This is a genomic window from Mariniflexile sp. HMF6888, assembly GCF_044335535.1.
Lineage (GTDB): Bacteria > Bacteroidota > Bacteroidia > Flavobacteriales > Flavobacteriaceae > Mariniflexile.
The window spans coordinates 1-115,343 of sequence record NZ_JBIQVZ010000005.1 but is presented as its reverse complement, the minus strand read 5'-3'; the positions used below and the strand labels follow the sequence as shown (position 1 = coordinate 115,343).

91 protein-coding genes, 2 tRNA genes and 1 pseudogene (1 of these 94 running past the window's edge) are annotated in these 115,343 nt (G+C 33.6%); 33 read left to right on the top strand and 61 right to left on the bottom strand.

The genetic code is table 11. The features are described from left to right. The 14 genes from fucP to ACGLWY_RS12670 all read right to left on the bottom strand — a co-directional run. Positions 1–694 carry the 5' portion of an L-fucose:H+ symporter permease gene (gene fucP / locus ACGLWY_RS12735; protein WP_396620050.1) on the bottom strand. The gene continues 626 nt to the left of window position 1, outside the view, so the window shows 694 of its 1,320 coding nt (coding positions 1–694); the start codon lies at positions 692–694; its stop codon lies off the left edge, out of view. 37 nt (positions 695–731) lie between these two features. Then, complete coding sequence (locus tag ACGLWY_RS12730) at positions 732–1,523, bottom strand: SDR family oxidoreductase (protein ID WP_396620049.1); 792 nt, start codon at positions 1,521–1,523, stop codon at positions 732–734. A gap of 2 nt (positions 1,524–1,525) precedes the next feature. After that, positions 1,526–2,353 carry an amidohydrolase family protein gene (locus tag ACGLWY_RS12725; protein WP_396620048.1) on the bottom strand — a complete coding sequence of 276 codons (828 nt, stop codon included), beginning with the start codon at positions 2,351–2,353 and terminating at the stop codon, positions 1,526–1,528. Beyond that, complete coding sequence (locus ACGLWY_RS12720; RefSeq protein WP_396620047.1) at positions 2,350–3,210, bottom strand: fumarylacetoacetate hydrolase family protein; 861 nt, start codon at positions 3,208–3,210, stop codon at positions 2,350–2,352. The genes ACGLWY_RS12725 and ACGLWY_RS12720 overlap by 4 nt, the downstream gene beginning before the upstream one ends. Positions 3,211–3,252: 42 nt before the next feature. After that, complete coding sequence (locus ACGLWY_RS12715) at positions 3,253–4,026, bottom strand: SDR family NAD(P)-dependent oxidoreductase (RefSeq protein WP_396620046.1); 774 nt, start codon at positions 4,024–4,026, stop codon at positions 3,253–3,255. A 15-nt stretch (positions 4,027–4,041) separates the two neighbouring features. After that, positions 4,042–5,055 carry a zinc-binding alcohol dehydrogenase family protein gene (locus ACGLWY_RS12710; protein ID WP_396620045.1) on the bottom strand — a complete coding sequence of 338 codons (1,014 nt, stop codon included), beginning with the start codon at positions 5,053–5,055 and terminating at the stop codon, positions 4,042–4,044. Positions 5,056–5,103: 48 nt separating this feature from the next. Beyond that, a complete protein-coding gene (locus tag ACGLWY_RS12705) occupies positions 5,104–6,768 on the bottom strand; it encodes a UxaA family hydrolase (RefSeq protein ID WP_396620044.1) in 1,665 nt (554 codons plus the stop codon). 497 nt (positions 6,769–7,265) lie between these two features. Beyond that, entirely contained in the window at positions 7,266–8,135 is an 870-nt protein-coding gene (locus ACGLWY_RS12700) for an AraC family transcriptional regulator (protein WP_396620043.1), read from the bottom strand. A 47-nt stretch (positions 8,136–8,182) separates the two neighbouring features. After that, positions 8,183–10,612: a sugar-binding domain-containing protein gene (locus ACGLWY_RS12695; RefSeq protein WP_396620042.1), complete on the bottom strand. Its 2,430-nt coding sequence runs from the start codon at positions 10,610–10,612 to the stop codon at positions 8,183–8,185. Positions 10,613–10,620: 8 nt separating this feature from the next. Beyond that, positions 10,621–11,061: a hypothetical protein gene (locus ACGLWY_RS12690; protein ID WP_396620041.1), complete on the bottom strand. Its 441-nt coding sequence runs from the start codon at positions 11,059–11,061 to the stop codon at positions 10,621–10,623. A gap of 34 nt (positions 11,062–11,095) precedes the next feature. After that, positions 11,096–11,386: a hypothetical protein gene (locus ACGLWY_RS12685; RefSeq protein ID WP_396620040.1), complete on the bottom strand. Its 291-nt coding sequence runs from the start codon at positions 11,384–11,386 to the stop codon at positions 11,096–11,098. Continuing rightward, positions 11,340–11,570, bottom strand: a complete 231-nt coding sequence (locus ACGLWY_RS12680) for a hypothetical protein (RefSeq protein WP_396620039.1) — start codon at positions 11,568–11,570, stop codon at positions 11,340–11,342. Before ACGLWY_RS12680 ends, ACGLWY_RS12685 begins: the two co-directional genes overlap by 47 nt. A gap of 26 nt (positions 11,571–11,596) precedes the next feature. Next, positions 11,597–12,892, bottom strand: coding sequence for a DUF4861 domain-containing protein (locus ACGLWY_RS12675; protein WP_396620038.1), 1,296 nt, complete (start codon positions 12,890–12,892; stop codon positions 11,597–11,599). A 26-nt stretch (positions 12,893–12,918) separates the two neighbouring features. Further along, positions 12,919–14,400: a glycoside hydrolase family 28 protein gene (locus ACGLWY_RS12670; RefSeq protein WP_396620037.1), complete on the bottom strand. Its 1,482-nt coding sequence runs from the start codon at positions 14,398–14,400 to the stop codon at positions 12,919–12,921. Between the two features lie 289 nt (positions 14,401–14,689). Between ACGLWY_RS12670 and ACGLWY_RS12665 the strand changes: the two genes are divergently transcribed. The 4 genes from ACGLWY_RS12665 to ACGLWY_RS12650 all read left to right on the top strand — a co-directional run bounded on the left by ACGLWY_RS12665 (position 14,690) and on the right by ACGLWY_RS12650 (position 21,677). Continuing rightward, positions 14,690–15,736 (top strand): GntR family transcriptional regulator, encoded by a 1,047-nt coding sequence (locus ACGLWY_RS12665; protein WP_396620036.1) that lies wholly within the window; start codon positions 14,690–14,692, stop codon positions 15,734–15,736. Positions 15,737–15,843: 107 nt separating this feature from the next. Continuing rightward, positions 15,844–17,145, top strand: coding sequence for a rhamnogalacturonan acetylesterase (locus ACGLWY_RS12660; protein ID WP_396620035.1), 1,302 nt, complete (start codon positions 15,844–15,846; stop codon positions 17,143–17,145). A gap of 6 nt (positions 17,146–17,151) precedes the next feature. Further along, the gene (locus ACGLWY_RS12655; RefSeq protein WP_396620034.1) at positions 17,152–20,019 is read left to right on the top strand and encodes a glycoside hydrolase family 2 TIM barrel-domain containing protein; all 2,868 of its coding nucleotides are present in this window, start codon (positions 17,152–17,154) and stop codon (positions 20,017–20,019) included. A gap of 152 nt (positions 20,020–20,171) precedes the next feature. Continuing rightward, a complete protein-coding gene (locus ACGLWY_RS12650) occupies positions 20,172–21,677 on the top strand; it encodes a rhamnogalacturonan acetylesterase (RefSeq protein ID WP_396620033.1) in 1,506 nt (501 codons plus the stop codon). Between the two features lie 39 nt (positions 21,678–21,716). On the opposite strand, the gene rhaM is transcribed toward ACGLWY_RS12650, so the two are convergent. The 5 genes from rhaM to ACGLWY_RS12625 all read right to left on the bottom strand — a co-directional run bounded on the left by rhaM (position 21,717) and on the right by ACGLWY_RS12625 (position 25,551). Then, a complete protein-coding gene (gene rhaM / locus ACGLWY_RS12645) occupies positions 21,717–22,040 on the bottom strand; it encodes an L-rhamnose mutarotase (RefSeq protein WP_396620032.1) in 324 nt (107 codons plus the stop codon). A 184-nt stretch (positions 22,041–22,224) separates the two neighbouring features. Continuing rightward, a complete protein-coding gene (locus ACGLWY_RS12640) occupies positions 22,225–23,490 on the bottom strand; it encodes a sulfatase-like hydrolase/transferase (protein ID WP_396620031.1) in 1,266 nt (421 codons plus the stop codon). A 129-nt stretch (positions 23,491–23,619) separates the two neighbouring features. After that, positions 23,620–24,960 (bottom strand): glycoside hydrolase family 105 protein, encoded by a 1,341-nt coding sequence (locus tag ACGLWY_RS12635; protein ID WP_396620030.1) that lies wholly within the window; start codon positions 24,958–24,960, stop codon positions 23,620–23,622. 99 nt (positions 24,961–25,059) lie between these two features. After that, entirely contained in the window at positions 25,060–25,245 is a 186-nt protein-coding gene (locus tag ACGLWY_RS12630) for a hypothetical protein (RefSeq protein WP_396620029.1), read from the bottom strand. A 111-nt stretch (positions 25,246–25,356) separates the two neighbouring features. Beyond that, the gene (locus ACGLWY_RS12625) at positions 25,357–25,551 is read right to left on the bottom strand and encodes a hypothetical protein (RefSeq protein ID WP_396620028.1); all 195 of its coding nucleotides are present in this window, start codon (positions 25,549–25,551) and stop codon (positions 25,357–25,359) included. Between the two features lie 234 nt (positions 25,552–25,785). On the opposite strand from ACGLWY_RS12625, the gene ACGLWY_RS12620 reads away from it, so the two are divergent. The 8 genes from ACGLWY_RS12620 to ACGLWY_RS12585 all read left to right on the top strand — a co-directional run bounded on the left by ACGLWY_RS12620 (position 25,786) and on the right by ACGLWY_RS12585 (position 39,425). Next, on the top strand, positions 25,786–27,162 hold the full coding sequence (locus ACGLWY_RS12620) for a glycoside hydrolase family 28 protein (RefSeq protein ID WP_396620027.1): 1,377 nt from the start codon (positions 25,786–25,788) through the stop codon (positions 27,160–27,162). 234 nt (positions 27,163–27,396) lie between these two features. Then, complete coding sequence (locus tag ACGLWY_RS12615) at positions 27,397–28,665, top strand: oligogalacturonate lyase family protein (protein ID WP_396620026.1); 1,269 nt, start codon at positions 27,397–27,399, stop codon at positions 28,663–28,665. An 85-nt stretch (positions 28,666–28,750) separates the two neighbouring features. Then, positions 28,751–31,480, top strand: coding sequence for a glycosyl hydrolase (locus ACGLWY_RS12610; protein WP_396620025.1), 2,730 nt, complete (start codon positions 28,751–28,753; stop codon positions 31,478–31,480). A gap of 178 nt (positions 31,481–31,658) precedes the next feature. Next, the gene (locus ACGLWY_RS12605) at positions 31,659–32,783 is read left to right on the top strand and encodes a glycoside hydrolase family 88 protein (RefSeq protein ID WP_396620024.1); all 1,125 of its coding nucleotides are present in this window, start codon (positions 31,659–31,661) and stop codon (positions 32,781–32,783) included. Then, on the top strand, positions 32,783–34,873 hold the full coding sequence (locus ACGLWY_RS12600) for a glycosyl hydrolase 115 family protein (RefSeq protein WP_396620023.1): 2,091 nt from the start codon (positions 32,783–32,785) through the stop codon (positions 34,871–34,873). Before ACGLWY_RS12605 ends, ACGLWY_RS12600 begins: the two co-directional genes overlap by 1 nt. 82 nt (positions 34,874–34,955) lie before the next feature. Beyond that, on the top strand, positions 34,956–36,752 hold the full coding sequence (locus ACGLWY_RS12595) for an alpha/beta hydrolase fold domain-containing protein (protein ID WP_396620022.1): 1,797 nt from the start codon (positions 34,956–34,958) through the stop codon (positions 36,750–36,752). 154 nt (positions 36,753–36,906) lie between these two features. Further along, a complete protein-coding gene (locus ACGLWY_RS12590) occupies positions 36,907–37,935 on the top strand; it encodes a T9SS type A sorting domain-containing protein (RefSeq protein WP_396620021.1) in 1,029 nt (342 codons plus the stop codon). Between the two features lie 446 nt (positions 37,936–38,381). Continuing rightward, positions 38,382–39,425 carry a LacI family DNA-binding transcriptional regulator gene (locus ACGLWY_RS12585; RefSeq protein ID WP_396620020.1) on the top strand — a complete coding sequence of 348 codons (1,044 nt, stop codon included), beginning with the start codon at positions 38,382–38,384 and terminating at the stop codon, positions 39,423–39,425. 259 nt (positions 39,426–39,684) lie between these two features. Here the strand turns inward: ACGLWY_RS12585 and ACGLWY_RS12580 are convergent, their stop codons facing one another. From ACGLWY_RS12580 to ACGLWY_RS12540, 9 genes are all read right to left on the bottom strand, one after another. Then, positions 39,685–41,292, bottom strand: a complete 1,608-nt coding sequence (locus ACGLWY_RS12580) for a UxaA family hydrolase (RefSeq protein WP_396620019.1) — start codon at positions 41,290–41,292, stop codon at positions 39,685–39,687. Between the two features lie 25 nt (positions 41,293–41,317). Further along, positions 41,318–42,763, bottom strand: a complete 1,446-nt coding sequence (locus ACGLWY_RS12575; protein WP_396620018.1) for a tagaturonate reductase — start codon at positions 42,761–42,763, stop codon at positions 41,318–41,320. 23 nt (positions 42,764–42,786) lie between these two features. After that, positions 42,787–44,088, bottom strand: coding sequence for a TRAP transporter large permease (locus tag ACGLWY_RS12570; protein WP_396620228.1), 1,302 nt, complete (start codon positions 44,086–44,088; stop codon positions 42,787–42,789). A gap of 5 nt (positions 44,089–44,093) precedes the next feature. Further along, positions 44,094–44,552 carry a TRAP transporter small permease gene (locus ACGLWY_RS12565; protein WP_396620017.1) on the bottom strand — a complete coding sequence of 153 codons (459 nt, stop codon included), beginning with the start codon at positions 44,550–44,552 and terminating at the stop codon, positions 44,094–44,096. Positions 44,553–44,642: 90 nt separating this feature from the next. Then, positions 44,643–45,617 carry a TRAP transporter substrate-binding protein gene (locus tag ACGLWY_RS12560; RefSeq protein ID WP_396620016.1) on the bottom strand — a complete coding sequence of 325 codons (975 nt, stop codon included), beginning with the start codon at positions 45,615–45,617 and terminating at the stop codon, positions 44,643–44,645. A 91-nt stretch (positions 45,618–45,708) separates the two neighbouring features. Then, the gene (gene uxaC, locus ACGLWY_RS12555; protein ID WP_396620015.1) at positions 45,709–47,109 is read right to left on the bottom strand and encodes a glucuronate isomerase; all 1,401 of its coding nucleotides are present in this window, start codon (positions 47,107–47,109) and stop codon (positions 45,709–45,711) included. Between the two features lie 16 nt (positions 47,110–47,125). After that, positions 47,126–47,911 carry a gluconate 5-dehydrogenase gene (locus ACGLWY_RS12550; RefSeq protein ID WP_396620014.1) on the bottom strand — a complete coding sequence of 262 codons (786 nt, stop codon included), beginning with the start codon at positions 47,909–47,911 and terminating at the stop codon, positions 47,126–47,128. A gap of 499 nt (positions 47,912–48,410) precedes the next feature. Further along, complete coding sequence (locus ACGLWY_RS12545) at positions 48,411–49,694, bottom strand: PepSY-associated TM helix domain-containing protein (RefSeq protein ID WP_396620013.1); 1,284 nt, start codon at positions 49,692–49,694, stop codon at positions 48,411–48,413. Positions 49,695–49,697: 3 nt separating this feature from the next. After that, on the bottom strand, positions 49,698–52,157 hold the full coding sequence (locus ACGLWY_RS12540; protein ID WP_396620012.1) for a TonB-dependent siderophore receptor: 2,460 nt from the start codon (positions 52,155–52,157) through the stop codon (positions 49,698–49,700). Between the two features lie 350 nt (positions 52,158–52,507). On the opposite strand from ACGLWY_RS12540, the gene ACGLWY_RS12535 reads away from it, so the two are divergent. Then, complete coding sequence (locus tag ACGLWY_RS12535) at positions 52,508–52,741, top strand: hypothetical protein (RefSeq protein ID WP_396620011.1); 234 nt, start codon at positions 52,508–52,510, stop codon at positions 52,739–52,741. A 79-nt stretch (positions 52,742–52,820) separates the two neighbouring features. Here ACGLWY_RS12535 and ACGLWY_RS12530 read toward each other — a convergent pair. Beyond that, positions 52,821–52,902, bottom strand: a tRNA-Leu gene (locus ACGLWY_RS12530). Positions 52,903–53,018: 116 nt separating this feature from the next. Here ACGLWY_RS12530 and ACGLWY_RS12525 point away from each other — a divergent pair. The 3 genes from ACGLWY_RS12525 to ACGLWY_RS12515 all read left to right on the top strand — a co-directional run bounded on the left by ACGLWY_RS12525 (position 53,019) and on the right by ACGLWY_RS12515 (position 56,312). Next, entirely contained in the window at positions 53,019–53,960 is a 942-nt protein-coding gene (locus ACGLWY_RS12525; RefSeq protein ID WP_396620010.1) for an alpha/beta hydrolase, read from the top strand. Positions 53,961–54,035: 75 nt separating this feature from the next. After that, entirely contained in the window at positions 54,036–55,424 is a 1,389-nt protein-coding gene (locus tag ACGLWY_RS12520) for a dipeptidase (RefSeq protein WP_396620009.1), read from the top strand. A gap of 27 nt (positions 55,425–55,451) precedes the next feature. After that, positions 55,452–56,312: a DMT family transporter gene (locus tag ACGLWY_RS12515; protein WP_396620008.1), complete on the top strand. Its 861-nt coding sequence runs from the start codon at positions 55,452–55,454 to the stop codon at positions 56,310–56,312. A 34-nt stretch (positions 56,313–56,346) separates the two neighbouring features. On the opposite strand, the gene ACGLWY_RS12510 is transcribed toward ACGLWY_RS12515, so the two are convergent. Further along, positions 56,347–57,549 carry an NAD(P)/FAD-dependent oxidoreductase gene (locus ACGLWY_RS12510; protein WP_396620007.1) on the bottom strand — a complete coding sequence of 401 codons (1,203 nt, stop codon included), beginning with the start codon at positions 57,547–57,549 and terminating at the stop codon, positions 56,347–56,349. A gap of 161 nt (positions 57,550–57,710) precedes the next feature. Here ACGLWY_RS12510 and ACGLWY_RS12505 point away from each other — a divergent pair, with 161 nt between their 5' ends. Then, positions 57,711–58,811 (top strand): DUF4407 domain-containing protein, encoded by a 1,101-nt coding sequence (locus ACGLWY_RS12505; RefSeq protein ID WP_396620006.1) that lies wholly within the window; start codon positions 57,711–57,713, stop codon positions 58,809–58,811. A gap of 7 nt (positions 58,812–58,818) precedes the next feature. Here ACGLWY_RS12505 and ACGLWY_RS12500 read toward each other — a convergent pair whose 3' ends face one another. Beyond that, positions 58,819–59,097 carry an STAS domain-containing protein gene (locus ACGLWY_RS12500; protein WP_396620005.1) on the bottom strand — a complete coding sequence of 93 codons (279 nt, stop codon included), beginning with the start codon at positions 59,095–59,097 and terminating at the stop codon, positions 58,819–58,821. 339 nt (positions 59,098–59,436) lie between these two features. Here ACGLWY_RS12500 and ACGLWY_RS12495 point away from each other — a divergent pair, with 339 nt between their 5' ends. Further along, entirely contained in the window at positions 59,437–59,868 is a 432-nt protein-coding gene (locus tag ACGLWY_RS12495; protein ID WP_396620004.1) for a YybH family protein, read from the top strand. Between the two features lie 172 nt (positions 59,869–60,040). Here the strand turns inward: ACGLWY_RS12495 and ACGLWY_RS12490 are convergent, their stop codons facing one another. From ACGLWY_RS12490 to ruvC, 6 genes are all read right to left on the bottom strand, one after another. Further along, positions 60,041–60,619 (bottom strand): PhnA domain-containing protein, encoded by a 579-nt coding sequence (locus tag ACGLWY_RS12490; RefSeq protein ID WP_396620003.1) that lies wholly within the window; start codon positions 60,617–60,619, stop codon positions 60,041–60,043. Positions 60,620–60,851: 232 nt separating this feature from the next. Further along, positions 60,852–61,643 carry a hypothetical protein gene (locus ACGLWY_RS12485; RefSeq protein WP_396620002.1) on the bottom strand — a complete coding sequence of 264 codons (792 nt, stop codon included), beginning with the start codon at positions 61,641–61,643 and terminating at the stop codon, positions 60,852–60,854. Between the two features lie 162 nt (positions 61,644–61,805). Next, complete coding sequence (locus ACGLWY_RS12480) at positions 61,806–62,168, bottom strand: MmcQ/YjbR family DNA-binding protein (protein ID WP_396620001.1); 363 nt, start codon at positions 62,166–62,168, stop codon at positions 61,806–61,808. Positions 62,169–62,179: 11 nt separating this feature from the next. After that, complete coding sequence (locus tag ACGLWY_RS12475; protein WP_396620000.1) at positions 62,180–62,926, bottom strand: cyclase family protein; 747 nt, start codon at positions 62,924–62,926, stop codon at positions 62,180–62,182. Between the two features lie 43 nt (positions 62,927–62,969). After that, the gene (gene hemW / locus ACGLWY_RS12470) at positions 62,970–64,148 is read right to left on the bottom strand and encodes a radical SAM family heme chaperone HemW (protein WP_396619999.1); all 1,179 of its coding nucleotides are present in this window, start codon (positions 64,146–64,148) and stop codon (positions 62,970–62,972) included. Next, positions 64,145–64,738 carry a crossover junction endodeoxyribonuclease RuvC gene (ruvC, locus tag ACGLWY_RS12465; protein ID WP_396619998.1) on the bottom strand — a complete coding sequence of 198 codons (594 nt, stop codon included), beginning with the start codon at positions 64,736–64,738 and terminating at the stop codon, positions 64,145–64,147. The genes hemW and ruvC overlap by 4 nt, the downstream gene beginning before the upstream one ends. Positions 64,739–64,795: 57 nt before the next feature. Here ruvC and ACGLWY_RS12460 point away from each other — a divergent pair, with 57 nt between their 5' ends. Further along, positions 64,796–65,764, top strand: coding sequence for a lysylphosphatidylglycerol synthase domain-containing protein (locus ACGLWY_RS12460; protein ID WP_396620227.1), 969 nt, complete (start codon positions 64,796–64,798; stop codon positions 65,762–65,764). Then, a complete protein-coding gene (locus ACGLWY_RS12455) occupies positions 65,761–66,894 on the top strand; it encodes a glycosyltransferase (protein ID WP_396619997.1) in 1,134 nt (377 codons plus the stop codon). The genes ACGLWY_RS12460 and ACGLWY_RS12455 overlap by 4 nt, the downstream gene beginning before the upstream one ends. A 29-nt stretch (positions 66,895–66,923) precedes the next feature. Here ACGLWY_RS12455 and ACGLWY_RS12450 read toward each other — a convergent pair whose 3' ends face one another. From ACGLWY_RS12450 to ACGLWY_RS12420, 7 genes are all read right to left on the bottom strand, one after another. Continuing rightward, a complete protein-coding gene (locus tag ACGLWY_RS12450) occupies positions 66,924–67,400 on the bottom strand; it encodes a hypothetical protein (RefSeq protein ID WP_396619996.1) in 477 nt (158 codons plus the stop codon). Between the two features lie 255 nt (positions 67,401–67,655). Then, on the bottom strand, positions 67,656–69,287 hold the full coding sequence (locus tag ACGLWY_RS12445) for a M56 family metallopeptidase (protein ID WP_396619995.1): 1,632 nt from the start codon (positions 69,285–69,287) through the stop codon (positions 67,656–67,658). A gap of 2 nt (positions 69,288–69,289) precedes the next feature. After that, on the bottom strand, positions 69,290–69,649 hold the full coding sequence (locus ACGLWY_RS12440; RefSeq protein WP_117173171.1) for a BlaI/MecI/CopY family transcriptional regulator: 360 nt from the start codon (positions 69,647–69,649) through the stop codon (positions 69,290–69,292). Positions 69,650–70,001: 352 nt separating this feature from the next. Beyond that, the gene (locus ACGLWY_RS12435) at positions 70,002–70,676 is read right to left on the bottom strand and encodes a DNA-binding response regulator (protein ID WP_396619994.1); all 675 of its coding nucleotides are present in this window, start codon (positions 70,674–70,676) and stop codon (positions 70,002–70,004) included. Between the two features lie 8 nt (positions 70,677–70,684). Then, the gene (locus ACGLWY_RS12430; RefSeq protein ID WP_396619993.1) at positions 70,685–72,523 is read right to left on the bottom strand and encodes a sensor histidine kinase; all 1,839 of its coding nucleotides are present in this window, start codon (positions 72,521–72,523) and stop codon (positions 70,685–70,687) included. A gap of 107 nt (positions 72,524–72,630) precedes the next feature. Next, positions 72,631–72,777 (bottom strand): hypothetical protein, encoded by a 147-nt coding sequence (locus ACGLWY_RS12425; protein WP_396619992.1) that lies wholly within the window; start codon positions 72,775–72,777, stop codon positions 72,631–72,633. 357 nt (positions 72,778–73,134) lie between these two features. Next, positions 73,135–74,139: a LacI family DNA-binding transcriptional regulator gene (locus tag ACGLWY_RS12420; RefSeq protein ID WP_396619991.1), complete on the bottom strand. Its 1,005-nt coding sequence runs from the start codon at positions 74,137–74,139 to the stop codon at positions 73,135–73,137. Positions 74,140–74,317: 178 nt separating this feature from the next. On the opposite strand from ACGLWY_RS12420, the gene ACGLWY_RS12415 reads away from it, so the two are divergent. Beyond that, entirely contained in the window at positions 74,318–75,118 is an 801-nt protein-coding gene (locus ACGLWY_RS12415; protein WP_396619990.1) for an HAD family hydrolase, read from the top strand. A gap of 119 nt (positions 75,119–75,237) precedes the next feature. Here ACGLWY_RS12415 and ACGLWY_RS12410 read toward each other — a convergent pair whose 3' ends face one another. The 14 genes from ACGLWY_RS12410 to dnaE form a co-directional block, all read right to left on the bottom strand. Continuing rightward, the gene (locus tag ACGLWY_RS12410) at positions 75,238–75,378 is read right to left on the bottom strand and encodes a DUF5679 domain-containing protein (RefSeq protein ID WP_162880137.1); all 141 of its coding nucleotides are present in this window, start codon (positions 75,376–75,378) and stop codon (positions 75,238–75,240) included. 262 nt (positions 75,379–75,640) lie between these two features. Then, a complete protein-coding gene (locus ACGLWY_RS12405) occupies positions 75,641–75,961 on the bottom strand; it encodes a panthothenate synthetase (protein ID WP_396619989.1) in 321 nt (106 codons plus the stop codon). Between the two features lie 266 nt (positions 75,962–76,227). Beyond that, the gene (locus ACGLWY_RS12400) at positions 76,228–76,662 is read right to left on the bottom strand and encodes a hypothetical protein (RefSeq protein WP_396619988.1); all 435 of its coding nucleotides are present in this window, start codon (positions 76,660–76,662) and stop codon (positions 76,228–76,230) included. Between the two features lie 562 nt (positions 76,663–77,224). Next, positions 77,225–78,721 (bottom strand): calcineurin-like phosphoesterase C-terminal domain-containing protein, encoded by a 1,497-nt coding sequence (locus tag ACGLWY_RS12395; RefSeq protein ID WP_396619987.1) that lies wholly within the window; start codon positions 78,719–78,721, stop codon positions 77,225–77,227. Positions 78,722–78,733: 12 nt separating this feature from the next. Then, entirely contained in the window at positions 78,734–80,527 is a 1,794-nt protein-coding gene (locus tag ACGLWY_RS12390; RefSeq protein ID WP_396619986.1) for an alkaline phosphatase, read from the bottom strand. A gap of 7 nt (positions 80,528–80,534) precedes the next feature. Further along, positions 80,535–81,581 carry an alkaline phosphatase gene (locus ACGLWY_RS12385; RefSeq protein WP_396619985.1) on the bottom strand — a complete coding sequence of 349 codons (1,047 nt, stop codon included), beginning with the start codon at positions 81,579–81,581 and terminating at the stop codon, positions 80,535–80,537. 168 nt (positions 81,582–81,749) lie between these two features. Beyond that, positions 81,750–83,495, bottom strand: a complete 1,746-nt coding sequence (locus ACGLWY_RS12380) for a RagB/SusD family nutrient uptake outer membrane protein (RefSeq protein WP_396619984.1) — start codon at positions 83,493–83,495, stop codon at positions 81,750–81,752. A 17-nt stretch (positions 83,496–83,512) separates the two neighbouring features. Next, the gene (locus ACGLWY_RS12375) at positions 83,513–86,479 is read right to left on the bottom strand and encodes a SusC/RagA family TonB-linked outer membrane protein (RefSeq protein WP_396619983.1); all 2,967 of its coding nucleotides are present in this window, start codon (positions 86,477–86,479) and stop codon (positions 83,513–83,515) included. A gap of 178 nt (positions 86,480–86,657) precedes the next feature. After that, complete coding sequence (locus ACGLWY_RS12370; protein WP_396619982.1) at positions 86,658–90,377, bottom strand: two-component regulator propeller domain-containing protein; 3,720 nt, start codon at positions 90,375–90,377, stop codon at positions 86,658–86,660. Between the two features lie 372 nt (positions 90,378–90,749). Beyond that, positions 90,750–90,823: transfer RNA gene (locus ACGLWY_RS12365), tRNA-Asp, on the bottom strand. 81 nt (positions 90,824–90,904) lie between these two features. Then, complete coding sequence (locus ACGLWY_RS12360; RefSeq protein ID WP_396619981.1) at positions 90,905–91,834, bottom strand: DUF58 domain-containing protein; 930 nt, start codon at positions 91,832–91,834, stop codon at positions 90,905–90,907. 65 nt (positions 91,835–91,899) lie between these two features. Next, positions 91,900–92,442 (bottom strand): ClpP family protease, encoded by a 543-nt coding sequence (locus ACGLWY_RS12355; RefSeq protein ID WP_396619980.1) that lies wholly within the window; start codon positions 92,440–92,442, stop codon positions 91,900–91,902. Between the two features lie 241 nt (positions 92,443–92,683). Beyond that, a complete protein-coding gene (gene trxA, locus ACGLWY_RS12350) occupies positions 92,684–93,001 on the bottom strand; it encodes a thioredoxin (RefSeq protein ID WP_117173187.1) in 318 nt (105 codons plus the stop codon). A gap of 174 nt (positions 93,002–93,175) precedes the next feature. Beyond that, positions 93,176–97,564 carry a DNA polymerase III subunit alpha gene (gene dnaE / locus ACGLWY_RS12345; protein ID WP_396619979.1) on the bottom strand — a complete coding sequence of 1,463 codons (4,389 nt, stop codon included), beginning with the start codon at positions 97,562–97,564 and terminating at the stop codon, positions 93,176–93,178. A gap of 165 nt (positions 97,565–97,729) precedes the next feature. On the opposite strand from dnaE, the gene ACGLWY_RS12340 reads away from it, so the two are divergent. After that, positions 97,730–98,092: a hypothetical protein gene (locus tag ACGLWY_RS12340; protein WP_396619978.1), complete on the top strand. Its 363-nt coding sequence runs from the start codon at positions 97,730–97,732 to the stop codon at positions 98,090–98,092. 227 nt (positions 98,093–98,319) lie between these two features. On the opposite strand, the gene ACGLWY_RS12335 is transcribed toward ACGLWY_RS12340, so the two are convergent. Continuing rightward, a complete protein-coding gene (locus ACGLWY_RS12335; RefSeq protein ID WP_396619977.1) occupies positions 98,320–98,769 on the bottom strand; it encodes a PA2169 family four-helix-bundle protein in 450 nt (149 codons plus the stop codon). 293 nt (positions 98,770–99,062) lie between these two features. Here ACGLWY_RS12335 and ACGLWY_RS12330 point away from each other — a divergent pair, with 293 nt between their 5' ends. From ACGLWY_RS12330 to rimM, 3 genes are all read left to right on the top strand, one after another. Continuing rightward, positions 99,063–100,124, top strand: a complete 1,062-nt coding sequence (locus tag ACGLWY_RS12330; RefSeq protein WP_396619976.1) for a lactonase family protein — start codon at positions 99,063–99,065, stop codon at positions 100,122–100,124. A 105-nt stretch (positions 100,125–100,229) separates the two neighbouring features. Continuing rightward, entirely contained in the window at positions 100,230–100,766 is a 537-nt protein-coding gene (locus ACGLWY_RS12325; RefSeq protein WP_396619975.1) for a 30S ribosomal protein S16, read from the top strand. A gap of 179 nt (positions 100,767–100,945) precedes the next feature. Continuing rightward, on the top strand, positions 100,946–101,470 hold the full coding sequence (gene rimM, locus ACGLWY_RS12320) for a ribosome maturation factor RimM (RefSeq protein ID WP_396619974.1): 525 nt from the start codon (positions 100,946–100,948) through the stop codon (positions 101,468–101,470). Between the two features lie 72 nt (positions 101,471–101,542). Here rimM and ACGLWY_RS12315 read toward each other — a convergent pair whose 3' ends face one another. After that, positions 101,543–101,992, bottom strand: coding sequence for a DUF2383 domain-containing protein (locus tag ACGLWY_RS12315; protein WP_396619973.1), 450 nt, complete (start codon positions 101,990–101,992; stop codon positions 101,543–101,545). A 199-nt stretch (positions 101,993–102,191) separates the two neighbouring features. Between ACGLWY_RS12315 and ACGLWY_RS12310 the strand changes: the two genes are divergently transcribed. The 5 genes from ACGLWY_RS12310 (at position 102,192) to ACGLWY_RS12290 (ending at position 109,665) form a co-directional block, all read left to right on the top strand. Then, positions 102,192–102,911, top strand: a complete 720-nt coding sequence (locus ACGLWY_RS12310) for a tRNA1(Val) (adenine(37)-N6)-methyltransferase (RefSeq protein WP_396619972.1) — start codon at positions 102,192–102,194, stop codon at positions 102,909–102,911. Positions 102,912–103,071: 160 nt separating this feature from the next. Further along, positions 103,072–104,250 (top strand): acyl-CoA dehydrogenase family protein, encoded by a 1,179-nt coding sequence (locus tag ACGLWY_RS12305; protein ID WP_396619971.1) that lies wholly within the window; start codon positions 103,072–103,074, stop codon positions 104,248–104,250. A gap of 158 nt (positions 104,251–104,408) precedes the next feature. Then, the gene (locus tag ACGLWY_RS12300; RefSeq protein WP_396619970.1) at positions 104,409–107,879 is read left to right on the top strand and encodes a hypothetical protein; all 3,471 of its coding nucleotides are present in this window, start codon (positions 104,409–104,411) and stop codon (positions 107,877–107,879) included. A gap of 364 nt (positions 107,880–108,243) precedes the next feature. Next, positions 108,244–109,146: a serine/threonine protein phosphatase gene (locus ACGLWY_RS12295; protein WP_396619969.1), complete on the top strand. Its 903-nt coding sequence runs from the start codon at positions 108,244–108,246 to the stop codon at positions 109,144–109,146. Between the two features lie 54 nt (positions 109,147–109,200). After that, a complete protein-coding gene (locus ACGLWY_RS12290; RefSeq protein WP_396619968.1) occupies positions 109,201–109,665 on the top strand; it encodes a hypothetical protein in 465 nt (154 codons plus the stop codon). A 94-nt stretch (positions 109,666–109,759) separates the two neighbouring features. Here the strand turns inward: ACGLWY_RS12290 and ACGLWY_RS12285 are convergent. Continuing rightward, a pseudogene (locus ACGLWY_RS12285) lies at positions 109,760–110,367 on the bottom strand (IS982 family transposase). 369 nt (positions 110,368–110,736) lie between these two features. Between ACGLWY_RS12285 and ACGLWY_RS12280 the strand changes: the two are divergent. The 3 genes from ACGLWY_RS12280 to ACGLWY_RS12270 form a co-directional block, all read left to right on the top strand. After that, on the top strand, positions 110,737–112,725 hold the full coding sequence (locus ACGLWY_RS12280) for a sensor histidine kinase (RefSeq protein WP_396619967.1): 1,989 nt from the start codon (positions 110,737–110,739) through the stop codon (positions 112,723–112,725). A gap of 47 nt (positions 112,726–112,772) precedes the next feature. Further along, positions 112,773–113,495, top strand: a complete 723-nt coding sequence (locus tag ACGLWY_RS12275) for a LytR/AlgR family response regulator transcription factor (protein ID WP_396619966.1) — start codon at positions 112,773–112,775, stop codon at positions 113,493–113,495. Between the two features lie 435 nt (positions 113,496–113,930). Then, positions 113,931–115,343: hypothetical protein (locus ACGLWY_RS12270; protein ID WP_396619965.1), on the top strand; the 1,413-nt coding region annotated here is incomplete at its 3' end.

Genomic DNA, 115,343 nt, shown 5'->3' with positions numbered 1-115,343 from the left:
GGTCTTTATTTTGTGGCATTTTCAACAAACTAATCATGAGAAAAAACACCAAAACAACAAAACCTAAAATAACATAAGGGTTTCGTATCACCTCTAAATCTGAAGTTTTAATAACGGCTTTGGCTGTCTCTGATAAGGTATCAAAAATAGGTTGTCCATCTGCTGTGGTATCATCAGACTTTAAGGCATTCAACACAAAGTTTTGGGCAATTAACAAACCGCCTATAGATCCCATAGGATTGAACATTTGTGCAAAATTTAATCGCCTTGTTGCTGTTTCTTCAGCACCCATTGATAAAATATATGGATTTGCTGTAGTCTCTAAAAAGGCCAAACCAAAGGTTAAAATATAATACGATGCTAAAAAGAACCCATAACTTTCATATTGGGCAGCAGGAAAGAACAATAAAGCACCTATGGCGTAAAGTGCTAAGCCTATCAACACCCCTTTTTTATATGAATATTTATTCACAAATAAAGCTGCCGGAATAGCCATACATCCATAGCCCCCATAAAAAGCTAACTGCACATAGGAAGCTTCAACGTTTGAAAGTTCCAATACTTTTTGAAACGCTCTAACCATTGGATTGGTTATATCATTAGCAAATCCCCAAAGGGCAAATAACGAGGTGATTAAAATAAAGGGTAAAAGAACCGATTTGGCTACTACTGGAATTTTTGTGGTGTTATTCATTTTTGGTTTAGTTGATTGATTTAAAATTTAATTTGGATTATTCAGTCAATAGTGATCGGTCCAGATGCACGTAACCGCCATCAACAATGATGTACTGTCCCGTCGTATGCGACGACCTGTCTGAAATAGTAAATAAACAGGCGTCGGCAATTTCTTCGGGTGTTGTCATTCTATTTTCTAACGGGATTTTCTTGACAATGGCCTTTAATTTTTCTTCGCCATTATCCAAGGTTTTAATCCAATTATCGTAAGCAGGCGTCCAGCTTTCTGAAATTATCAAGGCGTTAACACGGATTTTGTCCTTAATCAAATCGACCGCCCATTCCCTGGTCAAGCCCAATACCCCTCCTTTTGAAGCAGCGTACCCAGAAGTACCACCTTGCCCTGTCATGCCCACTTTAGAACCTATGTTCAATATGTTTCCTTTTGACTTTTTAATATAGGGTAGACAATATTTCGTCATGGCAAAAAAACTGACCAAGTTGAGTTTTAAAGACCACATAAAATCGTCAATGGACGCATCAAAACCCACACCATCGTTTACGCCAACATTATTAATCAAAGCGTCTATTCGACCATATTTTTCAGCAATTGCTTTTACGGCAGCTTCAATTTGATCTGGTTGCGTTAAATCGGTTTTCACAAAAAGCGCATCAATACCTCTTTCCTGTAATTCCTTTTCATAACCGTAACCACGATCGTTACGGCAAACAATAACGGGAATGGCGCCTTCGTTTGCCAAGCTCTGCACTATGGTTTCACCAATACTGCCCTTTATACCTGCAGCTCCTGTTACTACTACTACTTTGTCTTTTAAATGTAAATCCATATCTATAGATTATAAAATTTTATCGCATTGTTCCCCATGATATTATTTTGCTCGTGGGTGCTTAATTTTGAAATAAAATTAGTTGTTAATTCCTTTACTTTTGAATAGTTACCAGCTACCAAACAAACAGGCCAATCGGAACCGTACAACAATCTATCTGTACCAAAGACATCCAAAACCAAGCCCATATAAGGTTGGATTTGTTCAGCGGTCCAACTTTTGTAATCGGCCTCGGTAATTATACCCGAAAGTTTGCAATATACATGCTCCTGCTTTGCAATTTCCTGCATTAAAGTTGCCCATCCATCAAAAAAACCATCTTTGATATAGGGTTTTGCGATGTGATCGATAACGAACCTTTGATTTGGAAATTTTTTCACAAACTCTAAGGTCGCCCCTAATTGATGCGGAAAAATCAGAATATCATAAGTGTAATGATACTTTTCCAATAATGAGATTCCTCTTAAAAAATTAGAGCGCAGCAAAAAGTTATGATCAGGCTCCCCTTGTACCACATGCCGAAATCCTTTTAGTTTTTCTTTTCCTGTGTATACTTCCAATTTAGCTTCGATATCATTAGCTCTTAAATCTACCCAGCCAACAACACCTTTAATAAAATCGTTTTCTGCAGCTAAACTTAAAAGAAAATTGGTTTCCGCAGGTGTTTGATCCGCTTCAACAGCTACACAGCCGTCAATACCATTTTCTTTATAAACCTGTTTTAAATCGGAAGGCATAAAATCTTTCCGAATAGCGGTCATAGCGTCGTCAATCCACGCGTGCTTTACGGGTTCGTATTTCCAAAAATGTTGATGACTGTCTATGATCATTTTCCTGAATAAGCTACTACACTTTGTTTTGAAACTCCTAAACCTTCAATACCTAATTCCATAACATCGCCCGGTTTTAAATATAATGGTGGAGTTAGCCCCAGACCAACCCCAAATGGTGTTCCTGTTGAAATAACATCGCCCGGAAGCAGTGTCATAAACTGACTGATGTAACTAATAGATTCTTCAATATTAAATATAAAATCTGAAGTCGAGCTGTTCTGCATCATGTTGCCATTTAGCTTTAGCCAAAGGTTTAGGTTATTTGGATTTTCAATTTCTTCTTTTGTTGCTAAAAATGGGCCAAGAGGCGCAAATGTATCGCAGCCTTTTCCTTTACACCACTGGCCTTCCTTTTCAATTTGGAACGCACGTTCGCTAACATCGTTATGCAACACATATCCAGCAATATAGTCCATCACTTCTTCTTTGGAAATATACGATGCTTTTTTTCCAATGACCACGGCAAGTTCTACTTCCCAATCGGTTTTTTCACTTCCTTTTGGAATAACTACATCGTCATTAGGCCCTACAATAGCTGTGGTAGATTTAAAAAATAATACGGGTTCGTTTGGTATTTTCATGCCTGCCTCGGCAGCGTGTTTTGCATAATTTAGACCAATACAAACCAATTTGGAAGGACGGCAAATAGGGGAACCTAATCTAGTAGCTTCTGAAACTGGGGCACATGCCGATTCGTTTTCCTTTAACCATTCGTTCAGTCGTTCGATACCATTAGTTTCAAAAAACTGTTCGGTATAATCTTCTCCAAAGCTTGATACATCTATTCTGTTTCCGTTTGGTAATTGCACGCCTGGTTTTTCTTTACCTACTTCTCCAAATCTTATTAATTTCATGTTTTACTGTTTATTCGTTTATTTGTTGAACCGTTCAACCGTTTAACCATTTAGTTTTATAAAGCCGCCATCTATAGGGAAATCGGTTCCTGTGATAAAAGAGGCTTCATCGGAGCATAAATACAATGCCAAATCCGCTACTTCCTGTGGGAGTCCCATGCGCCCAATAGGCTGTGTCTTGGAAAGTTTTTCGAACATTTCCTCTTCTTTTCCTGGGTAATTGTTCTTTAAAAACCCATCTACAAAAGGCGTGTGAATTCTAGCGGGCGACATACAGTTACATCGAATGCCGTAGGCTAAATAATCTTTTGCTACCGAATAGGTCATGGTAAGCGCTGCGCCTTTAGACATGGAATAGGCAAACCTATCGGAAAGCCCCACGGACGATGCTATGGACGCCATGTTTAAAATAACACCGCCATTTTTTTTCATGTGCGGAATCGCTGCAAAAATACAATTGTAAACCCCTTTTACGTTCACGCTGTAAACACGATCCAAATCGGCTTCCGGGGTATTTTCCACATTACCAATATGGGCAATACCTGCATTGTTTATTAAAATACTAATAGTGCTTTTTTCCGAAATAGCGTTTATGACCTCTACAACTTCTTGCTGGTTTGCCACATTACATTGATGCACATCTGCCGAACCCCCATTAGCTTCAATCTCGTTTTTGGTGATGTTGGCGTTATCTACATGTAATTCTAAAATATGGATATGTGCGCCTTGCTCTGCCAAAGTTTTAGATATCGCTTTACCTATTCCACTACCACCACCGGTAATTATCGCTGTTTTGTTTTTAAGACTGAACTTCATTTTTTTTACTTTTTACTATATAGAAAAATTAACCATCGCTTTTATGACTTTGGTTTTTGGATCTAACCACGAATCGAAATTTTCAATCATTTCGGTAAAATTCACTTGGTGCGTTACAAAAGCCTTGGTTGGAAATTTATCAAGGTTTTGAATTACAAAATCGAAATCTTCCAATGTTGCATTTCTACTACACATTATGGTAGATTCCTTAGCATGAATAGCTGGATGGCTAAATACCAATTCACCTTTAGACAAGCCAACTAAAACATAACGACCACCATGTGACATGTAAGTTATGCCACCTTCTAACGCACGTTTATTACCCGTACAATCAAAAACCGCCGTTGCCATATCGCCTTGGGTTATTTTAGAAACTTCTTCAACAGCTGTTTCAGAAACTTTTACCACATGTTTTAAACCTATTTCGTTTTTAACAAACTCTAATCTAGCTTCGTCAACATCCAAAGCAATAACCTCAGCACCTTTAATTTGGGCTAATTTCATTAAACCAATACCAATGGGTCCGCAACCAACAACTACAATCGTTTCGCCTTTAAGCACGTTTGCTCTTCTAATGGCATGTGCTCCAATTGCTAAAGGTTCTACAATGGCCATTTCTTCATAAGACAAATTGTTTGCAAGAATTAACAAATCGGTTCTTACAGCAAACTGCTCCTGCATACCACCATCGGCATGAACACCTAAAACCCGAATGTTGCTGCAACAGTTTGTTTTGCCTTGTCGGCAAGCCAAACACGTACCGCAACTTACGTAAGGCATTATAATAACCTTGTCGCCTACTTTTAGATTTTGAGGATTTTCGCCTATTTCAAGAACTTCGGCTGCCAATTCGTGTCCCAAAATTCTAGGGTAAGTAAAAAACGCTTGATTGCCAGAATAGGCGTGTAAATCGGTACCACAAATACCAACTCTGTGTATTTTTATTAGGGCTTGGTTATTTTCTCTAATTGGAATTTCCTTTTCCTTTAAAGTAAATTTATTTGGTTCTTCGCAAACTATATATTTCATTTTACTTATGATTCTTTTACTAATTAATCAAAAATACATTATTAAAAATTACAATGACATACCTCGCTTCCAAGGAATAAAGTCATTTTGTTCTAAACTTCTCGCTTTAGTAGGTTTTCCGCTAGCCACTTCTATCAAATAATTTAATAAAACTTCTCCTGTTTCTTCAATTGTAGTCTCTCCATCAATAATTCCACCTGTATTAAAATCGATAACATCATTCATTCTTCGATACAGTTTTGTATTTGAAGACACTTTTATGACTGGGGTAATTGGGTTTCCTGTTGGCGTACCCAAACCTGTCGTAAATAAAATGACATTTGCTCCCGACCCTGCTAAACCGGTAGTTGATTCTACATCATTACCTGGTGTACATAATAAATTAAGACCTGGTTTCATTACCTGCTCTGTATAATCCAAAACATCTTCAACAGGAGATGTTCCTCCTTTCTTAGCAGCTCCAGCCGATTTAATCGCATCGGTAATTAAGCCATCTTTAATATTTCCGGGCGACGGGTTTGCCGAAAAGCCAGAACCCAACAAGGCTGCCTTATTATTATATGATGTCATAATTCTTGAAAATTTATCTGCATTTTCTTTAGACTGACATCGGTTTATTAATTCTTGCTCAACACCATTTAGTTCTGGAAACTCAGACAGTATGGTAGCACCTCCTAAACTAACTATAATATCTGAAACATAACCTAAAACTGGATTAGCAGAAATTCCGGAAAAGCCATCCGATCCACCACACTCTAAACCAATAACTAACTTATCCAGTTTTGCTGGTTCTCTTTTTGTTTTATTTGCTTCAATCAATCCTACAAATGTCTTTTTTACAGCTTCAGCCAATAATTCCTTTTCAGAATTAAGCGCTTGCTGCTCTAAATAATAAATTGGTTTTTCTATACCTGGGGCTATGTTTTCTAATGCCTTTTTCAAAATATCTATCTGGGCATGCTGACAACCTAAACTTAATATTGTTGCTCCTGCAACATTAGGATTATTAATGTAACCTGCCAATAAATTACATAAAGTAACGGCATCAGATGTTGATCCTCCACAGCCTCCATCATGAGTTAAAAACCGAATACCATCCACATTTGGAAATAATTGATTTTTATAATTTTCTTCAGCTTCAATTAAGATATTTTTTGCTAAAAGCGCTTCTACCGAAGCTCCAGACTTATAGTCTTCAATTAAGGTATCCACATTTAAATGTAAATGTTGTTTCTTACCAAAACCTAACTTATCCAATAAAGCTTTTTTTAAAACTTCTACATTTCTGTTTTGGCAAAATACCAAAGGAATAATCAACCAATTATTTTCTGTTCCTACCGATCCGTCTGCTCTGTGGTAACCTAAAAATGTTTTTTCTTTAAATTTAGTCACATCTAAAGGATGCCATATTTTCTTTTCTTGAACATTTTTAGAACTATACTGTTCGGTATCATGTTCAATATTAGATATGCTTATTAGTCCTCCTCTAGGAATGTCTTTTTTTACTTTTCCGACTAAAACGCCATACATATAGATCGCATCTTCCTTTTTTAAATCTTGAGTTGCAAATTTATGTTTTGCAGGGATATCTTCTGGAAAAACATATAATTGATTTTCAAATAACACACTTGTACCTTGCTTTAAATCTTCTAAAGCAACTAGTATATTATCTTTGGTATCTATTCTTAATATTTTCTGTTTATTTTCAGCCATATCCACTAGGTTGTAACTGACAATATTATAAATTTTAAACAGTAAAATCTTCCTAAAACACAACTTAATATGATACTATTTTTGCCCAAAGCAATAAAAAAAGTTTAACAAAGCAAGAAAGATACTTAATATTATAAAAACCTTTTAAACTAAACCCGTTGGGTGTAATTGCTTTATCAAGATTAATTTTTTGAATATCCGTTTAATATCATAAATGTGTAGCTTATTTATAAACCATCATCGAAACCGTTTTTAAGTGTTTCATTTTTAGACCTCACAGGTTTTGAAAACCTGTGAGGTCTTAACTGCTCAATATTTTATTACTAAAAGTGGATAATCAGTTAATTTTTATATAAATTGTCACATTGAGCTTGTCGAAATGTATCTTCTAGTGTCTTCGACAGGCTCAGACTGACACTTGAGTATTAAATTGACTTTAAATTATAATCAAAATTCGTTATAAATTAAATTTTCTTAATTTCACCCAACGGATTAAATTAATTATTCTTTAAATGTGTTTTAATATAGCTAGATGGACTACATTTTTTAATAATTTTAAACTGTCTGTTAAAGTTTGAAACATTATTAAACCCAACTTCATAACAAATTTCCGATATATTAACTTTTTGCTCTAACAACAACCTACATGCATAACCAATACGAATCTCGGAAAGATAACGCGAATATGTTTTTCCATTGACTCTTTTAAACAAGCGGCTAAATGCTGTGGCATTCATATTTGCTATTTTAGCTACCTCTACCAAAGTAATATTTTCTTTAAAATGTTTAAATATATAGGCATAAACTTTATCGAGGGTTTTATTCTTTGTAATCTGAAATGATTTGATATACCCTAGACTTGCCAATGATTTATAATTTTTGCACAAGGAAAGCTTATTCAAAATTCTTAAAAAAGAAATCGTTTTTTCAAATCCCTTTAGCTCAAGTAAGATTTGTATTTCCTCGATTTGCTTTTGAGTTACATTTAGAAATTTAATTCCAAAACGAGCCTTATTAAAAAACTCTGAAAGATGCATCATTTCAGGTGCATCAAAAAAATGAGTTCCTAAAAAGTCCTTTTTAAAATGAATGGCAATTGATTTAGCTTTAAGTATTGATTCTTTGGCAAAATAGGACTCGTCATTTAACCACATATGAGGTGTGTCCTTACCTACTAAAAACACATCTCCTTTTTCAAATTTTTCAACACCATCACCCACAAAACAGGTCCCTTCACTTTTTAAAATAGCTACAAGTTCTAATTCTGGGTGATAATGCCATATTTTCAAAAAATTAGCGCCTTCATTTACTCTAATAGTAAACGAAGTATCTCTAGGTGTACTTCTATCTATTAAGTGAAGTTTCATTTATTATTACCCCTTAAACTTATTTAGCTTAACTATTGACCTTTCTCTTAATCTACATTTATTTGAATTTCACCAGCCCGTAATCCGTTGGCACTCGTAGCTTTTAATGTTATATTCTCGGATTTACCGTTAGATTGAATAATAACCAAACATTTACCGTTAAACGCTTTTATTTCTTTGGCTTTAAATGAAGATAAATTAGCTTGATAGCCATTATCTACGCCAACAATTTTACCACCTCCTTCAACTTCAAAATGAATTAAGCTATCTGCCTTTGGAACAAAATGTCCTTCAGAATCTAAAATATTTACGGTTATATATACTAAATCGTAGTGGTCACTTTTAACTTGTTCTTTGTCAGGAATCAGTTCAATTTTAGAAGCTTCACCTGCTGTGTGGATCTCTTTTTCCAAAACCACTTCCCCATTTTTTCTAGAAACAGCTTTTAAGATTCCTGGTTGAAAATTAACCTGCCAACACAGGTGTAAATCGTCATCTTGTTTTGATTTAGCACCCAATGATTCACCGTTTAAAAACAGTTCTACCTCATCGGCATTATTATAATATACCCAAATGTCTACCTCTTGACCTTCTTCCCAATTCCAATGTGGAAACAGATGTAAAACGGGTTTATTTGTCCACTCGCTTTGGTACATATAGTACACATCTTTTGGGAAGCCTGCTAAATCAACAATACCGAAATACGAACTTCGTGCTGGGTATGGATACGGAATAGGTTCACCTAAATAATCGAAGCCCGTCCAAACAAATAACCCAGCAATAAAATCTAATTTCTTAATAGTTTTCCATGTCTCTTCATGAGTAGACCCCCAATAGGCAGATACTTGATCGAAAGCAGAAACCGTAAAATCGTCATTCCCATCAAACGGCATATTATGTGCTGGCGGCCATCTTTGTATACTATCGGAAGGCATACTGTAATGCCCTCTGGTTGCTAACGCCGACATGCTTTCGGAAGCAAGTATTTTTTCACCTTTAAATCTTATAGGGAAATCTTGATAAGTTTCATGTTTATAATTAAAGCCTAATAAATCGAGTGCTCCTGATTTGTATATAAAGTTTTTATTTGGCTCATTTTCGGTTAAGGCACAGGTTACCGGTCGTGTAGCATCTAAACTTTTAACAATATCAACCAGTTCTTTGGTGATTGTAATGCCCGTTTTATCAAATTGTTCTCGAATTTCATTACCAATACTCCACATCATTACCGATGGATGGTTTCTATCGCGTTTTATTAAATCTTCTAAATCCTTTTTATGCCATTTATCCCAATCCATGCTATAATCGAACTTCACTTTTTTCTTTTTCCAAACATCAAAAGCTTCATCTTGAACTATAAAACCCATTTGGTCGCATAATTCCAATAATTCTAAAGACGGTGGATTATGCGCTGTGCGTATGGCATTAACCCCCATATCTTTTAGAATATTCAACTTTCTTTCAATAGCGTATTTGTTGGCAACAGCTCCCAAAGCACCATTATCATGATGCAAACAAACACCTAAAATTTTTGTTGGTACGCCATTAAGCGAAAAGCCTTTTTCAGCATCAAAATTAAAATAGCGAATACCAAGAGGTGTGCTATAATTGTCTACCAATTCAGAATCTTCATAAATTCTGGTTACAATGCGGTACATATACGGGTCTTCCAAACTCCAAAGTTTCGGATTTAAAACTTCTATATCAGATACTTTAACTAATGATTTATTTGGATAAAGTTTTTCTAAGGTTGTTGTTTTTCCTACCTCTCTATCATTGGCATCATAAACCTTCGTTTCCAATTTAAACTTTTTAATTAATCTTGAATCGTTTTGGATAGTCACTTCATAATTAACCAACGCTTTTTCTTCTGTAATTTTTGGGGTTGTAATATAAGTCCCCCAATGGGCAACATGTAATTCTTCGGCAGCAACCAATCGTACGTTTCTGTATATACCTGAACCTGTGTACCATCTGGAATTTGGTTGTAACGAATTATCTACTTTAACAGCAATAACATTGGTTTGCTCACCAAAATTTAAATAATCCGTTAAATTGTAAGCAAACGATATATATCCGTTGGGGTGCTTCCCTAAATAATGTCCGTTAATCCAAACTTCACTGTTTCTGTAGACGCCATCAAATTCGATAGAAACCGATTTGTTTACCCATGCTTCAGGAATGGTAAATGTTTTTCGATACCATCCTATTCCTGCTGGTAAAGCGCCTCCTTCGGGTTTGGTTGGATGTTCCTCACTAAACTCGCCTTCAATACTCCAATCGTGAGGTAAATTTAGTTTTCTCCAATCGGAGCCTTGAAATTCCAACTTTGTAGCTTCAGGATGGTTTCCTAATTTAAAACTCCAATCGAAATTAAAATCTTCAACAATTCGAATATCTTTTTCTTCGAAACTGCAGGCAACAAGTAAGCAAAATACCGTACTTAATAAGGCAAAACGTTTTAATAACTCTGTCATTTTTATGTTTATTGAAATTCAAATGATTCTAATCGCAATCCTTTCATGTTATCCGATTCAATTTGAATTTTATAAGTCCCCACATTGATATAGCCTCCCGAAGTGGTGTTTAAAATTTTCCACTTTTCATCGGCAACTGGAAACTCAATATCATCATTTCTAAGTAAAATACCATTAGCATCTTCAATTTTGAGTTTTACTTTTACTGGGTAATCATTCATATTCATAAATCGGTAACGCAGCAAATAAATATTTGCCACACCAGGATTTACTGTAAAAGTAATACTGTTTTTGGAATTTTCGGTAAACTCTATATAATCACTTTTCTTAAAAAATGCTTTTTCTACGCCAGTCCCAGTAATTTTAGCGTCTTCGGCTTCTAATTTTAAAATAGTCCGGGTATCTTGTCTTTCCATAGAATAGGTTGGAACCACCACTATAGAATACATAGTGTCTTTATTTTGATTTCCAAAAAAGCACTTTTTATCCTTTTTTTACTTCCTTTCGAAACACATAGAATGATATGCCTTTTGAATTTTGGGCAGTATCGGCTATTTTTTCATAATCCTCTAACCATGATGCTAATTGGTAAGCTTCACCATGAAGCAATGTATAAGCATGGGCATTCTCTTTGGATATAAACGAGCCAGAAACATTTGTTTTAAGTGCATTTGGAAAACGTAAATAATCGTCACAACCACTATTAACTCGATATACATAGTTAAAATTAGCTTCTGATTTTAGAATATCTTTTGAATCCGATACTAATCTCATCAAAATTTGATGCTTTTGGCAAGTTGTTTAGAACAATGTAATCTTTAGCAACTGTTTTGCCATTTACATAGCCAATGGTATATAACACATTATAATTCCGGTTTTCTTTTTCCGCAAAAGTGACAGAAACATCAGGAATATCCAATAAAAAAAATAGACCAGTAGGTTTTATAAAATGCTTCAATAAATTCATTTAATGCCTTAACCGGTTTAGTTTACTATTTCAATTTTTATTTCTGCAGATAATTGATTCGTTAATTGTTTTAAATACCTTTCAAAATAAGCTTTATCTATAAAATTAGCGTCACTAAGCTCCCAACAACCAACAGCATAATAACTTATTGGTTCGTTGTCAGTAATTTTAAGCTTCGCTAAAAAGGTGTTGGTCAAGTTTCCTGTCTTTGGTGCTTCGGTGTAACCCATATAGCTATCTTTTGGAAGGATTAATGCCATACCAAGCCACCAACCTTTGTCATAAGTTTGTTTGTCGTGAGTGTATAGCACAATAAACTGTTCGTTCACATCAATAACAGATAATGGGTTGTCGTTATGAATGTTTACTAAGCCTACTGCTAAATTTTCATCACCTTGAAGTCCTGAAACCACCACCGTATTTTTATAGCCATACATCCCAGGCCAAATGGTTGTTTTTTCTTCAACAGCATAAGTTCTATCATTGTTTGGTTTCCAGTTTTCATAATGATAAGTTAAAACCGATTTTACAGCACCTTCGGCTTCTATTTTAAATGTGGTTTTTTCAATATTATTAATAGAATCGTTAACTGTAACGCCCAAACGCATTAACTCACTATTGGTGATTAATGCATATCCACCTAATCCCACCGAATTCCCAACAGCTAAAACATCGCGTCCCCAAGGTTCCATCACATGGTAATTGTCTTCTACTTCTCCTTTTGAGTTTATACCAACTGTTTCGGGAGATATGTCACTTATTTTTTTACCAAAAAGATCTTTGGCATTTCTGCCGTCTAAATAATGCCTAAAGCCTACTTTATCGTTTTCCCACGAAGGCCCATCGGTTTGATAGCGTTGATAGCCCAAACTTTTTGGCAATTCATTCGAAGTCAAAACCTCCTCAGTTGCTGGTTTTACAGGGCTATCAATAGCTGAGCGTTTTCCAAAACGGACGCTAGTTCTAACCTCATAATTAGGTTGTGCACTAACCCATTTTAGTTGCATTGTTTTCTTTTCATCTGAAGAAAAATTAGCAACAAAAAATAGCTCGTCCCAATGACCATCACCATCAGTATCATTCAATTGAGATGGAATGGTATCTGTTCCCGAAATTAGTAAAGGATATATATCATTACTATCTGTAATTTTGAGTTGGTTTCTTTTTATTGAAACAGCTTTATCTGTTAACTTTATATCAGAACTGTTTGTTAATACTATAGTTGTTTGCTCTTGTTTTTCCGTTTTGCATGATGCTAAGAATCCCGCAACAATTATTATGGCTAAGCTTCTATTTATTAGTTTTGTTATCATTTTTACTTTAATGTGTTGACCAATTATTATTCTGATTGATGTATCGATTCTGGAAAATCAATTCCAGTTGTGTTCTCTAAAGATACTTTAGAACCATCTTTTGCAGATATTTTTACATTATTAAGTTTCCAATGGGCACTATAACTTATTTGTCCTGCTTTTTCTGCTTCAATACACACATTATTTAATGTAATATTGCTAATTATGGAATGCTCTATTCCGCTAACATTGATAGCAGTTTCAGCGCCTTTTATATGAATATTGTTAAGGCTGATATTTCTAAATGTTGGAATTCCTTTTGATTCCGGTTCCACCTTTTGAAGCATTTTTTTCCAATGTTCTGGAATGGAATCTTTATTAAATTCTTCGGGTAGTTTTGAGTAACTGTAATTAGGATTCCAGTTCATCCCTACTTGCATAAAAGTACCCACCTTTTCCATGGTAATGTTTTCCATATAAATATCTTCAACCGTACCTCCTCTATTGGTTGCCGATTTAATATTCAATCCGTTTTTAGTGCCTAAACCTTGAATGTTGGACACATAAACATGACGAATACTTCCCGATGTTTCACTTCCCAAAGTAAACAGCCCTGCACCTTGCCTTGCTATACAGTCTTTTATCACCACATATTCGGTTGGTTTGTTAACCCGTTGCCCGTCCCAATCCCTGCCTGCTTTCAAGCAAAAATTATCGTCGTTACAATCTATGTCACAATTTTGCACCAGAATCCATTTGGACGAATCGATATCTATGCCATCGGTACTTGGTCCGTGGCCGCCAATATTATTCTTGATTTTTAAACCATCAACTGTGATATATTCTGAATACAGTATTTGAACCGTCCAGAAACCAGCACGTTGTACATTTAAATCTTTAACAAAAACATTTTTTGAATTGGAAACCAAAATAGTTCGTGGGCGTTTGGCATCATAATCTACTATCCAACGTAAGCCTCTGGGCTCGTAATCATTTCTTCTTAAATCCCAATAATAATCCCAAAACACTTTACCTTGTCCATCAATAATACCTTCTCCTTCAATAATCACATTTTTTTGGTCAATAATATTTATTAAGGCTGCAGGCCATACCATTTCAATACCTGCTACACGGGTATCAATTTCTTTATAGTCTTTAATGTTTTCACTTCCTTTAATCTTTACATCTTTTGGCACTAAAAATTTAATCCCCTCTTTTATAAAAACAGAACCCGTTAGATAGTCTCCTGGTTTAAACGTCACTATACCGCCACCATTTTTTGCACAGGCATCAATGGTTTTTTGAATGGCCCCTGTATTTAATGTTTCACCATCGTTAATGGCCCCAAAATCGTTTGCGAAATAGGTTTTATTGCTAACACTAAATGTGTTTGCTCCTACCTTATCTACCCAATCTGGCTTAAACGCATTATTTGATGTTGTTTTATTTTCATCGGTCGTCACATATTGTTTGCACGACAGCATTGAAAAAACGATTATTAGAACAGAAAACCATTTGACTCTTTTCATCTGTTTATTTTTATTGGTTTTTAATTGTCATATGCAACACCCTTAACAATCATCCTCGTGTGTGTGAATGCAATTCTCATGAGTGTTTCATATATAAATTTATGATAATAAAAGGTAAATTTATGATAATGAAAAAAAGAACGTATCCTGTACATACATGAGGTTTTACAAGTAAGAACTTAGCAACTATCTAAAAATATTGATTGGAATACTGTTTACGGTAACAATTTTATGTTAATTTTGCTAAGTTCACTTTTTAAATACACAATCAACAAAACGGTCTCGGTTTATGTCCCAATTAATAGATATAAAAATTAATGAATCTTCTCGTGTTCCAAAGTACAAGCAAATTGTAGATTCAATAATTAACGATATTTCAAAGGGAAAATTAAAAATTGGAGAAAAAATACCTTCTATAAATGAGTTAAGCGAATCTTGTTACCTTTCTAGAGATACTGTTGAAAAAGCATACAAACAACTTAAAGAGCAAAAAGTCATTATTTCTGTTAAAGGAAAAGGGTATTACACTGCTAAAACCGATTTGATTTCTAAAATTCAAATCTTCTTTATGATAAATAAGCTTAGTTCTTATAAAATGATGATTTATAATTCGTTTGTTAACAGCATAGGTATAAATGGCCATGTAACCCTATCTGTTTATCACTGCGAAGAATCCCTTTTTGCCAGAACTTTAGAAAAAAGTCTTGGAGCTTATGATTATTACGTGATTATGCCCCATTTCAAAACAGATGATTTGAATCATACAAGTATTACCAATATGGCAAAAGATATGATCGAAAAAGTCCCGAAAGATAAATTAATAATTATAGATAACAACAACCTAGAAATTAAGGGAAATTATGGTGCGGTATATCAAGATTTTCAAGAAGATATTTATGATGCTCTAAAAAAAGGCTTAAAAAAGCTTAAAAAATATGACAAATTAGTTTTAGTATACCCTCTAAAATCTGTTTATCCTTATCCACTTAGAATTGTTCATGGTTTTAGAAAATTTTGTTCAAAATACAACTTCGATTTTGAAATTTTAAACGAAATTTATGATGATATGGATTTAGATAGCAAGGATACCTATATCATTATAGAAGAAAACGATTTGGTTAATTTAGTAAGACAGGTACGTGCCAAAAACCTAAAACTAGGAAAAGACATAGGCATTATCTCTTATAATGACACACCTTTAAAAGACCTTTTAGGTATAAATGTAGTAAGTACCCATTTCAAAGCGATGGGAGAAACGGCTGCCTATTTGGTTTTAAATAATAAAAAGGAAAAAGTTAAAAATGTTTTTGAATATATAAAACGTAACTCTGTTTAACTTTTAAGTACATTTTTTTATTAAATTTCTAAAGATTCGTCATGGTACATCATAGTACAGGATGGATCTTCTTTTTTTTGAAGATACTTTAGTGAAAAATTTCATGAATGAGACACCTAAAACCTTATTTTTTTCTGCTTTTATACAGTGTCATTTTTAATGCAGCTGCACAAAACAAGCTTAACAAACGTTTTGATTTTGGTACGAAATCAAACAAAAATAATGCTATTTCCATAACGACACCACTAGTGTACGATAGCGTTTTAGGTTATGGTTTCGATTTTGAATCTGCCGAAAACATAAAATTCAAAGAAAACTTCATTACCAGTAAAAAAAGCATATACTTCTCGGTAAAACTTCCCGAAGGCAATTACAAAATAGATGTAGTTTTAGGAGGCAAAAAATGTTCAAAAACCACTGTAAAAGTAGAATCCAGAAGATTAATGCTAAAAGAAATAGCTTTAGATAAAAACCATACTGAACAATACGCGTTTGCAGTAAATGTTAGATCTCCAAAAATTAATGATACAGAATACATTAAAGTTAAAGACCGTGATAAAAATCAATTAAATTGGGATGACAAACTCACCTTAGAATTCTCAGGAACTGCGGTCATTCAAAGTATAAACATATCACTCGCCACTAATGTAAAAACCCTGTTTTTAGCTGGTGATTCTACTGTAACCGACCAAGATCTAGAACCATGGGCATCTTGGGGGCAATTTATCACCAATTATTTTTCAAATGAAGTTGTCATAGCCAATTATGCAGAGTCGGGCGCTACGCTAAGTTCGTTTAAAGGCGCAAAACGCTTGGACAAAATATTAGCTATTATGAGGCCAAGGGATTGTGTTTTTATAGAATTTGGACATAATGATGAAAAAATAAAAGGGGAAGACAATGGGGCTTGGGGGCTATACACCCATTCGTTAAAAGAATTCATTACTAAATTTAGAGAAAAAGGTGGCATCCCAATATTAGTTACACCAACACAACGCAGAGCTTTTAATGATGATGGCTCTTTAAAACCAACCCATGGCGATTTTCCGGATGCTATGCGAAAAGTGGCAATAGATTTGCAAGTACCTTTAATAGATGTTACTAAAATGACAACAGATATGTATGAAAGTTGGGGCGATGAACCCTCTAGAAAAGCTTTTGTACAATATCCCGCCAACACATTTCCGAGGCAAACAGAAAAACTGGAAGACAACACACACTTTAATAGTTTTGGCGCCAATGAAATTGCTAAATGTGTTGTACAAAGCATTAAAGATTTAAAGTTAGATATTGCCCAATATTTAAAACCAGATTTACCAAACTACAATCCTAAAAAACCCGACAGTTTTAGTGATTGGACTTTACCAATGAGCACACGATTTGAAAATGCAAAACCAGATGGAAACTAAAAAATTATGATACACAAAATAACATACATCAATAAACTTATTGCATTTTTTGCTTTTCTTATCTCATTGAATATTTCGGCACAAGAAACCCTAAAAATATACTTGTCAGGCAAGGATTTCAAAAACCCTGTACAATGGGATTTCATGTGTACCGATGGCAATAACAGCAAAGTTTGGAGTACCATAAATGTACCATCAAACTGGGAACTACAGGGTTTTGGAACCTACACCTATGGTAGATGGTATAAAGAGTTAAATGAAAAAGAACCCAGTAAAGAAGAAGGGTTTTACAAATACAAATTCAGTATTCCTTCAAGTTATAAAGGAAAAAATATCACCATTGTTTTTGGTGGCGCTATGACGGATACCGATGTGAAAATAAACGGTAAATCGGCAGGCGAAACACATCAAGGTGGATTTTATGAATTTAAGTTTGATATCGCCTCCTTAGTAAATTACGGTGCTGAAAACCTATTAGAAGTCCATGTATCCAAACATTCAAGTAACAATACCGTTAATAATGCTGAACGAAAAACCGATTGGTGGTTGTTTGGCGGCATCTACCGTCCCGTGTGGTTAGAGGTTTCGCCTAAATCGTACATAGAACATGTTGCAGTTGATGCAAAAATGGACGGTTCGCTTACTGCCGATTTAAACCTTGTAAACCTACCTAAAAATGCCAGTATCGAAGCTAACATCGCACCAGTTGGTGATAATAAAACATATCCTACAATTAGCATTCCTTTAAATCAAAAAGAAAATTTCCAAACCATACATGCCAAATGGAGCGACGTTAATACTTGGGATCCTGAGTCTCCAAACTTGTACACCCTAACTTTAACTTTAAAAACCAAAAACAACATACTTCACACCTATAAAACAAAAATTGGTTTTAGAACACTTGAGTTTCTAAAGAAAGATGGCATTTATGTTAATGGTAAAAAAATCATCATGAAGGGCATCAATCGTCATACTATTTGGCCAGAATCCGGTAGAAGTACTGATAAGGAAATTAGCATTTTAGATGTTAATTTGTTAAAGGATATGAATATAAATGCCGTTCGATTTCATTATCCAGCAGACACTCATTTTTTAGAAGTTTGTGATTCTTTAGGCTTGTTTGTATTAAATGAGGTGGCTGGTTGGCAAAATGGTTACGATACCAAAACTGGCACTAAATTAATTAAAGAAACCGTTCAGCGCGATGTAAACCATCCATCTGTAATTATTTGGGACCATGGCAATGAAGGTGGTTGGAATTACGATATCGACCACGTATTTCATGAATACGACCCACAAAAGCGAATTGTTATTCATCCTTGGGCTGATTTTAATGGTTGGGACGCCCACCACTACCCGACCTATTTAACAGGTATGCACCGCTTCAACAATGGTGAAAACGTATTTTTTCCAACCGAATTTATGCACGGTACTTACGATAATGGTATTGGTGCCGGTTTAGAAGATTTTTGGAAACGCTATAAAGAAAGTCCGCTTTTTGCAGGTGGTTTTATTTGGGCCATGTTAGACGAGGCTGTGTTACGAACCGATTGGACTGGCGAACAAAAGTACGACTCAAAAGGTTCGCTTGCTGCCGATGGGGTTTTAGGCCCTCATAGAGAAAAAGAAGGTAGCTTCTATACTGTAAAAGAAGTGTGGTCGCCCATTCAGTTTGAACCCAAATTAATCACATCAAAGTTTGATGGTACATTTTTAATTACAAACGAATACATTTATTCAAATCTTAATACTTGCAAATTAGAATACCGTGTTTTAAAAGCAGCTAACAATGTGCTTTACACCAATGATAAAGCTGAGGTTATTGCCTCAAACACTATTCATATTGAAAGTGTTGAACCAGGTGAAACCAGAAAAATGCATTTTGAAGTTCCCAGCAACTTTTTTGATGGTGACTATTTAGAAATTACTGCACATGATAAGCATGGTAGAGAAATATACACTTGGTCATGGCCAATTCACCGTGCGCCCTATTTTGCCAACAAGTTACTGGCCAAAGAAACTTCAACAAAAACCGCTACCGTTACTAAATTAGAAGACCATATTCTTTTATCTAGCGAAAAACTACGCATCCATTTAAACGCTAAAACTGGCGAAATTACAAGTATTGAAAACAATCAAGGGAATGTGCCTTTTATTAATGGTCCGAAACCTATTGGTATGAAAGCTAAAGTAGAAAACGTTTCCATAGAACAAAACAAAGATGGTGCCGTATGCTTCTTTAACTATTTTGGCGGCATTCATTTTCATTCTATCAAATGGACGTTATTTAACGATGGAAGACTAAAAATGGAAATGATTATATTAAAAGATGCTGGCAGAAATGATGGCTTTGATGGATCTGCTTTTGAAGATAAAATCAGTAAACTTGGCATCACGTTTGATTATCCAGAAGTAGGCGTAAAAAGCATGAAATGGTTTGGAAATGGCCCTTACCACGTTTGGAAAAACAGAATAAAAGGCACCACCTTCGGTCTTTGGGAGAAAGACTATAACAATACGATAACAGGAGAAAGTTTTGAAAATTTAGTGTATCCAGAGTTTAAAGGCTATCATGCCAATTTAATAGGTGCCAATCTTAAAACAGAACAAGGCAATATTAAGTTTTTTAGTGAAAATGATAAATTATTTTTAAGATTGTTTACGCCCGATTTACCTAAAAATGGCTTCCCTGGTTCGCATCCACAACCCGAATTTCCAGAAGGCAACATCTCATTCATGTATGAAATACCGGCCATGCGATCTTTTAAACCTTTAGAACATCAAGGACCAGAAAGCCAACCTACCAATATTCGGATTAAAAGTGGTGATGATGGTATCCCTATGGTTTTATGGTTTGATTTTAGAGACAATTAATTAAATTTTATTATGAAATCCCTATAAACCACATTTTACATACCAACCGATGATAAACAAAGGAAATTACTCATAACATAAATATTGGAAGATGGAATTCGTAAACCTTTGGTTTCCATCTGACTTTTTAAAAACAATTACAATTTATACAAATGAAAACATTACAATTTTTAACCCTTTTATGTTCAACCTTTTTATTTACAATTTGCGTCACGGCACAAAACACCAAACCAACAGTATACACTGTGGGCGATTCAACCGTAAAAAACGGACGTGGTGATGGTTCTGGCGGCCTTTGGGGTTGGGGCGATTTTATTGGTCAGTTGTTAGATTCAACAAAAGTATCCGTTGAAAATCATGCCTTAGGGGGTACCAGTAGCAGAACCTATCAAAACCTAGGCTTGTGGGACGCCGTAAACGATAAATTAAAAGCAGGCGATTATGTTTTAATTCAATTCGGACATAACGATAATGGCCCAATAAACGACACCCTTAGAGCCAGAGGTACCATCAAAGGTATCGGCGATGAAACCGAAGAAATTGATAATATGATTACCAAAAAGCATGAAATAGTACATAGCTACGGTTGGTATCTTGAAAAAATTGTGAAAGACGCCAAGTCAAAAGGCGCCATTCCTATAATAATATCACCAATACCTGAAAACGATTGGAAAGAAGGCAAGATACCAAGAAACAACACCTCTTATGGATTATGGGCAAAACAAATAGCTGAAAGAAACAACGTTACTTTTATTGATTTAAATGATAAGATGGCTTCCAAATTAGAAAAGTTTGGAGAAGAAAAAGTTACAGGAGCCTATTTTTACAAACGTGACCACACACATACATCAGCAAAAGGCGCACTTATGGCCGCTTCCATTATTGTTGATGAACTAAAAGAAACAACTAATTCGCTTAAAAATCATATAGCTTCAAATCCGCAAATAGAGCTTCCCAAAAAGAAAAATATTTTTTTAATAGGCGATTCTACCATGGCAAGTAGCAACAATCCAAATACCATCGGTTGGGGTGTGTCTTTTCCTCAATTTTGCGACACTACCCAAGTAAACATTATAAATAAAGCAAGAGGAGGTCGGAGCACTAGAACCTTTAATTTTGAAGGATTATGGAAGTCTGCTAAAAAAGAATTTCGATCAGGTGATTTTGTATTCATTCAGTTTGGACATAACGATGCAGGAAATATTGACAAAGCCAAATACCGTGGCTCTTTAAGAGGCATTGGAGACGAAACACAAACTATTGTTAGAGATAGTAGTATTACAGAAACCGTGCATACTTATGGTTGGTATATGAAAAAAATGATTCAAGAAACAAGAGAAAAGGGTGCTATTCCAATTGTTTTAAGTTTAACACCTCGCAATGAATGGCCAAAAGGCAAAGTTGAACGAAGAACCGAAACCTATGTAAAATGGGCAAAGGAAGTTGCTATTGCCGAAGATGCATTTTTTATAGACGTAAACGATCTTGTTGCCAAAAGATATGAAGCTTTAGGAAAAGAAAAAGTAAAAGCATTCTTTCCTCAAGACCATACACATACTAATTTAGAGGGTGCCACTTTTACAGCTGAAACTATTGCTGAAACTCTAAAAAAGGCAAAGGAAATAGATTTAAGAGGCTATATTTATATTGAACAATAATCAATCATAAATTGGTATTTTCTATAAAAAAGAAAAAAATCAATCTAAATGAAAAACCTCTTTTAATGGTTTGGAAACTGGTGAATTATCTGAATTGGTATCCATAATATCTGCCATATATGCCCACCACTTTTTTACTATAGGATGGTTAGGCAAATAAGCTTCATCAAAATCTTTACTTATTTTTTGAACCGCAAAAAGCGTTAAGGTTTCTTCATCTAAAAAAATGCTATAATCCTGAATACCCGTTTCTGAAAGTAGTGTCGATAATTCGGGCCAAATGTCATCATGACGCTTTTTATATTCAGCTTCAAAACCAGGTTTTAATTTCATTTTAAAAGCGTTTCTTTTTGTATTACTCATTATTCTGTTGGTTTGAGGTTACTATATACGGGGTTATTTCTATTACAAACAATCTCACCATTTGCGTATTCCAATTCGGCTACTTGAATAGAACTTTGTCGTGTTTGGTAAGTCTCTTTTCTTTATTTTCTGGTAATCTTCCCCAGTACCCGAAATATGCAAAATATTAAGTTTTGAAATGGTATTATTCTAATGCTTTATTCACTGTTTTATCATCTTTAGCAAATTGTTTATCTAAGAATAACTTCATTTTTGAAGTAACGGCAATATCTTTATTAATGATATTATCTTTTTCTTCGGGATCGATTTCTATATTGAACAGTTCGTATGAAGCAGCTGAATTATCTTTATTTCGAGATCTTATAATTTTCCAAGGTTGATGTATTAAACTTTCTTGAATATGACCACGCACATAAATATCGTGCGTTGTTTTTATTTCTGAATCTTGAATGGATGACCACACGTTAACACCTTCTACATGCTTCGGAATATTTTGACCTATTAATGAAAGTATGGTAGGCATAACATCGCTGATAGACATAAAGTTGGCATTGGCTTGTGGTTTTAATTGGTTTTTCCAATACACAATGGCGGGTACCCGAATAGCGCCTTCATAATTTGAAGTTTTCCAATCACGTAATGGGAAATTATTACCCAATACTGGGTTTGGCCCAAATTTACCATCATATTGACCCACAGGATACCAATTTTCCATAGCACCATTGTCACTTATAAATATAACCAAAGTGTTGTCTTCTAAATTTTGTTGTTTTAAAGTTTCCAAAACTAAACCAATACTATGATCCATATGTGACATAGCTGCTGCAAAATCTCTTCTCGAACTATCCGTTATGGAATTTAGATAAGGTTCTTTCCATTTATCTTCTTCTTGTAAAGGAAAGTGAGGTGCACTATATGCTAGTTGAACATAGAAGTTTTTATTAAAATCCCTTTTTTTTGTTAACCAAGTAATGGCTTCATTCGTTACCAGATCTGTGGTATGTCCTTCTTCTTCAATCATGGTGTCGTTTCTATACCAACTGGCATCACCATTTTTATATCTGTGTGTGTATTGGTCTATTTGCCCATGAAGAAATCCATACGAATAATCGAAACCAAATGCATTTGGTCCATTAGAAATATCGAGTCCTAAATGCCACTTCCCAAATAATGCATTTTGATAATCGTGTTTTTTTAATGCTTGCGGAAGCGTAACAATCGAGTCTGGCAAAGTTTTATTGCTTTTATCACTAATGGGCGCCACAATACCTATTCTACTCGCCGGCATACCCGTTAATAGCGATACGCGCGAAGGTGAACAGGTTGGGTTTGCATAAAACCTATTTAGTTGTACACCATTACTTGCTAACCAATCAATAGTAGGGGTATTGATTTCAGAACCATTATAACCCACATCATTCCAACCAGCATCATCTGCTATTATTACCAAAATATTTAGCGGTTTTTGTTTTGTTATTCCTTTTGGAATCTCTTTACAAGAAAACAAATTAAAAAAACAAATTATTGACAAAAATATAATCAGAAACCGTTTGCACTTCATCATAAAATTAATATTGGATTACTTTTTTACTTTTAGTTGTAATGAACTGTCATTCATTTCAAACTCATTATCTTTTAATAACAAAATAACTTCTGCTCCAGCGAGTAGAACAGGTCCATAACCATGAGCTGCAAAAACATTAATAGGCCTGTAATAATAAAAAGCCGGATCAAATGCCATACCTGTTCCAACACAAGTTCCTTCAACTTGTCCTATATCATTTACTTTTGATGCCACTGCGTTCCACCCAAGTAATACCCCAGGAGCGTATGCCATTTTATCAACGTATCCCCTATTAATAGCTCTCGCAATGGAGTAAGTATATATTGCTGTTGCTGAAGTTTCAAGATAGGTGTCATTTCTATCTAAAAGTTGATGCCAAAACCCTGTGCCGTCTTGGTATTTAACTAAACCTGCTATGTGAGCCTGTAATTGAGACAAAACTTCTGAATAGCCTGGATGATCTTTTGGTAATACTTCTAATAGTTCTATCATTGCCATAACTGCCCATCCATTTGCGCGCGCCCAGTGGAATTGAGGATGAATCTTCATGGATTGAACCCAACCATGCATATATATCCCTTTTTCATGGTTAAACATTCTTTTTGAAAACTGATTTACTTGTTTTACAGCATCATCAAAATATTTTACATCTCCTGTATATTTACCCATTTGGGCAAGTGCAGGCACACTCATAAACAGGTCATCAAGCCATAAAGTATGGTCTTGTGGTCTGTTTCTAGCTAACGTGCCATCTTTTAATCTAAATTGTTTGTTGCTAATAAAGTCAATGTAATTATTGACTAACGGATCTACATTTGCGTTTAATCCATTTTGTTTAGCTTTTATAAATGCTGCGCATAGTGCCCCAGCAAAATCCAATGCTTCTGGATGCAGTGTTTTAAGCATATCTGGATCTTTGATATTTTTTGTTGGATAATTTTCGGCTATATCAGTTATTAATTTTATTCGCTTGTTTGAATAATCTGCATAATACACTTCACCTGTAGCTTTCGAGGCTAATAACATTCCTGCATAGGTTACGCCCCATTCATAACTTGTAAGCCTAAAAGCTCCAGGCTCAAAAGTAATGTCTACATCCTTTTTTTTATAGTTTGTAATTTCAATTTTAGTCGTAGCATTTATAATTTTACTAGCACTATTTTCTTCTAGAAAGTTATAAACCCTATCCAGAACCTTCTTTATATTCTCCTTTTGAGGAACTATATAAGGTGTTGGATAATCTGCTTGAAGTGCGTGTAATGGTACCGTTGCATCATTAACTTGAGCATTAGTATTGATTGTTGTTATTAAAAAACAAAAGATTATACTTTTTATTGTTGTGTTTAAATACTTCATAATGCCTTTTTATGTTAAATGTTTTAATAAATTTTAATTCAGACAATCTAAAGAAAACCATTTTTAAACAATTAATACCAAATATATATAATGGCTGTTTTAAGGGCATCCTGTGCTATACTGTACCAATGATAAATTTAACAATTCTTGAGAGTCAGATAAATTGGTTCCAGCTTCATTTAGCAACCCATCAATAAAAGATTGTGAAATTGGACGAAGTCCATGCTTATTAGCAATAATATTAACAGCAGCTTCTTGATTAAAAACTTTTGCTCGTTTTATCAACGTACCTGTAAGCGATAATGTTTCCCAACGTTGCCGTTCACCTAACAGCTCTCGCGTACGCTCGTTAAGAATAAAATTTAATGCACACTCATAATCACTTGAGGCACCAATTTAAGAAAGAACAGCTTCATCTAATGCAAGTAAATTACTAGGGAATGATGTTAATGTCAAATCTGACGCTGCAGTAGTAACAGATAAATCTGGGTTAGACAAATAGTAGGTATTCATATTTAAATTTGAATTGATATAATTCATTGCAGTGGTCCCTGTTTTTAAAGCATTATTTTCCAAATGACTGAGAGCCATCACTATAAAAAGATCTGTTTTCGCCACATTTCCATTGAGCACGAGTTCTAATCTGAAGCATAATCCATAATTGCTTAAAAATTTATATCTTTTTTAAGCACTGGTTTTGTTTCTAAGTTTTACTCGCACTAGAATTAAAATTGAACCATATACCCAAACAGGATGCCACAGGATAGAATTAATTAATCCATACTCTATTTTTACTAAATGCTAAAAGCATTAACTAATGGATCTATGAAAATAACTAAAACACTGTTACTCATTCTAATATTGATAATATTTTCATGTAAAAAAGAAGAAACTCATATTAAAATAATCGAAATACAAGTTGAAGCACCTTTCGAAATGCCCACTATTAAGATACCCGACTTTAGTAACTGTAAGTCATTTTTAATTACAGACTTTGGAGCGGTTCAAGGTGACAAAGAACTCACGTCTAAAGCCATTTCAAAAGCTATTGATGAAGCAAACAAAATTGGAGGCGGCATCGTTATAATTCCTAAGGGCGAATGGCTTACTAAAAAAATTCATTTAAAAAGCCATGTTAATCTACATTTAAACAAAGGTGCCACATTGCTTTTCTCTGAAAATCCTAAGGACTATTTACCGGCAGTCCACACCACTTGGGAAGGCCTGGAATGTTACAACTATTCACCCCTAATATATGCCTATGAATGTAAAAATATTGCTATTACAGGTGAAGGAAAGCTAAAAGCCAAAATGACTATTTGGGAAACATGGTTTGCACGCCCAAAACCACACATGAACAGCTTAAAAAGGCTTTACAACTTGGCATCTTATAACAAACCCGTTGAAGAACGTCAAATGGTTAACGATTCTGCTAACTTCCGCCCACACTTTATTCAATTTAACCGTAGCGAAAATATTTTGCTTGAGGGTATTTCTATTGAAAACAGTCCGTTTTGGACCATTCACCCTTACCTTTCCAAGAACATGCTTATTAAAAATATAAAAGTGAAAGCTCATGGACATAATAATGATGGCGTTGACCCAGAGATGAGTCAAAACATCCTAATTGAAGATTGTGTTTTTGACCAAGGAGATGATGCCATTGCCGTAAAATCCGGAAGAAACCAAGATGCTTGGCGATTAAACACCCCTTCAAAAAATATTGTCATGCGAAATTGCACCATGAAAAACGGACACCAATTATTGGCCATAGGCAGCGAATTATCAGGTGGTATAGAAAATGTGTTTGTTGAAAATTGTAATGTGGTTGATGGCGCTAAAATGTTTCACTTGGTATTTATAAAAACCAATGAGCGTCGTGGTGGCTATGTAAAAAATATATACGTAGAAAATATTAATGCAGGCAGCATACAAAATGGTGTTCTAGGTATAGAAACCGATGTGCTATACCAATGGCGGGATTTAGTACCTACTATAGAACGTAAGCTAACCCCCATAGAACGTGTTTATTTAAAAAACATAAGAGCTACCAAAACCGAATATATATCAAAAATTACAGGACAGGCTGAACTTCCTATAAAAAATATTTTTCTAAACCATGTCGTAGTAGATTCCATTACAAGTGAAAAACACATTCATGAACATGTTGTTAATTTTAGCGAATTACCAAAAAAAGAATAACAACTGTTAAATAGGTAACAGGATGCCACAGGATAGAGTTTATTGTGGCAAACTATATTTTTACTAAAATATCTTATTGGATGTAGTTGATTATATTAAACAACACAACTGTCAGTCTAAGCGTGTCGAAGACATTAAAAAGACACATTTCAACAAGCTCAATGTGACAATAGAAATAAAATTAGATAAGTATCTCTTTTGATACTAATATAAAAAAAACTTAATATAAAAAAGATGAAACTTATTAAAACTCTCCTACTGTTCTTAATTTTGATAAGCTTCTCTTGTAAAGTAAAACCAACCAAATCGGATATAGCCAAAGACGCTAATACAACTAGCATTCAAATTCCCATAATGCAAACAAGCAAAGCAAGTTCGTTAGCTAAAGTTTGGATAGATTCTACTACTGGCCATAAAATAGAAAAATTGGTAAATAGAGCTGGCGACAACCGTAGTTTTTACTTTCATAACAATCCGTTTTTAAAATCGGAAGACGGCAACAGCGATTTAATGATTTTCTCTGGAAACACAGAAACGGGCAACCAGTTTTTTTCAGTCAATTTAAAAACAAAAAACATAAATCAGATTACCACAAAAAAGGGCAATAAAAGAGGTGAGATTCTAGGCAAAAAAACACGAAAAGTATTTTATATGATACAAGACAGTGTTTTTGCAACCCATATTGACACCCATACAACTGAATTCATTTACAAATTCAGTGACGATGTTATTGGTTCTGTCACCAGTCTTAACGCCGATGAAACCCTTTTGGGTGGTGCTTTAATAACTAAGGAAGAAAACGATATTTTTAAAAAGAATCCTAGAAAATCGGACTATTTTGATAAAATTTATGAAGCAAAACTTGAAAGAAGCCTCATCACAATCCATGTAAACACCAAAGAATTTAATAACATCTATTCTGAAAATGCTTGGTTAAACCACATCCAATTTTCACCAACAGACCCCGATTTATTAATGTATTGCCACGAAGGACCTTGGCATAAAGTAGATCGTATTTGGAACATCCATATAAAAACAAAAAAGAATGAACTAATTCATAAAAGAACTGTTTACAGAGAAATTGCAGGTCATGAGTTTTTTAGCCCTGACGGAAACACCATTTGGTTCGACCTTCAAATTCCCAGAGGCGAAACCTTTTATTTAGCAGGGAAACATTTAGATACGGGAGAAGAAACCAGATATGCCTTAAAACGAGACGAATGGTCTATACATTTCAATATATCACCAGATCAAAAAACCTTTGCTGGTGATGGTGGCGATGAAGGTCAGGTGGCCCATGCTAAAGATGGTATGTGGCTTTACCATTTTACACCGAAAGGAGATAGTTTGGTATCTAAAAAATTAGTTGACATGAAAAATCATGACTACGATTTAGAACCTAATGTCCATTTTTCTCCTAATGGAAAACAAATTATTTTTAGAGCTAACTTTGAAGGAAGCACACAAATTTATGCTGTAGACATTAAAAGACCTTCTTTATAAATTTCAAACCAACTCAAATTTATAGTCGATTAAAAAAAGTTTATTTTTAAAAACCAAAACATACTAAAGCATTAAATAAATCAAAATGAAGCTTAAACATGCGCTCTTATTTTTAGCCTTTATATCTTTTTTTAACTGTAAAGTGAATGACCAAGACAAAACATCGCCTTGGCCAGAACAAAGCAATGTAAACAAACCTTGGACACGTTGGTGGTGGATGGGTAGCGCCGTAGATAAACCCAACATCAAATCGAGTTTAATAGATTTTCATAAAGCCGGTATTGGTGGTGTAGAAATAACACCTATTTATGGTGTAAAAGGACAAGAAGATAATTTTATTGATTACCTATCGCCAAAATGGTTAGATATGCTAAACTACACCGTTACAATAGCCGATAGTTTGGGTATGCAAGTTGACATGGTTTTAGGTACAGGCTGGCCCTATGGTGGTCCACAAGTTACTGCTAACAATGCTGCAACAAAATTATTGGTTGAAACTTATAAAGTAAAAAAAGGTGAAACTTTCAATAAAGAAATTGTTGCGAAAAACGATAAAAACAAAGATATCTCACAACTACTAAATGTCTTAGCCTATGGCAGCGACTCGTCGTATGTAGATTTAACCTCAAATTTAAAAGGAAACCATTTAGAGTGGAAAGCAACAAATACCAATTACACCATTTATGCCATTTTTGCTGGTAAAACAGGGCAACAGGTTAAACGTGCTGCCCCGGGTGGAAGTGGATTTACCTTAGACCACTATTCATCTGAAGCATTATTCACATACACTGAGCCTTTTAATAAAGCGCTTAAAGATTTTGAAGGTAGATTACGCGCTATTTTTAACGACAGTTACGAAGTGTATGGTACCGATTTTACCCCCATGTTTTTTGGAGAATTCGAAATACGCCGAGGCTACGATTTAAGACCCTATTTACCTCAATTATTAAATAATGAAGACACTGAAATTGGTAATAGAATTAAAAGTGATTACAGAGAAACCCTATCAGATTTACTGTTAAACAAATTTGATATTCCTTGGACAAATTGGGCGCATTTTAAAAACTTTAAAACAAAGTTGCAAGCACATGGGTCTCCCGGAAATTTAATAGACCTGTATGCTTCTGCAGATATTCCAGAATGTGAAACTTTTGGCTCTATGCCTTACGATATTCCAGGCTTCAGACGTGAACAAGAAGATATTAGAGAAGGCGATGCCGATCCCGTTATGTTGAAGTTTTCATCATCGGCGGCACATATTTCGGGTAAACCCTTAACCTCATCGGAAACTTTTACATGGCTACGCGACCACTTTAAAACAGCATTGTCCCAATGCAAACCTGAAGTTGAAGATTTACTTTTAAACGGTATAAACCATGTGTTTTTACATGGATCAACCTACTCCCCAAAACAAGCCGAATGGCCTGGATGGAAATTCTATGCATCGGTCAATTTTAACGCTACCAATACCATTTGGGAAGATGTACCTTCTCTGTTTTCTTATATTGCCAATTGCCAATCGATGCTTCAATCGGGAAAACCAGACAATGAAATCCTACTGTATTGGCCTATTTACGATACTTGGGGCAAAAACTTAGGAGGAAACTTGTTTTTTCAATTTAAAATCCACTCGTTAAATGAATGGTTGCACGACACACCATTTTACAACACAACAAAAAAATTAATGAGTAACGGCTATGGCGTCGATTTTATCTCAGATAATTTTATTGCACAGGCAACTTTTAAAGACGGACTGATTATGCTCCCAGGAGGCAACTACAAATCATTAGTTATTCCAAATTGCGAAAAAATGCCAATGGCAACTTTAGAAAAATTGATAGCATTAAAAAAGTCGGGCGCACCTATTCTTTTTGAAGGCTTACCAAATTCGGTTCCAGGATTTTATAATTACGAAGCGCAAAACTCAAAATTATCACAAGTAATTTCAGAGAACAACAGCCTTTTAAACCTAACTTCAAACTTGTTTAAAGATTTAGAAACGGCGAAGGTTTACCCAGAAACTTTAGTTAAAACAGGGTTGAAATTTATTAAAAGAGCTATTGATGGTGAAAAAATATACTATGTAGTTAATCATACATCTAAAATTATAGATGATTATGTTCCGCTAGCCACAGAAAACAAAGAAGTCATCATTTTAGACCCTTTAACTAAAAAATATGGCAATGCCCTTGTAAAAAAAGAAACCAATACTACCTTAGTAAAACTTCGTATAGAACCCGGGCAATCGTTCATTCTTAAAACCGAAACCACTAAATCTTATCCAAATTGGAATTATTTTAAAGCCAGCGGAAATCCAATAGAACTAAAAGGCAACTGGCAAATTAGCTTTAAAAAAGGAGGTCCAGAATTGCCTCCATCAGCTAAAATAAATACGTTACAATCTTGGACTACTTTAAGCCCTGAAGCAGAAGCTTTCTCAGGCACTGCACTTTATACTTTGGAATTTAACGCACCAGATATTGAAGCCGATAATTGGAAATTAAATTTGGGCGATGTTAGGGAAAGCGCTAAAGTTTGGCTTAACGGGAATTATATTGGAGACCTTTGGTCTGCACCTTTTAGCATCAACTTAGGACACCTTAAAAAAGGTAAAAATGAATTAAAAGTACAAGTTACCAATCTTGCTGCCAATAGAATCCGTGCCAAAGAGCTTAGAGGTGAAGAATGGAAAATTTTCTATGAAATAAATATGGTAGATAAAGACTATAATAAGTTTGACGCTACAAAATGGCAATCCATGTCTTCTGGTTTACTGGGACCCATTTCAATAATACCTTTAAAAGAAACTGAATAAAGTTTAAACAATATAAAATGAAACATCCTTATACGGTTTCACGATACATATGGGAATGATTATATGGATGCTCCAAGCCTGTGCTGAGCATTAGCGAGATGCAAAATATATTTTGCAACGAAGGTAGCAAGTGAAGCTTGTCGAAGCATGACCAAATTAAAATAATAAATATAAACAGATGAAAAAGACGCTTTTATTTATAAGCCTAGCCTTATTAATTATGCAAATTTCGTTTGCACAACAACCTTTTAATAAAAAGGAGGTATTGGCACAAATGGAATTAGCCAACAAATACTTTATGGAAAAATGGCCAGATGTAGGCAAAACCATAGTTACCAACAAAGAACGCCCAAGCAATATTTGGACGCGCGGGGTATATTATGAAGGTTTAATGGCTTTATATGAAATTTACCCAAAAGAAGCCTATTATGATTATGCTTATACATGGTCTGAATTTCACAATTGGGGTTTTAGAAACGGTAACGCCAACCGCAATGCAGACGATTATTGTGCCGCTCAAACTTATATAGATTTATACAATTTAGAACCAGACCCTAAGAAACTAAAAAACACCAAATCTTGTATAAATATGTTGCTTAACACCCCACAGTTAGACGATTGGTCATGGATTGATGCCATACAAATGGGCATGCCCGTATTTGCCAAATTAGGTGTATTGGAAAACGATAATCGCTATTATGAAAAAATGTACGACATGTACATGTACACAAGAAACAATCATGGTGATAACGGACTTTTTAACCCAAAAGATGGATTGTGGTGGCGTGATGCCGATTTCGACCCTCCTTATACAGAGCCAAATGGTGAAGATTCCTATTGGAGTCGTGGTAATGGCTGGGTAATTGCGGCATTGGCAAAAGTATTGGCTATCATTCCAGAAGATGCTCCACACAGAGAGCAATACATTGTCGATTTAAAATCGATGGCAGAAGCCTTAGTCCCTATTCAAAGAAAAGATGGCTTTTGGAACGTAAGCTTGCATGATCCAAAACATTATGGTGGTAAGGAAACCTCAGGTACTGCTTTATTTGTTTATGGCATGACTTATGGTGTAAACAATAGTATTTTAGATAGAAACAAATACTTGCCTGTAATAGAAAAAGCGTGGAACGCTATGATAAAGGAAGCGTTGCATGATAACGGATTTTTAGGTTACTTGCAATCTACAGGAAAAGAACCTAAAGATGGACAACCATTATCTTACGATAAAGTTCCTGATTTTGAAGATTATGGTTTAGGGTGTTTTCTGTTAGCTGGAGCTGAAATTTACAAAATGAATTAATGAAATATTTTTTGCCGATTTTAAGTCTGATTTTTGGAAACCAAATTTTATTGGCTAATACTTTTTCCTTAGCTGAAGAAAATTTAAATTGGAATATTTTTGATATTTTTACTTCAAAAAATCAAACATATATCTTGTACGATAAAAATAGTAGCTCTTTAGATTCTATATCGGCTTTTTTACTAGCAGATGATATTTTTAAAATCACCAATTACAAACCCGAAATTGTTACACGTATAAAACAAGCAAATGGTAATGTAATTGTTATTGGAAGTATTCATCCAAAATTCATTGCTTTCTTTTTAAATAAAAAAGATATTAAAACTGAATTTGAAAACCAATGGAAAAGCTATCTCTATAAAACCATTTCAAATCCAAATAGAAAAACAAAAAACGTCTTTATTATTGCAGGAACCAATATACGTAGTACTGCCTATGACGTTTTTAATATTTCAAAAAAAATAGGCGCTTCAACATGGTATTGGTGGGCTGATGTACCTGTTGGACAAAGTAACGAACTCTTCTTAAACCAACCAGACTATTATAGCAATCCGCCTTTAGTCACTTATCGTGGCATCTTTTTAAATGATGAAGATCGGGGTTTACACCCCTGGACAGTCAAAACTTTTGAACCCGAAACAGGCGATATTAGTCCAAAAACGTATTCTAAAATATTTGAACTTCTATTACACCTAAATGCCAATACCATTTGGCCTGTCATGCATCCAAGTACCAAAGCATTTTTCTATTATCCAAACAATACTAAAATGGCAAGCTTATACAACATAGTTATTGGCACTTCCCATGCAGAACCTATGTTACGTAACAATGTGAACGAATGGGATAAAAATAAATTCGAAGGTTTTAATTACAAAACCAACAAAGACCATGTGTTTAAGTATTGGGAAACCCGAGTAAAGGAAGCAAAAAACATCAATACTATTTATACCATGGGTATGAGCGATGTTCATGACAGCGGTATGGAAGGTGTAATAAAAAATATCTATGTCGTATATTCTGGTGACAAGGTTGAACTTTTTGTAAACGGAACATCTAAAGGTTTTGGCAAACAAAGCAAGCAGTTTTTATTCACTTTTGAAAACATAAAACGGGAAGTTGGAACGATTAAAGCAGTCAATTATAACACCAATGGAAAAATAATTAGTAAAGACAGTAAAACAACCGCTGGAGAGCCTTTTGAAATTAAATTAACACCGCACACAAGCCCTACTGGGTTTTCAGCAAATAATGCTGATGTTGCCTTAGTTGATGTTGAAGTGGTAGACAAAAACGGCCCTAGATGCCCCATTGACAATAGTTTGATTGAATTTTCTTTAAAAGGCGATGCAACATGGTTAGGAGGTATTGCCCAAGGTCCAGACAATTACATTCTTTCCAAAAAGTTTCCTGTTGAAAATGGTGTTAACAGAATTATGATTAAGTCAGGTTTGAAGACAGATAAAATCAATATTACAGCTACATCAAATCATTTAAAATCTGCAAAAATCACCTTAAAAACACGTCCTTTTATTACTAATAATGGTCTTTCAACAGAATTACCAAACCACAATTTACCTTCAAATTTAGAAAGAGGGTCTACCCCAAAGGTCCCTACTTATACCATAAAAAGACACCCTGTTTTTATAAGTCATGTTTCAGTACAATCCAATAACGATGCGGCTTATAATAGTTATGACGGTGACGAACTCACCGAATGGACTAATGATGGCCGAATAAGTACAGGGCAAGTAACCTATACCCTAGCGAAACCATCGGTAGTAACCACATGTGTTGCTAAACTTACAGGGTGGCGCACTAAAAGCTACCCAATTCGTATATTAGCCGATGGCGAAGAAGTGTATCAAGAAAATACTTGGCAAAGTTTAGGATACATTACAATGCCTTTAAAACAAATTTTGGCAAAAAAAATAACCATTGAATTGATTGGTGACCATATCGAGAAAGACGCCTTCGATAAAATTGTAGAAGTAGACCCTGCAAAAGAATTAGATTTATATAAAAACAAGAATGCTACCGATGTCAAAGAGCAATTGCGTATTGTAGAAATTGAATTTCATGAAAGCCCATGATGGACATTTAACAGGGCCTACTCCATTTATATCAATTTGAATACAAGACAAACCACAAAAAAATTAAAGAAATAAAAGCAAGATGATCAAACTAAATAAAGCATTAATTTTCGGATTCGTATTTTTTGGATTAACAAATACAGCCATGTCCCAAAACGAAGAAATTAAACTTTGGAAAAAAGTTCCGGGAGCTATCGAAAATGAAACATACAAAGAAGAATTTCGATTAAATTCTGAAGGTGAGTCTACCGGTATTCGAAAAGTTACAGAACCCACACTTAAGGTTTTTTTAGCAGATAACAGCCATTCAAAAAATACTGCAGTTGTTATTTGTCCCGGTGGTGGTTATGCGCTTTTATCACATGATAAAGAAGGTGATAAAATTGCAGAATGGCTAAATTCCATAGGTATTTCTGCTTTTGTGCTTAAATATAGGTTACCAAGTGATATTATTATGGAAAACAAAACCATAGGCCCTTTACAAGATGCACAAGAAGCTATTAGGACGTTAAGACGAAATGCCAAAAATTGGAACTTAGACCCAAATAAAATTGGTGTCATAGGGTTTTCAGCAGGTGGTCATTTAGCTTCAACCATATCTACCCATTATAATGATAAGGTATATGCTTCAGATGAAACAAGTGCGCGCCCCGATTTCTCAATGCTAATCTATCCTGTTATTTCTATGAAAGATGGCATTACCCATAATGGTTCAAAAGAAAATTTATTAGGAAAAAAACCTTCGGAAGCATTGATTGAAAAGTATTCAAACGAAAAACAAGTAAATGAACAAACACCACCAACTATTTTAATTCATGCCACTGATGATGGTGCTGTACCGGTTGAAAATAGCATCAACTACTACTTAGCTTTAAAAGAAAACAAAGTACCTACTGAAATGCATATTTATGAAAATGGTGGTCACGGGTTTGGTTTGGGTAGGTTTGGAACACATCTTAATTGGCCAAAAGCTTGTGAAAATTGGCTGATAGCAAATAAATTTATTCCTGAAAAAGAGATTTATATATTTTCCTATTTTAAAGGAAACGGTGAAGATGGTTTGCATTTAGCCTTTAGTGAAGATGGTTACAGATGGGAAGCTCTTAAAAACGACACCTCTTTTTTAACACCTGAAGTTGGTAAAGATAAATTAATGCGCGACCCATGTATTATTAAAGGTGGTGATGGCTTGTACCATATGGTTTGGACGGTGAGTTGGACAGATAAAGGTATTGGTTACGCATCTTCAAAAGACCTAATTAATTGGTCTAAACAAGAATTCATCCCTGTTATGGAACATGAAAAAGACACACGAAACACTTGGGCTCCAGAAATAACTTATGATGAGACTTCAAAAGAATACATCATCTATTGGGCCTCTACAATTGTAGGAGCTTTTCCAGAAACACAATCTACCGAAGACGATGGCTATAACCATAGAATGTACTACACAACCACCAAAGATTTTAAATCGTTTAGTAAAACCAAACTTTTATACGAGCCCGGATTCAATGTGATTGATGCTACCATTCAGAAGGTAGACAATAAATTTGTGATGTTCTTAAAAGACGAAACCAAAAAACCTGCACAAAAAAACCTCAAGATAGCTTTTAGCGACCATTTAACAGGACCTTACACGAATGCTAGTGAACCCATTACAGGCAATTATTGGGCAGAAGGACCTACAGCCATTCAAATTGACGGCAATTGGATGGTTTATTTTGATAAATACACCGAAAAGAAATATGGCGCTTTACGATCTAAAAATTTAAAAACATGGGAAGATATTTCAGACAACATACAATTTCCAAAAGGAGCCAGACATGGTAGTGTTTTTAAAATATCTGCCTCAAATTTTTCAAAATTAAAACTTCACTAAACCGTATATCCTATAAAAACGTATTTCATCTATATTCTAGTGAATAACAGGTAAGTACAGGATGCTAAGATAATTGTATCATAATATTTTTAAGAAGTGTAATGCATTACATTAATAATCATTTATTAACTAATTAATACAACTTAACTAAATTATGAAAACAACTTTACTAAAAAACTTTTTATCGGTTTGTGTTTTAGTCTTCTCCTTGGAGGCTTTAAGTGCGCAAACTACATGGACAGGTGCAACAGACACTGATTTTCTTGTTGCTACAAACTGGGACACAGGGATATTGCCAACTGGAGCAGATAATGTTTTTATCGACCCATCTTCAAACAACCCTATCATAAGTGCTTCTTTATCATCAGCAGGTAATGCAGATGATTTTGTTAGCCATTTAACATTAAATCCTGATAGTAATTTAACCATTGCGGCTAAACTATGGATTTGGTCTAGTGGTGGAAACTCTTTTGGAAGTGGGACATTAAATATAGAAGATGGCGCTGATATAAACATTAGAAATCAAGGTCGTTTTGGAACTAATGCGGCTAGTCCACAAATAGTTAATATAAATGGTGGTTTAGTTAATACTAAAAACCAATTGATTATAGCTGATGCTGGAGATTGCACATTTAACATTAATGGTGGAACAGTAACTTCTACACTTAACGGAATCATTTTAGGTGGATATGCTGGCGTTGGCATATTAAATCTTAATGGTGGTGGTTTAAAAGTAAGTGGTGGTTTCCCAATTGATGAACAACCAACTCGTGCCGGTTCAGGTTATATGACAATTGACAATGGAACCTTAGAATTAACTGGTGATCAAGTATCATTTGTAGAAGGCTATGTTACCGCTGGCAAAATAAAACCAGCAGCAGGTAAACAAATTGTTGTTACTTACGATTCAACTGCTGCTATTACTTATGTAACCGCTACAACACCTTTAAGTATTAATGATGAAACATCAATTGTTACTACAGATGTTAATGCTATTGGAAATAGAATTTATGTGTCTAATGTTAAATCAACTTCAGAAATTAACATTTACAGTATTACAGGTGCTTTAGTAAAAACATTTAAAACAAATGAAGATACTAACTTTAGTTTTAAATCTGGTTTATGGATCGCTACTGTTAAAACTCTTGAAGGTCAAAAATCCATTAAATTATTAATGAAATAATATTTTGTTTTAATATAAAATAAGGATGTATATTGTTATAATATGCATCCTTATTTGCTTAAAAAACTTGTTTTTTTAATGTAATGGCAGTTCTTTTTACGCATAGGCATTATAATAGATGGTTAATGATTATTATTCTTTTTAATGGAGAGATATACAGCAAAAAGAATATTGCTTCTGTTTTATTTACTAAAATTTTCGATTATTTACGAAAAATAAGAAAATAAAAATTGTAATCGATTACAATAAAAATAAAAAAATATCTATATATTGCACTACTATTACTTAAATTTTTATTGAAAAAGCAAAAGATGAATTTTAAATACCCTAAAAATTATATATTGCTCCCATCAAAAATAATTTTTAGTTTTATTAACTAATTATCATTAAACTGTTTTCAAATAACTTAATAAGTTTGTACTCACATAAGCCCAGCCAATTAACTCATGAGAAAAAAAACAACCATCTATGATATAGCTCAAAAGCTTAATATAACTGCTGCTACTGTATCGAGAGCTTTAAATGGCAATCCTAAAATAAGTGAAGCTACACGTAAACTGGTTAATGATACCGCTAAAGAAATGAACTATGAGCAAAACAAGCTTGCTCTAGCACTTAAAAGTGGTAAAAGCTTTAATGTTGGAGTTATTGTACCTCGTATAGATAGTAACTTTTTTGCCTCGGTAATTCGTGGTATTGAAGAAGAATTGCATCCAAACGGCTATCACGTGATTATTTGTCAGACCCATGATCAAGAAAATTTAGAAATAGAAAATATCAACTCGTTGCTAAACGCTCAGGTAGATGGTATTTTAATGTCCATCTCCAATGCTAAGTTAGAAACAAACGACCATTTTCAAAAACTTCTTAGAAAAGGAGTTCCTTTAATATTTTTCGATAGAAAAAAAGATATTGCTGGTATTAGTTCTGTAACCATTGATGATTTTAAAGGCGCTTATGATGCAACTCAACATTTAATAGACCAAGGCTGTAAACATATTGCACATTTGTCTAATAATCGTGAAATACAAATTTTCAAAAACAGGTATTTGGGTTATAAACAAGCGATTATTGATAATGGTCTTGTGTTTGATGAAGGTTTAGTAATAGAAACCATGAGTAAAGTTCTTGAAGGTAGAAAAGTAACTAAACAACTTTTAGCTATGGAAACACCACCAGATGCTATATTTTCTGTCAGTGATTTTACTGCATTAGGTGCTATTGAAGAAATTAAAGCTCATGGACTTAGAATTCCAGAAGATATTTGTGTTGTTGGTTTTAGTAACGAGCCATTTACCCGATTTATGGAACTTTCAATAACTTCTGTAGATCAATCTCCAATAGAAATGGGCAGAATTTCGGCACAAGTTTTTTTAGAAGAAGCCAATAACAGTAAAAAAATAAAATCTGAAAAACAGGTTGTTTTGTCGCCAGAATTAATAATTAGAGATTCTTCTCTTAAATCATCTTCCATACTGCCAAACAATTAATACTTTTACAAAATAAAAGCATAAAAAACCAAGAACTAGTTCTTGGTTTTTTATGCTTTTCTATATTAAGAGACTGTTTAAGTTTTTATCCTTTGGTTCTTTTATACGTCTTTTTCCGCCATACTTCAGCTATTTTTCGGTCCGTAGCTATGGCTATGAACCTCTAAATACCTTCGTCTGATGAAAAAATACACTATTAAATATTCCAAAAACAAAATTCAGACAGTCTCTAGAACAAATTCTTTAATTTACTCACTTTTTATAAAGATACGCCTCGTCTCCAAGGTATAAAATCATTTTGATTTAATAATTTTGCTTTTGTTTGAACTTCTCCACTGGCTACTTTAATAATGAATTCAAGCATTTCATCGGCCATTTCTTCAATTGTTTTTTCACCGCGAATTACGGCACCTGTTTCAATATCAATAATATCTGGCATGCGTTCTGCAAGCTCTGTATTTGAAGACACTTTAATAATTGGTGCAATTGGGTTTCCAGTTGGTGTTCCTAAGCCAGTGGTAAATAAAACCACATTGGCTCCAGAACCTACTAGGCCTGTTGTACTTTCCACATCATTACCCGGAGTACATAATAAATTTAGACCTGGCTTAGTAATATACTCACCATAATCTAAAACGTCTTGCACAGGCGATGTACCTCCTTTTTTAGCAGCTCCGGCAGATTTCATCGCATCGGTTATTAAACCATCTTTAATGTTTCCTGGTGACGGATTCATATCAAACCCTGAACCCGCATCTACCACAGATCTTTCATAAGCTTTCATTAATTTCAAAAACTTTTTTCCATCTTCATCGTCAACACATCTGTTTACCAATTCCTGTTCTACACCACATAATTCCGGGAATTCTGCTAAAACTGCGGTTCCATTAAGGGCTGCTAATAAATCTGATACCGCACCTAAAGTTGGGTTGGCAGATATTCCTGAAAAACCATCTGAACCACCACACTCCAAACCTACACGTAGTTTAGACAAAGGGGCTGGCTCACGTTTAATATTATTGGCTTTTTTAATAGCTTCAAAAGACTCTTTAACGATTGCCGTTAACATCTCGTCTACCGTTCCTATTTGTTGCTGTTCATATATAAGAACTGGCTTGTTTATATTTGGATTGATACTATGCAAAGCTTCTTTGAACACACTTATCTGAAGGTTTTGACAGCCTAAACTTAAAACGGTTGCACCTGCAACGTTTGGATTATTAACGTAGCCTGCTAATAGTTTTGCTAAACTTTCAGAATCTTGACGAATACCTCCACAGCCACCTGGGTGGGTTATAAATTTCACATCAATATTATCGAACACATCTGGCGTTGTTGGCACTACTTCTGTTTCTTCTTGACCACTAACTAGAGAGCGAAGTAACATTTGATGTGGATTCACTTTTTGCTTTAAGAGTTCTTTTTCAAAAACTTCTTTTAAAATTTCAATGTTTCGGTTTTCACAGAAAACCAATGGAAAAAACAACCACACGTTTTCTGTACCAACTTGTCCATCTTCTCTATGGTACCCTAAAAAGGTTTTATCTTTCCATTTATCAACATTTGGTGCTGTCCAACTAAAAGTTTCTGTTCTACCAAATACTTTTTCGCTTTGATGTTTTACATTTTCGACAGTTAAAACATCCCCTTTTTCAATAGCTCCATTGGCAGACCCAACAAGAACACCATACATGATAATTCTATCACCAGATTCAAATTTTTCTAAAGCTATTTTATGTTTAGATTTTGTATCTGTTAGTACTTTAATATCTTGTCCTTCAAAAGAAATTACTTCTCCTGCTTTTAAATTGGCCAAAGCAACTGCAACGTTATCTGATGCATTTACTTTCATGATTTTCTTTTGCATACTAATAATTTAAAATTAGTTGTGTTTAAAACTTTTTGCTATAATTAGCAAATCCAGCTTCAATACCATTGGCATCAATTTCTTGTAAAGCTAAAGCAACGGCTTCAGTTAGGTTATCAACTTTTGTTAAATCTTCACCCCAATAGTCTTCAATACTTAATGTATTTTTAGCAATTTCAGTATAATCGGTAGATTTCCAAATGTCGGCAAAGGTTGCAATAATATCATTACTATCTTGGACTGGTAAAGCTTCTCCATGCCATGTGCCTTTGTAAAAACGTATTAAAGCAGCAAAGGCAAAGGTTAAATTAGTTGGCACTTTATTATGGATTTTCACATATCCCAATAAACTTGGTAGTACTCTTACAGTAAATTTAGAGATTGAATTTAGTGCAATACTTGATAAATTATGGATAATGAACGGATTTCTAAAACGATCGAAAATTTCATCAGAGAAACTATTTAATTCGTCTCTATCCATTTCAAGGGTATCGCTTATTTCACCAAATACCGTTTTGTTAATAAAAGGTCCCGTAAACTCGTTATCTACAGATTGTTTTACTGTTTTGTTTCCGTAAAGTAATGAAAAAGGCACCATCGCAGTGTGCGCACCATTTAATATACGCACTTTTCTCGTGCGGTACGGTTGCATATCATCAACAATCTTAACATCTAAATTTGTTTTGTCGAATGGTAATTTTGCTTTTAAATCATCGCCTCCTTCAATAACCCAAAGAAAAAACACTTCGGCAGCAACTATTAAATTGTCTTGATAATCTAATTGTGCATTATAGGCTTCAATTTCATCTTTTGGATATCCTGGTACAATTCTATCTACTAAGGTACTGTGAAAAGAATTGCTCTCTAATAACCATGTTTTAAAATCATCACCCAAATTCCAATCGATTACATATTTTAAAATGATTTCTTTTAGAGTTTCGGAATTATGATTAATAAGCTCACAAGGAATGATAGTTAATCCTTTACTTGCATCACCATTAAAATGCTTGAAACGTTCGTGTAAAAGTAACGTTAATTTTGCAGGAAACGAACTTGGTGGTTGCATTTCAGGTGTGTCTGTGCTTACATAAGCAATACCTGCTTCGGTTGTGTTAGAAATAATAAATTCTAATGAATCTTCTTTTGCCAAACTTAAATAATCGTTAAAGTTAGCATAGGGATCTACCGCTTTAACAATATTTGAAATTAACTCAACCTCTTGAATTTCATCTCCTTTCTTAACACCTTTCATAAAAAGTGTATATAAACCATCTTGATCGTTTAGCATGCTTACTAAACCCCTATCAATTGGTTGAACTACAGCAATTCCTGCATTAAAATCGGCAGCTTTATTCAATTCTTGAAATGCATAGCCTATAAAAGCTCTTAAGAAATTACCTTCCCCAAATTGTACTATTTTGATTGGAAGTTTTTCTTCCAATCCAACATCTTTTCTGTTTAATTTTTTCATTATAATTTATAATTGAATACTTTTTAATCTAATAATCCGAATACTCTAGGAAGCCACAAACTTAATTCAGGCACATAAGTAACTAAAAACAATACAAGTATCATTGCTAAAAACAAAGGCATAAGTGGTTTAATTACTTTTGCAATAGTTGTATTGGCAACACCTACACCAACAAACAGAACTGAGCCTACTGGTGGTGTACACAAGCCTATACAAAGGTTTAATACCATAATAATTCCGAAATGGATAGGATCCATACCTAATTTTTGAACAACGGGTAAAAATATTGGTGTGAAAATCAATACTGCTGGCGTCATATCCATGAAGATCCCAACAAATAGCAATAACAAGTTGATGATTAATAATATAATAATTTTATTATCACTAATTCCCAATAAAGCATTACTAATATCTTGAGGAATATTCTCGTAAGACATGACCCAAGACATACTCATGGAAGCTCCAATTAACAACATAACAATAGCTGTTGTTGCCGAGGAATCCAACAATATTTCTGGAAGCGACTTGAACGATATTTCTTTATAAACAAAGCCTAGAACCAAAGTATATAAAACAGCGATTGCTGATGCTTCAGTTGCTGTAAAAATTCCTGTAACGATACCTCCTATAACTACCACCAATAAAAACAAACTTGGTACAGCAGCTATAAAAGTTTTAAGGACTTCTCTTATTGAACTTCTTTCTCCTAATTTATATTTTTTCTTTTTAGCCCAAAACATGGCAACAATCATCAAAAACAATCCTGTTAAAATCCCCGGAATGTATCCTGCTAAAAATAAAGCTGCAATTGAAACACCTCCACTGGCTAACGAATAAACAATCAGCACGTTACTAGGTGGGATAATCAATCCTGTTGTCGCCGAGGTAATATTTACAGCTGCTCCAAACTCTTTAGAATAGCCTTCTTTTTCCATTTCAGGCCCTAAAATACTTCCCATTGCCGATGCCGATGCCATAGCCGAACCTGCAATAGCGCCCATTAACATAGCGCCAATGACATTTATTAATGCTAAACCTCCTGGAAGCGAACCCACTAGTGTTTTAGCAAAAGCAATAAGCCTGTGCGCAATACCCCCTTTGTTCATTAACTGCCCTGAGAGTATGAAAAAGGGAATGGCGAGCAATGCAAAACTGTCGAGTCCGGTACCCATACGTTGCGATACAGTAGTAAAAGCTGCTATGGGTGAAATACTTACCATCATGGTTAACATTGCCGAAATTGCAATACTCCATGCTACTGGTGTACCGATTGATAAAAGAAATAAAAAACTAAAGACTAATACAAGAATTGGTATATACTCCATCATAACTATATTTTTAAAAGGTCTGAAATTTTGTAATAAATTATTAAAATTCCGCTAATTGGAATTACCATATAAACAAATGCCAATGGTATTTGTAATGCTGGAGAACTTTGACCTAGTAAATAACTAATATACACCAATCTGAAACCACCAATAACCAATGCAGTAATGGAAAATAATATGATTACTATATAAACCACACGCATTATTTTTTTTTGGTTAGCTTTGCTTGCTCTTGTTGGTAAAACATCTATAGCCACATGCATGTTGCGCCCAGACACATAGGCAGCACCAAGTATGCCAATCCATATCATTAAATAGCGTGCTAACTCATCGGTAAACGAACTTGGCACACCCACAACAAACCTTGTGAATACCTGCCATAGTACATTTATTACCATAACAGCCATTATAACTACAAGTATCTTGCTAAGAATTTTATCTATCTTTTCTCTAAGTTTCATGTTTCTGAAATTTTTTTTAGTGACCACAAACAACACCCATAAATCATGACCCTAATTGGATTTTTGATTATAGATTGTGTGTATTAATTATTATTTTGTTTCTAGAATTTGTTGCATTAATGAATTTATTATTGGGTCATTTTTGTAACTTTCATAAATACTTTTCACTTTCTCTTGAAACAATGATTTATCGGGTCTAATAATTGTTACACCTGCTTTTTCAACTTCACGCAATGCCTCTTCTTCTGCTTCCAACCATAATTTACGCTGATATTTTATAGATTTATCTGCAGATGCTTGTAACCATTCTTGTTCTTGCTGCGATAATTTATTCCATGTTTGCGTTCCTATAACCAAAACATCGGGTAATACGGTATGCTCATCTAAAGAATAATATTTACACACTTCATAATGGCGTGATAAATAAAAACTAGGTGGATTGTTTTCGGCACCATCTACAACGCCCTGCTGTAAAGAAGTATATAATTCGCCCCAAGAAATTGGCGTAGCCGAACCTCCTAATGCCTTAACCATTTCGATAGCAGTAACACTTTCCATAACTCTTACCTTTAAACCCGTCAAATCGCTAGGAATGTTTATTGGTTTGTCTTTGGTATAAAAACTTCTACTTCCTGCATCGTAATATGCCAAGCCTTTTAACCAATATTGCTCGCCATCATCAAGTATTTCTTTACCAATAGGGCCATCTAACACGCTAAATGAATGCTCCCTATCGCGAAACAAAAAAGGAATTCCAAAAACTTTCATTTTGGGTGCAAAATTTTCCATAACACCTACCGATACTTTGGTCATATCTAAACTTCCAATTTGTAAAAGCTCCAAACATTCGCGCTCACTGCCTAATTGTTGACTAGGATAAATTTCGAGTTTCATTTTGCCTCCAGACCTTTGCTCCAAATCTTTACCCATCTCAATCATGGCTTTGTGTACAGAATGATTAACATCTAAACCATGAGCAATTTTTATGGTCTTGGTTTTATTAGTTTCGCCACAACCTACCAGTACTAAAACGAGTATAAGAGTTATGAATTTTATTTTTTGCATTTTTTTGTTTTTAATATTATATGTGCTTGTTTTATGCTGTTGGCGTAAGTAGTCAATTGCTTACTTACATCTTAGAATAAAACAGCTCCTTTTAAAATTTAAAATACTCTTTTGCGTTGAAATAACTAATGTCTGAAACCATTTTACCTATCCATTCCATATCATTAGGCAACTCGCCTCTTTTTATTTCGTCACCCAATAAATTACAAAGGATACGTCTGAAATACTCATGTCTAGGAAACGATAAGAAACTTCTAGAATCGGTTAACATCCCTACAAAACAACTAATAAGCCCCATATTAGAGAGAGCATTTAACTGTTTTATCATACCGTCTTTTTGATCCAAAAACCACCAACCAGAACCAAACTGCACTTTACCTTTCACACTTCCATCGTTAAAGTTACCAATCATGGTAGCCATAACCTCATTGTCAGCAGGATTTAAGTTGTATATAATGGTTTTTGTTAGCTTATCCTTACTATCCAATGCGTTTAAGAAAGCGGATAATTTTTGTGCTTGCGGATAATCGCCAATAGAATCCCAACCTGTATCTGGTCCTAAAATACGATGCATACGCGCATTATTATTTCTTAAAGCTCCTAAATGGAATTGTTGCACCCAGCCAAATTCGTGGTACGTTTCGCATAAAAATACCAAAATAGCACTTTGGAATTTTAAAGCGTCATCATTTGAAACCGCTTTACCTTCTCTTTTCTTGGCAAAAATTGATTTCACTTCGCTCTCGGTGTAGGTTTCAAAATAAATTTGATCCAATCCATGATCACAAAGTTTACAGCCGTTGGTATTAAAAAACTCAACACGTTTTCTTAAAGCACTTAATAAATCTTCATAAGAATTGATTGAAACACCCGCAGCATTTGCCAGAGAATCTAAATATGAATTGTAGCCATCTGCATTAATTAAAATGGCTTTGTCAGGTCTAAAAGCAGTACTCACTTTTACGTTAAAATCGCTTTTAGCCAATTGTTGATGGTATTGTAAATTATCTATGGGATCTTCGGTAGTACAAACCAATTCCGTGTTTACTTTTTGAAGTAATTGGCGACAACTGTAATTACCAGATGTTAATTTCTCTTGGGTTTGTTCCCAAATTTTTTCAGCAGATTTTTCATTTAATAACTCATTGATATCGAAATATCTAGCCAATTCTAAATGTGTCCAATGATACAATGGATTACGCATAGTATAAGGAACCGTTTTTGCCCAATTTAAAAACTTGTCTTTATCAGAGGTTTTTCCTGTAATGAATTTCTCGTCAATGCCTAAAGTACGCATAGCACGCCATTTGTAATGGTCACCACTAATCCAAACATTCGTTATGTTTTCAAAGGTTTTATCCGCTGCTATTTGCTGTGGGGGCAAGTGGTTATGATAATCAATAATTGGCAGGCTTTTAGAATAATCATGATATAATTCTTCGGCGTATTTATTCTCTAATAAAAAATTGTCGCTAATAAAGTTCGTACTCATTTTGTGTATTGAAATATTAATCTTCGTTTGATGGTTTACCTATTGTAGCTAAAATACCGCCATCAACATAAACGACTTGGCCATTAACAAAATCGCTTGCTTTTGAAGCTAAAAAAACAGCAGCTCCAGCTAAATCTTCAGGATTCCCCCAACGTGCTGCTGGTGTCCTGCTAATTATAAAGTCATTAAACGGATGTCCATCTACACGAATTGGGGCGGTTTGGCTGGTTGCAAAATAACCTGGTCCAATACCATTTACTTGTATATTATGTTTAGCCCACTCGGTGGCTAAATTTTGTGTAAGCATTTTTAAACCTCCTTTAGCAGCGGCATAGGCAGACACACTGTTTCTACCCAACTCACTCATCATGGAACATATGTTTATTATTTTCCCTTCTTTGCGCTCAATCATTTGTTTCGCAAGTAATTGCGACATTATAAAAGGCCCCACTAAATCTACATCAATAACACGTCTAAAATCTTGAACTGGCATCGTAATTGCCAATTCACGTTTTATAATACCTGCATTATTTACAAGAATGTGTATGTCTCCTATTTCTTTGGCAATAATTTCTAAATTTTCTTTGGCATCTACTTCGTTTGTAACATCAAATAAATAGCCACTTGCTTTGTAACCTTTGCCTTTATAATAATTTAAAGCATCCTCCATTTTAGATGGGGTTGTGCCTGTAATTATTAATTCTGCTCCGGCACTCGCAAGACCTTCAGCCATAGCCATACCTAAACCATGGGTACCACCCGTTACAAGCGCTCTCTTTCCTTTTAAATTAAATAAATCCATATCTTGTTTTATGTTAATTGTAAGTGTTAAACTCTTTTAGAACTTTGGAAAATTCACGATACAGGCAAAGCTACAATTATTTTATACTTTAAAAAATAATTTGTAATCGATTGCACAAAAATAATAAAATTATTTAAAAAACTAATTTTATTAAGTGTATCATAAAAAAATGATGTGGAATCCGAAGTCATACATTAAACTATTAATAAATTATTGTCGAAATTTAGGTTAAAATATATTTGTCGGCATCCTGTACTGTCCGTCTAGTCATTCACAATATCTATGTTTAACATAAATAGCGGGCAATAAAAAAGTGTGCAAATGCTATTTATTTAACTGAAAATCATCGAATTAACCAATAATAAAATGCTTAGAAATAAAGTTGCGGAATTCCATGTAAAATTGAACGATTTTTGCGTGGAATTTGCTTCACAATTGAAAAATCATTTGACTTTTTGTTGCAAGTCCACAACAGCCAGAGTGCCATTAATTTTAAAATTCAGAGCTTCTTTTTATTAAGCAGATAAACAAAAAAATAATAAGTAAGAATTATTAATATCCCCCAGCCTAGGCTAATAATTATAATGCCCATAAGTGAAGCTCTGTAATGAGAAATAAGATGTATATACATACACATCATCATTAAAGCATAAGTGCTCCAATTGAGATACTTCCAAATTCCCAAAACCTTTTTGTTTTGTTTTTTCTTTTGTTGTGCTTTTCGTTTTAAAGTTATCCAAATTCCAGTAAGGATTAAGGAGGAAATACCTAATCCCATAAAAAACCAAATAATTTTGGTCGCTAATCCACCCCAATAACCAAAATGTAAAGGATCTGCGATGTCATTAATCCACATTGTTGTATTAATGTTTTTTGCATTCTGGACTTTTATAATTTTATAAGTGTATGGGTCAATATAAACCCTATTGGCTCGTTGCCTTACTAAAGCAACATCAGAGGTTCCTCTCACATATATAGTATTATTATATGCTGTTGGGGGATTTAAACTCTGCGCTTTAAAATATGGAATTGCTTTTTCTGAAATGGCAGTTACTTTATCATAATCTAAATCGTAACTTAAGTTTATACCATGCTTCTTTTCGGTATGGACTTCTAGGGTAGGGGATTTAGGATTTACTTCTTTACCGACACCACCAATATTTGTTCGCTCAATAAAATACCATATACCTGTTATGGAAAATAATAATGTAAAAGGGATAGACCATAAGCCCACTAATCGATGAAGGCTTCTAAAAAAGATTAAGGGACCTTTTCCTGTTTGAAGAACAAATAGTTTTTTCCACCATTTTTTGCAGAAAAAAAGAGCGGTCATAAGTGAAATTAACAATAAAAAACTAAAGGATAAAACCATAAAGTTCCCAATCTGAAAAGGTATAAAAAGAAAATAATGCAAATCTCTGAAAAACCGATGGAAAGTCAAATTAGCATGACCTTGAACTATGCCGGTATAAGGATTGGCAAACACATACGTTTGTTTGCCATTTTCTTTCATATAAATAATATCACATAAATAGGGTTCTTCATTTTTCATCCAGTAAGTAATCTTGCCTTCCGGATATATTTTTTTTAAGTTGGCTATGATTAGGTTTTTTGAGGCAAGTTCTTTCTGGGGTGTAGCCCTTATTTCAGAAATAAACAGCCAATCCATTTCATGGCTCAGTGTTGCCAAAGTACCAGAAAAGCATACTATAAAAAATAGTATGCTTAGCTTTATACCGATCCAACTATGAATATTGAAAAGTTTTTTTCTTGTAATTTTCACGAACTAAAAAGTATAGGAAACGGTTGCCATTATATTTCTAGGCTTGCCAGGGAATGCCCTTAAGAAATCATAGCCTCCTACCCAATGGGTTTGGTCAAAAATATTGTTAAAATTCAATTGTATTTGAAATTTATCTACACTATAGTAAAGCACTGTATTGACCAGACCATAACTTGGGAAAACCGGAATTAATTCAGGACTTCGGACAATAGATCCATTGCGTTCACCAACATAGTCATAGCCAAGACCAAATCCCAAACCATTTAGATTTCCTTTATTAATCATATATTTTGTCCAAAAATTGAATGTGTTCTTTGGCGCATTGGGTTTCTGGTCTCCAAAAATGGCTAATGTTGTCTCATCAGCTTCGGTAAAATAGGCATGGTTAAAAGCATAGTTAACTACTAGGCTCCAGTTAGGTAAAATTTTACCATAAGCATCTATTTCTATTCCTTTTGATTTTTCTTCTCCGATCTGTTTTAATAAATCAGCGTTACTAGAGTCATTTGCGCTATATAAGGCTCCCTGCTGCGTTAGATCGTAAAAAGCTAAAGTAACACCCAATCTTTTTTGAAACCATTCCGTTTTCACACCTACTTCGAACAATTCACTTTCCAAGGGATCAAACGGCCCACCGGCTTCAGGGTTGTTAATATCAGTTGCTGTTTGTGGTTGGTATCCTTGCACCCATGTGCTATAAACATTAATGTTTGGAGTGGCTTTATATACGGCACCAATTCTAGGTATGAAGGCATTTTGTTTTACTTTTTCCTCATCTTCGGTATTGTAATTCAAGTAATCGGTAAAATCATCTCTTCTTAAACCTACCAGTAAATTAAATTTTTTATAACTAAACTGATTTTGAATATAAATACCATGGTTGACCTGTTTATATGGTGTATAATGTCTAACACCGTAAACATAATTACTCATGTCTCGCATACCATTGCCGTTAGTAGAGGTCAGGTCAAAATGGGCAACATTTGTTACCGGGTTTCCGTCGGCATCTAAAACGTAATTATCTTTATTGGCTACGTTGAATGAATTTGTAGAATTTCCATTCGTTAATAAATAGGCATTAGCTTCAAGTTGAGATCCTCCTGGCTCCAATTCTTGTTGAAAATAATCATACCCCATTAATAGTTTGTTTTTGATGTCACCAAAATCTAAATCATAATTAAGGTAGTTGCTAAAGTTTTGATTATTCCAAGAACGTTTACGTACAAAAACCCGCATGGCTACTTTAGAAATATCAAGAGTACCATCACCTAGTGCTGCAAAATTATTGGCCGTTCTATGTTCCAATAAATCCTCATCATAACTAGAATTTAAATAAGTGCTGTTTAGACTTAGATTGTCGGTTAGTTTATGTTGAAAAGAAAGTGTAATGTTTAGATTTTGTTCATTCAAATAATCATTAGACGCACTTAATGACCGGGTTATAGGTGTGGAGTACAAATCGCCATCTCCAAAAACAGCCTGTCCACGATCAAGTCTTCCTTTAGAATCTTGGTATACAATATCGAAATTCAAACGTGTTTTATCATTGGGAATAAAAGAAAACGAAGGTGCTAAAACAATATTTTTTCCAAATTGCAAATCTCTAAATCCATCCGTATTCTCATATCCCAGATTTAGTCTGTACAATAATTTTTTATCCTTGGTCATAGGACCTGTAAAATCAGTCAAAAGCCTAAAAGTATTAAAGCTTCCCATACTAGCGCTTATAGATTGCTTTTGTTCTTTCAGAGGTTTTTTGGTTACACTATTTATAGTTCCTCCAGGCGACGAATTGCCAAATAAAGCTGAGGCTGGTCCTTTTATCACTTCCACCCTTTCTATATGCGGTATCAACTGCTGGCTCCAAAAACTAGTCATCATTCGAGAACCGTTTAATAACATACTTGAGTTTTGCTGACCTTGGACCCTGAAGCCTCTTATCGTTAAATCATTATAGAAAGAAAATTGGTTGATGCCGCTTATGTTTTTCACAACATCATTAATCGTGAAAGCAGCTTGATCTAAGATAACTTCTTTGGTAACGTAGCCCACAGATTGTGGAACATCAATTAGTTTAGTAGCCGATTTTGTGGCTATAAACGAATTGGTATTTTTATACCCCCTTTCTTTTCGACCGATGATTTCAACTTCTTGTAATTGTGTGCTATTTTCTTCAAGAACAAAATCTAAGGAGGTGGTTGTGTTTTTAGATATTTCTATCGTTTTGTTACCAACAGTATACCCAATAAAAGAAACTTTAACAGTATGCTTACCTTGTGGTATGTCTTTCAATTCATAAAAACCGTTATAGTCGGTCGTTGTGCCTTGTTCTAATGCTGAAATATAAACAGCGGCACCAAATATGGGTTGATCTTGTTCATCGGTTACTTTTCCCTTTAACCCTGATTGGGAAAATGCATAAAATGATAATAAAAAAGCTGTGGTTAGTGTAATAATCTTCATTATTTTTATTTAGATTTATTTAAAATAAGCGGCAAATGTAATTTTTTTTATCAAAAAAACAAATGCTATTTGGAATAAATCTAAATAATATTTTTTGGTAAATTCAGAAAGCATCGAACTTAAAGGACAACTTTTTTGTATTTATTTTATGAAGGGACTCTTCCCATATTTTAAATAAGATAAGCCATTCTATTGATTATCTGAATTATAATGAGGAACATTATTGATAGTATACTGGAGCAGGATTATGTGGAAAAGAACCAAGCCTCATCCTTTAATTTATATATTTTTATTAAAAAGCTTTTTGCTAGAACTATAATTATAAAATTGAGAAATACACAAACTCAAACATGTTATTTTCGGCTAAAAACGACAACAACCACAAATTAGCAGACAGGAAAATTTTTGTTGATTTAAGTATATTAAATATAACTTTTGAAGATACCCCAACTTTTGACAACCAAGAAGACAATGTAATTGGGAATCCTATTTTTTGGGAATATGAAAGGGTCTTATTGATTTTAAGAATCGTAAAATACACCTTTTTAATCAAGAAAACAGTATTTCGGGTAAAAGTAAAATAGCTAGATCAAAAATGAAAATGAAATGATCCTGATTTTAATGAAAAAAGCCGAATCTTTCAATTCGGCTTTTCCTTTACAGTGCGGGCGGGGAGACTCGAACTCCCACACCTCGCGGCACCAGATCCTAAGTCTGGCGTGTCTACCAATTCCACCACGCCCGCTAAAGGACTGCAAATATAAACAAGATTTTTAAATTGCAAACTTCAAATCGCTAAAAACATTCTTTTTTTTATACTTTTAAAAAATAATGATTGCACCTTTAGATATACCATTAATTATGAACAAAAAAATAATTTTAGTCTTATTTATTTCCATTTTCAGCAATGTCTTAATCTCACAATCTAAAGAAGAACCCATTGTTTTAAATACTGAAACAGGAGATATTCACGGAACTTTATTAATATCCAATCCATCAAGAATCACACCTATTGTTTTAATAATAGCTGGTTCTGGTCCAACCGACAGAAACGGAAACAACCTAATGATGGCAAACAATTCTTTAAAAATGCTTGCAGAAAGTTTAGCTAAAAATGGCATTTCCTCTTTACGGTTTGATAAGCGAGGCATTGGTGAAAGTAAAAATTCTGGTGCTAAAGAATCTGATTTACGTATTGAACATTATATTAATGACGTAAAACAATGGTGTAATTTCATCAAAAAAGATAATAGATTTGGCGATTTAATAGTTTTAGGACATAGTGAAGGCTCGCTAATAGGGATGGTTGCTTCTCAAGAAAAACAGGTAGATAAATTTATTTCATTAGCTGGAACTGGGTTTCCTGCTGGCGACATTTTACGAAAACAATTGAAGGATCAATCACCCTTAGTTTTAGAAATGTCAGCACCCATCATTGAAAAATTGGAAAAAGGCGAAACTGTAGAAAAAGCTCCAGAAATGCTTTATGCCTTATTCCGTCCAAGTGTCCAACCCTATTTAATTTCCTGGTTTAAATACAATCCACAATTAGAAATAGCAAAACTAAATATACCTATTTTAATTGTCCAAGGTACAACCGATATTCAAGTAAATGTTGAAGATGCCGAAAAATTATTCGAATCAAATCAAAAGGCAAAAAAAGTAATTATAGAAAATATGAATCATATTCTTAAGGAATCTGAAGCCGAAAGAACCAAAAATATTCAAACCTATAGTAACCCTAAATTAGCTTTAAAAGAAGAATTGATTCCAGCCCTAGTCAACTTTATTAATGAGCATTAAAATCAAGGTTATTCCAAAGAGATAAGTTAAACATATTCTTTTTTGTACTTTTGAAACATTTAGACAAATACATCGATGAATAATATACAATCTTATATCAAAGAACATAAAGACCGATTTATCTCTGAACTTATAGAATTACTTAAAATTCCATCCGTTAGTGCCGATTCAGCATTCAAAAACGATGTTTTAAAAACTGCCCAAGCCGTTAAAACCAGTTTAGAAAAGGCAGGTTGCCATACCGTTGAAATTTGTCCAACCAACGGACACCCCATTGTTTATGGTGAAAAAATGATTGACAAAACCTTGCCAACCATTTTAGTTTACGGACACTACGATGTGCAACCACCAGACCCTTTAAACTTATGGAACTCCCCGCCTTTCGAACCTGTAATTAAAAAAACAGACTTACATCCCGAAGGTGCCATTTTTGCTCGTGGTGCTTGCGATGATAAAGGGCAAATGTATATGCACATTAAAGCATTGGAGTTTATGACAACCACAAAACAGTTGCCTTGTAATGTGAAGTTTATGATAGAAGGCGAAGAAGAAATTGGCAGTGCTAATTTGGCAACCTTTGTAAAAACCAATCAAGACAAGCTAAAAAACGATGTGATTCTTATTTCTGATACGGGAATGATTGCTAACGATGTCCCATCCATCACCACCGGATTACGTGGATTGAGTTATGTTGAAGTAGAGGTTACAGGCCCCAACCGCGATTTACATTCAGGATTATATGGTGGTGCTGTAGCAAACCCTATAAATATTCTAGCAAAAATGATTGCTTCGCTTCATGATGAAAACAACCATATTACCATCTCTGGATTTTACGATAAGGTTGATGAACTTTCAGCAAAAGAACGTGTTGAAATGGCCAAAGCTCCTTTCAATTTAGAAGACTATAAAAAGGCATTAAACATAGAAGACGTTTATGGTGAAACAGGTTACAGCACCAACGAACGCAATTCCATTCGACCTACCTTAGATGTTAACGGTATTTGGGGCGGTTACACAGGCGAAGGTGCTAAAACCGTTATAGCCAGTAAAGCCTACGCTAAAATATCCATGCGCTTGGTACCGCATCAAGATTGGGAAGAAATCACGCAGCTATTTAAAAAACATTTTGAAAGTATCGCACCAAAAGGCGTTACCGTAAAAGTAACACCACACCATGGTGGACAAGGTTATGTAACCCCTATTGATAGTATTGGCTACCAAGCGGCATCAAAAGCTTACGAAGTCACTTTTGGAAAAAAACCCATTCCACAACGAAGCGGTGGCAGTATCCCAATCGTATCACTATTCGAACAAGAATTAAACAGCAAAACCATTTTAATGGGATTCGGTTTAGATAGTGATGCTATTCATTCACCAAACGAACATTTCGGCATTTTCAATTATTTAAAAGGCATCGAAACTATTCCTTTGTTTTATAAATATTTTACTGAGCTTTCTAAATAAATTTGGGTGTTTAGTTAAAACCTATTGATGAAAAACCAACATAGTAAGAACCTCATTTTTCTTTTAATTGCCACCCTTTTTGGAAGTACCTCTGGTCCTTTGGGTAAATTTATAGATATACCACCTCCTGTAATTATTTGGTGCCGTTGTATTTTAGGCGGCTTATTTTTGTATGCTTTTTGTTATTTTAAAAAGGTAAATCTGAAAATTTATTCAAAAAGAGATTTTCTAACAATACTAATAAGTGCTTTATTTTTTGGTGCCCATTGGATTACTTATTTCTATGCACTTAAATTATCGAATGTTGCTATAGGCATGCTGTCATTGTTTACCTACCCCATGCTTACCGCTCTTATTGAACCTTTTTTTATTAAGGTGAAGTTTGACCCTATTTACATTGTTTTAAGCCTTATGGTTCTACTTGGTCTTTATATATTAGCACCAGAGTTTAGTCTACAAAATTCTTATGTAGAAGCTATTATATTCGGGGTTATATCTGCGTTTTTATACGCTTTACGCAACATCATTTCCAAAAAATTGATAAGTCGTTATACAGGCACTAGTATTATGTTCTACCAACTTGTCGTACTTACTATAGTATTATTACCAGCCATTTTTTTTATGGATACATCAAACATCTTATCGCAATTTCCATATATAATTGCTCTAGGCTTATTAACAACCGCTATTGGGCATACCATGTTAGTAAGTAGCTTTAAGCATTTTTCGGTAAGCACTGCAAGTATTATTAGTAGCACACAACCCATTTTTGGAATTATTTTAGCCTTTATTTTTTTAAATGAAATGCCCTCTTTAAATACCTTTTTAGGTGGTTCACTAATTCTTGCTACGGTTATTATTGAAAGTGTGAGGTCTAGAAATAAATAAAAACAGACCTCACACAAGTGTTATTTTATAAAATTTATGGCAGATATGAATATCCATTTTTAGTTTTCCAAAGAAAGTATTTCTCAAATAAAACCTTAAAAAAATCATAAAAAACATTTGGAATCATTATAGCAAAATTTCTAGGTTTAAATAGTTTATCACTTAAAATTATGACTTCCTTTTTACCAGCATCCATAATACATATTCCTGGAATTTTACCCCAAGCTTTTTTCTTCAACTCGGTTTTTCCATTAGTTACCCTAATAATATTTTCTGCAACAATCTTACCTGTTTCATCTGAAGGGTAACCTGTTTTAGGTCCAGAAAAAGGCACTTTACCTGGCTTAAAGGGTAATTTCACATCTACAGCAATACCAGCCGCCCAAACATTGGGAATTTCAATGTGTCTGTAATCGTCTGTTACTGGGATATACCCTGTAGCCGTAGTGTTTAGTCCTGGTGAATTACTTACAAAATCGACACCTAAAAAAGGAGGCATAAGCATGGTGAAACTACTTGGCAATACTTCATCTGTAGATAAAACAACCCTATCTTTGAGCACTTCTTTAACACCCACTTCAGTTCTATAATGGATGTTGAACATTTTCATAAACGACTTTAACATGGTCTCTCCTCCAGTTATGCCATCAATACCAAAATGTCCTAAAAATGTTTCTGGGGTTATCCAATACAAATCTACTTTCTTTCTAATATGTTGCTCTCGCAGCCACTTTTCTATATTAAACAAGAACTCATAAGCCGCTCCCATACATCCTGCATTTTGAGTCGCACCTATAACTATTGGGCCAGGATTCTGCTTAAAATCTTCTAAAGCTTTTCTAATTTTTAACGCCCCATTTGGTGTCCCTACATAATATGCAAATTCCTCAATCCCAGGAGCTACATCAAATTTCACTTTTGGGCCCGTGGCAATAACCAAATGGTCGTAAGGCACTTCTTCCTTATCGGTTATAACTACTTGTTTCTTAATATCGACTTTTAAAGCTTCTGAAATTCTAAAGTCGACACCTTTCTTTTTAAGTATGGTATCTTTTCTAAATGAAATATCTTTAATCTCCCGTCTTCCAAAAGGCACCCAAATTAAAGATGGTATAAATAAAAACAAGGGGGATTTATCTATCATAATCACTTTATGCTGGTCTTTTCCTTTGCGCTTTATCTCAAGAGCTGCAGTCATACCTGCAAAATTACCTCCTACTACTACCGTTGTTGTCATAATGTTTAGTTTTTAATGTGAACTAAAATTAATCATTAGCTATTTCATTTGCTGTAACCTATGTTACATAGAGACCCAAACTATTATTTAATTTATTTTTAATGTAACAAATTGACTGTCTTAACGTTCTAATAGTCAATCATCAATCAAAACCAATCATTATGTTAAAGCAATTCTTCATTATTTGCTCGGGTTCCGATACCGATATTTTAGAACAATGCTCAAAAGGTGAACAAAATAAATATGCAGGCATTGGTGCTACGGTTTTTTTTACTGCACTAATGGCATTTATTGCGGCTAGTTTTGCGCTCTACACCGTTTTCGATAATCTATATGCTTCCATATTTTTCGGACTCATTTGGGGGCTTCTTATTTTTAATCTAGATCGTTACATTGTTTCAACCATCAAAAAAACAGGCCATGTTATGGATGAGCTCATACAGGCGTCTCCCAGAATTATATTGGCTGTTATTATAGCCATCGTCATTTCAAAACCATTGGAACTTAAAATTTTTGAAAAAGAAATTAATCAGGTGTTGTTAGAACAAAAAAACGAATTAACGCTTGCAAATCAAAACCAGATTGCAGAACAATTCAATCCAAACATTGAAAATTTAAACAAAGATATTGTCGCTTTACAACAACAAATTAGCACTAAAGAAACAGAAGTAAATGCCCTGTATGATACATACATTGCAGAAGCAGAAGGAACGGCTGGCACTAAATTATTGGGCAAAGGCCCGGTCTATAAGGAAAAAAGGGACAAACACGATGCCCTATTAGCCGAACTACAACAACTTAAAGAAGAAAACAAAGCAAAAATTGCCGTTACAGAATCCCAAATAGCAAAGCTAAAAGGCGATTACAAAGACCAAGTTACAACCACCCAACCCATTATTAATAATTTTGATGGTTTGATGGCACGTGTGAATGCCCTGAGCAAACTTCCTTGGATACCTTCATTCTTTATTTTCCTTTTGTTTTTAGCTATTGAAACATCACCCATATTCGCAAAGTTATTATCACCAAAAGGTGCTTACGATTTTAAATTGGAAAATGAAGAAATGTCCATTAAAACCAATGTGCTTCAAAATAAAAACCAAAGAGAAGCCATGTTAAAAGCAGATTTTGCAATTAACGACCGTATTTATAAAGATTTAGAAAATGAAGACGAACTTTACACCTATAAGCGTACAAAAGCGAGGGAACTTATGCAGCTTCAGGCAGATGCCTTCTATAAACAACAGAAAAATATATTATAAGATAAGTTTATGCCGCCATTTCCGTTTTAAAATGGTTGTACAAATCTTCACACCCTAAACCAATTATAGATAGGTTTTTATTTTTTGCAATGGCTTCTTTATGCAGTTCTGTTAAAGCATTAACACCAAAACGATCCATACTATCAACATCTTCAATACTTATGATGAGCACTTGTACTTTTTCAAAAATGTTATTAAATACACTTTGAAATATGCTTAAATTATTTTTGTTTAGTGTTCCTTTGATTTTAAAAAAATTGTTGCAGTTTGAAATTTTTAAATCCATAATAAGCTACTATAATATAATATGATTAAACAATAAATTTGAGCTATTAATTAGTGGAATCTTTAGTAAAGATATTACAACATTTAATTACCATAGCATTTATTCGACCAATAGATTTTAACTTCGGACAAACAAAAAGTATATGCCAAATAAATCGATGAGTTACATACTTTAAAACCAAGTTTTCATTATTTTTACTCCCATTGCTTAAAAGCAACGTTTAAAAAAGCAATCATTTATTATGAAATTGCCTTGATTTGGAAACACAATTGATAATCATCGAACACCAATGAAAATAAAATTTGTGATATAATCAGTGAACTAAATATATATCTACGTATGAATAAACTATTCCTTTTACTTTTTGTTTTATGCACATGTAACTCCTTTTCGCAAACAACCGAAAAAGAAGATAAAGATGCCATTATGGCCGTTTTAAAAGCCCAAAGAATTGCTTGGTCTAAAAACAATATTGAGGGGTTTATGGAAGGGTACTGGAAAAGTGATTCTCTTAAGTTTTATGGTGTAAATGGTGTAACTCTTGGATGGGAAAACACCTTGGATCGCTATGAAAAAGGGTATCCTTCCGAAGCCCATACCGGAAAATTAAGCTACAAAATAAACGACATTACCAAAATAAGTGACGATGCTTATTATGTATTAGGTGAGTATCATTTAAAACGAGAAGTTGGGAATGCTGATGGTATTTTTATGCTAGTTTTTAAACGAATTGACGGTGAATGGAAAATTATAGCTGACACATCTTGCTAAATTTTTGGACTAAGAGGCTGTTTAAGTTTTATCCTTTGTCCCTTTTATGTGCCTATTTCTACCATATTTCAGCTATTTTTTGGTCCATAGCTATGGCTATGAATCACAAAACACCTTCGCTTGACAAAAAAATGTCCCATAAAACATTCCATAAACAAAATTTAAACAGTCTCTAAGTTTTCTTAACGTATTTGGTAATAATTACGATGTGTTGCCCATCTACTTTGCCTTCAATGTATTCGGCATTTTCATGGTCTAATCGAATATTTCTAACGGCAGTTCCTTGTTTTGCAACCATACTAGACCCTTTAACCTTTAAATCCTTTACTAAAACTACCGAGTCACCTGCTTCTAAAATAACACCGTTTACGTCACGATGAATTATTTTATTAGCTTCATCTTCGTGTTCACCTGTTGCGCGCGCTAAAGCCAAAGCTTCATCGTCTAAATACATCATATCCAACAAATCTTTAGGCCAACCTTCATTACGTAACCTTTGGAGCATTCTCCAAGCCATAATTTGTACCGCAACAAACTCGCTCCACATACTATCATTTAAACAGCGCCAATGGTTCACATCCATATCGGCACGCTCTTCAATTTGGTTTAAACAGGTGCCACAAACCAACAAACTATTATCTACATTTTCGTTTAATGAAGGCGGAATGGTATATTGCTTTAATTGATTGTTTGAAGCACAAAGCTCGCAGGTATTATGACTTCGTTCTTGTAATGTTTGTAGTATGCTCATTTTTGATTTATTATCCAGCAAAAATACATTTAAAATATAGCTGCTACAAGAACAATTATGATAATAATTAAAAAAAAGGATGCTTAAACACATCCTTTTTAAAAAACCATATAGAACACGTCTTGACTTTTTTGATTGAAGCGAAAAAGTCAAGACGAAGTATTTTTATTCTAAAAAACAGCTTGTTGAAGTCCTAATTTATAAAAACGTCATTAGTAGTACATAGGGTAAATTACAATTTAACGACACCGTAAATATAATCGCCATGGCTTTTAAAATATTTACCCATAGCTTTAGATTCTTCTTTTGTAAAAGCGGCTTTCATTAACTCTTGATTCTTTTTAAACATTTTATCCAAATCTCCTAAAGAATCTAAATAAAAAGCTTGTACAAAGTCTCTTTTATCAGAACCCCATGCGTGCCGATTTGGATAATAAGCTTTTATATAATCATTTTTATTAATTACATCCGTAAGCATTCTATCCATAAACCCTTTAAGTTCTTCTTTAGTGCCGTCTTCTGGAAATGCTTGTTTATTTTTTCTTACATAAAGAATGGCGTCTTCAGGCAATTCTGCTGAACTCATTTTTGCGTCAGGTAAAGTGGCATAAATCTCATCCGAATGAAAACCTGCATAAGCTGAATTCATTTTCTTTAAAAATGCCTCTCTAGCAGTTTTATCTGGCCAAGCTGCATTTTCAAGTTCTGTATTTCTTGCTGCTGCTTTTTCTATAGCTTCCCAACTTGGATACGTTTGAGCATAAACGACTTCATTACTATTAGATGTTAATAGATGTGTAAAATAACCCGCCCATAAAATATGTTCATTCTTATCGGTTACTTTATCCATATACTCTTTTTCAATAGCTTTCCAGTCATCCATTGACATATCACTATCACTATTCCAATACATGGTTGTTACGGAAATATACATGGGGCGCTTTTCTTCTTGTGAAAAAGAAAATGAACTAAACAGCAAAAATATGGCTGTAATTGCGGTAAAAAATTGGTTGGTTGTTTTCATAATCAGTTAAAAAATTAAAGTTAAAATATATAGATTAGTTAAATACTACTTTAAGATTTTAGGGCGTACTTGATTATGCTACTGATAAATTTTGGGAAAAAGAATATGAATTAAGTAAATATACAAAAAAGAACTGATGTACAGAAACTTAAGTACTTATATTTATGAGAGCGTATCTCTTAGGTTTTTTGGCATACTTTTTACAACCATATCATAAGAATGATCGATAAGTTCTAATATGAATTTAGGCGATAAGTCGCCATCTTTAATAGAAACGGTATTCCAATGCTTTTTATTCATGTGGAAGCCTGGTTGGATGCTGCTATATTCTGCCCGAAGCTCTTCGGCGTAATCGGGGTCACATTTAAGATTGATGGTTTTTTCTCCAGACTCCCATTTTTTTAACCCGACTAAGGCAAACATTTTACCCAATACTTTAAACACAAGCGTATCTTCATCAAAAGGAAAATCTTCGGTAACACCTTTCTTTTTAATACAATATTCATGAAGTTGCTCTATATTCATTTTAAAAGAGTTTATATTATCTTGTATAAAACAGGTTTACTAGGTGTTGCATCATTCTCGAAAGGTGCTATTTGAAGGTTTAACAGGTAACTACCGTCTTCAATTTTATTGGAAACATAAATAAACTCGGTAATGGTACAATCTAATCTTAGCTTGCCATCAAAATTCCAAAAGGCTTTGTGTGCTAACAATGCTCCTCCGTCGCGTTCTCTATCTACACTTGGCAAATCTATAAGCAGGTGCTTAATGCCTTTGTCTCGAATAAACACTACGGCTTCTTCGGTCATGTACGTCCAATTGGTATTTGAATAGTGACGCTTCTTTTTCTCTTTGGTATTTGGCATGGTTCTAATCACCAGAGCTTCAGGTGTTTTATCCTTCAGAAGTAATTCCATTTGTTTTCTTGAAATCACAGTATCTTTCATATATTTTTCCGCTGCTACCGAAATTAATTCAGCAGTAAAGAAAAACTGTGTTAGATTCTTATTCACAGAATGAAACTCTTTTGTAATGTGCCCAATACATTCGGTATGTGTACCATGTGCATGTGGATTGAAATAGATATTATTAAAATTAACCGATGCACCTTCTTTTAGACTACCAACCCAATCCCCATTTTTAACAGGTTCTATCTTAGGTTCATCCAAATACCACGCATTCACGTTGCTTTTTGAAGCTTTTAGTGGAATAGAAATATCAAGCGGTTTAGATAAATCTATTTGATAGGTGTTTGATTGATATTTTATGGTTGTTTTCATTATTTTTTCTTCTGCCCTATTAGGGCTTGAAACCTGATAGGGTTTAACTTAAATTCAACATAAACAAATCGGAAGCAATACCATCACTCAAAAATTTTCCTTTTTTAGTGACCAGCAATTTGCCCTCATTAAGATACAATAAATGTTCTAAAAGATGTTTTTCTGCTTGTTTCATGAGATAGATTTTATAGTTTTTACCAAAATCTTGCTCCACTTTTTCTAAAGAAACGCCCCAAATGGTTCGTAAACCCGTCATAACGTACTCGTTATATTTATCAGTTATCGATAGAACCTCGGTTTCAATAGGAAGTCTGTTTTGTTCTATAGCTTTAATATATTTTGAATTGTTTCGCACATTCCAACCTCGTTCATTTCCGTTAAATGAATGTGCTGAAGGCCCAATACCTAAATATGGTTTTCCTTGCCAGTACGCCGAATTATTTTTACTGAAATAATCGGGTTTACCAAAGTTTGATAGTTCATAATGAACAAAACCTGAAGCTTCCAGTTTTTCAATTAATATATGAAACTGTTGTTGTGCCAAATCATCATCAATATTTTTAACAATCCCTTTTTTAATAAACATATCTAAAGCTGTTTTAGGCTCTACAGTTAAGGCATAACTTGAAATATGCGGGATATTAAAACTTAAAACCGTTTCTATATTTCTTGTCCAGTTTTCGTTAGTCAAATCTGGAATTCCATAAATTAAATCTATTGAAATATTCTTAAAATGTTTTGCTGCTTCTTGCAAACAGCTTTTTGCTTCTTTGGCATTGTGAGCACGATTCATAAGCTTTAAATCAGCTTCAAAGAATGATTGGATGCCGATACTTAATCTGTTAATTTGTGTATTTGCTAATTCGTTGATGCGTTGCCTTGTCAAATCATCAGGATTCGCTTCTAAAGTGATTTCTGGATTATCAGCAATTTGATAGTTTTTATATACTTCATCAATCAACAATCGCAATTCCTCACTAGTTAATAAAGAAGGCGTGCCACCTCCAAAATAAATGGTTTCAACAGTTATGTTTTTAAATTCGTCTTTTCGTAATTGCAACTCTTTAACCAATGCGTTTACCAATTCACTTTTCTTTTTCAAAGAGGTAGAAAAATGAAAATCGCAATAGTGACAAGCTTGTTTGCAAAAAGGGATATGTATGTAGATGCCTCCAGCCCCACCTAACCTCTCCAAGAGGGAGGAATCCATACTCGAACTCATTTCTTTGCGCTTTTTATTCCTCCTTTGGGACTTAAAGGAATTTTTACTCGACTTTCATTTTGCTTAACAAAACTTGCCCAGCCCGAATAACTTTTACCAATTTCCACTTTGCCTTCATTATAAAAATGGCAAACTGCTGCTGCTAAACCATCGGTGGCATCTAGATTTTTCGGTAACGTTTTAAGATTTAATAAACTTTGAAGCATTTTTGCTACTTGTTCTTTACTTGCATTTCCGTTACCAGTTATCGCCATCTTTATTTTTTTTGGTGAATACTCGGTAATTGGAACTTCCCTACTCAAACCCGCTGCCATAGCAACACCTTGTGCACGACCAAGCTTTAACATACTCTGTACGTTCTTACCAAAAAAAGGTGCTTCAATGGCTATTTCGTCGGGGTGATGCGTATCGATTAGTTCTATGGTACGTTCAAAAATGAGTTTTAGCTTTAGATAATGGTCATCGTACTTTTTTAAATCGAGTTCATTAAGTTGCAAAAAAGTCATGGTTTTACCTACCACCTTAATGAGTCCGAACCCCATAATGGTAGTTCCAGGGTCAATCCCTAAAATAATTTTTTCTTTGCTCATTAATGCGCCCTATTTGATATGATAACAGAATATTGGTTTAATTTGTATTCTGAGTTTATGATTTACACGTTGCCATACAAAACTAAACAATTCTTTTTTGTGCTTATTAAAATAAGTACTGTTGTTGCTGCATTTTATTTTATATATCAAAAATTAACCAATAACAACTCTTTAGAATTCTATGCTTTTATTGATTTTCTGAATAAAAATGGTGTTTTTTCGTTAAAAATTATCATTTTTTTAGTGGTTTTGACTGGTTTTAACTGGTTTTTTGAAATTTTGAAATGGCAAAAATTAATATCTCCTACAAAAAAAATCACTCTTAAAAATGCCTCCGAACAAAGTTTAGGCGCCTTAACCGCATCCTTACTCACACCAAACAGAATTGGTGAATATGGCGCCAAAGCTATTTACTATACTAAAGATTTCAGAAAACGCATACTACTAATCAACCTACTTGGCAATCTTTTACAAATGGGCGTGACTACCATTTTAGGGGTTATTGGATTTAGCTTTTTTATGTCGGAATACCATATATCATTAGCTTATCCGAAGCTATTCCAACTTATACTAATTATAGCATTTGGTACCACTTTGGTGATTTTTATATTACGCAAAACCAAATTAAGCATTAAAGGGTTTTCATTAGAAAAAATGAAGACATTTATTTTAGAATACCCAAAGAAACTTATTGCTTTTGGGTTTTGTTTATCGTTGCTGCGGTATCTTATATTCTCATTTCAATTTTACTATTTACTCACTATTTTCGGAATTCATATCTCCTATCTGCATGCTATGAGTACCATCACCCCCATGTATTTATTGGCATCTATACTGCCTTCTATTTTTGTTTTTGATGTCCTTATAAAAGGAAGTGTTGCGGTATACTTATTTAGCTTTGTTGGGGTAAATGCTTTTACCGTTTTATGTATTGTTACCCTGATGTGGGTTTTTAATTTTGTGTTTCCAAGTATTTTGGGAAGCTATTTTGTATTGAATTTTAAATTTCCTGAAAACGAATTATGACCATAATCAGTATCATCATTACTATACTTTATTTGCTTATAATAGGAAGTTTTGCTTTGGGGTTTGATAAAGTAAACCTTTTTAAACTTGAAAATTCACCTTCCAAAACTAAGTTTTCGGTAATTGTTCCTTTTAGAAATGAAGCTGAAAATTTACCGAGCCTAATAAAAACCATTCAATTATTACAATATCCCAAAGAATTATTTGAAATTATTTTTGTTGATGATGCTTCGGAAGACCCTTCGGCAAAAACAATAAGAGACCTATTAAAAGGTTTCGACTGCGTTCAACTGGATACTTCAATCATTAAGAACGAACGAAAGACAAATTCGCCAAAAAAGGATGCTATTTCTACGGCCATTAAGCATGCCAAATACGAATGGATTATCACTACCGACGCCGATTGCATACTACCAAGTTGTTGGCTTAATAGTTTTGATGAATATATTCAAAAAACACAAGCGAATTGTATTGCGGCACCAGTGACTTATCTTGAAAAAGGCAATTTTTTAAATCGGTTTCAATTACTCGATATGTTAAGCCTACAAGGTGCTACCATTGGAGGCTTTGGCATTAATAAACCGTTTTTATGCAATGGTGCTAACTTTGCTTATAAGAAGGCATTATTCAATGAATTGCATGGTTTTGAAGGCAACACCAACACAGCAAGTGGCGACGATATTTTTCTACTTGAAAAAGCTGTAAAAAAGTACCCAAAACAACTTGGTTATTTAAAATGCAACCATGCCATAGTAAAAACCCAAGCGCAACCAACGTGGGAAACATTACTATCTCAACGTGTACGTTGGGCTGCAAAAACCAGTACATACAATAATTGGTTTGGCAAATATACAGGTTTGATTGTTTTACTTATGAATACACTTTTTATTACAATACTTATGCTTACCATTTTCAGCGTTTTTAATTTGACTATTTTTATGTACCTAGTCATTATAAAATTTAATATCGACTTCTTTTTAATTTATAAATCGGCATTATTTTTTAATCAAAAAGGTGTATTAAAAAGCTTTATTGTTGGGTTTTTAGTGTATCCATTTTTCAGTGTTTATGTTGCTTTTATTTCGATATTTTCTAGCTACAAATGGAAAGGGCGCACTTTTAAAAAGTAATGTTATACCATTTCAAAGCTTAAATGATATTAATCAGCATGAATAATAATAGGTAATTTAAATTCGGTTTTAACTTGCTGCCCTCTTTTTATAGCAGGAAATACCTTAGGTAAGGAATCTAAACTACAATAAATTAAATCTTTAATATGGGGTATTTCCTTAACTATTAGGCTATCTGCTTCAATATCTAAAAGTGATAAAACACCCATTTCAGACACTTGGAATTTTAAATGTATAGTATCAGTAACATCTTGGGTTACAACAATGGGTTTGTTTTGAAGATATTCTAAAATATGATTTGTTAAAACCTCAGTGAAACAAGCAGTTTTCTCATTTTTGGTTTCTATAGAATCACAAACAGAAAAGGTAGGATATACATCTACATCATTCCAATTAAATGTTTGCAACTCTTCATCCAAAATAGCTTCGGGTGTTGTTTTTTTTGCATTGAAATACTCGCAAGACGTAAACGCTAAAACTAATACAAAAACATAAATTTGTTTCATATGTAGATATTTATTGTTTTTTAGAGGTCATATGGTATCGCTTTATTTTCATTGGTGTTCGATGATTATCAATTGGCTTTCCAAATCATGGCGATTTCATAGATTATATCTGAAGCCGAAAAGTACAATTTTTTTGGCTTTTATATAAAGAACTCATCTTGACTTTTTCTATTTCCTAAAAAATGGAAAAAGTCAAGATGAGTTCATACAAAAAAACCGAAGCTTTAACTTCGGTTTTTAGCTGATTTATTCAAATCATTCTTTTTTGCCCTGAGGTTTATCGTCCTGCACCTGAAAAATTATTGGCAAAGAGTAAGGCACAATCACTTTTTTGCCTTTATGTTCGCCCGGAATCATTTTAGGTAACATTTTAACAACCCGAATGGCTTCAGCTTTTAACGTAGGGTGCGGAGCTCTAGAACGCACATCTACAATATTGCCTTCTTTATCAATTTTAAAAATGACATTAATACGTTGCTGTCCTACTAAATTATTTTCGATTGCAATATTGGTGTTGAAATTTTTGCTTACATGGTCCATAATACCTTTTGCCATACATGCTTTTCGCTCTTCATTTGTTTCTAATGAATCGCAACTTGGAAATACGGGAACTTGGTCTATAACACCAAAAGGAATTTCAACACTTTCCAACTCATCTGCAAAAAATGGATCGTCAAAAGCGCCGTCTGTAGTTAATATCAACAGTGATTTTATCGCTTTTTCTTCTTCTGAAGTAGTACGACCTTGAATTTGTATTTGATTAAACAATTCCGCAATTATTTCCATAAGTTGGGTTTTGTTTTTCTGATTAGCATACACTGTTACATTATTTACTAATTCTGGGTTTAAAGAATCTTCTTTTACTATTTTCATAAGAAGCTTTAATCCTTTATCCTCTTCGTCACTAACGTTACCTTGAACTTGTATTTGTCGTTTTATTGCCCAAACCAATTCTGAGATCGGACTGTTTTTATTTAATGCAACATCAGAATTATTTGTCTGTTGTGCGTTTAAATTTTGAATACATGACGTGTAAACCAACATTCCAAATACCATTGGAATTAATAAAGTGTACTTGAATAAATGAACTTGTTTTGATTTTGATTTTTGTAACATAACGATTCGTTTTTTGATTAATGATTGTTTAAAAAATGGATTGATGAATGATATATTTTTAGTTTCGAAAACTTGTGCCAATAGATTTTGATAGTAGGTTGATTTATCTTCATTTTTAACCGCTTTTGCATCGGCAATAAACTCATGAAGCGCCATCATTCTATTTTGATACATATACACTAAAGGGTTAAACCAAAATAGAATACGCAGCACTTCAAAAAACAATAAATCTAGCGTGTGTTTTTCCTTTACATGCACAATTTCATGTTTTAAAATAGATGCTCTTTCGTTCTCATTTAAAAGTTCACCTAAAAATATATAGTGAAAAAATGAAAAAGCAGCATTACTATTTTGCAATTTTACAATGAATAAATTCCCATGTTTACTTTTAGAATTTCTAGCTAGCATCAAAAACATTTTTGAAATTTTAAAAGCAAATCCAAGTATTGCTAGCAGCATGCCCAAATACAGAATAGTTTCCCAATCGAACAATGGTTTTGATTCGGTTATTAATGTCTCTAACTGTAAATTCGTTTGATTGTTTTGAGTTACATTGCCAATAAGAACTTCTGGAAGATTTATTATAAACTTTTGAGGCACTACCTCTTTAAATCCATCAATTTTAATAAACGGAATAATTACCGAAATTAACGCTGAACCAATTAAATAAGCCCTATTCCAATTAAAAAAGGTTTCACGTTTTAAAAACACATCGTAAATGAGCAAAAAAACCAATTGAAATGCAATAACTTGTATAATATAATGTACCATTTCTACTCTTTTTTATTAATCTCCTTTAAAACTGATTCTAATTCTTTTAAGCTGATATCATTCTTTTTCATAAAAAAAGAAACCATGCTTTTAAAAGACCCTTGAAAATAGTTATCTACTAGCTTATTTATAGATTGGTTACTATAATCTTGCTTAACTACTAATGGAAAATACACATGCCCTTTACCTTCTTTCTCATAGTCAACAAACCCCTTGTTTTCTAATATTCTAACAATGGTTGAAACTGTATTATATGCTGGTTTGGGCTCGGGAAACTCTTCTATTATAGTTTTTACATTTGCTTTTTTTAGCTTCCAAAGTATTTGCATAATGTCTTCTTCGGCTTTTGTAAGTTGTTTCATTTTTGAAAATTTTTAAACTAAATAATTAGTTGAATAAAGCAAATATAACTAAAAAATTAGTTTAAACTAATTTTTTAGTTATAAACTTATGCAAAAGAAGAAACCCTATGGGTCTCTCACATCCATAGGGTTTATGTAAATTGCTATTATCAACAAAAAAATTGAGGGATTGTTAATTTTTTGAAGTGTTGACAAGCTAAATATACGCAATACAATTTTTTTCTAGCTGCGGAAAACCCGTAACAATGTTACGGGTTATGTGTAGATTTCAAGTATATCGGGCTAATTCAGAGCAAAAAAAAAGTGAAAAAAAATTCATTTATTTTCACTCAACAAGAAACATCTTACATTATCATACAAATCCTTTGTTTTTTGCTGCATTCAAAAGAGTTTCATCCTGTCCATCACGTACCTCAAAAATTTCTCGTAATTGCTTTTTTCGTTTTTCGACTGCACTTAAAGAAATATCTAAGTGTGAAGCCAAATTTTTTGTTTTCACACCTTGCGCTAATAAGTGAAGTATTTTTCTGTTTTTTTCATCAATTACAATATCACTTGTTATAGCTTTTCTTATAAAGCTATTAACCGTACCACTATAAAATGGTGGGTTGTTTAATACTGCTTGAAAAGCACTGGCGAGTTCACTAGAAGTTAAATCACTTTTAATTAAAAATCCTTCTGGATCTATGGTTTTGATAATATTATGAATTCTAAACGATTCATTAAACATGGTTAAAATTATAATCTTTGATTTTGGTAAAACCTTGCGGGCATACACCGCTAGATCTTCACCTGAAGTCATTAACCCATCTGTTGATGGCGGTAAACTAATATCAACAAACAATACGTGATACGGACTTTCCTTTTCAACAGACTTGTCCATAAACGCAATGGCTTCATCACAATTATTTGCGATATCTATTTCTAATTCTTGTGTTTCCTTTTTTGTAAAAAGCAATGTATTTTGATAACCTTCAATAATCATTGGGTGGTCATCAATCATTAATATTTTAATTTTTTGGTTCATAAATTTGGTTAGGTTATTGGGACTTGTATGGTTACGGTTGTACCTGTATCTTTTTTTGATGTGATATCTATAACACCATTTATTTCCTTAATTCTAGAATTCATATTTTTTAAGCCGATACCAGATTTAGCTTTGGCAACATCAAATCCTAAACCATCATCAATTAGAGTTAACCAAATTACGTTTTTTTTCAATTTAAAACTAATATCAACTTGAGTTGCATCAGCATGTTTATAAATATTATGTAACGATTCTTGAATAATTCTGTAAATATGAATCTTCTTTTTATTAGAAACCTCATCCCAATTAATAACACTGTCATGTTCTAAATTATACGCCAAATTATAAACTATTGCCTGTGTTTCTACCAATGTTTCAATGATACCTATAAACCCAGGACCAGAAACAAAATCGGTATTTAACTCGTGCGACACTTTTCTAATATCTTCCTCTATTGTTTTAAGCTCACTTATGTATTGGTTTCTGGCTTTTATAGCCTCAATGCTGGTACTCATGTTTAGGCTATCTAAACTTAAGCGGGTTCCAAAAAGCCGTCCTAAAACACCATCATGTAATTCCTCTGAAATACGCTTTTTCTCTAGAGCTCTTGCTTCTTCAACCTTTTCATTTTGGGAAAGCATTAAATTATAAATTTCTTCGTTTGTTGCTTGTTGTTCTTGTATGAATTTCAATTCTTTATTTTTATTTCTTTGTCTAATTACTAGGTATAATAAAAACGACGCAATAACTATAACTATTGAAATTATCAAAAACCACAACCGTTCTTTTGCAATTTGAATATTTTCTTGTTCAATTTGACTGGTTTCAAAACGGATTCTCGCAAATTTATTCCTTATAGTGCGTTCATGCTTTTGCAAACTGTCATTTAGTTTTATATAAGACTTTAAATGTTTAACAGCTAGCTCACCTTCTTCAATTTCTGAAAGTAATAAGAGAGATTTTAATAAATCGTCGTTATGATACTTCTCAGAAATATCCTTAGCTATATAGGCGTAATATTTGGCTAACTCTTTATTGCCTTTATCGTTATAATACTCGGCTAAATGTTGATTAATAATTATAGAGTTATATCCCCTATAATTTACACTATCGCTAATTTTTAATGCTCTAAGATATAATTTAGGAAGTCGTGTATGCTTTTTTGATAAATACAGGGCATGTGCGTAATTGTCTAGCACAAGTGAATAAATGTCTGGACGTTCCTTAATTAACCTTTTGTTCTCCAAAATTTGTTCATAATACTTAATAGCTACATCAAATTGTAATGCCTTTTTATAGGTATTAGCGAGATTGTTCCTAGTACCATCTATATTAATCTGATTATCTCCTTTCAACCTTTTTTTTAATTCGATTGATTTATTGAAATATTTTATAGACTCCTCATATTGCTCCAATTCTTTAAAAACAATCCCTAAATTATTATAAACAAATGATTTGCCTGTAATAACTTCATCTGTTTCTCTTAATTCTTCAAATAATGATAATGATTCAATACTAGTAACCTCACTACCAATAAAATCTTTTTCATTTTTTTGAATAGCTGCAATGCCATATAACGTTAATGCCAGTTCGTATTTTGAATTTAGTTGTCTAAATATTTTTTCAGCTTTATGATAATAATAAAAGGCACTATCGGTTAAAGGGGTTGATTTTCTATAATATTCTGCAATGGTATATTGGTTTTTGGCAACTGAAGATGAATCTTGCCTTTTGGCACTTAATACAAATCGCTTTAATGAATCAATCTTTTTTAAATCTTCACTTTGTTGGCTAAAGGAATAATTTAAAAAAAGGATAACTATAATATGAAAGAAATTAAATTTCAATAAAAGGAGTTATTTCAGATTCACTCAAAAGTATTTATAATTTCTTTATAAAAAAAGCTCTTTACCCTAGGCAAAAAGCTTTTATATAAACTAATAATAAATTTTATTTAGTTCTCAACATCTCCTCCTATATAAATCGTGGTTTCAGTTTCTGGAGTTACTAACACATCATCTTCGTTTAAGTCTTGTTTAGTACAAGAAGTTAATGATGCAAAAAATACTGCTACAATTAGGGTAATTTTTAGGGCTTTCATATATATTTGATTTTAAGGTTAATTATTTTTTCTCTAAATTTTTAAATAAAACTTTAACCAAGACTTTGATATCAAAATCTTTGTTAGAGGGAAAAATGGATAATTAACTTAAAATCGAATGCACATAAAAGTACACAGACTTTTTAATACTATTTTTTTGAGGGATTTTTTGACTTTACAGTCTAATAAAATGGATTAATTTTCTTAAATAGCAAGAGGGGATTTTGGGACGCTTTTTAAGTACTGCTAAATTAGTATAAACAGCGTTAGCAAGAGAAATAAAATCGATTAAATGTATGATTTTATCGACCAACAGACGAAGTGTGTTTTTATTTATGTATATTTTATACAAAAAACCTACAAAGTAGATTTATTTTTTACTAGGGTTGTTTTTACAATTTTTGTTTTAACATCTATATCTTCCGACTTATTTTGAAGTCTATTTATTAGTAGTTGAGCAGCACTAGCACCAATTTCTTTGGCATGTTGTCTTATAGATGTTAATTTAGGAATTGTATGGTAAGAATCTGATTTACTGGCAAAACCAATGACCGACATATCTTTAGGTATTTTTAATCCCAATTTAACTGCGGTATTTATAGCTATAATTCCTGAAGCACTATCGGCAGCTACAACACCATCTATAGTTGTATTCTTTTTGAAAAATGTCATTATTTTTTTTTGCTGATCATCTTTCTTCTTTATCTTTAAAACTAAAGGTTCATAAGCATTATTTTCTAAAATGGCTTTTTTATAACCTCGTTCACGCAATTTACCTACGCTTAGACCATCTAATGTGCTTATAAAAACTATATTTTTTCGATTTTCTAATAACAGACTTTTGGTTGCATTATACGTGGCGTCAAAATCGTCTACTATAACCTTATCACACAATACATCATGGGCTACCCTATCAAACATAACAATAGGCAAACCCTGACTAATAGTTTTTTTTAAATGCTCTATTTCATTTTTTACCTGAGTTTCTTCTGCCAGTGATAAAATAAACCCATCAACGCTACCATTTGCTAATAACCTAAGGCTTTCTTTTTCCTGCTCGAAAGATTCGTTAGATATACAAGTAATAATGTTGTAACCATACTTAGTCGCTTCTCTTTCAATACCAAAAAGTACTTTTGCTAAAAAATGGTTTAGTATATCTGGAATAATAACCCCAATGGTTTTGGTTTTATTTTGCTTTAAGCTTAAAGCTACTTTATTGGGTTTGTAATTATACAATTCGGCAAGCTCTTTTACACGCTTAATGGTTTCTTCACCAATTTCCTCACTATTGTTTAATGCTTTAGAAACCGTAGATATAGAAACATTTAACTCTTTTGCTAATTGTTTTAAGGTCACCATACTTGTTAATGTGTAAATTAAATTTATTGCAATTTACAAAAATACACGTATCAAAATAGCGAATTAAAATTTAACAAAACTATTTTTATTAATAAATAAAAGCGGATTAGCATTTATCTAACATTTATTAAGTTTTAGAATAGTATTTTTGCACATACAAGTACATATAATCTATTTTATGAATTTTTCAAAAGTAAAACTAATCGTTTCAGACATGGATGGTACGCTGCTAAACCCTAAAAGCGAAGTAAGTCCACGATTCTTTAATCAATTTAACGAACTGAAAAAGAGAAACATTCACTTTGTAGCCGCTAGTGGACGCCAATATCAAAGCATTTTAGAAAAGCTATATACAATAAAAGATGATATTTCAATTATTGCCGAAAATGGAGGTATGATGAAATATGACAATAAAGAACATATTTTATTAAAACTAACATCTGAAAACATTACTAGGTCTGTTGAAATCTTACGCCAAATAGATGGTGCTTATATTGTTTTATGTGGAAGAAAATCGGCATACATTGAAACTTCAAATCCAGATTTTGTTTCAAAACTCAGCAAATACTATTCTGAATTTCAAATTGTTGAAGATTTAACCAAAGTTACAGATGATGATTTCCTAAAAATAGCTATTTTTCATTTTGAGTGCTCAGAAAAAAATATATTACCCCATTTATCCACTTTAAAAAACGACATGCAGATTATTGTTTCCGGTCAAAACTGGTTAGATATTTCGCATGCCGATGCAAATAAAGGCTATGCTTTAAGTATTCTTCAAGAAAAATTGGGAGTAACTAAAGAAGAAACAATGGCTTTTGGCGATTACAACAACGATCTACAAATGCTAGAACTTGCTCATTTTAGTTATGCCATGGAAAACGCCCATACTGAAGTAAAAAAAACAGCACGCTTTCAAACCAAAAGCAATTCTGAAGAAGGTGTTGAATTAATCCTTGAACAACTTATTACCGGTTAGATGGTATTAGCAATAAATACCTAAAAACTTAGTCAATAAAGCTCGTTTAAGCGTAAAACAAAAACAGGCTAAGTTAAATTAACTTAGCCTGTTTTTGTTTTTTAAGACTTGTAAGACTACTATTTACCTAAAATTCTAAACATACCGGTACCACAACTTGGGCATTTACCCTTCATTGCTTTTCTACCATTTTTCATAGTAACTTCGGCAGCATCCTTTATCTCTTTTTTGTCTTTACATTTTACACAGTATCCTTCCATAATTTATTGAATTTTATTTTTATTAAAAATTAATTTTTATAAATGTAAGTTTTATTCTAAGTGCGTGCAAATAAAAAATAAATATTATTAGATTTTTATATTAAAATTTGTGCTTAAAAGGTGATTTTTCAAAAAACATTCCCTTTTAAAACCACTATTTTCCTAGTATTGCCATAAAAAACAGAAAGCTAAGAAATAGCTTTAAATAAAAAAAACCACCCCTAAACATTAAGAATGGTTCTCTTAAATTAAACATTTTACTTCAATTCATGGATACCTCTTGCCACTTTTCAGCAAGTTTAGTGAGGTTAGATTTCATTAAATCATCCGGTGACATGGCAATTCTGAATTCACAAATGGCTTCAAAATTTAAAAACCAAGGCTCTGCAATAGATGGGATATCAGATGCATTTGCAACTTCTACCACCATGACAGCACCACGATTACCTTCTTGCTCTGTAAAATAAATACTTTCTGGTTTGATATCATCAATCACACGACCAATGATTTCACCAGCAGTACCATTTCTTACCATAGAGTTAAAAGGCTCGATAGGACAGGTTACATTAACTAACATTCTCATAATTGATAGTTTTATTATTAGCGACTCTAAATTTACAAAAAAATATTGTCTTTTTTTACGATAAACACTTAATAATGAGACTATTTAAACAACTATACAAATAGGTATTAACTTAATCCATTATATATGGAAAAGCCTAAAACAAAAAGCATCCCAATCTTTTATAAAAAAAGGAAAGCTTTCCATTAGATACAATTGAAAATGTTTGATTTTACTATATTTTAAAGGTTTTCAAACCCTCCAAACATAATACAACTAATTCTCGTTTACTTATTCTTATTTTTTTTCCCTTGGCTTTTTTTACCTTTTCTTGTACTGGTGCTATTTTTTAACTGGTGAAACTCTGCAGAACCAGGTTTTATGCCAAGTTGTTTAGCTATAACTCCCCAACCCTTAGATTTATGTTTTTTATAAACAATTAAAACTTCATCCAAAGGAACCTTTGCTATCCTAGAAATTTCTAAGGATAAATATATTTCGCCGAAAGCCATGTGTAAATTGGTACTCATATAATCAAGTTTCTTTTCTGAGACATTATAAGATAATCTCATGTCTGTTCTAAAAGCACTTAAATCTGTACGAGCATGCGTGTTTATTATATTGAGATCAGCATCTAACTGTACATTTCCAGTATTAAAGGATATCTGAGCTGAAACTAAATAAAAATTGAATGTAAAGATGAATAAAAATAGATATTTCATGGGGTTATGATTTGGGTTAATACAATCTAATGTACGATTATATTTTGATTTTGGTTTAGGTGTCGAACTTTTTTATAATCTATTATTTCCCATAACGCTTTTGGAATTTCACAATTAGTATAAGCTACAACCCATATAAAACAAAAAAGCATCCCAATCTTCTGTAAAGAAAAAAGGAAAGCTTCTCATTGGCTTGTGCTGCTTGTCCTGAATTTATTTCAGGAACAGTTCAGCATCCCAACCACAATTTGATAAACATCTAGTGCTTATCAAACAACACAACTTCTTTAAAGTGCCAAAAAAAGCCCTAATCCCTTAGAGCTTTTAGCAATTTTAGCGGTCTGGACGGAATCCGAACCTTATACTTTTAGGCCATATAAAACCTGATGCTCACTACATTTCACAAACTAATGTTGACGATTTGTGAACTTTTATATGACTTTAATAATGTCAAAATAACTTTCAGCAGGAAAATATAGTTAATGATATTACTGACCTATATATATCGATTAATTTCGACTCAGTTCTCTTAAAGTATTATTGTGTATTAACCTAATTTTTATTAAATCCAAAGGACTCTATTGCCTCTTACATTTAAAAACAATTTGTTATTGCTCGCTTTCACATTGATGCTATGCGCCCCTTTGCCTAGACTATCTGGTATTTTGATACGCCACAAGTGATGGCTCAACGTTTTTGGCAGGGGATTTTTACTCAATTTCTGTCCTTGATACCTACCTAATTCTTGCAGTTTATAAAAATGTTTTAACTCTGGGGCAATCCCTAAATATTTTTCCATGGGTAGATACAATCCACTGTCAAACGAAATCTGAACATTCGTATTTTCATCTCCAGCAAATACATTGGCATATACATAAGGTTCGTTAAGATCGTTTAAAGCATCGTCCCATTCGTTTACTTCTGGAATCCAAATATTTATTTGCTTACTACTGTCTAAACCAGATACTTTATAATTAAAAGTATGGGCTTCATCTTCAATATCCACCAACCAATATCCTTTAAGAGTGCCGTCATTCATCATTGAAAAGGGAATACCCCTAATGTCATGGGCTCCTTGCCACCAAGCCCCGCAAACAGCTCCACATACTAGCTCATGTATATCCGGTAGTGAATCTCTTTTAAAATAATTATGATATTGGGTGTGGGTATGCCCGCATGCCATAAATACATGTTTAAAAGGCTGGAGCAAAGCAATTAGCTCCTCTTTATTTTCCAATTCTTCTAGAGGAATATGCATTGCTAAGTTTATTGATTCATAAGCTTGCTGTTTAATGGCAACCAAATTTTTTATGAATTTTAACTGGTCTTCATCTATTTTGCCTGTATATTTACCATTTGATAGCGGATAAATATCATTTAGCACCAAGAACAAATTCTTCCCGTATTCAAAAGCATAATATGACGGTCCAAATATAGTCTCGAAGCTTAAATCCCTATCTCTAAATTCTGTCCCCTTAAAATTCAAATCATGGTTGCCAATTACATAAAAAACAGGTGTTCCAATTAAGCCAAGTACTTGCGATAACGGATTAAATATTTCTAAATTATCAAAAGACAGATCGCCTAATGGAATAATAAAATCTGGTTTGTTCCCGATAAGTTCTTCAGCGACCAACTTTCCTACATGATAAACATCGTCCATAACATCAACCTGAACATCGCCCAAAAGAGCTACTTTTACCTTGTCATTTTCAGGATGCTCATATAGAGGGAAATCAATGTTTGTACTTGTTCCTAATTTTTGTGGATTAAAATAGCTTTGTACTATATTATTTTTATTTGTTTTAGAAATATATCCTGAAGGTTTCAATAAAAAAATAAGATTTCCTTTTACATATTCTATCGAATATGCTCCCTTAGCATTAGAAAGAACTATATCTCTGCCATTACTAATAGGTATGTTTTGAAGTGTGGCTTCTCCTCCATCAAAAATACCATTTTCATTGGTGTCTAAAAAAACAATGCCTTTTATTACTTGACTTTGTGCATATAAATCCCCAATAAAGAATAATACGATACTAATAATTACATATTTCATTTTTAAATACTTTTATTTTAAGACCCTAAGTATTTTAAAAAACACCTCATTATTCTCATATACTCCTTGAAATTCTTGTGACTGAGGACCATAGGCAAACAAAGGCACCATGGTTCCTGTGTGATCGTGGGATATAAAATCTCCTTCAATGCTATGGTTTTCAATATTTCCTTGAGGAATACTAAACCCCGATGTTTCATGGTCTGCAGTAATGATTACCAAAGTTTCACCATTTATATCGGCAAACTTTAAAGCTTCGGTTATTGCTTTATCGAAATCTATAGTTTCTGCAACTATACCCGCAGTATTGTTTGCATGTCCAAAACTGTCAATTTGTGCTGCTTCAACCATAAGAAAAAATGGTTTGTTTTTTTTCTTTAAAAATTCGAGACCTACTTTTGTAGCAGTAGCCAATAAATCACCTCTGCCATCCAAAACCGAAGGTACGCCTCCATCAGAAATGAAAACGCCTATCCTATGTTCACTTGATACATTTATGTCATTAACGGATGGCAATAATTTAAAATGTTCACTTAAAAGTGGATATTTAAAATTTGACGCTCCTCCTCCCACAAATAAATTCAACTCACTATTTATCAAATCCTCAGAAATAATCTTAGTTTCTGAACGGTCTTTGGCATGGGCATAAAAAGCTGATGGAGTTGCCCCAGTGATTTCATCTGTTGTTATACATCCTGTCGAAAACCCTCTTTTTTGTAAGATTTCAGTAATATTTTCAATAGATACTCCTTCTTTATCTGTTCCAATAGCTCTGTTATTTGTTTTTTCTCCTGTTGCTAAAGCAGTACCTGCTGCTGCTGAATCTGTTGTAAAGTCATCTGCTGATTGGGTCTTTATTAAACCCAGACTTTTTAGTTGCGTTAAAGACAATTCACCATTATTTGCAAGAACTGCGGAAGATATTTGGGACAAGCCATTACCATCTCCAATTAATAGGATAACGTTTTTAACTGGAAATTGCTTTTGGTCTGTTTTAAAACTAGGTGTATAGACTTTAGAAAAAGTAGTAGCTGATATAACCCTATCTTGAAGCGAGTTGATATACCTGACACATTTGTATGGCTCATCGGTATTTATAATATCCACTCCCATATCTGAAAATGCTTTCCATGCACTTTTGGAATCTGGAGTTCCCCAAAAGCGACATGGCTTTTTTGTTGCTTTTGCTTTGTTAATGACATCCATGACACGGTTATAATCATCGTGTGTCAATCGCCCTTTGCCATTCCAGTTTGAAAATTTGCTAAAATCCAAACTTACCATAGCCACTTTTTCCCAATATTCTTGGGGCATTACCTTTCCTAATTCTTGATAATCAAAGAAAATAAAACGTGGGTATTTTAAATAAGTATCTGGTTTGGGCCTATTTCCGGAAATAATTATTTTAATGTTCGGATTATCAATTATTGTTGGGAACTTTTTTAACGTGTCAATAAGTTTATCTAAAGTTGCAACAGCACCAGACTTTATATCTATTAATAAAAATAATTTTTGGTGCTTTTTATATGCCATTCTCAAAACTATCTCTAAAGGCTTTAGGTACAAAGATTCCAATGTCTTCGTTAAAACAATATCTTCTTCATTATGGGTGACGTATAGATTGTTATCTTTTAGAAAAACATCCACTTCTATTGAATTTGCTCCATTTGCATAAGCATCCCAAAAAGGAACTTCTTGATTATAATCGTTATGTGAATGTATATATGGGCCGTTTTGGGCACTTAATAGATTGTTATTTATAACAATACATATTAAGGCAAAGAAAAAAGGTTTTGTTAATGTCATTTTGGTTTTATTCGTTATTTAAGGCTTTAAATATTTTGTGATAAATCATGTTATTTTCATAAATTCCTTGAAATATTTCAGATCCTTTGCCTTTGGCAAAAACAGGGATCAACTCTGCAGTGTGCTGATCATAGTTAAAATACACCGCTACTTTTTCAGGGATTTCTTTTTTCTCTCCAGTAGATTTATTTGTTTCATAAAACTTTCCTATACTTACACCTCCTGTTTCATGGTCCGCAGTTACTACAAGTAACGTGTTTGGGTGATTTTCCACGTATTTTAATACAGTTCCTAGCGTTTTATCAAAATCTGCAACCTCAGTTATCAACATGTCTGCATTTTCGGCATGACCTCCCCAATCTATAAAAGAGCCTTCTACCATCATGAAAAAAGGCTTGTTCTTTTCATCAAAATAATCAAGAGCCATAGATGTAGCTTCATTTAAAAAATCCTTTCTTCCTTGAATTATAGCAGGCAATCCATCATCGGCTAAAATATAGGCATTAGGTTTATTGGAAACCGTTTTTGAAAGCTCTATAGTGTCTAAATGATAATTATTATCGAGTAAATTTGAGAAAAGGTCTTTGCCATCAGCACGACTATTAAAAAACTTTCGCCCTCCTCCGGCAACAAAGTCTATTTTGGCATTAATAAATTGCTCGGCAATGGCTTCATGCATGTCCCTATCTTTTACATGCGCATAAAATGCTGCTGGAGTAGCGTGTGTAATACTGGTTAAGCTAATCAGTCCTGTTTGATAACCTTTTTCTTGAAGCTGTTCCAAAATGGTTTTTTGTGGCATACTGTCTTTTGAGACGCCAATAGCTCTATTATAGGTTTTCTCTCCAGTAGAAAAAGCAGTGGCACCAGCAGCCGAATCTGTTACCTCATGACTTGTACTAGAGGTTTTTATTAAGCCGATGTGTTGAAATTTCTGGAAATTTGGAATGCCTTCTCCAAAATAAAAAGCAGTGGTTATTTGAGGAAGCCCCATACCATCTCCAATCATAAAAATAATACTTATAGAGTCTTTTTCTTCCTCTTCTGTTTCCATTTTCCTTTGTTTGGAATTTTCAGAACACCCAACAAAAAACAAACTAGATACAATTAAATATTTAATTTTTAACATGTTATTAATTATTTTAAAATTAATGATTAAAAAAAGGGAGCCTTTATAGCTCCCTTAAAAACTAACTCAAAAACTAAACAATCAAACTTTATTTTAATATCCTCTATTTTGTTCCAAATAACCTAGAGTGTTAGAAGCTCCATCAATTGCGGTCTGAGGAATTGGGAATAATCTATGGTTTGCATCGTTATCCGATTTTTCGGTCCAGGAATCTTCATAATGACCAAAACGGATTTGATTCGTTCTTCTTAAACCTTCCCAATAAAATTCAAAACCAAGTTCACGATACATAATATCTAAATCGATAGAAGAAAGCGCTACTGGAATTGGCGCATAAGCTGTTCTAGACGTTCTAACTGTGTTTACATCGGCCAAAGCTGCTGCACTGTCTCCTTTTCTTAATTTTGCTTCAGCACGCATCATGTAAATTTCTGCATAGCGCAATAGCACTATATCGATACTACTATAATTATTTGCATTTTCAGACGTACGGCTAAATTGATATTTTGACACACGGTAACCTGCATGGTGCAATCTGCCCTCATTAGTAAAATCAACTTGCAAAGTGAGGTCTACATATGCAACATTTTTATCAGGCCCATTTCCTTTGGTTTGTATGACAGGATAAATTCTATAATCACCATTATCACATCTATAAAATGCGCCATTCGAATCTTTTCTTGGTCCCCATATTATTCCACGAATAATGCCTCTATCAAATTCATAATCTTCAGCTGTAGCACAATAGTAATGGTCTTCATCATTACTGGGGTCAACACCTGTTAAGTCTTCTAAATTTGCTGGGATATTTTGATTTTTATGATAGAATCTGGAATCGGCATCTGCCGGATCCACACTTCCATAGGCATCTACCCAAGTTTGATAGAAATCCGGTGTAATTGCTGGACCGTCTGTACCATCTGAACTAGTAAACTCTGGTCTTCCATATAAAGAACCTGGTAATGACCAATAGGTCCATCGACTGTGCTCGTTTTTCAACACACCCCGTTGGTCGCAGGCAAAGATTAATTCAGAATTTTCATGGTTGTCATCATTGAATAAACTAAAATAATCTGAAGACAAATTGAATTTACCTGAATTGATAATATTATCGGTATAGGTTATTACCTTATCCATGTCTTCTGTTGTGAAGTTAGGCGTGCCATATGGATCGCGATAAACGGCAGCATTTAGGTTCAGTCTTGCCAAAAAGCCCCAAACGGCCGCTTGTGTCATTCTACCTGGTCCTTGATCTTTATTTATGACATCTACAACCAACAAAAGTTCACTTTCAATATAGTTGACAGCGTCTTGTCCTCGAAGAATTTCAGATGTTTCAGCAGATGATTCTTTTTTAAATGCAAGCCCCCAACTATCTAATGCTAACATGTTTAAATAGGCTCTTAAGGCTTTCATCTCATAAAGCGATGCTTGGGCTTCTAAATTGCCTTTTTCAGCCAAAGGGGTTAGTACCTCTATGGCAGATAATGTTCTGGAAATATTTTTTGTAAGCTCGTTCCATGCACTACCCACTAAATCGTTCGTTGTTGTAATGCTATGCATATGTGCCTCCAAAAATTTACCTCCATCATACCAATCCGTGCCTCCTCTATAAGGTAAAATAACTTCATCAGAAGGGATTTCCTGTAAACCAAAATAGTTGGTATGCCTCCAGACCCATGCTACTTGACCATACGCAGGAGCTATAGCTCCACTTATAGCTTCTGCTTGCCCACTCCCCGTTAAGGATTCATCCAGCACCTCTTCTTCTAAATTGGTGCAGCTCCAGTTTAAGAATAAACTGGCACTAAGAATTGTAAATATTATTTTATTTTTCATCTTTAAAATATTTTAAATTAAAATGCTACGTTTAAACCAAATAATACGGTTCTACTCTTTGGATAACTGAAGTGATCGATTCCAAAAGTTTGAATGCCACCGATAGCGCTCCCTGTGTTTATTTCAGGATCAAACCCATTATACTTTGTAATTACAAATAAGTTCTGACCTGTTACAGAGAAACGGATGTTATTCACTAAATTACCAAGTCCAATGGCCTCCGGTTTTAAATTATATCCCAAAGTGGCATTATTTAGTCTTAAGAAATCACCATCCTCAATATATCGAGTTGATACTATATTTGAGTTGGAAAAACTCTCGTTTGAATACTCAATGGCTCTATCGGTTGTATTAAATGATTGGGAAAGACTTCCTACATTGAATAAGGACATGGCCACGTGGTTATAAATTTTATTACCCCCTACACCGTTAAAATTTAAACCTAGATCGAAATTATTATATTTAAAATTCATATAGAATGCATAAATATAATCTGGTAATGCGCTACCTGCTACAATACGGTCGTCATCCAGTATTTGGCCATCATTATTTTGGTCTTTATATAAACTTAATCCATCATCTCCAATGCCAATAAACTCCTTTACATAATAGGAACCTATGGATTCTCCATTTAGAATACCATTGATAGTAGCCCCTGTTTGTCCAGCACCTTGTGCAGCACCTGTAGTTAATATTTTATAGGGTGAATTTTCTACTTTATTTTGGGTCAACGATATATTTCCTCCAATATTGAATGAAAAATCCTTACTTCTGTCGCTACTATAATCTAACGCTATTTCTATCCCCGAATTTTTTATTTCCATATTAGGAATGTTTGTCCAATATTTATCTGTTGGTTGGATGGGATCTACTGGAGTAACCTCTAATAGAATATTTTCTGATACTTTGTTGAAGTATTCTATAGTCCCTGTTAATTTACCATTCATCAACCCATAGTCTAAACCTATATTGGTTTGTGTAGAAACTTCCCATTGTATATTTGGATTAGCTAAACGCGTATAGATTGAGCCATATGGATAACCACTTAAATCGGTAGCGCTGGGCTCTAACGGATACGTATCATTACCTGTATTGCTTTCAGTGTAACTAGCTTGCGTAATTTTAGAAGGGATTTCTTGGTTACCAGTTTGCCCCCAACTAGCTCTTAGTTTCAAATTGCTGAATGGTGACTCACTCATAAAATCTTCATTAATAACATTCCAACCAAGAGCCACAGAAGGGAAATAACCATATTTATTATTTTTACCAAATTTTGATGATCCATCTGCACGCATGGTTGCTGTTAACAAATATTTGTCTGCATACCCATAATTTAATCTTCCAAAAAACGATTGCAGTTCATTTACAGTCGCATAAGCCGACTGCGTTACTGGTTCACTTGCTGTTTCAATTTGATGTTTAGGCTCTACACCATTATCAGGAAAGCCAGATAGGTTAAAGCTTTTTTGAATGACTTTGGTTTTTTGATAAGTTTGTCCCACTAAGAATGTAAAACTGTGCTTGTCTATGTTTTTAATATACGTTAAAGTATTCTCAACTAAAGTATTACTGTTTTCAGTAGTTATTGTGTTTAATGAACCTATGGTTGTATTCGTGTCTGTAGAATATGGCATGGTTTGCACGTCTCTATTAGTAGAAGAATAATCGGCACCTAAATTTAATTTATAGGTTAATCCCTTAATTATTTCAAAAGAAGGAGAGATATTAGCTAAAATACGGTTGTTGTAAGTTAAGTCGCTGTAAATACCTTCACTAATTAAAGGATTAAAAACATCGTTACTTAAAATAACTGTCGGTTTTCCATCCGTATAAGCAGAGTCAGTAGGATTTAATTGTAACATATTACTTACTATAGAACCCGAATTAGGCCTATTGTTTTCAATTCTACTACCTGTTAAATTAAACTCTACTTTAAACTTATTATTAAGTGCCTTTTGGGTCAAGTTTAAACGCCCTGAATAGCGTTTTAAATCACTATTTCTAAAAATACCTTCTTGACCATCTGCACTTAATGAAGCAAAATATGAAGATTGATCTGAAGCACCACTCATTGAAAAGTTGATGTTTTTTGAAACAGCTGTACGGGTCAGCTCATCTTGCCAATCTGTACTAGATCCTCCATCAATTAGTGTGCCTCCGATAGCGGCTACTTGCTTGCGAAATTCATCTGCATTAAATACATTTACTTTATTTGCCATAGTTGAGAAAGCAGTAGAAACAGAAAAATTTATTTGGGTTCTCCCAACTTTTCCTTTTTTGGTAGTAATTACTACCACACCATTTGCTGCTCTTGCTCCATAGATAGCAGCGGCAGATGCATCCTTAAGAATATCGATACTTTCAATATCTTGAGGATTAATAAAGTTTAAAGGGTTTGAAGCAACACCGTTATCCGTATTATCAAGAGCAAAACCATCTACAACATAAAGTGGTGTTGTACCCGTACGCAAACTACCTACCCCCCTAATAATAATATCTTGCGATGCCCCAGGTTCACCACTAACCGACGATACATTAACACCTGCAACTTTACCTTGTAAAAGTTGTCCTGGATTTGATACGACTCCTTTATTAAAGCCTTCACTTTTCACAGAACCTATAGATCCTGTAACATCTGATTTTTTTTGAGAACCATAACCCACAATGACCACTTCATCTAAAGTACTAGCCTTTTCATTTAAAGAGACCATTAATTTTTGATTTCCTGAATAAGGAACTTCTTTGGTTTCATAGCCTAAAAAAGAAAAAACTAAAACACCATTTTCTCTATCTAATTTTATAGTGAAGTTTCCATCAAAGTCTGTAGAAACTCCTTTTGTTGGTTGTCCTTTTAAAACAATGGAAACACCAGGAACCGGTATTCCGTCAGTATTAGAAACAACATTTCCCGATACTGTTACTTGCGAAAAAGAAGAAGATATACATCCTAATGCAAGAATTAACACAAAGTAAATTTTTTTCATTTAAACATAATTTTTTAGTTATGCCAAAAGTACCTTATGCCATGTGCTTCTAGGGGTAATCTGGTTTCCCAAAGGAGGACAAATCATTCAAATTGGTGCATAAAAAACAACATACAGGTGTATTTTTGTTACACTAACATTTAGCTAACATTGAAGAAATCTGGAGTTAACAGAGGTTTTAAAAGATTTGTTCTTTGAACTCTTTGGGGGGTTTGCCGAAATGTTTTTTAAAAGAACGGGCAAAATACTTTGGATCGTTATAACCGCATTCAAAACTAATCTCAGAAATGTTTAGTTTTTTGGTTTTTAATAAAACTTCTGCTTTTTGCAGCCGGAGGGACATGATAATATCTGACGGTGATTGCTTGAATGCTTCTTTAAATAATCGATAACATTTTACTCTAGACACACCTAGTTCTTCCACAAGCATTTCTACATTAAAAGAAGGGTTATGGAGTTCTTTTTTAATAATCTCTAAACTTGTCTTCAGTAATTTATCGTCAGGAGTTGTTATTGGGTCTTTTTCAGTCAAAATCTGAAATAATTTCTTTTGAAATTTATTTTCCTCCAAAACCACGTGTTGCTTTCTATCAATCAAAGACCCTATTTTTTTATTTATAAAGGATGTACTAGCAGGCAATTGAATAAGAGTATCTATACCAAATTCCAAGGATTGTTCATGCAGTTCATAGTTAATATCCTCAGAAATGTAAACCATTGGTATTATAATGTTTTTAGACTCCCTATTGGAGTTAAAAAAACCTACTAATTCTTTTGAAAAAATGGTCTGGTAAAAAACTATTAACTTAATGTTTATTTGGTTTATAGCTGCATTCAAATTTGAGACAGTACTTTCAAAAATTAGATTATACTCATTATTATTCCCTAATACTTGATTTGCTACGACATGGTTTGTCTCGTCGCTAAAAACCAAGATATGCTGCTGCTCGGACGACAAATCAATTTCGGGATTGAAATGTTTCCATGAAATCCTTTCTGATAGCTTTACTTTTGGATTAATAGCAAAGATCGGGATATGTAAGGAAACCTGGAATCTTTCATTGGAAATATCATCAATAAGCTCTCCTTTTAAATCCTGTAGCAATGATTTTACTGCTTTAAAATAAGGACTATAATGGGAGATATTATGCCAATTGCTGTTTAAAATGGAACTATTGGATACAACCTGAACTACTAAAAAATTCAATTCATCGGTTATTTTTATATTTAAAGTGCTGCCCCCTTCTGAATACTTACTTATATCATTAAAAAAATATTGTATCAATAACCGTAAACGTAACACATCTGTTTCTACCCAACCAAGTGAATTACCTATTTCAAAACTAAAATTAACCTTATTAACTTGTAAAGATTTTTTCAGCTTATTGATACCTGTCTTTAACATTGGAAATAGATTGATTACCGATATTTTCATAGGCCCCATATGCTTTATATGATCCAGATAATTCCATTGCTCCATAAGATTTACCAATTTTCCTGATTGATAAATTAAGTTTCGCTGTGCTTCCGCATCGTCCTTTGTTAATGTTGACGAGGTTTTGATTATTTGGGAAATTGGTTCTTGAAATTCCGACAGGACAAATGTTTTAAATTTCTCTATTTCAAAATCTTCATTTTTAAGATTATTGTGCAATAAGAGAAGCTTTTCTTTCTGTTTTAGGATTTTATTGTTCTTTTTGTCCAGTTTTTCATTGACTTTTTGAAGTTCTATTTTTTGGCTTTCAATAACACGGGTACGATATGTGATTTCCGCTTCTAGATTTTGTTGTTGGGATAAGGCCACTTTATTTTTAAAAAAAATAAACAGTATTGAAACAACTAGAATAAAAACTGACAGTAGTGCATAAAATAAGGCTGTTTCGTAAAAGGCCTTTTTAATATGCAATGAAAAAAGCGCAGGTTTTGCCATGCCATTTTCACCTTCTTTTACAAGAAAATTATAATTTCCAGAAACTAAATTTGTATATTTTATCTTGTTTGTACCATCCAACAAACACCAGTCTTTATCTCTTTCTTCCAGCTTATAATAAATATCCTTTTTATGTTTTCTTGGGAATATAATAGGCACAACCTCTAAATTTAATTGATTGTTCCTGAAACTTTTTTTAATGACCTGAGAGTAATTTTCATTACCATCCACCAACAATTTGATTTTAGCTTTTGGATGATTTAATTGTATATTGTTTGGGTTAAAATAATTTAGGCCATTTACACCTCCAAAAAACAATACACCTTTTGCATCTTGATAGTAGGCCCCTTCTGAAAACTCTGGGGCTTGCCACCCTTCATTAGGATTAAATGTCGTAACAGTAAAATTTTCTTTATCTATTGCTGCAATACCTTTAGTAGTGCTAATCCAAACCTTGTCGCCATTCTGTAAAAGGCCATATACCATGTGGCTCGGAAGACCATCAGCTTCAGTAATATTTTTAATCACTTTACTTTCTGTATTAAAAACACTCACCCCTCCAAGCGAAGCAATCCAATAATTATTAGAAACATCATCAATACAAACTGAGTAAATGCTATTACCTAAAATACCGTTGGTAGTTGTAACACGTTCTATAGTACCGTTAACCAAATTTAATATAAGTACACCATTTTCTTCTGTTGCCAATACTAATAACTCCCTTATTTTTTTTACACATCTAATATGGTAATTGGTTAACACATTTTGTCCTGCAAAGATTTCAAAGCGTTCTTTATCTAAATTGAATTTTGCTAAACCTCCCCAACAAGCAATCCAAATTTGATTATCTTCATCTTCATATATAGAATAGTTTCTGTTATTGGGCAATTCTTTTATTTTATTAGCCTCATAACAAACGTATTTATCACCATGAATACGTAGAATACCTGCATATGTACCCGCCCAAATAGTTCCATCGCTAGCTGTAAACAATGTTCTTATTCGACCCCAATCTGAATTTGAAGTAACTTCTTTTACTTTAAACTTTTGAAAACACCGCGTTCCACTATCATAGAAATAAAGCCCTTTGTTATAATATCCTAACCAAATTTTTCCATTATTATCTTTTGTTATGGCTCTTATGGTTTCATTGGGTAAATTTGGATATTTAATGGGATGTGGAGTAACAGAGAAAATTTTTTCTGAACCACTATAAGCCATGCTTAAACCTCCATCTTTTTGTCCTAACCATATGTTTCCGAAATCGTCTTGATGAAGTTTTTCTATCTCATTACTTTTAAATGAGTAAGGAGCGTAAAGATCGTGGGCATAGTGGTCTATGTCACTATTGTTTAAATTCTCTGTATTATTAGGGATTATGTAAAGTCCATGTCTTCGTGTTGCAAACCAAATATTACCCAACTTATCTTTTAAAACATCGTTTATAATAAGATTTGGGTGCTTTGCCAATATTATTTGTTTTAAAACCTCGTAATCTTCGATCTTTGAAGTCTCATAGAGTATTTCTTCAAAAACACCATCAAGATATTCATAATAGATATTATTGGTTTCTACTATAATGTTTCCTTTCCGTGACACTTTTATGTCTTTTGGGGCCGATTTAAATTTAAAACTCTCAAAATTACCGTTACCAATATACCTATTAACATGACCTTCTTTGCTAATTAGCCATATAAAGTCATTGATATCCTTTTCTAATTTTATTATATAGTTACTGGAAATCGTTTTTGGATTATTAATATTGTGCTTATAAACTTTAAAGTTATAGCCATCAAAATAGTTTAGTCCATCCCAAGTAGCAATCCATAAACCACCATCTTTATCGTTTTCTATATCAATCACTGAGTTATTAGACAGACCTTCATTGGTCGTGAAGTTTTTAAACTTTATTTGCTGTCCAAAAGTTTGTATTGCAATAAAAAAGAATATTAATAATGTTCTTAACATTGTTCCTTGTTTCAACTTACAAAAGTAAAACTACAGGATTACCAGAATATAAAGTTTGGGTTAAATAAATTGATTAATACAGGGGTTGAAAATGTAGAGTTCTTCCTTTTCAGACTAACTCTAATTTATGCATAGACACAACAATGGCTTAAAGAGGAAAATAAACCCATATAAAACAAAAAAGCATCCCAATCTTCTGTAAAGAAAAAAGGAAAGCTTCTCATTGGCTTGTGCTGCTTGTCCTGAATTTATTTCAGGAACAGTTCAGCATCTCAACCACAATTTGATAAACATCTAGTGCTTATCAAACAACACAACTTCTTTTAAGTGCCAAAAAAAGCCCTAATCCCTTAGAGCTTTTAGCAATTTTAGCGGTCTGGACGGGACTCGAACCCGCGACCTTCGCCGTGACAGGGCGACATTCTAACCAACTGAACTACCAGACCGTTGCTTTATTGCGGTTGCAAATATACATGCCTTTTTTAATATGTCAAATCTTTTTTCAAGTTTTTTTTGCAACATTTTTTCTAAACAAACTTTTTTCGTTCTACCATGTATGTTGTCAAGATGTTATTAAAATCTTTATTTACATCTGCCTCCACATATTTTATCTTGTATTGCAGACATTTAAGCTTTAAAGCATCAAAATAAGTACCCACAGCACGATTATAATTTTCTTTGATGCTATCGGCATATAAATTAATGTACTCTCCTGTCTCAACATCAATAAAGCGTTTGGGTTTGTTATCGAAATCAAATTGCAATTCTTTCTCTTTATCAAACACATGAAACAAAATTACCTCATGCTTGTTATATTTCAAATGCCGCAGTGCTTCAAACAACTTGGTTTCGCCTTCACTTGTTTGAAACATATCTGTAAACAAAAAAATCATGGAACGCTTATGAATTTTCTCTGCTATTTCATGCAAATACTTATATGTTTCCGTTTGCTTATTTTTTGGTTTTGAAACAACTGCTTCACTTAAATGATTCAATAACATTTGATGATGGCGCTCACTTCCTTTTTCGGGCGCATAATAATCATACGCATCGCTATAAATACTTAAACCAACCGCATCCCGCTGCTTTTTTAAAATCTGCATTAATGAAGCGGCAGCCAAAACCGAAAATGCAATTTTATTAAGATTTTCAATAGAAAATGTATGCACCTCAGGATAATGCATCGAACTGCTATTATCTATAATGATATGACAGCGTAAATTAGTTTCATCGTCATACCGTTTGGTATAAAGTTTTTCGGTTTTGGCAAACAACTTCCAATCTATATGACGTGTGCTTTCGCCTTTGTTGTAAATTTTGTGTTCAGCAAACTCTGCCGAAAACCCATGAAACGGACTTTTATGCATACCGGCAATAAACCCCTCCACTACCTGTTTTGCAAGTAATTCGAGGTTTTTAAAACCTTCTGCTTTATTTAGTTCGTTTTGTATATTCATCCCCTCTTAATCTCCCCAAAGGGGAGAAATCATTTAATCGTAAATCTAAAATTGTAAATCGTTAATTATAATACCTTATCAACAATGCCATATTCAACCGATTCTTGAGCTCCCATCCAATGATCCCTATTAAAATCTTTCATCACTTTTTCAAAAGTCTGACCACAATTATCGGCTAATATTTGTGCACTTAACTCTTTAGTTAAAATAATTTCCTTTGCTGTAATTTCAATATCACTGGCTGGACCACGCGCACCACCACTTGGTTGATGAATCATAACACGTGCATGTGGTTGTATAAAACGTTTTCCTTTTTGTCCAGCCGAAAGAATTATAGAACCCATAGACGCCGCAAAGCCTGTACAAATGGTAGATACTTCGCTGTTTAAGGATTTAATGCAATCGTAAATTGCAAAACCTGATGTTACATAACCACCAGGACTGTTTACGTACAAATGGATATCTTTTGTTTCTAAAGCATCTAAATATAGTAATCTATCTATAACATGTTTTGCAGACTCATCGTCAACTTGCCCCCATAAAAACACTTTTCGCTGCTCTATTAATTTCCTATCAATAACATCTTGAACTTTTATTTTATCACTCATTTTTATTTAATTTTTAACTTATAACTCATCTAAACTTTTCACAATTGTCTAAAAAATTGTCCTTTTGCACTCGCTCTTAGCCTTTTCTTCGTTCCGTAGCTCTGCTATGCAACTCCAAAAAGCCTTCAATCGAACACAAAATAACTAATTTTCGCTTCAATTAAAAAAGTTTAAACGAGTTCTAAAATAAAAAAAGGTTTACCATTATGGCAAACCTTTTTAGTTTTCTTTTTTATATCTATTACAAAAGCGAATCAATCGCCTCAGTATAAGCGTTTTTTGGCGCTACACCAACTTGTCGTCCAACTACTTCGCCGTTCTGAAAAACCAAAACCGTAGGTATATTACGCACGCCATATTTTGCAGCAAATTCTTGGTTTGCATCTACATCAACCTTTCCAACAACTGCTTTCCCCTCATATTCTTCACTTATTTGTTCAATAATTGGTCCAACCATTCTACATGGTCCACACCAAGCAGCCCAAAAGTCTACCAATACTGGTTTACTGCTTTTTAATACTGTTTCCTCAAACGTTGCATCTGTTATTTCTAATGCCATAATATTTATCTTTAAATTCGTATTCTATTTTAACAACACAAAATTAGTCAAAATTTTTACTAAAGCTTACAAGGTAACAATTTGTTTTCTTTATACTAACATTGTTTTGCACTATCATAGATGTTTAAGTGCATAAAACTAGGGTCGGTTGTACCTTTTTGGCATTTGCAGGAATTAGTTCAACTTAAATACCACATTTTCATACTCTAATTCATTTAATAATTCTTGACAAACTTTTACTTTTTGTTTTCTACTGGGCATGCTTAACTTTATTTGTTCTTTATTGTCATAAACCACAAAATTGAGCATCTGGCTTCCTGGGTGCATTTTCAAAAGTTCTTTCAATTTTAAAACTTTATCTTCCTTTAAATCGTCAATATTAAGTTGAATGGATAGCTTTTTGGCGTAATTCTCCATAACGTCATGCAACAACTGGAAACTATTAAACTGCAGTCTTGGTTCGCTTTTCTTGCCTGTATCTTTGTTTACCCATCCTTCTCGAACAAAGGACTTAACAAACACAAAATTGTTTTGCATTAAAAAGTGCCTAAATTTCAAGTATTCTTCACCAAAAATGCGGAACTCGTAACTATCGGTATAATCTTCTACAGTAAACATAGCCCATCCTTTTCCCTGCTTGCTAACACGGTGTTGCACATCGGTAACCACGCCTCCAAAAACCAACTCTCTATTCACATAAGCTTCCAAGTTTTTAAATAATGCTAGGCTTGCATTACAAAATGTGGTCATTTCAATTTTAAAATCATCCAAAGGATGTCCAGAAATATAAATACCTACTACTTCCTTTTCACGAGCTAATTTTTCCATGGTTCCCCATTCTTCACATGGTGGCACTTGCGGTTCTGCAATTTGTACATCACTAGCATCTCCAAATAAACTCACTTGAGCAGAATTTTCATTTTCTTGATGTTTATTTCCATAACGAATCGCTTTTTCCAAAAAAGTAATACCATCGCCATCATCATGAAAATATTGAGCTCGGTGAGTCTCTTTAAACCCATCAAAACCACCTGCCAAAGCTAAATTTTCAAACGCTTTTTTGTTAGCAGCACGTAAATCGATACGTTTAGCAAAATCGAAAATAGATTTGTAGGGACCATCTTTTTTTCTATTATCAACGATGGTAATAACGGCTCCATGACCAACACCTTTTATGGCTCCCATTCCAAAACGCACCGCATTGTCTTTGTTTACTGAAAATTTATAAAAAGACTCATTCACATCTGGTCCAAGAACATCCAATTTCATACGCTTACATTCCTCCATAAAGAAAGTAACTTGCTTGATGTCGTTCATATTATTAGACAGTACCGCTGCCATATATTCAGCTGGGTAATGTGCCTTCAAATACGCTGTTTGGTAGGCTATCCACGCATAACAGGTGGAATGCGATTTGTTGAACGCATAACTTGCAAAGGCTTCCCAGTCTTTCCAGATTTTTTCGAGTATTTTTGCATCGTGGCCATTAGCACTGGCTTGCTCCACAAACTTAGGTTTCATTTTATCGAGTACCGCAATTTGCTTTTTACCCATCGCTTTTCTTAGCACATCGGCTTCACCCTTTGTAAATCCTGCTAGTTTTTGGGACAACAACATCACCTGCTCTTGATATACTGTAATACCATAAGTTTCCTTTAGGTATTCTTCCATAGCATCTAAATCGTACTCAATCGCCTCATCTCCATGTTTTCTGCGGGTAAAACTTGGAATATATTCCATAGGTCCCGGGCGGTACAAGGCATTCATCGCAATTAAATCTTCAAAAACGGTAGGTTTTAACTCTTTAAGATGCTTTTGCATACCGGGTGACTCGTATTGGAACACACCAACTGTTTCACCTCTTTGGAATAACTCATAAGTCTTTTCATCATCTAACGGAAAGTTATCGGGATCGAGTAAAATATTGTGTTTTGCTTTTACAATTTTAACGGTATCCTTTATTAAGGTTAATGTTTTCAACCCCAAGAAATCCATCTTTAATAGTCCCGCTTCCTCAACTACGGAGTTATCAAATTGAGTAACATATAAATCGGAATCTTTAGCCGTTGCAACTGGTACGAATTTCGTAATATCGTCTGGGGTAATAATGACACCACAAGCATGGATCCCTGTATTACGAACTGACCCTTCAAGTATCCTTGCCAAGTTTACGGTTTCAGCCTCTAAATCACTTCCTTCAGAAATGTTTAAAAGTTGATTGACTTTTTCTAAATCTTCAGCACGAAACTTACTGCTCAATTCTTTTTCACTTAAACCGAAAATTTTATTCAGCTTAGACATGGTTGGAATTAGTTTCGCAATTCTATCGGCATCAAAAAGTGGCAAATCCAAAACACGAGCCGTGTCCCTGATTGATGATTTTGCAGCCATTGTTCCGTACGTGATGATTTGCGCCACTTGATTGCTACCGTATTTTTTGATAACATAATCCATAACGCGACTTCGACCTTCATCATCAAAATCTATGTCAATATCGGGCATACTAATACGATCTGGATTTAAGAAACGCTCAAAAAGCAAATCGTATTTAAGTGGGTCTATATTGGTTATCCAAAGGCAATATGCGACTACCGAACCTGCTGCAGATCCACGACCTGGGCCTACCGACACATCCATGTTTCGAGCCTCACGTATAAAGTCTTCTACAATTAAAAAGTAACCTGGATAGCCAGTATTTTGAATAACATCGAGTTCAAAATCCAAACGTTCTATGACTTCATCTGAAAGATCTTCCCCATAGCGCTTTTTAGCACCTTGATATGTTAAATGGCGTAAATAGGCATTTTCTCCACGTTTACCCCCATCGACTAAATCTTCTTCATTTTTAAATTCATCCGGAATATTAAAAGCTGGCAATAAAACTTCACGAGCCAACTCATAAGCTTCTACTTTATCAACCACTTCCTGGACATTACTTATCGCTTCGGGAACATCCTTAAAGAGGGATTTCATCTCTTCGGAAGACTTAAAATAATAATCTTGGTTAGGCAACCCATAACGATAGCCACGTCCGCGACCTATGGGTGTCGCCTGCTTTTCGCCATCTTTTACACATAATAAAATATCGTGTGCATTCGCGTCTTCTTTTTTACAATAGTAAGTGTTATTTGTTGCTACTAATTTAACATCATGTTTTTTTGAAAGCTCAATTAAAACAGGATTCACACGATTTTCGTCTTCTTGATTATGCCGCATTAACTCCATATACAAGTCATCTCCAAACTGTTCTTTCCACCAAAGCAACGCCTCTTCAGCTTGATTTTCACCAACATTTAAAACCTTACTTGGCACTTCTCCGTATAGATTCCCTGTTAAGACAATTAAACCTTCCTTATATTTTTCAATAAGCTGTTTATCAATTCGAGGTAAATAATAAAACCCGTCAACAAAAGCAAGTGACGATAATTTTGCTAAATTATGATAGCCATTTTTGTTCTTAGCTAAGAATACTATTTGGTAGCCATTGTCTTTTCTGGTTTTATCTGTATGGTCTTCACAAACAAAAAATTCGCAGCCAATTATGGGTTTTATCTCTACAGCATTTGGTGTTTCACCTTTTTCAATGGCTGCTTCATTTTTTGCTTTAACACTTCTATTATGATTGCTAACGGCTTTCACAAAGTGAAAAGCGCCCATCATATTAGCGTGGTCTGTTAACGCGACTGCGGGCATATTATATTCAGCAGCGGCAGCTACCAAGTCGGTAACGCTTATGGTAGATTGCAGCACCGAAAATTGCGAATGGTTATGCAGATGTACAAAATCGACTTCCTTTAAATCGGATACATTTTGCTTAATCTCTTCGGTAGAAATGGTTTCAACCTGAACATTTTTAAGGCGTTCACGAATTTTAGCACTTTCCTCCTTAAGATTAATATGTTTTAATCCTATAAGTTGAATCGTTTTAGGATTGGCCTCATTAAAATTTTGAAAGTAATCTGGCTGAACGTCTAATTGTTCCTTCGTGTACTCACCCAAACGAATCAATTCAAAAAAGCAACGTGTGGTCGCCTCCACATCGGCAGTGGCATTATGCGCTTCATCAAAAGGGATACTAAATAAAAACTCATGCAATTCGGTAAGCGTTGGCAACTTAAATTTACCATAACGCCCACCCGGAATTTGACATAAACTAGCGGTATGTTCAGTACATGTATCTAAAACTGGTAATTCCTGAAGTGGGTTTGCCACATCGCCGCGAACAAATTCAGCACCCATTATGTTTAGGTCGAACTTTACGTTTTGCCCAACAACAAATTTAGCTTTACTTAACGCTTCATTAAATTTTTCCAAAACTTCGGCTAGCGGAATCCCTTGATCTTGGGCTAATTCCGTTGAAATACCATGGATTTTTTCAGCATCATAAGGAATATTAAAACCATCTGGCTGTACCAAATAATCCTGATGTTCGATACAATTCCCCATAGCATCGTGCAATTGCCATGCGATTTGAATACACCGCGGCCAATTATCGGTATCGGTAATAGGTGCATCCCAGCGTTTTGGTAATCCTGTGGTTTCGGTATCGAAAATTAAGTACATTCAGTAAGTTTATTTGGTAATTTATTGATTCGTTTAGTGCGAAAACGAAGAGTATAAAAATACATAGAATTTACACTTTTTTAAAAAGAAGTTTTGAAGAGTTTTTAACAAAAAAATATGGTTCATAAGTATGCAAATTGAATATTTCATGTTAAATCTGCATACATGATTAAGAGAAGACTTGAAAGAAAAACAAATAATGCTCTTGAAAAGAGCGCTTCCGTTGCCATACTTGGACCAAGACAAATAGGGACTTTTACACCTAACCATATCAAATCATATTTTTACAGAACCTCTGGCGGTGCCGAAATAGATTTAATTTTAGAATTTGACCTTAACGAGTTGTGGGCCATTGAAATTAAACGCAGTTCTGCCCCAAAACCATCCAAAGGCTTTCATAGTGCTTGCGACGATTTAAATCCAAAAGAAAAATTTATTGTGTATTCTGGCAGCGACACTTTTACTATAAAAAACGACATTACTATTATTTCGCTACATGATATTATGGAGCGACTGGTAAAACTATAAAAAAGAGATTGTAAAAAGTAAACTTTAATGTCAGTTTGAGCCTTTCGACTACGCTAGATAAACTAAAGTCAAAAACCCTATTAATTATATTTTCAATGCATTTCGCAAGCTGCGCTTTTATCTTCAAATAAAAATATATTTTCATTTCCGATAATGCTCCAATGTGACAATTCACTTCTAAACAGACTTTTTAGACGACCTACTCATCTTAACCTATTATCAAATGCTTATGACACTAATTTTCTATATGATTTCTCGGTATTAATTGCTGCTTGAATAGCATTTTTATGCTTACATAATAACGCATCAATAGTTGGAGGCAATACTTCATCTTTTAAAAGCTCATTATAGCCATTCAAAACAGTTTCTTCAAATTTAATTGTTTCATCTAAAACAGCCTCTTCGTTATTGGAGGTTAACGAGAGTTTTAAACTTGTCCAATTTCTATTGAAAGTTTCTTTTAAGCTGCCTAAGTCTTCAGGGATTTCACCATAACTCAAGATTTCTGTTCTTAATTCTTTGGCAAATTCACCTCTGTCCGTAACTCTTCGCTTAAAAAGCATTTTCAACCTACCATCACCTATATTATCAATGGCATTTGAATAATATTTTTCAGCATCAATGTTTTTTACTAATAATTCATTTAATTTGTTTGAAATTTTCTTTTTGAACTTCATAATATCATTTTTAAATTTCAATAAATTCTTTTAAGGTGCGTATTGTTTCACATCTGTTTTTTTTAATATAAAACAAATAAAGGGATGAGTCGATTTTTTAACAAACTTTAGCAGTATTTTACAGGGCTTTAACAGGTTTGCTCTTATTTTAAGAAACTGTTTAAATTTTATCTAAAAGCATCAATAAACAAAACTTAAACAGTTTCTAACATTTATGAAATTTAAATGGTTTTAATAACTTAAAAACTTTACATTTAATGTTCAATTTTTTGAGATCATTCAACTAAAACAAAATGAAACATCTATTACTATTTCTCACAACTGCATTTATTTTTTTAAACATCAAAGCTCAAAATATTCCGCTGTACGTAGGTACCTATACCGATGGTTCCAGCGAAGGCATTTATAAATTACAGTTTAACCCAAAAACCGGCGATCTTAGTCATTTACAATTGGCTATGGCGACCGAAAACCCTTCATTTATAGCATACTCACCAAATAAAAAATATTTGTACGCCGTAAGCGAAAGCCTTGGAGGCTCTGTTTCTTCTTTTAAAATTCAAGAAAACGGCTTATTAAAATTTTTAAATAAAGTAAGCAGTAACAGCACAGGTCCTTGCCATATTTCGTTAAACAAACAGGGCAATAAAGCTGTAGTTTCTAATTATGGTGGAGGTAGTGCAGCCATTTATAGCATTTCAAGGGACGGAAAACTCAATGAAGCCTCCCAAATTTTTGAATACAATACCTCAGATAAAGCATCCCATGCACATTCCGGTCAATTTTTTAGAGACGAATTATATATAGCCGACTTGGGCATGAATGCTGTTTACCAATATAAACTAAAAAATAACAGTTACGAATTGGCTACGCCTTCAATTTTTAAAACCACCGAAAACCCAGGCCCAAGACATTTTGCTTTAACAAAAAACGGTCAATTCATCTATATCATTAACGAATACGGAAGCTCTGTAACTTCGGTTAAAAAAACTGACTCTGGTTTTGAACAGATTGACTACGATACCACTTTAGATGAAAATTATGAAGGAAAAAATGCTTGTGCCGATATTCATTTATCTAAAAACGAACTTTATTTATATGGCTCCAACCGAGGTGAAAATTCCATCGTAGTTTTCAAAAGAAATAAATTTGATGGTACCTTAGAAAAAGTTCAAACGGTACCAGTTCATGGCGATTGGCCAAGAAATTTTACCCTTGACCCTACTGGAAAATTTTTATTGGTTGCCAATCAAAAAAGCCAAAATATAGCCGTTTTTAATATAGACGCCTCCACAGGAACACTTACTTTTTTACATGATGTAAAAGCACCTACACCTGTTTGCTTATTATTTTAAAGAATCCATTTCGAAATAAAATAAAGCATTGATAATTAGAAATAAAATATTATCTTTGCGCCCTCATTAATAACCGAGGTCGAGAACCTCAACTAATTAATTATTATGCCAGTAAAAATTAGATTACAAAGACATGGTAAAAAAGGGAAACCTTTTTACTGGATTGTTGCAGCCGATGTACGATCAAAAAGAGATGGTAAATATCTTGAAAAATTAGGTGTTTATAATCCAAACACAAACCCAGCAACTATAGATTTAAATGTTGATGGCGCTGTACAATGGTTGCAAAATGGTGCACAACCAACCGACACAGCTAAAGCTATTTTATCTTACAAAGGTGCTTTACTAAAAAATCACCTTGCAGGTGGTGTTAGAAAAGGTGCTTTAACAGAAGAACAAGCTGAAGCTAAATTCACTGCTTGGTTAGAAGAAAAAGCAGGTAAAGTTGGTGCTAAAACAGATGGTTTAGCTAAAGCACAAGCTGAGGCTAAAGCAAAAGCGTTAGAAGCTGAAAAAGTTGCTAACGAAGCTCGTATTGCTGCCGCTGCTCCTGTTGTTGAAGAGGAAGAAGTTGCAGAAGAAACAACTGAGGTTGTAGCTGAAGAAACTGCTACCGAAGAAGCTCCAAAAGAAGAAGAATAAAAAAATAGTTTTTTATACTTTTAAACTCCGATACATGTATCGGAGTTTTTTATGCAAAAAAGTGTCATTTTTGCATAGTCCCTTGAAGAAGGGAATTTTATATTTTAAAACGGAAGATTTCCACCATAGTTTATCTTGAGCGAAGACGAAAGGCGGAAATAAAAAAAAACTAACATTCAATGAAGAAAGAAGATTGTTTTTATTTAGGTAAAATTGTATCAAAATATAGTTTTAAAGGCGAACTTTTAATTAAATTGGATACCGACCAACCTGAATTATATGAAGACCTTGACGCTATGTTTATTGAGGTCCGTAACACATTACTCCCCTTTTTTATTGAACGCTCACAGCTTCATAAATCAGATTTATTGCGTGTGCAGTTTGAAGACGTTACAAACGAAGCCGATGCCGACTCTTTAATAAAAAGCGATGTGTATTTGCCACTCGAGTTTTTACCAAAACTAGAAGGCAACAAATTCTATTTTCATGAAGTTATTGGATTTACTATGGAAGATATAAATTACGGAAAAGTGGGTACTATCGTTGGCATTAATGATTCTACCGCGCAAGCCTTATTTGAAGTTGAAAACAATGGGAAAGAAATTCTTATCCCTATGAATGATGAGTTTATTGAAAAAGTAGATAGAAAAAACAAAACGGTTTTCGTTAAAACCCCAGAAGGATTGATTGATTTGTATTTATAATTTTAGGATGGTTTATAAAAAAACAGGGGGGGCGATTTTTTTAAAATCGCCCCCCCTATTTTTTTACCTACATTACAGAACAAATTCTTCTTCCCTTTTCATAGCATTCATATGGCTATAAATACTATCTTGCTGTTTTATCAACAGCTTACATGTAGATAGCGGTAAATTAATTTGCATTAGCAATTCATTATATTTTTCAATATTTAATTTTTTTAAACTATAAATTTCCTCCATCAAATCATTTTCATTCTTCAATAGAATAAAATTTCTAAAATTTTTCCAAATTCTATCAAAATCACTACTGGATATATTCAATTCTTTGGGCTTCCCCCCTAACTTTACAATTTCAGCTCTTAATTGCCTGCCAAATTCGTTTCTTTCAAAACTTCTTTCTCTAAAAAATGCTTTTAAATTATCATCATCAGCTAAATCAAGCGCTTTAAAATAAACTTTTTCAATCTCATAATTCATAATTAATAAATTATTGAGTTTGCTTAAAATTTTTTCTAACGACTTCATATAAATAATCTTTAGTTTAGTACCTTCAATAAATTTTTTTAAGATGCGTATTGTTTTCACATCCATACTTCATGTCCATAATCCATACCACCATATTAATAACGTCATTAACTTAAACTTATTTTTTACCCAATTTAGTATATTTTGAAATAATCTACTGGCTTTTTAAGTTTTTCTATTAAAATTTCAACAAAAACACATGTCTAACAAACCATTCAAATTCAAACAATTCGAAATTAACCAAGATAAATGTGCCATGAAAATTGGCACCGATAGCGTGCTTCTTGGTGCTTGGGTCTCCATTCAACAAAATCCGTTTTCCATATTAGATATTGGTGCAGGCACAGGTATTGTAGCGCTCATGCTAGCACAACGTAGTCACGCAGAACTGATTGATGCTATTGAAATTGATGACGATGCCTACGAACAATGTGTAAATAATTTTGAACAATCGCCTTGGGGAGACAGACTCTTTTGCTATCATGCGTCTTTAGATGAGTTTGTTGAAGAAATTGAGGACCAATACGACCTCATTATATCAAATCCACCATTTTATTCAGAAGATTTTAAATCTGAAAACCAACAACGCGATTTAGCCCGATTTAACGACGCCTTACCTTTTAATCATCTAATAGAAAGTGTTTCTAAGTTATTGTCTGAAAACGGCATCTTTTCTGTTATTGTACCTTTTAAAGAAGAAGCTTCATTTATTAAAATAGCTACAACATTCCATTTATTTCCAAACAGAATTCTACAGGTAAAAGGAAATCCATCTTCAGAAATTAAAAGAAGCCTCATAGCATTCTCGTTCAGCGAAAGCGTCATTAAAAAAGAAACCCTTATTATTGAAACAAGGCGTCACGAATATACAGAAGACTACATAAATCTGACAAAAGATTTCTATTTAAAAATGTCATAATACCATTGGAATTAATTAAATTTGAGACCATAAAATGATAAATTCATAAAAAAATACTGCTTTTGCTAATTATTTTATTTTGAATAAGTCGAAAAATCAAAATTAATGTCACAAACGGTAGTGAATGCCTTCTGTCATTAATTTATAATAAAATGACCAGATGAAACCAGATTTATTTGAAGCACCAGATTATTATAATCTTGATGATTTACTTTCCGAAGAGCATAAATTAGTCCGAAATGCTGCCAGAACTTGGGTAAAGCGTGAGGTCTCTCCTATAATTGAAACGTATGCTCAAAAAGCAGAATTTCCTATGCAAATTATTAATGGTTTGGCAGAAATTGGTGCTTTTGGTCCTTATATTCCTGTAGAATACGGTGGCGCTGGCTTGGATCAAATTAGTTATGGTTTGATTATGCAGGAAATAGAACGTGGCGATTCTGGAGTTCGCAGTACCGCTTCGGTACAATCTAGTTTAGTCATGTATCCCATCTGGAAATATGGTACAGAAGCCCAGCGTCAAAAATACTTACCTAAATTGGCAAGTGGCGAATGGATGGGTTGCTTTGGTTTAACCGAACCCGACCACGGCAGTAACCCAAGTGGTATGGTAACCAACTTCAAGGACATGGGAGATCATTACCTTTTAAATGGTGCTAAAATGTGGATAAGCAACGCACCTTTTGCACAAGTAGCTGTTGTTTGGGCTAAAGATGAAACTGGAAAAATACATGGTTTACTGGTTGAACGTGGCATGGAAGGTTTTACAACTCCAGAAACACATAATAAATGGTCGCTTCGCGCATCTGCAACAGGCGAGCTTATTTTTGATAATGTAAAAGTGCCTAAAGAAAATATATTGCCTAATAAATCTGGATTGGGCGCACCACTTGGGTGTTTAGATTCGGCACGATACGGCATTGCTTGGGGTGCTATTGGTGCCGCCATGGATTGTTATGATACAGCACTTAGATATAGTAAAGAGCGTATGCAATTTGGTAAACCTATTGGCCAATTTCAACTGCAACAAAAAAAATTAGCTGAAATGATTACCGAAATTACCAAGGCGCAACTTTTAACTTGGCGACTTGGGGTTTTACGTAATGAAAACAAAGCAACCTCAGCTCAAATATCTATGGCGAAACGGAACAATGTTGATATGGCCATTACAATAGCCCGAGAAGCACGCCAAATACTTGGAGGCATGGGTATAACTGGCGAATACTCTATTATGCGCCACGCTATGAATCTTGAAAGCGTCATTACTTATGAAGGTACACATGATATTCATTTGCTTATCACAGGACTGGATATTACAGGCTTAAATGCTTTTAAATAGTCTCCATATTTCCAATATAAACCAATACTTCTTTCAATATGGTCCATTAACCATTCTTGACGCCGAACTCATCTTGACTTTTTTCAATTGGCTGCAAAATTTAGACAATAACTGATTTTCGACAGGTTTTAAAAAAAACTCCTGACTTAACTTTGTTGTTGAATAACGAATTTTTTAAAGCCATGCAAGAATCAAGAAAAGACATTGTACAATTTATCAATTTACAATTAGCAGCCCTAGGACAGCCTATTTACAGAGATTATGAGGATAGTGATGAAAAATTTTGCGATCCAAAATTTGAAGCGCTTACCTCTGGAATGATAAAAAGTATGCGTGAAAAATCCAGATTACTGGCAGACCACCATTGTCCTGCAGATTCAAGAATTCAAAATTTTATAGATGATTACTTAAACAAGGTTTTAATAAACAAATCCTATAAACTGCCTAACAATACATTAATGCTATCTAAAAAAGGGCACGCTAGAGAAGTGAGCTTACCACCAAATGGCAATACTTTTAAAAGTGAGCTGGTTACATCCAATAGAATAAAACAAGGAATTTTAAACAATCCGCTAAACGACAAAAGAACTACAAAGGGCACTTTTCACATTGTAGAAGGTGATTTACCTGTACCATTAGATAAAAAAGAAGTGCCAAAAATTACTTTTGCCCACTTTTTGAATGCAGCCTTTAATCCATCTGACGATTTAAAAATACTTCCATTTACCAGTAACCAAGAGAACAAGGCAAAAACAATGGTATCAATGCTTTTAAGACCTATTGTATGTCCAGAAGTAAAAGGTGTTATTACCAAAAAATCTATGGAAGTTCGCTTTTTTGCACCAGGTAACTTGGTTAGTAATTTAGATTTTGTTGAGTCTATTTTTGGAAATGCAGGCGACCCAAATTTAGCACAAAACGATGCCGCATTGGACACCGAACATTGGACAGGTCATACCGGATGCATTATTTTGGCTCCCCAATTAACAACCCTTAAAAAGAAAGCTGTTGGATTGCCTCATTTTAACGATGCTACAGAACGTCAAAAAAGAGATGGTATGTATTGGAATGATGCCAACGACATTTATAATGATGGCAATGCTTTTAAAGTGACGTGTAGGGATGATAGAGGTGTCGTCATTACATTAATAGCCGATAATTATTACGGTTATTCAAAAAAAGAAATCAAAACCCAAATTAGCTACTCTGCAAATTTATTTGGTTTAGTTGAAGAGGAACATGCCGGAGGCGCAATGGCTTTTGCAAGAAGAGTTATGGGTGACACCTTAGACGGAAGGGATTACTCAGAATTCCATAATAATAAGCACTCTTTTGAAGAAGTTAAAACACTCTTAGCGAATCGTATAGAAGTCATGCCTGAAAATTATGCCATCGACAAAAAATATCCCAATATCGTTTACATTCCAGAGTTTTCATATGTAAACACCAACACCAATAGCATTACCTGGAAGCATGGTGGAAAAAATCAAAAACTAACCATATCACCATACAAAACCTATGTGCATCCTACTGGCAATAAATTCAGATTGGAAAAACACAAAAGCATTAACTTATGGCGTATTGTAGATACTTTTGCTGAGGGTGTTTTTTGTCATAAACCCTGTACTGTATCAGGTGGTGGAAAATCTGAAATTTCAAAGTCTATGCAAAACGCCATTACTTACAGTACGTTTAACATTCATGACATTGATGAAGATTTCAAAAAAGCAGATGAAATCATAGAGTTTAATTATTCTACGCGTTGGAAAATCAAAGACCCAAATAGACCAAAATCGAGACATTTTTTAAGTGAAAACAGAAGCTTGAGCTCTGCGGTAAAACTGCTGACCCCATCAGAAGAAAACTCAGATGAATTCAACGAGTTTTTAAGAAATATCCCCGTACATATCAGATCGTTGGTGCTTTTTGTAAAACGATTATACAGACAAGCACACGGTGCACTAAACTGGAAAGATTACATGTCGGTAGAAATAATCAATGGACAAAAAGGAACAGGTCTTTTATATAATAACACCCCAGTAGTGGGCAGTTATGTACGTATTGGATTCAACCAAAAAGGAAACTGGATGCTAAACAAATTGAGATCTGATTTTTCCCCTTGTGAAAAGATCCAAACCGAAGACGACATTACTGCTTCAATAACTTTACCAAGAGAACAGATAAAAAACCTGAATCCAGAATACACCAACAAAAGTGTAAAAGTACTTACAAATTGCGAAGCGCATTTATTCCAAAGACCAGACGAAGCCGTTGTAAGAGGCTACGATAAAAACGCAGAACTGGATATTATTTCAAATGGCCGCTTTTTAACAAACTACGAATTGTTGAAAAAAACCGATGCCATTGCCATTTATGAGGACACCATCAACTTTGATAAATACACACAACCCGTTAAAGATTTCATTACCAATATCGTAAACAGCAACGACGACGAAGCATCTTTTGTATTGCCATCGCACACTAGGATTGTGAATGGCGAACCCACTGCCAATCCCCGCTACTTGGAACCAAGCAGACATATTGAAGAAACTGAGGCCAGTTATTTAGCAGACACAGGGGTACGGTTACTTAGAAAAATAAAATTTGACGAACCCGTTATTCATGTGGTAAATGCGGTACTTCCTGGCAGACGAAATAACCCTGTTGACAAAGTTGCGGGCATTCGACCTTTGGCGGTGTATAACCCAATTCACTACCAAGAAACCCCCGAATTGTTTATGGACTTTATCTGTAGCCTAACAGGTAAGTCACCATCAACAACCGGAGCAGGTTCAGAAGGCGCTTTAACCAAAGCCCCATTTAATATGCTAACACCAACTACCGATTTGAATAATGCGTTATTGTCGCATATTTTAACAGAATCAAATGGATTTAGCACAGCAGCTGGATATGTAGGAGCTGAAAATAAAATTGACCATGACGTCAGTTTGCTTATTCCAGAAATCTGGGCACGATTGGAGCCAAAAGATAGAGATCCCAAACAGCTAATTGCAAATGGTTCATTAGAAAAATTAGACGATTTTGAGTACCGTGGCGAAACCATATTGGCAAGCAGGTTAGGCTATAGAATTACAAAAACATTTGCGCTAAGATGTATGAATAGATTGTTTGACGAACCTACAGCCGTTTTTAACGAACGCATGCTAAAACCTGAAATCCAAGGTATTGAAGATTATGTGGATGGTATTAAAAATATTGTCGAAGCACAACAAAAAGTGGCATTAAGCTATTTTGAAGATGGCAGTGTTAAAGCAGCAATACCGCCTTTAGAAATATTATTGCACATCATGGCGTATGGCAACTATGAAGGAAAAACCATTGACAACCCAGAATTACGTCAGTATTTCGATAGAAATTACGTATTACAGAGCGATTGGTACAAACAAAGATTGGTTTTAAAACAACAAAAAGACATTCGCTTTTATGATTCCCAATTAGCCTATTTGGAAGCGTTTATCGCAAACCCAAACAACGATATATTAATTGAAGAAATGAGCATTAAAGAGCGATTAAAATCAGTAAAAAAATCTTATGACCATGTAAAATCCCCTAAATATTTAAAAGAATTGGTTGGCACCATAGGCGCTGACCCACTGTATAGAAAGTAGCTTTCTAAAAAATTAAGGCACAAACGGTATTCAATTAAGAACAGCATGGCAACTTAACTGTTGGAATACTAAATGCGTTTTGTTAAATATTGAATTATTTGATATGATTAGACTAATAAGGTTTTAAAACCTCACTGGTCTTTTTTTCCTAATATTTTGATTACATTTAATCCGTTGGGTGAAATTAATAAAACTCAATTTATAACGAATTTTGATTATAATTTAAAGTCAATTTAGTGCTCAAGTGTCAGTCTGAGCCTGTCGAAGACACTAGAAAATACATTTCGACAAGCTCAATGTGACAATTTATATAAAAATTAGTATTGATAGAGCAATTACACCCAACGGGTTTACATTTACTCTTATGTTTTCAACAAAAAAAAGGCTAGATAATGCTTATAAAAAGGCTAAAATCATCAATTTTGATGATTCTAGTAAATTTATTTTATTTAGTGATTGCCACCGAGGCGACAATAGTTTTGCAGACGATTTTGCCAATAACAGAAACATTTATTTTCATGCCTTAAAGCATTATTATGCTGAAGGTTTTCAGTATTGTGAACTTGGTGATGGCGATGAACTCTGGGAAAACCTCTCGTTTAAACCCATTTTTGAAGCACATAAAAATGTGTACATGCTCATGCGCCAGTTCCACAAAGAGAACAAACTGCACATGATATGGGGAAACCACGATATGGTTTACAGAAACCCAAACTATGTAAAAAAACATGTATCTACTTATTTTGATAAAACTTTGGGTATTGATGTTGACTTATTCCCTGGGATTGAATACCACGAAGGCATTATTTTAAAAAATACAACGACAAACCAAGCTCTGTTTTTAACTCACGGGGATCAAGCCGATTGGTGGAATTATTTATTTTGGAAATGGAGTCGCTTTATGGTTAGAATACTTTGGAAACCGTTGAATGTGATGGGAATTGCGGATCCAACAAGTCCTGCCAAAAATTACAGCGAACTTATAAAAGTAGAACGTCGAACCAAGAAATGGATTATTGAAAACGATAATTTAGTAACCATTGTTGGGCACACGCACCGACCTCGTTTTCCAGAACCTGGAGACATTGCTTTTTTTAACGATGGCAGTTGTGTTCACCCAAGGAGTATTACTGGTATTGAAATTGAAAACGGTGAAATTTCATTAATTAAATGGTATATAGATACCAATGATGATGGCGTCCTTCAAATAGTAAGACTATTACTTGAAGGTCCAAGGAAATTGATTGACTATAAAACAAGTTCTTAATAGATTGACGCAACCAAAGGCTGTTTTTTATATCTAATAATAAAAAACAAACACATGGAAAAGGCCATTTCAATCTTCTTATTTTCACTTTTTGTTTACGGCTGCAGCTCTAATGATGAAATTCAATTAACCAAAGATGATTACTTAATATTTGGTCATTTTTATGGATATTGCATTGGAGAAGGCTGTGTCGAAATCTTTAAGCTGACCAATGAAAAATTATATGAAGATTCTAACGATAATTATGCTAACGAACCTTTTAATTTTGAAGTTTTAGACACTACTAAATTTGAAGTTGTTAAAGATTTAATTGATTATTTTCCAACAAAATTGCTGTCTGAAAAAGAAAGCACACTTGGTTACCCCGATTGTGCAGACGGTGGCGGTCTTTTTATCGAATATTCTAGAAACGGTACGGTTAAAAGTTGGAAAATAGACCAAATAAAGGGTAATGTCCCTAGTTATTTACACAACTTTATGGATAAGGTAAACGAAAAAATAAGCCTTATTAATAAGTAATAACCCATTAAGTGTAATTATACTTTAATTTAAAATTTTATAACGATGTCACATTGAGTTTGTTTAAATGCTTATTTCAACCCTTTGGATATAATTAAATAGCTTGATTTTTAATATTGTTTATGGTCTATCAAAGAAGAATTTATTAACATATTGAAACAATGCTAATGTTGTTATTTTGGCTAAAATTCTTGTTTTAAAATCTTAAAAGATTTAGCATAATTGTTTCTAATTCTGAATTGGTCGCACAGTTGTGAAAATAATGTTTCAATTCTTTTTCTTGATTTCCTAGCTGTGGTTTATATTCATAAAACCAGTTGTTTTGAGAAGCACAAAACCCTTTTGAAGGAGCTGTTTTAAACTCATTTTTACAGATTTTAATTCTCCTATGACGTGCAAATTTGCAAATCTCAAACGGCATACTATCTACGATGAAATAATTTTCAAATTCTAAAAACAGAAAGGCTAATTTTGTTCTTACTTTTTCTAAAAATAAAAACAATTTTCTTCTTCTTATATTGACTTTTATTGAACTGACTTCGTTCATTAAATTAAGGATTTATTGCTTGTTAATCTCTTTAAATAAGGAGTTTCACTATCATTAGACATGAATTGAGCCATTATACTTAATGCAACTACTTCTAAATCAGACATTTTTTGTTTTCTGCCGACAGCCCATTTATTCTCTAATTTAGAATTTATAACGTCTAAAACTCTAAAATAATTCTTTACTATATTTGACATAGATATTGGTTGTTTTTAGACTTCAAAATACTGAATTTCAGAATCTTGATCAATATCTAATTAATCTTTTTTACTTCAAATAATTACACCCAACGGGTTATTTATCTAACAATAACTGTAAAGCTCATTAAAAAGAGATTATCATTCAACGAACTACTTATAAACGAGATTCTATTAGAATTAATACACACATATATAAGTTGTGTGTAAAACTTATGATTAGTTTTGCGAATTATTGACACTTAACTTTACTTATATAAAACAATTAAATATTATTATATGATTTTGAAAACTACAAAATCTACTTTCGAAAAATTCAAGTATTTTTTGAAATTAAAAACAATAAACCAAATCTTACTTTTGTTCTTAATACTTTTTCTAACTAAAATAGAAGCTCAAGAAAATTTTAATAGTCCGAGAGATATAGAAAACTTCACAACAAACTCTTTAATTATAGACAAAATTGAAGACCATATTTTAGACCAGCAATTAGATTCTGTTGCCTATTTAATTTCACAACAAAAAACGACCCCTTACATACAAAGTTTAAGCAGAATTTCTAAAAACAACAATCCTACTTATTTAGATTATTATAAATTCACTCTTAACCTTGGAACTCGAATAGGACTTAATTATGAAAGTGTCAATAACTATATCAATAAGAATATTAAAATACCAATTGATAAAAATGAAGTAAATTTAGATTATGTAAATATTAAATGGATTCAAATTGCAAGATTAAGAGAAGATTTTTCTGCCGAAGAGGCTAGCTACGAACAAGAAAAACTAGAAAAATATATTAATCAATTTGACCCTAAAAATAATAATACAATTAAGGCACAATTATTAGCCAGTGTACATCATATCGTATTGTATTATCTTTCAAGAGATTTCAAAAAAAGCAAAGAATTATGCCTTAGCAGTTTAAAAAAATCGAAAGAACTTAAAGATTACGAGTTGGAAATTATTTTTTTATATCATTTATGTGATTCTTATATACATGAAATAACGGTTGGTAAATATTTTAAGGTTGATGAATATATTAAAGCCTGTGAACATAGTTTAGAACTCGAAAAGAAACTCCCTACAAAAAGTGTGTATCATATTGGCACTATAATACATTTAATAGATGCTTATCTTTTTAAAGGGGGCCAAGAAAAAAGAGTAGACGAATTGTTAGAAGAACTTTATAAAAACCCAAGAACTAGACCATTAAGCTATTCTTTGTATGCGCGATATATTTCATACCTAAATCCCAATTCCCCAAAATGCAAATCGATTTTTAAGCAATTTGAAGTTACTAATTTACAGGAGTTCGTTAAAAAAATTGAAACTTTAGGGGAAAAAGTATTAAAGTCAAATGATTTTTTTCATATACTAAACGATTGTTCCATAGCATTAGAATACCATGGATTTTATGAAGAAGCTTTAGAATACAAAAAAAAGAGTTTAGAACAGAATGAAAAATATTACTCTCAAGAATTATCCCAATCTTTATCCAGGTTTAAAACAAGGCAAGCGGTACGAGAAAAAGAATTAGAAATAGAAAAAGAAAAAGAGCATTCAAGATTATATATCATCATAGCCTCTTTAATTGCTGGATTATTACTGATAACGCTCATTTTTTTTGTACGCAAGAGAAAACAATCTGAATTATTAGAAATAAAAAACAATCAAATTAATCAGGCTTTAAAAGAAAAAGAGTTACTTATCAAAGAAGTACATCATCGGGTTAAAAACAATTTTCAAATTATTTCAAGTTTATTGGAACTTCAATCTAAAGGGATTGAAGACGAAAAAGCTTTGGCCATTGCTCAAGATGGGAAAAACAGGGTAAAATCAATGGCTTTGATCCATCAAAAACTGTATCAAAATGAAGATGGATTAATCAATTTTGAAGAATATATTACTCTTTTAGTAGATGAAATAGCCTCAATGTATGACGCACTTAAAAAGATAACAATAGTAGTACATGCAAAGAACTTATTTTTTGACATTGATACAGCTATCCCTTTGGGTTTAATCATTAATGAATTAGTCACGAATACCTATAAATATGCTTTTTCCGAAAAGGAAACAGGAAAATTAGACATAACTATCAATCGGTTTGATGAAAACAGTTATAAGTTGATAATTTCGGATAATGGTTCGGGATTTTCTAATGATTTTGACATCAAAAAAACCAAAAGTTTTGGACTTCGTTTAGTAACTCGCCTTGTAAAACAACTTCGAGGTACACTATCTTTTATAAATAATAATGGAACAACTTTTGAAGTTATTTTTAAAGATTTGCATGCAAGAAAAAATATTGACTAAATTTAGAAATGAAACTATATTTTTAAATAATCAATTTTAAAGAAATAATGAGAAAAATTAAAGTATTAGTAGTAGAAGACGAAATTATTATTGCCGACAATCTTTGTGACTCTCTTAATGATTTAGGATTCAAAGCTTTAGAACCAGCTTTGAGCTATACAGAAGCAATTGAATTAATCGAATTGGAAAAACCAAATATTGCTATTTTAGACATTAATCTTTCAGGTACAAAAACAGGTATTGATCTAGCCGAAAAAATTAATGCAGACTATAATTTTCCGTTTATATTTCTAACATCAAATTCAGATAAAACTACATTAGATGCAGCAAAAAAAGTAATGCCTCCTGCCTATTTAGTAAAACCTTTTTCAAAAGAAGAACTCTACACCACTATAGAAATAGTGCTTAATAATTTTTTGAACATAACCGCACAAATTGAAAAAGAAGATTCAATTACTAAAGAGGCCATATTTATAAAAGATAAAGGAGTAATTACCAAGGTTCTTTTTAATGACATAATCTACTTAAAAAGTGATCATGTATATGTAGAAGTTATTTTAAAAAACAAAAAAGTCTTTTTGATTAGAGGAAGTTTAAATGATACTATTAAAGAATTGAACAACAATTTTATTCAAGTACATCGCAGTTATGTGATAAACCTTGATTATTTACAGCAAATAGATCATAAATTATTAATCATTCATGACAATCAAATTCCAATAGGCAAAAAATATCATGAATCAATTCTCAAAAAAATCAATCGAATTTAATAATTTCTTTTAAGAGACAATAAAAATCTGATTTTTAATGACACTATCCCGCAAAGTATGTAAGTTAAAAAATTAGGGTTTAGTTTTTTAATTAAAGTTGAACCCTTTTTCATAAATGCAAAAAAGTGATTGCGTATTAGTATCACCTTTCAGATTGGTAATTCCCCTTTTACTTTACTGAACCAGTATTTAGTAAATTTCATTTGTTTGCATAAAACAAGTTGTAAATAACAATTTCTTCAAAACAGGCGTAAGTTTCCAACTTAAACTGAACGCGACAAATTTAGAACATTTTCCTTTCGCTTTAGAACATTAAACACAATAACAGCCTATTAGTTGTTACTTTCGCCGCCAAATTATTTGTAACCAAGTCTAAATTTGAATAGTGAGCTATTAAAAAAAAGATTTGCATTATTAATTGAATTTTGAAAATTTATGAAGATTTCTACTTTTACAAAAAAAAAACAATTAGTTAAAGGTATAAAGCAACGCTATTTACTATTGTTAGTGCTTTCTTTTTTGTTGTTTTATCAAAACAATATGGTTGCCCAAATTATCTTTAGTGAAAATTTTGGGCAAAGTACGGTACGTATTCAATGTCCATACACAACTACTGGGACTAATAGTTTTAATTTTGCAGATCCAAATACTCTAGACAATCCTCTCACAACGGGAGGAAATTATAATAGTAATGAAAATATATATGCGAATGAAATTGAGAATAACTATTATGCGGTTATAGCTCCAGCTAACATTTACACAACATATGCCTCTGGATACACCCCTCAATTTCAATTATGGAATACAACGATATCTGATCACACAGGCAATCCTAATGGAGCTGTGATGGCGATAAATGGAGGAACTACATTGAATTCTTTATATAAAAGACAAGTTGCTTTGGTTCCTGGTAAAAGCTATAAACTTACATTTTGGTTGTATGTAGTTAACGCTCAGTCGAGTCTTACGGCAAAAATAATAAGTCCTTCAGGGAATACAGTCTTAGCTTCTGGTGATACGGGATATCTTTGGTTAAGTTCATCAGCATGGACACAATATACTGTCGAATATTCAGTTCAAGCAGAATGTAATTCGGGTAATTATTATATTTCTATAGAGAATACATTTGCTCAAGATTTAGGTAACGATTTTTATATTGATGATATTGAATTTAGTGAGATTTCCTCGCCAATAGCTCCTGTTACAATTGCTTGCCCATCGACAGAACCAACTGCAAATAATGATATAAGTTCAGGAAATGCAGTCGGAAGTACTGTAAATGTATCTATTTTGGCAAATGACAAATTATCGGATGGTACTACTACTGCAAATACTTCAAATTCGACAGTAACAGTTTTAGTTCCTGCCGGAGCTTCTCAAGTTATATCTACACAAGCAATCACTGTGCCTGGTGAAGGAACCTGGTCTTATGCTGCAGGTACGCTAACTTTTACCCCTTTAGCCAATTTTACTGGTAATCCAACTCCAATTACTTATACCATTACGGATATTTCAACGAATACCACCTCATCGCCTGCTAGTGTGACTATTACCTATGTAGAAGTCCTTCCACCTCCAGTTGCACCGGTAAGTGGGGGTAACCAAACAGTATGTGCAACCTCACCAATTCAAACATTAACAGCCACAGCAACTACAACAGCAGAAAATACTATTGTTTGGTATGATGCAGCCACAGGAGGAAATATTGTTACCTCTCCAACATTAAGCACAATAAATACAGTAACTTATTATGCAGAAGCCGTAAATACAGCAACAGGAAGCGTGAGTGATAGGACACCTGTTATTTTAACTATTAACCCCACTCCAGCAGTTCCAGCGATAACAACA

Coding starts and splice junctions, on each gene's coding strand:
- ACGLWY_RS12445 (WP_396619995.1), bottom strand. CDS start 69,287: ATGGTACATTATATTATACAAGTTATTGCATTTCAATTGGTTTTTTTG.
- hemW (WP_396619999.1), bottom strand. CDS start 64,148: ATGAGTTCGAGTATGGATTCCTCCCTCTTGGAGAGGTTAGGTGGGGCT.
- ACGLWY_RS12560 (WP_396620016.1), bottom strand. CDS start 45,617: ATGCAAAAAATAAAATTCATAACTCTTATACTCGTTTTAGTACTGGTA.
- ACGLWY_RS12440 (WP_117173171.1), bottom strand. CDS start 69,649: ATGAAACAACTTACAAAAGCCGAAGAAGACATTATGCAAATACTTTGG.
- ACGLWY_RS12570 (WP_396620228.1), bottom strand. CDS start 44,088: ATGGAGTATATACCAATTCTTGTATTAGTCTTTAGTTTTTTATTTCTT.
- ACGLWY_RS12515 (WP_396620008.1), top strand. CDS start 55,452: ATGAAAAACCAACATAGTAAGAACCTCATTTTTCTTTTAATTGCCACC.
- ACGLWY_RS12585 (WP_396620020.1), top strand. CDS start 38,382: ATGAGAAAAAAAACAACCATCTATGATATAGCTCAAAAGCTTAATATA.
- ACGLWY_RS12410 (WP_162880137.1), bottom strand. CDS start 75,378: ATGGAAGGATACTGTGTAAAATGTAAAGACAAAAAAGAGATAAAGGAT.
- ACGLWY_RS12390 (WP_396619986.1), bottom strand. CDS start 80,527: ATGACATTAACAAAACCTTTTTTCTTTGCCTTAATATGTATTGTTATA.
- ACGLWY_RS12450 (WP_396619996.1), bottom strand. CDS start 67,400: ATGAAACAAATTTATGTTTTTGTATTAGTTTTAGCGTTTACGTCTTGC.
- ACGLWY_RS12420 (WP_396619991.1), bottom strand. CDS start 74,139: ATGGTGACCTTAAAACAATTAGCAAAAGAGTTAAATGTTTCTATATCT.
- ACGLWY_RS12480 (WP_396620001.1), bottom strand. CDS start 62,168: ATGAATATAGAGCAACTTCATGAATATTGTATTAAAAAGAAAGGTGTT.
- ACGLWY_RS12615 (WP_396620026.1), top strand. CDS start 27,397: ATGAAACTTATTAAAACTCTCCTACTGTTCTTAATTTTGATAAGCTTC.
- ACGLWY_RS12290 (WP_396619968.1), top strand. CDS start 109,201: ATGGAAAAGGCCATTTCAATCTTCTTATTTTCACTTTTTGTTTACGGC.
- ACGLWY_RS12375 (WP_396619983.1), bottom strand. CDS start 86,479: ATGAAAAAAATTTACTTTGTGTTAATTCTTGCATTAGGATGTATATCT.
- dnaE (WP_396619979.1), bottom strand. CDS start 97,564: ATGTACTTAATTTTCGATACCGAAACCACAGGATTACCAAAACGCTGG.
- ACGLWY_RS12535 (WP_396620011.1), top strand. CDS start 52,508: ATGTTATTTTCGGCTAAAAACGACAACAACCACAAATTAGCAGACAGG.
- ACGLWY_RS12385 (WP_396619985.1), bottom strand. CDS start 81,581: ATGGAAACAGAAGAGGAAGAAAAAGACTCTATAAGTATTATTTTTATG.
- ACGLWY_RS12495 (WP_396620004.1), top strand. CDS start 59,437: ATGAATAAACTATTCCTTTTACTTTTTGTTTTATGCACATGTAACTCC.
- ACGLWY_RS12505 (WP_396620006.1), top strand. CDS start 57,711: ATGTTAAAGCAATTCTTCATTATTTGCTCGGGTTCCGATACCGATATT.
- ACGLWY_RS12550 (WP_396620014.1), bottom strand. CDS start 47,911: ATGGATTTATTTAATTTAAAAGGAAAGAGAGCGCTTGTAACGGGTGGT.
- ACGLWY_RS12415 (WP_396619990.1), top strand. CDS start 74,318: ATGAATTTTTCAAAAGTAAAACTAATCGTTTCAGACATGGATGGTACG.
- ACGLWY_RS12660 (WP_396620035.1), top strand. CDS start 15,844: ATGAGACACCTAAAACCTTATTTTTTTCTGCTTTTATACAGTGTCATT.
- ACGLWY_RS12665 (WP_396620036.1), top strand. CDS start 14,690: ATGTCCCAATTAATAGATATAAAAATTAATGAATCTTCTCGTGTTCCA.
- ACGLWY_RS12705 (WP_396620044.1), bottom strand. CDS start 6,768: ATGGCTGAAAATAAACAGAAAATATTAAGAATAGATACCAAAGATAAT.
- trxA (WP_117173187.1), bottom strand. CDS start 93,001: ATGGCATTAGAAATAACAGATGCAACGTTTGAGGAAACAGTATTAAAA.
- ACGLWY_RS12600 (WP_396620023.1), top strand. CDS start 32,783: ATGAAATATTTTTTGCCGATTTTAAGTCTGATTTTTGGAAACCAAATT.
- ACGLWY_RS12540 (WP_396620012.1), bottom strand. CDS start 52,157: ATGAAGATTATTACACTAACCACAGCTTTTTTATTATCATTTTATGCA.
- ACGLWY_RS12335 (WP_396619977.1), bottom strand. CDS start 98,769: ATGAAGTTCAAAAAGAAAATTTCAAACAAATTAAATGAATTATTAGTA.
- ACGLWY_RS12625 (WP_396620028.1), bottom strand. CDS start 25,551: ATGGCTCTCAGTCATTTGGAAAATAATGCTTTAAAAACAGGGACCACT.
- ACGLWY_RS12620 (WP_396620027.1), top strand. CDS start 25,786: ATGAAAATAACTAAAACACTGTTACTCATTCTAATATTGATAATATTT.
- ACGLWY_RS12605 (WP_396620024.1), top strand. CDS start 31,659: ATGAAAAAGACGCTTTTATTTATAAGCCTAGCCTTATTAATTATGCAA.
- ACGLWY_RS12355 (WP_396619980.1), bottom strand. CDS start 92,442: ATGAGTGATAAAATAAAAGTTCAAGATGTTATTGATAGGAAATTAATA.
- ACGLWY_RS12700 (WP_396620043.1), bottom strand. CDS start 8,135: ATGAAACTTCACTTAATAGATAGAAGTACACCTAGAGATACTTCGTTT.
- ACGLWY_RS12520 (WP_396620009.1), top strand. CDS start 54,036: ATGAATAATATACAATCTTATATCAAAGAACATAAAGACCGATTTATC.
- ACGLWY_RS12395 (WP_396619987.1), bottom strand. CDS start 78,721: ATGAAATATGTAATTATTAGTATCGTATTATTCTTTATTGGGGATTTA.
- ACGLWY_RS12295 (WP_396619969.1), top strand. CDS start 108,244: ATGTTTTCAACAAAAAAAAGGCTAGATAATGCTTATAAAAAGGCTAAA.
- ACGLWY_RS12325 (WP_396619975.1), top strand. CDS start 100,230: ATGCCAGTAAAAATTAGATTACAAAGACATGGTAAAAAAGGGAAACCT.
- ACGLWY_RS12595 (WP_396620022.1), top strand. CDS start 34,956: ATGATCAAACTAAATAAAGCATTAATTTTCGGATTCGTATTTTTTGGA.
- ACGLWY_RS12685 (WP_396620040.1), bottom strand. CDS start 11,386: ATGAGATTAGTATCGGATTCAAAAGATATTCTAAAATCAGAAGCTAAT.
- rimM (WP_396619974.1), top strand. CDS start 100,946: ATGAAGAAAGAAGATTGTTTTTATTTAGGTAAAATTGTATCAAAATAT.
- ACGLWY_RS12675 (WP_396620038.1), bottom strand. CDS start 12,892: ATGATAACAAAACTAATAAATAGAAGCTTAGCCATAATAATTGTTGCG.
- ACGLWY_RS12360 (WP_396619981.1), bottom strand. CDS start 91,834: ATGAATATACAAAACGAACTAAATAAAGCAGAAGGTTTTAAAAACCTC.
- ACGLWY_RS12370 (WP_396619982.1), bottom strand. CDS start 90,377: ATGTTAAGAACATTATTAATATTCTTTTTTATTGCAATACAAACTTTT.
- ACGLWY_RS12650 (WP_396620033.1), top strand. CDS start 20,172: ATGAAAACATTACAATTTTTAACCCTTTTATGTTCAACCTTTTTATTT.
- ACGLWY_RS12405 (WP_396619989.1), bottom strand. CDS start 75,961: ATGAGAATGTTAGTTAATGTAACCTGTCCTATCGAGCCTTTTAACTCT.
- ACGLWY_RS12575 (WP_396620018.1), bottom strand. CDS start 42,763: ATGAAAAAATTAAACAGAAAAGATGTTGGATTGGAAGAAAAACTTCCA.
- ACGLWY_RS12400 (WP_396619988.1), bottom strand. CDS start 76,662: ATGAAATATCTATTTTTATTCATCTTTACATTCAATTTTTATTTAGTT.
- ACGLWY_RS12690 (WP_396620041.1), bottom strand. CDS start 11,061: ATGTATTCTATAGTGGTGGTTCCAACCTATTCTATGGAAAGACAAGAT.
- ACGLWY_RS12475 (WP_396620000.1), bottom strand. CDS start 62,926: ATGAAAACAACCATAAAATATCAATCAAACACCTATCAAATAGATTTA.
- ACGLWY_RS12425 (WP_396619992.1), bottom strand. CDS start 72,777: ATGAAAGCCCTAAAAATTACCCTAATTGTAGCAGTATTTTTTGCATCA.
- ACGLWY_RS12435 (WP_396619994.1), bottom strand. CDS start 70,676: ATGAACCAAAAAATTAAAATATTAATGATTGATGACCACCCAATGATT.
- ACGLWY_RS12380 (WP_396619984.1), bottom strand. CDS start 83,495: ATGAAAAATAAAATAATATTTACAATTCTTAGTGCCAGTTTATTCTTA.
- ACGLWY_RS12525 (WP_396620010.1), top strand. CDS start 53,019: ATGAACAAAAAAATAATTTTAGTCTTATTTATTTCCATTTTCAGCAAT.
- ACGLWY_RS12725 (WP_396620048.1), bottom strand. CDS start 2,353: ATGATCATAGACAGTCATCAACATTTTTGGAAATACGAACCCGTAAAG.
- ACGLWY_RS12310 (WP_396619972.1), top strand. CDS start 102,192: ATGTCTAACAAACCATTCAAATTCAAACAATTCGAAATTAACCAAGAT.
- ACGLWY_RS12460 (WP_396620227.1), top strand. CDS start 64,796: ATGATTTACACGTTGCCATACAAAACTAAACAATTCTTTTTTGTGCTT.
- ACGLWY_RS12455 (WP_396619997.1), top strand. CDS start 65,761: ATGACCATAATCAGTATCATCATTACTATACTTTATTTGCTTATAATA.
- ACGLWY_RS12720 (WP_396620047.1), bottom strand. CDS start 3,210: ATGAAATTAATAAGATTTGGAGAAGTAGGTAAAGAAAAACCAGGCGTG.
- ACGLWY_RS12610 (WP_396620025.1), top strand. CDS start 28,751: ATGAAGCTTAAACATGCGCTCTTATTTTTAGCCTTTATATCTTTTTTT.
- ACGLWY_RS12315 (WP_396619973.1), bottom strand. CDS start 101,992: ATGAAGTCGTTAGAAAAAATTTTAAGCAAACTCAATAATTTATTAATT.
- rhaM (WP_396620032.1), bottom strand. CDS start 22,040: ATGAGTAATACAAAAAGAAACGCTTTTAAAATGAAATTAAAACCTGGT.
- ACGLWY_RS12500 (WP_396620005.1), bottom strand. CDS start 59,097: ATGGATTTAAAAATTTCAAACTGCAACAATTTTTTTAAAATCAAAGGA.
- ACGLWY_RS12565 (WP_396620017.1), bottom strand. CDS start 44,552: ATGAAACTTAGAGAAAAGATAGATAAAATTCTTAGCAAGATACTTGTA.
- ACGLWY_RS12305 (WP_396619971.1), top strand. CDS start 103,072: ATGAAACCAGATTTATTTGAAGCACCAGATTATTATAATCTTGATGAT.
- ruvC (WP_396619998.1), bottom strand. CDS start 64,738: ATGAGCAAAGAAAAAATTATTTTAGGGATTGACCCTGGAACTACCATT.
- ACGLWY_RS12275 (WP_396619966.1), top strand. CDS start 112,773: ATGAGAAAAATTAAAGTATTAGTAGTAGAAGACGAAATTATTATTGCC.
- ACGLWY_RS12330 (WP_396619976.1), top strand. CDS start 99,063: ATGAAACATCTATTACTATTTCTCACAACTGCATTTATTTTTTTAAAC.
- ACGLWY_RS12695 (WP_396620042.1), bottom strand. CDS start 10,612: ATGACAGAGTTATTAAAACGTTTTGCCTTATTAAGTACGGTATTTTGC.
- ACGLWY_RS12580 (WP_396620019.1), bottom strand. CDS start 41,292: ATGCAAAAGAAAATCATGAAAGTAAATGCATCAGATAACGTTGCAGTT.
- ACGLWY_RS12635 (WP_396620030.1), bottom strand. CDS start 24,960: ATGAAGTATTTAAACACAACAATAAAAAGTATAATCTTTTGTTTTTTA.
- ACGLWY_RS12340 (WP_396619978.1), top strand. CDS start 97,730: ATGATTAAGAGAAGACTTGAAAGAAAAACAAATAATGCTCTTGAAAAG.
- ACGLWY_RS12715 (WP_396620046.1), bottom strand. CDS start 4,026: ATGAAGTTCAGTCTTAAAAACAAAACAGCGATAATTACCGGTGGTGGT.
- ACGLWY_RS12490 (WP_396620003.1), bottom strand. CDS start 60,619: ATGAGCATACTACAAACATTACAAGAACGAAGTCATAATACCTGCGAG.
- ACGLWY_RS12655 (WP_396620034.1), top strand. CDS start 17,152: ATGATACACAAAATAACATACATCAATAAACTTATTGCATTTTTTGCT.
- ACGLWY_RS12485 (WP_396620002.1), bottom strand. CDS start 61,643: ATGAAAACAACCAACCAATTTTTTACCGCAATTACAGCCATATTTTTG.
- ACGLWY_RS12590 (WP_396620021.1), top strand. CDS start 36,907: ATGAAAACAACTTTACTAAAAAACTTTTTATCGGTTTGTGTTTTAGTC.
- ACGLWY_RS12670 (WP_396620037.1), bottom strand. CDS start 14,400: ATGAAAAGAGTCAAATGGTTTTCTGTTCTAATAATCGTTTTTTCAATG.
- uxaC (WP_396620015.1), bottom strand. CDS start 47,109: ATGAGTACGAACTTTATTAGCGACAATTTTTTATTAGAGAATAAATAC.
- ACGLWY_RS12510 (WP_396620007.1), bottom strand. CDS start 57,549: ATGACAACAACGGTAGTAGTAGGAGGTAATTTTGCAGGTATGACTGCA.
- ACGLWY_RS12730 (WP_396620049.1), bottom strand. CDS start 1,523: ATGGATTTACATTTAAAAGACAAAGTAGTAGTAGTAACAGGAGCTGCA.
- ACGLWY_RS12710 (WP_396620045.1), bottom strand. CDS start 5,055: ATGAAATATATAGTTTGCGAAGAACCAAATAAATTTACTTTAAAGGAA.